This is a genomic window from Streptomyces physcomitrii (assembly GCF_012273655.1).
Taxonomy (GTDB): Bacteria; Actinomycetota; Actinomycetes; order Streptomycetales; family Streptomycetaceae; genus Streptomyces; species Streptomyces physcomitrii.
Genome location: NZ_JAAWWP010000020.1, coordinates 1 through 113,191 on the forward strand (window position 1 = coordinate 1; position 113,191 = coordinate 113,191).

A 113,191-nucleotide genomic window follows, 5' to 3' on the forward strand; every position below is an offset into this window, starting at 1 on the left:
CACCCAGGCCCTCCTCCGCCTCGCCCGCCAACGCATCAGCGTCCTGTTCGCCATGCTCCGCGACGGCACCTTCTACAAGCCGAGAACCCCACGCCTCACTTGACGAAGGACATAGAGGCACCCCCCCGCTAACCGGACTTCTCCGGCTTGTCAGCCGTCCCGTTGTCCGTATCCTCTTCCGGCCCGGTGGTCTTCCTCGGCTCCGCGGGCCGCTCGTACTGCTGCTGCTGACGCTGCTGCTTGTCCTGCTCGGCCTTCTGCTTGTCCATGGTGTGCTGGAGGAAGGACCAGCCGACGCACCCCGCACACAGCACCGCCGCGATCGCGATCCCCGCGAACACCTTCCCGAGCCGCTCGTCCGCCGTACGCCGCACCCGCTGCGTCCCGAACAGCAGCGCGTCCCGCAACCGCCGCCGTCGTACCGCCACGGATTCCAGCAACTGACTGTCGTAGTCGCGCGCCATGGGCGTCACCTCCTCTCCTTCGGCGAACCATTGTGGGGTGCGGGCAGCAGCACATCAGGTCTCGAACTCACCGACCCAGCTGCGCTGGAGGAGATGCCTCGGCAGATAGTCCGAGGCGACGTTCAGAGGAATCCCGCCGTCGTAGGCGAGGCAGGCCATGGCGAGCGGGGCCAGCGCCAGGCTGCCGTCGGGATCCTTGGCGCGGTCCTCGTCGGCGGTCCAGTAGGCCTTGTGCAGATGGACGTCAACGCACCACAACGTCCGCTCCGCGCAGGTTTAGCCACTTCTCCAACTCTTTGCCATTGATATCTCTGGCGCGCCGAGGATCGGTGGATTGAACAAATCTAACGCACCCATCAATGTGACCGTGGAGCCCCGTAACATTCGTCTTTTCATTCACCGTAATTTCTAGTACTGCACGGTCCGCTGACACGTGGCTGAGGTTCGCACCCTCGAGGTGGCATTTTAGAAAAGTGGCGCCACTGAGATCCGCCGCGTGAAAGTTCGCATCGCTGGCGTCGGTCGCGTACATCTCGACGGCTCTCATGTCTGTATGGCTCAAGTTGGTCCGCCGTAATACCGCATAGTCGAGCTCAGATTTCGTCAGTATGCTCCACGAGAGGTCTGCGTCCGTGAAGTCGGTTGCCTCCAGATGAGAACGGTACAGGTCGACTCGGTAAAGCGATGCTCTATGGAATTTCCCCTGAGATAGGATAGAATTTGCCAGGTCGTTGCATGAGAGGTCGGCATCGCTGAGATTCAACCCGGCAACATCGAGTAGGACCGCGGAGTTGGCAGCCCACTGGGTGAGGGCTGTGGCGGCTTCGATTTCTCTGGGGAATCGCCGAATGTCGCGTGAGGTATGAGCTCTGGGGATTTTTCACTCCAACCTTGCTTTACGTGCCTCAGCAGCGCCAGCGCTTGTCCGAGAATCGAAATCTTGGCAAGGCGCGGATGGATAGATCAGAAGCAGTCGAGCATCCGTTTTTTTATATGCATGGAAAAGCAGTAAACAGGGTAAGTGATTTCCCGTCCCACCTGCTCTCAGTGACTCTCTCGCGGTCCGCGTGATGATGATTCAGGGTAGACGGATCGCTATCCTTGAGTTGCTATTTCTGCGGAGCGCATCGACCGCAGGACACCTTGGCTCGTAGTCATAGTTTTTCTAGGACCATCCTCGTGATGGCCACGGACCTTTCCTCATCCTCGGCAGGTACGACATAGTCGTTATTTCTGATGCGATCCAGGAGTTCTGGCGGCAGTTTTACATGATGGTTCCAGACGTAGAACCAGAGATCGCCTCGCCAGATCCACTCGCCATCCGTGTAAATGGAGTCTCCTCCGAGTATGGATTTCCCAGACCCCATTACATCCGTAGAGGATCCCATGACGCTACTGATCACGTGGCCTGATTGAAGATACTCAGTGATGCTTTGCGCGTCCTCGCTCATGCGTGAGGTGACATGGTCGCGAATACTTCCATCAGGAGTTCCGAAAGATGAATTCCATAGTTCCTCATAGAATCCCGCGATCTTCATGGCCGCCCTCTCGTCAGTATCTTCCTGACAGTTCCTCTAGTCCGTCCAAGTTATCGAAACGTTGGGGAGTGTCCTCGCCGAAAGAACCGGCTTCCGGGTCTGGGGCTAGTCGGGAGAGCCAGGTCAGGAGGTCCTGGGCCGATACTCCCTGCGAGTGAGCATCACGGAGACGAAGTAGCCACCTTCCACCGATGGCAAGAGCCTCTTCATCAGCTGCTGTCCGGGGTTCGAACCCCGCAGCGCTGCCGATGTCGGCAGCCCAGACGTAACCAAAGGTTCTTCCGTCTCTCTGGACGGAAAAATAATGAACTGGAGAGTCCGTGACCTCTTCGTAGTCATTCTCCGATTTCGGGATTCGGGAGCGCAAGATCCTGGCCCTTTCGGGAACTTCGAAAGTGCCCCATGAGTCTGCGTAGGCCGCACTCTCAGGGGCCAGGTTTTCAAAGCCTTCAGAAGTCGGAGTTGCATGCACATTCGGATCGCCTGGCGTGGTGGGAACGCCTAGAAGGAGGGAGATTTCTCCAAGTGCCGCAGTCAAGCGGGGATGGTTTTCTGCATGTACCTGTTTCTGTTCTCGCTCTCGCGTATCCATCGTGAGCCAGGCGTCAGAATACGTCTCCACTGTGTAAACGACCAGAGACTTCTTCCAGATGTCTGCTTGGATACAGAAAAGTTGTTTAGCGCGGTACCAATGTCCCTTCTCTGTCCAATATCCGGGGCACGGGAAGCGTAGGGTGATGAGGAAGTCCCCGCTGAGTGCATCCACCTCTGAGGTGGCCCTGTTCAGTGCAATGTTGCCGCTCAGGGTGGTGTCCTCTAGGGGCAGATTCCGAAAGTCGCGAATTACTTCCCGCTTGCCAGCGAACCTTCGAACCGTGATTTCCCCCCTTCTTGTGCTGTCTGCCAATGCGTGTCGCGCCAGAATCTTCCATACGGAGAGAATCTTCTCTGCCGCGCCTCCTGAAGTTGCTTCCTCGCCCTCGCCGAACTCTTGTGCCCATGTCCAGTCGCCGACAGGAGTGGAGGTGATCACAGCAGGTCCTCGGGTCGAGATGCTCCTCCAGCAAGCGCTTCAGAGCCTGTGGGTGACATCTGGCCCCAAGCCGTCAGGAGTTACGTCAGGCATTCCGATCCCGAACTCCGAAGCGCATCCAAAGAAGGTGGGATCGCCGACTTCCGGCGTCACTTGGAAGATCTCACTGATCTCACGCAGGGCAGCCTCAAGCCGCACTGAGTTTCTCTCGAAAATCTTGGGATGTGGTTGTCCGGAGAAATCGAAGAACCCCCAAATGTCATGATGTACGGCGAGTTCAGCTGAAAGTCCTACGGGTGCTGGGGAGACGGACAGATTGATGAGGAGTGGCTCCTTGCGCCGACTTCCGGAGTCGTCGATCCAATACCCGGGGCCCACGATATGCACATCATCTGGCTGGGCATCGGGAAAAGCTACCGGACGGCTGCCAAGGATGCGGTCGGGGAGGGACTGATCGTTCAGTGAGCCGGGCAGTGACATGGTTGAGGTGATATTGAGTCCTCCTGAATCCAGTACATACCAGAGGTATTCGAGCTTCAAGGGGATGAGCAAATCCTGACGCGTGAGGACCTGACACATCCGATCGGCCACAGATAGCGCAGAACTCAGTCCTGGTTCTGCGACATCCTCAAGATCCCAGAACCAAGAGCCGCAGGGTTCGGGAGCGCGCATGAGAGTAGACATCGGCCTCCTTACGGGAGATTGGGTCGGTCGGCCGGCACTGTGATGGAGCCGTCTTCGAAACGGAGTTGGAACGTGGCACCAGCGCGACGAGCTTGAAACTCCACCTCGTTGAACATCTTAGCGCTGAGTTCTGCGCGGGGGCGGTGCACATCAAGGATGGCAAATTTGGTGGTGTCTGAAGGGGATATCAGCTGCTTTGCTGCTTTCTTCGCCGCGCTTCTGATCCCCTCGATGCTATCGACATCCTTGAGTTGGTACCCGTATTGGGGGGTGCCGTCTGGTCTGAGGGCGGCAACATCTAGATCGAGGTCGAGTGCTTCGTCTTTGATTTCGAAGGCTAGATGGGAGAATCCCTTGTTCTGCAGAATCGTCGCCTCTCGCAGTGCCATGTGTGCAGCAGGGATCATGCCCTTTTGTGACTTGCTGGATCCCTGCTTGCACATGTTGAGAATCTCGTCGTAGTTCGGAATCCCCTCCAGATGTCCGCGAGAAATGAGGTCGGCCACTTTGGCGCCAAATCTTTCCTTTCTCAGTGTGCGGAGAACCTTGGCCTGGTCATCCGCTGGCATCCGGCTGCGAGAAAGCGCTTCGGACAGGCCGGCTTCCTGCTCGGGCCGCATGGGCTCGGAGGGCGGAGGAGAGGCTTCGTGGCCTGTGGAATAGCGTTCGGGAGATATCTCGGAGATAGGGGAGGTTGAAGGAACATCTGGTGTGAGGTGCGGGTTCCCCCCGGCGTCGGGGACCTGTTGCGCAATCGAGGGTTCTCCAGAGCGCCCGAAGTCGTTTCCGTGGGATCCTCCCCCGGAACCTCCGTGCGCTTGTGTTGCCTGGCCCTCCGGTTGGGTGGTGTGTTGCGTTACCCGGTGTGAATCACTCTGAACGCCGGGTGCATCATGGCCAGCCGAGGGTCGCTGCGGGAGGTCGCTACCCCCTGACCTGTCGGCCCTCGGGGAGGCACTGATGGGCGCCTCCCCACCGACTCGGGTCGGGCCCTCCGGACTGCCGTGCGCGCCCTCACCCAACTGCATCGGTCTTTCCGTACCGAGATGACGCGAACCCGCTCCTACGAGCGGTGCCTCGTGCAGCGGATTGTCAACCCGCAGTGGTTCCTCAGCACCGCTGGTACGAGGAGCGGGCGAGGCCTCGATCGGTGCATGGTCGGATCCGTGGACGACCTCCCCCTCCGCATTGCGGATGTTGAGCTCAGGGTCGAGATAGAGGGCGTCCTTGGCAGGGCCGTCGGTGAGGCGGACGCTGCCCTCCGGCAGCACCAACGCATTCTCCGGAACCGCGATTCTGCCGTCCGGAAGCCGGTGCGCCCCCTCGGGAAGGTAGACCCCGTCCGGGAGTTGCACGGTGCCGTCGGGTAGGCGCAGGGAGCCTTCGGGCAGGGTGACGGCGTTGTCCGGGAGGCGGGGGAGGTCGATGCCGTTGATGCCGCGGAGCGAGGAGCTGATGTCGCTGATCTTGGCCAGGCCGGCGCCGCCCGCTTTGGCCACGTAGGTCATGGGGTCGATGACGCGGCCGGCCTTGCTGACAAGGGCGGCTGCCTGGGCGGCCTTTCCTGCTTTGCCCGCTCCCGAGACGGCGCCGCCGGTGCCACCGGTGAAGACGGTGGTGACGACGTTGAAGGTCACCGCGCCGGCTGCCCGGCCGGGGTTCTTGCCCCACTCGTCCCAGGCGACAAGAGCCTTGCCGGTCTGCTTCATCGTGGTCCGGGACTCCCTCAGCCAGCTGGGGAGTTTGTCGTCGGGCAGGGCCCAGAAGGCGATCTGCGCGCCGGGCATGAGCGACAACTGGACACCGGTGGCGAGCTGGGCGAGGCCCTTCCAGGCGTTGAAGGCGTTGTCCCAGCCGTTGACTCCGATGAGGGTGCCCAGACCCTTGAGGGTGCCGACGATGCCGTCGATGACCACGCCGTCCCAGACGAACGACTTGACCCAGTGGCCGATTTCCCAGGGGTGGTGCTTCTCGTTGACGGGGGTGCCCCAGGGCATCTTGGCACCCTTGAGATCCTCGGCGCGAAAGCCGTACTCGTGGGCGCCGGGCTTGCCCTCGGTGACCCGCATATGGGGGCCGCCCCACAGGTCGACGATCTTGTTGTAGCAGGCACGCTCGGCATCGGTGAACGCCACCAGGGCGGCCTTCGCCTCGTTGTCGATCCTGTTGTGCTCGGCGACCTTGTCTTCGTCGTACTGCCAGTCGTCGTCGTCCTCGTGTTCGGCGACGAAAGTGACGGCACGTGCGCGCAGGTCGTCGAGCTTCTTCACCAGGGGGCGGATCTCGGTGGCGTAGGCGGACAGCGCCGAGGCCACCGTCTCCACGTCGTCGCCCAGCTGGTCGGCGCGGTTCTTGACGGGTGCGGTGGAGGCGAAGAGCTGCTCGGCCTCGGGTGCCTGGTAGAAGGCGGACAGGCCCTGGAAGCGGGAGTGCACACCGGCGCCGGCGGAACGGATCGCCGCCCCGTCCTTCTTCAGCGCCGCGTGATCCTTCTCCAACTCTTCGACGCTGCCGGTGTAATGGGGAATCCTGCCGGGGTCGATCACTTCTTCTTCTCCTCGGCCGCCGGCCGGCGTTCCTCGGCGCGGAGCACATCGGCCTTGGTCTGCACCCCGTCCTTCTTCGGGTCGAGGTCGACCGGGCCGAGCGCCTTGTGCTGGGCGTTCGCGGCCATCTCCAGATGGCCCTCCAGATAGGCGGTGGTGGCTTCCATCGCCCCGTTCAAGGACATCCCCGACCGCATGACCAGGTACTTCAGATCGAGGGTGGCGCGGGTGGCGAACTGGGCCAGCGCCATGGCCACCAACCCACCGGGCCCTTGCCCGCTCTCCAGGTCGCCGCCGTGACCGTCCGAACCGCCCTGGCCGTGCGCCGCGCCCTGCGCGGACGGGGCCGACTCGAAGCTGAGCGTGCCCGCGTGTGTCGCCGCCGACTGCAGATGCTTGCCGAACGTGCCCGCCCGCCGCTGGATCTTCTCCGCGGACTCACCCGTCGTCTTCAGCACGCCCCGGATGCCCTGAGGCTGCAGATCCCACCCCGTCATGTCCCCGCCCCCTGCTCACTCGTCCCCGTTGCCCTGCCCGACCCGCGCTCCACGACCGGCACGAGCCGTGGTCAGCCGATGTTGTCGACGGCAGCCTTGGCGCGCTGGATGGTGGACTGCGCCGTGCCGTCGTTCTTCTCCAGCGTGGTCTTCAGCAGGTGGATGATGTTCTTGACCTCCTGCGAGGACCGGTTCCAGCGCATCTCCTTGCCGTGGTACTCGTCCGCGACACCGTCCGCCTGGAAGTCCGCCATCGCGGCCTTCACCTGCGCGTCCCGCGCCGCGATCACCTGCTCCAGACGGCCGATGACCGCCTGGATGTTGGTCTGCGCGTCCGCCGAGGCCCCCGTGTCGTACGAACGCCGATCGCCGTTGCCTGCCATGGAAATCCCCTTCCGACGATCAGCGGCCCGAGAAGCGGGCGGCGTCGAAGTTCGCGGCGGACATCTGCGTCCGCGCGTTGTCGTCCTGCTCCTGGTCACCGCTGCTGAACGCCGTCTCCATACCGCCCTGGCCGCCCAGGATCGAATGCAGCGCCCCGTTCAGCGAAGCGGCGATCTCGTCCGAGTGCCGCTTGAAGTTGTCGAACTGCACCTTGCCCGCACCGTTGAACTTGCCCTCCAACGGCGCGGCGGCCGCGACCAGTTGACGGATCAGCGTGCCCAGGTCGTCACTCGACGTCTGCGACTTCGAGGACAGGTCCGTGAGCACCTGCGAACCCATGTCGAACTTCATCCAGCTCTCCCTTCAGCCCGTGTGGCGACACCCCCGGTGCCGTCCGGTGTCACCCGGTATCGCCCTGCCGCGGCCCCCGTTCACGGGCGCTGCGTACAAGGGCGATTACCAGATGCTACGACTGCATACGCACGACAGTGCCCCGGAGGTTCCACAGGAGCAAATGGTTTGGATCACAGGCGAGTTGCATGAGTCAGTACGAGCCACGGCGCGTGTCCACCGTGCTGCGAGGGCAGTTGGCCCGACCGAGGCCCACAAGCCCACTCGAACTGCCCCGCCTCACGCTCACTTCGCGTCCGCGTAGCACTCCACCACCGCCGTCGTGAAGGTGAAGCGCACGGGTGTCTCGCCGAAGGCCAGGCGGCCCGCGAGGTCGGCTGCCTCGGTGATCGCCCGCTGGACGGTCTCGGCCTCCTCGGCGGGGCAGTGGACGATGACCTCGTCGTGCTGGAAGAAGACGAGTTCGGCGCGGAGCCCGGCGCAGGTGCGGCGCAGGGCGGCGAGGAGGAGCAGGGCCCATTCGGCGGCGCTGCCCTGGACGACGAAGTTGCGGGCGAAACGGCCGCGGGCGCGCGAGTTGGTGGAGGCGTACCCGGGCACGAACTCGCCCTCGGCGGAGTCGGGTTCGGCGCCCTCGCCTGCCTCCGCCGTGCCGGGGTCCTGCGGGATGCCCGCCTCCTCCTGTTCGCCGGCGCCGGCCACGGGCGGGCAGGTGCGGCCGAGCCAGGTGCGGACCAGGCGGCCCTCCTCGCCCGCCTTCGCCGCCTCGTCGACGTAGGCGACGGCCCGGGGGAAGCGGCGGCGCAGCTGGGCCAGGTTCTTCAGGCCGTCGCCGGAGGTCTGGCCGTAGACCGCGCCGAGCACGGCGAGTTTCGCCTTCTCGCGGTCGCCGGAGAACGCCCGGTCGGAGACCGCCTGGTAGAGGTCGCCGGGGCGCCCCGCCACCTCCATCAGGCCCGGGTCGCGGGAGATCGCGGCGAGCACCCGGGGCTCCATCTGGTCGGCGTCGGCGACCACCAGGCGCCAGCCCGGGTCGGCGACCACCGCCCGCCGGATGACCTTCGGGATCTGCAGCGCCCCGCCGCCGTGGGTCACCCAGCGCCCGGTCACGGTGCCGCCGGGCACGTACTCCGGGCGGAAGCGGCCCTCGCGTACCCAGTCCTGGAGCCAGGACCAGCCGTGCGCGACCCAGATCCGGTACAGCTTCTTGTAGGCGAGCAGCGGCTCAACCGCCGGGTGGTCGACGGAGGCGATCTCCCAGCGGCGGGTCGAGGCCACCTTGATCCCCGCCTGGGCGAAGGCCTTCAGGACGTCCGCGGGCAGGTCGGGGCGCACCCGGCGGCCGAAGGCGCGGGAGATCTCCTCGGCCAGTTCGGCTAGTCTGCGCGGTTCCACGGCGCCGCCGCCGCGGGCGCCCCAGCCCGCGTACCGCTCGCCGAGCAGTTCCCGCAGCACGGTGCGGTGCACCTCGGCGCTCCACGGCAGCCCGGACCGGTTCATCTCGGCGGCGACCAGCATGCCCGCCGACTCGGCCGCGGTCAGCAGGCGCATCCGGTCGGGGTGCTCGGCCGCCTCGTGCCGGCGCTGCTGCTCGGCGTAGACCTCCAGGAGCGCGCCGAGCGGTACGTGCACCGGGCCCGGCTCGAACAGCGAGGACTGCGAACCCGGTTCGGCCGACCGCTGCGGCGGATCCGGCGGTACGGGTGCCCGGCGCAGCCGGGCCAGGGCGGCGGCCGCGGACCGGGGCTCGCCGAGCCGGCCCTCGTGGCCGAGGAGCAGGGTCTCGGCGGCCTCTATGTCGTAGCACCGCTCGACCCGGACCCCGGCGTCGAGCAGCCGCGGATAGACCTCGGCCGTCGACCGCCAGATCCAGCGGGTGACCTCCGGCCGGGAGCGCACCGCCGCGGCCAGCTCCGGCTCCTCGCGCACCGGCCCGGCGGGCAGCCCATCCGGGCCGAGGGGCGCCAGCTCGACGGCGCCGCCCTCGGCCGGTGCGAGCGCCCAGCGTTCGGTCATGGGTTCGATGGTGACAGGAGGGTCTGACAACGGACGTACGACACGGACCGGTTCATGCGGACCGGTTTATACGGCAGGGGCTCTCTTGCCCGGCGGGTCTGACGGCGGGCGCGGGCGATCCGGCATCTGCGCCTGCGGCCGGGGCGGGCGCAGGCCGGAGCCGAGCGGCGGCGCCGTCCCCGGCGTGCCACTGTGGTGCCATGGCCATCGAGGTTCGCCCGGCTGCGGAATTCGAGGACGTACGTGCCGTCCTCGGCCCGAAGTCGCCCGGCGCCAACGTCTGCTGGTGCCTCAGCTACCGGATCCCCTCCAAGCTCAACAACGAGCTCCGCGGACCGGCCCGCGGCGAGTACGTCGCCGAGTTGTGCCGTGCGCAACCGCCGCCGGGGGTGCTCGCCTACGACGGGGACGAGCCGGTCGGCTGGGCCGCGGTGGCGCCGCGCGCGGAGACCTCCTTCGCGCGCAGCCGGAAGATCCCGCACGTGGACGAGCTGCCGGTCTGGTCGCTGTGGTGCGTGCGCGTGCGCCCCGGCCACCGCAAGCAGGGGATCACCCACGCCCTGATCGCCGGTGCGGTCGACTTCGCCCGCGCCCAGGGCGCCCCGGCGGTGGAGGCGTACCCGCTCGACAACGGTGACGCCCGGGTCGACCTCACCATGGCCTACGCCGGACTCCGCAAGAACTTCGCCCGCGCCGGGTTCAGCCACGCCGCCGACACCGACTCGGTGCTCGCGGGGCACCCCCGGGTGCTGATGCGGCTCGATCTGCGGTGACGGGGAGGCTCCCTCGGCCATGCCGGTGACCTCGGCGACACCGGCGACACCGGCGACCCCGATGACCGCGGTATCCGGGGTGCCGTCCGGGACCCGGCCCCGGGCCGGTGACAACTCCGTTGCGGGTCCGCTCCTCGCCGCCTCACCATCGGTCCATGCCTGAACAGCGGAGTGAACAGCACGGTGTGGAGGAGAAGGAGCCCCGGGAGACATCCGGACGGCCCGACGCCGAGCCCGGTCCTGGGACCGGGGCCGCACCCCCCGCGGCTCCCGATCCTTTCCGCGATTCCGATCCCGATTCCGATCTTCTCCCCGATCCCGGGCACCGGCGCAGGTGGCTGGGCTGGCTCACCAGCGACCCTGCCGAGAGCCTGCGCGAGACCGAGAAGGACGGCTCGATCGTCGTCTTCCGGGGCTATACACCGCTCGCCGTGCTCCGTGCCCCCACCGCCGAGGAACGCGCCTTCTACGAGCAGGTCAAGCGCCGTGAACTGCACTTCACCGCCTTGAGCAAGCGACTCATCGAACAGCTCGCGGACCGGCTCTCGGCGGAGAGTCTGAAGATCTGCCGCGAGTTCCACTTCGTCGGTGAGTGGAGGTTGGCCGTCGACGAACTCGTGGCCATACTCCGGAAGCGGCCGGTGACCGTCACCACCGAGGAGATCGCCATGGTGAGTGAACTCCTGCCCTGGCACTGGCCCGACAAGGACGACTCCTGGTACGCGCGGATCCTCTCCGACATCGATCGGGCTCCAGAGGCCTCGGAACCCGTATCCACGGCCCCCGCCCCTTCCACGGGCCCCACAACCTCCGCTCCTTCCGTGGGCCCTGGCGCCGCCGCCCCTCCCGTGACCTCCACGGATCCAAGGCCCTGAGCCCGAGCACGGTGCTCCCTTGCCGAGCACGATGCTCCCTCCCCGAGGACGGCGAACTCCTGTCCGGGACGGCGATCCATAGCTGCCATAGCCGGGGACAGCGACCCCCTGCCCCGCCCCATTGTCGCCCGCGCATAATCCGCAGCCCGAGCCTTGGACTCCGGTCGCTGGGCAGCGCGCCCCCGGGATTGATCTGCTGTGGGCTCCACCAGGGCCGCCTACCTCATGATCGGCCGCCGCCACCCGCCGTGAGGTCTGTGCGAGGAGTGCCGGTCGAGGCGGCGCGCCCGCACGACGATCCGGGGGCCAGCCATGTCCGTACCCATTTCCGAAGCCGCGTCCGCAACCTCGTCTCCCGCCCCGGCCTCGTCCCCGTCTCCAGCCTCGTCCCTCTCCCCGTCCGCACTCCCGGTACGGAGGCGGCTGGCCGCGCTGTCCGCCTCGGTGGCGGTGAGTGCCACGGTGCTCGCGGCCGTGGTGCCCGGTGCGGCGGCCGCTGTCCCCCAGGAGCAGCCTGGGATGGCGGCAGCGAGGCAGAGGACAGCCGCGGCCCCGGAGCCCTGCCCCGGCACCGAGCCCGGTGTGCACGTCTTCGCGAAGGGCGGGGTGCCGGTCCTGGACTGGCGGGAGAACCTGGAGTTCGACGGCAGGGGCGCGCTGTGGGTCTCCCACGCGCTCAAGGGAGTTGAGGGCTACCGCCCGGACGGCACCAGGTTCGCCACGATGCCGGTGCCCTCGCCCGCCGGGATCCGGCGCGGACCGGACGGCGCGATGTATGTGAACTACGGGCAGATCCCGGTGCCCCACGGCTCCGGCATCATGAAGTTCGACCCGGCGCATCCGGACCGGGCGCCCCGCAAGGTGGTCGACGGTCTGCTCGGCATCAACGGCCTGGCCATCGACGGCCGGGGCAACTTCTACCTCGGCCGCGAATTCGCCCCCACCCTTCTCAAGCTCCGGCCGGACGGCACCGAGGACAAGGACTGGACGGCCGCCGCCGACGTCTTCGGCACCAACGGACTCGCCCTCGCCGACGGCCGGTTGTACGCCGGCATCTCCGTCCACCCGCGCTCGCCCGTCGAACAGGTCCCCCTCGACGACCCGGCCGCCCACACCCGGCTCGCCGACCTCAGCCCCTCCGCCCTCGGCTTCAAGGGACTCGACGATCTGACCGTGGTGGGCGGGCAGGTCTACGCCGTCGCCTTCGGTGCCGGGGAGATCATCCGCATCGACCGCGCGAGCGGCGAGAGCTGCGTCCTGGTCGACGGACTGCCCAGCCCGACCAGCGCCCGCGCCCCGCTCGGCTTCGGCGACCACGACCCCGAGAACGGGCTCTTCGTCACGGAGGCCTCGGGCCGCATCCTCCGCATCGGCCCACTGCACTGAGCCCGACCGGCTGCTTCGGCCCGCACCCGGACCGGTCAGGCCGGCGCGCCTGAGACGATCGGTGGTGTGAACCCGCACGCCACCGTCACCCGTGCCTTCGAGGCCGCGCTCGGCAACGACTCCGAGGACGCCCTCGACACCGGTGCCTCCCTGCTCGCCGCCGACCCCGCCGCGGACGCCGAACTCGACCGGCGGGGACGGGAGTTCCTCACCCGGTCCTGGCGCGGCGGCTGGCAGCCCGCCGACCTCGCCCGGCTGGTGCGCCGGGACCTGGACGGGGTGCACCTGGTGCTCCTCGACCGGCTCGCGCGCGAGGAGACTTCGGGGTACGAGGGGCTGCCGCACCGCTGGCCGGAGCAGCTGGCCGAGCTGCGGGCCGAGGCCGCCTCGGCGGGGTCCTCGCCCGGCCCGGACCGCTTCTCGGCCGCCACCGCGGCACTGGAGCTGTACCGCTTCCTCGGAACCCTGCCCCGTGTCGAACCCGTCGGACCCGCCCCCGGCGAGAAGCTTCCGCCGCCGGTGGCCGGGGAGCCGAAGATGCTCGCCCGGATACGCGCCCTGCTCGCCAAGGCCGAGGCCACCCCGTACCCCGAGGAGGCCGAGGCGCTCAGCGCCAAGGCGCAGGAGCTGATGGCCCGGCAGGGCGTGGACGAGGCGGTGCTCGCCGCTCGCCGCCCCGCGAAGGACGTCCCGTCCGCCTGCCGGATCGGCGTGGACGCCCCGTACGAGACGGCGAAGGCGGTGCTGCTCGACGCGGTGGCGCGGGCCAACCGCTGCCGCGCCGTGTGGAACAGCGGCTACGGCTTCTCCACGGTCGTCGGCTTCGAGTCCGACCTGGAGGCCGTCGAACTGCTCCACACCTCGCTGCTCGTCCAGGCCACCACCGCGATGACCCGCGCCGAGGCCGCCCAGCGCAAGGGCGGCCGCAAGCGCACCAAGTCCTTCCGCCAGTCCTTCCTCGCCTCCTACGCCCACCGCATCGGCGACCGGCTCACCGCCGTCAGCGAACAAGTCGCCTCCGAGAGCGGCGAGTTCCTGCCGGTCCTCGCCGCCCGTGAGGTCGCCGTCCAGGGCCGTACGGACGAACTGTTCCCGCAGACGGTCAGTACGCGGGTGCGCGGCGTGAACGACCTCGCGGGCTGGGAGGAGGGCGCGGAGGCCGCGGACCGGGCGGCACTGGGGCCGGGGCGGGAGCGGATCGAGCGGGGGCGGCCGGGCCGCTGAGCCGGGCCGCCGCGGAGGCGGGTGGCCGCCGAGGGGTGCCTGCTTCGCTTGCCGCGCGGACTGGGCACGCCCGGCGGATTCAGTGGTGTACATCCATCTCCTGAGTGCCGATGACGGAGAGCAGGCGGAGTGCCTCCTCGGAAGGGGAGCCGGGGTCGGCGGTGTAGATGACCAGTTGCTGGTCGTGGTCGGTGATGTCCAGTGCGTCGCAGTTGACCGTGACCGGGCCGACCTGCGGATGCTGGAAGGTCTTGCGCAGGGTGGGCTCGGCGGAGACCTCCTTCTCGTCCCAGAGGCGGGCGAACTCCTCGCTGCCGGAGCGGAGTTCGGTGATGAGGGCCGCCATCCGGGGGTCGTCCGGGTAGCGGGCGGCGGTGGCGCGCAGGCGCCGGGCCGCGTGGCGGGCGAACTCCGCCCGGTCGGACACCCCGTACAGCGTCCTGCCCTCGGGGTGCGGGCCGAGGAAGGCCCGGCGGGCGAGGTTGCGCTCGCGGGGCGGGACCGCGGAGAAGTCCTCCATGAGCGCCGCCGCGAGGTCGTTCCAGGCCAGCACCTCCAGGGCCGCCGAGGTGACGAAGGCAGCGGATCCCGGCAGGCGTCGCAGCAGGTCGAGGAGGCTCTGCCGGACCTCGCGCGGGGGTCCGGGCGGCGGGCCCGGCGGGGCGCCCGCCAAATGGTGCAGATGGTCGCGCTCGGCGGGGTTCAACCGCAGGGCGCGGCTGAGCCCGGTGAGCACCTCGCGTGACGGTCGCGGGGCGCGGGCCTGCTCCAGGCGCGTGTAGTACTCCGTGGAGATGAAGGCCAGCTGCGCGGCCTCCTCGCGGCGCAGCCCGGGTGTACGGCGGCGCGTCCCGGCGGGCAGGCCCACCTCGGTGGGGCTGATCCGCTCACGACGGCTGCGCAGGAAGGCCGCCAGTTCTTGTCTGTCCACGCCTTCAGTGTGTGCCGCCGTCCCAGGTCTATCCAGGGACTGACAGTCCCTGGATAGACCTCGGCGAGCGGCGCAAGCTGTACGCCATGAACACCGTGAAGCACGCCAATAAGCCTATTGAGCCCTCAAGTACGAAGAATGTGTCCAACAACGTCGATATCTCCGAGGCCGCGCCCGTGCCGGTCACCGCCGAGGGCGGCCCCGGCCTGCTCTCCGGAAAGGTCGCCTTCGTCAGCGGGGCCGGGCGCGGCATCGGGGCGGCGGCGGCCCGCCTCTTCGCCCGGGAGGGTGCCCGGGTCCTGCTCGCGGCCCGGACCCGGGAAGAACTCGCGGCCGTGACCGGGGAGATACGGGCGGCGGGCGGCACCGCGGAGTTCACGGTGTGTGATCTGGCCGAGCCGGAGCAGGTGCGCGCCGCTGTGGACCACGCGGTGGACCGGTACGGACGGCTCGACCTCGCCTTCAACAACGCCGCGACCCTCCAGCGGCCCGGCCCCATGGACCAGCTGCCGGAGGCCGAGTTCGACCAGGTCTACGCCGTCAACCTCAAGGCCGTCTGGCTGGCGATGGCCGCCGAGGTCGCCGCGATACGGTCCACCGCCGGGACCGGCGCGATCGTCAACAACTCCTCGGTCGGCAGCCTGCACGCCAACCCCGAACTCCCCGCGTACGGCGCGATGAAGAGGGCCGTCAACAGCCTCACCGAGTCGGCCGCCGTCAGCTACGGCCCGGAGGGCATACGCGTCAACGCCGTCGCACCGGGCCATACGGCCACCGAGATGATCCGGTCCTGGGAGGCACGGTCTCCCGGCCTCACCGAGCACCTGATCGCGCGCACCCCACTGCGCAGGGCCGCCGACCCCACCGAGATCGCCGAGGCCGCCGCCTGGCTGCTCAGCGACCGCGCCTCCTTCGTGACCGGCGCCGTCCTCAGCGTCGACGGCGGGGCGAGGTGAGGGGGCGCAGGCGAGGGTGCGGAGGTGACGGGTCGGAGGCAGGGGGCAGAGGCGAAGAGCCGGGGGAGAGGAGAGGAACGGGAAGGGAGGCGAAGGAGAGCGGAGAAGTGGCGGCGGAGGCGCCGGCAAACCCGGACGCCGGAACCGGAGCCGCCGGCAACCCGGACCAGTCCGCAACGCCCCACGTCGCCAGACCAGTCCGGGCTGCCGTACCCGCGGCAGGCACGCTCGCGGAGCCCGTCCCCCGCGAAACCCACGCGTGCCGCCGCAGTCAGAGGAACTCCCCTCTCGGAGGAGGAGTCGAGAGAGACCACAGAAGGGAGCCGATGACCTCACACAGCGCGAGCCGATGACAGCTTTCGACTCACTCGCTCAGCGCGAGCCGGTGACAGCCTTCGGCTCACTCGCTCAGCACGAGCCGGCGTACGGCAGCAGGGCCATCTCCCGGGCGTTCTTGATGGCGCGGGTCATCTGCCGCTGCTGCCGGGCGGAGATGCGGGTGACCCGCCGGACGGGGGTCCCCCCCGGCCGAAGGCTGGGGGAGGATCTTGCCGCGGTCGCCGAGGAACCTCCGCAGCAGATCGGTGTCCTTGTAGTCGATGTACGTGATGCCTGCCTGGTCCAGCGGGTTGGGGCGGGGCTTGACGGCGCGGCGGTCGGCGGGCCTGCGGGGCACGGGTCAGATCTCCAGGAGGGTGTCGAAGTCGGAGCCGAGGCGTTGCCAGGACTCGGGCCCGGCGGCGTACTCGGCGTCGGTCAGCAGGCAGGAGTCGAGCACCCGCAGCAGGCCGTCGCGGTCGAGTCCGGGCGAGGTGAAGACCAGGTGCTGGCAGCGGTCGCCGTGCTCGGGGTGCCAGTCGAGGGCGGCGGCGGCCCGGCGGACGGGCGGGACCATCTCCCAGGCGGCGTCCGGCAGCGAGGCCAGCCAGGGTCCCGCGCCCTCCACGCACAGGGCACCGCCCGCGGCGTCCCAGTGCAGCAGGGTGTCGGGCCGGTCGGCGAGCCAGAACCGGCCGCGGCTGCGGGCCGCCGCGCAGGTCAGGTCCTCCAGGGCCGCGTACAGCCGCTGCGGGTGGAAGGGGCGGTACTGGCGCCAGACGACGGTGCTCACGCCGCTCTCCTCGGCCTCGGCGGGGAGCAGGGCGCAGGCCGGGTGCTGGGCCGCGGCGGCCGCGTCCACATCGAAGCCGTGGAAGGCGGCGGCCGCCAGGTCACCGTCTTCGATGGCGACTTGGTGGGCGGTCGGGTGGAGCTGGGCGAGCAGGGCGCGGTCCTCGTCGTCGGCCTCGGGAGAGTCCAGGAGGGCGAGGACGGGGGCGTACTCCAGCTGGCGGGCGAAGGTGTCGGCGACGGTGCGCTGGTCGGTGGCCGCGGCGGCGAGCCCGGTCTCGGCGAGGTCGTCGCCGTTGCCGAGGCTGGGCAGGACGAGGGCCGGGTCGACGGCGGTGATCACCGAGGTGATGCGCAGTTCGTGGGCGGCGATGACCTCGGCCATCGCCTTGGGCTCGACGGAGTCCCAGAGTTCGACGACGGCGAGGCGGGTTCCGGCGCCCAGGGTGCGCAGTTCGGGGACGAGGTCCTCGCGCAGGGCGCAGCAGGCGCAGTCGTTGAGCAGCGGGGTCTCGCCCTGGGAGAGGGGACCGTTCGCGTCGCGGACGGTGCGTGCCACGGTGCCGCGTTCCGCCGCCCCGGCCAGGTCGTGGTGGAGCACGACGCTGCCCGGGACGGTGGCGAGCAGCCGCTCCACGGCCGCCTTGCGGGCCGCCTCGTGCAGTCCGCCGACCACGACGACCGGTGGATGGCCCGTGCTGTTCATCAGCCGCGCTCGACTCGGCCGTAGCGGCGCTCGAAGCGCTCGACGCGTCCGGCGGTGTCGAGGACGCGTGCCGTGCCCGTGTAGAAGGGGTGGCTCACGTTCGAGATCTCGACATCGACGACGGGGTAGGTGTTGCCGTCCTCCCACTCGACGGTCTTCGCGCTGGTGGCGGTGGACCGGGTGAGGAAGGCGTGGTTCGCGGCGCGGTCGCGGAAGACGACCGGTCCGTAGGTGGGGTGGATTCCGGGCTTCATCTCGTAGCCCTCCGTTTCTCGCTTCTCACTGCGTGCTGCTCACTGCGTACTGCTCGTGCTTGCTGTTCACGGTTTCGGGCTCGGTGCGCACCCCGTTGTGCGCACGGCCCTCGTCGCTGCTGCCGGGTGCCCCGGCGGCGATTCGGCGATCTTGCTGCCTGCTGCGCCGAGCGCCCGCTGTCGCTCCGACCACCTGGTGCGGCCCCACCGGGCCACCGGGCCCCGGGTCGCCGGACCTGGTGGTTGCGGCGCCCCGGTGGTTCCCGTGGTTCCGATGGTCCGAGGTCGCCGTCAGCGCTCCTCGCGGAAGTCCACGTGGCGGCCGGCCACGGGGTCGAACTTCCGCAGGACCAGGCGGTCGGGGTTGTTGCGGCGGTTCTTGCGGGTCACGTAGGTGAAGCCGGTGCCCGCCGTGGACCGGAGCTTGATGACCGGGCGGAGGTCGTTGCGTGCCATGGGGCTAGTATACGAAAATGAATCCCGTTTTCAATACCTCTGAACTGGGCCTTCGCGTCCGGGCGTCCCGTGCCCGGCCCGCGGGTCCGTTCCGGGGCCGTACGAGAGGAGTCCCCGCTGTGTCCGCGCACTGCATGCTGACCGGAGCCGAGCCCGGCTTCGGCAACCGCATCTCGCACTCGCACCGGCGCACCAGCCGCCGCTTCGACCCGAACATCCAGCGCAAGCGGTACTGGCTGCCCAGTGAGGGCCGCCATGTCCGGCTGCGGCTGAGCGCCAAGGCGATCAGGACCGTGGACGCGATCGGCGTCGAGGCGGCGGTCGCGCGGATCCGCGCCCGGGGGGTGCGGGTCTGATGGCGAAGAAGAGCAAGATCGCGAAGAACGAGCGGCGGCGCGAGATCGTCGCCCGCCATGCCGCGCGCCGCGCGGAGTTGAAGGAGATCATCCGCGGGCCCGCCACCCCCGAGGCCGAACGGCTCGCCGCGCAGCGGGAGTTGCGGGCGCAGCCGCGTGATGCCAGTGCCACCCGGGTCCGCAACCGCGACAGCGTCGACGGGCGTCCTCGCGGGTACGTGCGCGACTTCGGCCTGTCGAGGGTGAAGCTGCGTGAGCAAGCGCACGCCGGATACCTGCCCGGAGTGCGCAAGTCCTCCTGGTAGCTTGCCGGTCTGTCCTGTCGAACGCCGTTCAACAAGAAGCGGACGGCGTCGCACTCGAACGAGGTCGGACGAGTTCCCGTCCGATCGAGCATTCTGGGGGAGTCCCGTGATCTCTGTCCTCAAGCGCATACGGATCGCCGCGGCCGTGGTGCCGGTGGCCGCCGCGCTCGTACTGACCGGCTGCAGCAGCGACAGTTCGGACGGGGACGACTCCAAGGGCAAGGAGAAGCAGAGCCCTTCGGCGAGCGCGCCCGCGGACGAGCAGTCCGAGGCGCCCGGCGAGGAGGGCGACGAGGCGGGCGCCGGCGACGGCAAGGGCCTGACCGGCAGTTGGCTCTCCAGCAAGGGCGGCGACGCCGTGGCGCTGGTGATCACCGGCAAGCAGGCCGGGCTCTTCGCCACCGGCGGTTCCGTGTGCAGCGGCACCGCGGGGGAGGAGTCCGGGATGCAGATGATCCGGCTCAAGTGCCAGAAGCCCGGCGACGACGACCGTTCCGAGGGTCATGTGAAGTCCGTGGACGAGAAGAAGCTCGTCGTCTCCTGGGAGGGCTCCGGCACCGAGACCTTCCAGCGGACCGAGGGCGGCGCGCTGCCCACCGGGCTGCCGAGCCCGTCCGTGCCCGCCTCCTGATCCGGGGCGTACGTCCGGTGGTTCCGGCGGCTCCGGTCCGGTGGTTCCGGTAGCTCCGGTCCGGTAAGTGCGGTGGCTCCGGTCCGTCGGTTCCGGCCCGGCGGGCTCGCAGCTCCGCGAGTTCGGCGGCCCGGCCGGCTCGGCAGCCTCTGCGAGCCGGCCAACTCTCCTGCGGCGGCGAGCCGTTGGGCCTCAGGGCCCGGCGGCCCGCCGCCGTTCCGCGCCCGGGTGGGCGACCGCCGCCACCACCCTCCTGCCGACTCCCCCGCCGCCCCGCGCGCTCTCCGCCGCTGTTCCGCCCCCGCTTCCTGCCGCCCACTGCCCCAATGCTCGTGCGCGGACAGCCCGGAGAATCCGCACAGCCCCGACAGCCCCGACAGCCCGGAGAACCCGCACAGTCCAGACAGCCCAGACAGCCCAGACAGCCCAGACAGCCCAGACAGCCCAGACAGCCCAGACAGCCCAGACAGCCCAGACAGCCCGGATAACCCGGACAGCCCGTACCGGCCCGCATCGAATGATCCTTTCCGTGGCGTGAACCCATGCCCGCCATGTCTGCAAAGTGGACAATCGCGCGGGCACTGGAACATGAGGGGCGCCGTGTGCGTCTCTTCTCTGTGCGCATGTCTTCTCTGCTCTGCGCATACGGGCCCCGAAGCGGACGATCCGGAGCGGGTACGCGTGTGTGCTGCCGTGCGGAAGGCGCGGTTCCCTTCGGCGGGGCAGGAGGTTTTCGCAGGTACCGGAGCTGTAATCGCGGGAACACCCCGCGTGCACGTGCATATGCCCATGCATTTGCACGGGAGGGCAGCTATGATCCGGACAGTTGACCGCTGCATCCAAACAGGCGACATCGGCCACTGCACCACCGGGAGCGACCAGTGCACGACGTGTTCAACGGCATGGCGGCCACGGAGCTCGACGGGGTGGTCTGGCAGAAGAGCCGGCACAGCAACTCGCAGGGCTCCTGCGTGGAGTTCGCGAGACTGGAGGGCGGAGCGGTGGCGGTGCGCAACTCACGGTTTCCGGACGGGCCCGCGCTCGTTTATACCCGCGCGGAAATAGAGGCCATGATCCTGGGCGTGAAGGACGGCGAATTCGACCACCTCACCACCCGTAACTGAAACGCTTCTCCCGGTAGTCACATCATTGGCCCGTCGCGGGATTTGTGAAGTAACTGCCGCGAGGAATGCGCAAACAGCGCACGAAGGGCGCACAAGGGGGCGCAATCGCGGAACCCCGGGGCGGATCCGGTGGATTCACAGGGCGAAGAGGGCCCAGACGACTTTCCCCCGCTCGGGTTCCGGGGCCGGATGCCAGCCCCAGCTCTCGCTGAACGAGTCGACCAGGAACAGCCCCCGGCCGGACTCGGCGGCGAAGTCGTCCACCGCGCGGGCGACGGGGCCGTTGGCGCTCAAGTCCCCCACGGCGCACACCAGTCGGGCGCGGTGCCGCTCCAGGTGCAGCCGTACCCCGCAGTCGCTCTCGGGTGTGCCGTCCGGCACCGCGTGCCGCAGGGCGTTGGTGACGAGTTCCGAGGTGACGAGGGTGATGTCCTCCTCGTGCCGGTCGAGGCCCCAGCGGGACAGCGTGGACTTGGTGAACTGCCTCGCCTCGCGGACCGCTTCGTAGCGGGCGGGCAAGGTGCAGGAAGCCGAGGCCGACGCGAGCGCCGCGTCGGTCGGCGGTGGTCCCTGCCGTAAGGGTTCGAGCATGGTCAGTGCTTTCGTCCCCATGCGTGGCACTCCCCGTTCCGTAGCGCTGCGGTGCCGTGCTGCGGTGTGCGCGGACCATGCTTCCCAAAGGACAGGGCAGATGCAAGGGCAGATGCACGTGCACGCGCCGGATATGGCGTACGTGGCCCTGTTCTCGCCGATTTATTCTGCGAACCTTCTGTGTGGCACTTAAGCAAACTCTCTGTTTCTGTAACCGCCCGAGTACGGGGGGGAGCGTTTTAATGGCAGACTGCGGGACTGCTGAACACATTGGTGAGGGGTTGACGACGTGACCGCAGGGGAGTCATGGGGCTATCCCCAGGCCGTGGGCTCCGGAGGAGGCTCTGTCGTGCGGCGCATTCTGCTGGGCTCACAACTCAGGCGTCTGCGGGAGGCGCACGGCATCACCCGGGAGGCCGCCGGATACTCGATCCGCGCCTCCGAATCCAAGATCAGCCGCATGGAGTTGGGGCGCGTGAGCTTCAAGGCCAGGGACGTCGAGGATCTGCTGACGCTGTACGGGGTGACCGACGACGCGGAGCGCGGTTCCCTGCTCTCCCTCGCGCGGGAGGCCAATGTGGCGGGCTGGTGGCACAGTTACTCCGATGTGCTGCCCGGCTGGTTCCAGACCTACGTCGGGCTCGAGGCCGCCGCCTCGCTGATCGGCGTCTACGAGGTGCAGTTCGTGCACGGACTGCTGCAGACCGAGGCCTACGCGCACGCGGTCGTCGCGCACGGCATGAAGGGCGCGAGCCCCGCCGAGATCGACCGCCGGGTCGCCCTGCGCATGGAGCGCCAGAAGCTCCTGGTCTCCGAGCGGGCCCCGCGGCTGCACGTGGTCCTCGACGAGGCGGCGCTGCGCAGACCGTACGGCAGCAGTGAGGTGATGCGGGGGCAGCTCGACCATCTGGTCGAGGTCTCCGAGCGGCCGGATGTGCGCCTTCAGGTGGTGCCCTTCAGCCAGGGCGGGCACGCGGGCGAGAGCGGCTCCTTCACCATGCTCAGCTTCCCGGAGTCGGACCTCTCCGACATCGTCTACCTGGAGCAGCTCACCAGCGCGCTCTATGTGGACAAGCCGGAGGAGGTCGGTCAGTACCGGCGGGTCATGCGGCAGCTCCAGGAGGAGGCGCCGGACCCCGTGGGGACCCGGGACCTGCTGCACGGTCTCCGTCAACTCCTGTGAAACAGCCGTACGATGACGTGGCATCAGGCACAGTGCTCACGCTCCTTGGGTAGGGGATCGCATGTCCTTCTTCGCCGAACTCGCGCACCAGTACATAGACGGTGAATGGAAGCCGGGCAGCGGTTCCTGGGACATCATCGACTTCAATCCCTACAGCGGGGAGAAGCTCGCCTCGATCACGGTGGCCACCGCCGAGGAGGTCGACCAGGCCTACCGGGCGGCGGAGCGCGCGCAGCGCGAGTGGGCCGCGACCAGCCCGTACGCCAGGCGGCGGGTCCTCGAACGCGCCCTGCGGATCATCGAGGAGCGCGAGCGGGAGATCACCGAGGCGATCGTCGCCGAACTCGGCGGCACCCGGCGCAAGGCCGACTTCGAGCTGCACCTGGCCGGGGAGTTCCTGCGCGAGGCGATCCAGCTGGCGCTGCGCCCGGAGGGGCGGATCCTGCCCTCGCCGGTGGACGGCAAGGAGAACCGGGTCTACCGGGAGCCGGTCGGTGTCGTCGGTGTCATCAGCCCCTTCAACTTCCCCTTCTTCCTCACCCTGAAGTCGGTTGCCCCGGCGCTCGCCCTCGGCAACGCGGTGGTCCTCAAGCCGCACCAGAACACCCCGGTCTGCGGCGGGACCCTCATCGCCCGGCTCTTCCAGGAGGCGGGCCTGCCGGACGGTCTGCTCAACGTCGTCGTCACCGACATCGCGGAGATCGGCGACGCCCTCATCGAGCACCCGGTGCCCAAGGTCATCTCCTTCAGCGGCTCCGAGCGGGTCGGCCGGCATGTGGCCACCGTCTGCTCCTCCCGCTTCAAGCGCGCCATCCTCGAACTCGGCGGCAACAGCGCCCTGATCGTCCTCGACGACGCGGACCTCGACTACGCGGTCGACGCGGCCGTCTTCAGCCGCTTCGTGCACCAGGGCCAGGTCTGTATGGCCGTCAACCGGATATTCGTGGACCGGACCCTGGAGGCGGAGTTCACCGAGAAGTTCGTCGCCAAGGTGCGCGGGCTCGCGGTCGGGGACCCCGCGGAGCCCGGCACCCACATCGGCCCGCTCATCAACTCCTCGCAGGCCGAGGCGGTCTCGGCGCTCATCGAGGCGGCCCTCGCCTCCGGCGCCAAGGCCCTGCTGCACGGCGCCGCCGAGGGCAATCTGGTCCACCCCACCGTGCTCACCGGGCTGCCCGCCGACTCGCCGGTGCGCGGCCAGGAGATCTTCGGCCCCGTGGCGCTGATCCTCCCCTTCGACGGCGAGGACGAGGCGGTCGCGCTGGCCAACGCCGCCCCGTACGGGCTCAGCGGGGCGGTGCACACCGGGGACGTGGAGCGCGGGGTGCGGCTGGCGCGGCGGGTGCACACCGGGATGATCCACATCAACGACGGCACGGTGCACGACGAGCCGATCGTCCCCTTCGGCGGGGAGAAGAGCTCCGGTCTCGGGCGGCTCGACGGCGACTCGATGCTGGAGGCCTTCACCACCCACAAGTGGATCTCGGTGCAGCACAAGCGGTCGCACTTCCCCCTCTGACGGGCCCCTCCGCCGAGAAGCCGCGCGGCGCGCTCCGGCTCGCGGACAGAAGCCGACCGCAAGGGTGCCTAGCGTCGGGGGTGTCAGGAAGCGGGGGCGCGGGCCCCCGTCGGCACCCGGAAGGCGGACACCATGGTCACCCACGTATTCGCGGAGAGCCCCGGCGACGAGCGCGGGGCGCTGCTCAGCTTTCTCCAGTCGCAGCGCGCGGGCGTCCGGCGCACGGTCCTCGGCCTGGCCGAGGAGCAGGCCGCGAGCCGGCCGAGTGTGAGCGGGCTGTCCCTCGCGGGCCTGGTCAAGCACGGCGCGGAGGTCGAGCTGGACTGGCTGCGGCGGGCGCAGCAGCGCGCGAACGAGCAGCAGCGCGATGCCTCGACCTGGCCGGACACCTTCCGTCTGGTGGACGGCGAGACCCTGCCGCAGATGCTGGACCGCTGGGAGCAGGTGGCGAAGGAGACCGAGGAGTTCATCCGCGCGGTGCCGAGCCTCGACGACACCTTCCCGCTGCCCCGGGCGCCCTGGTTCCCCGAGGAGGGCCGGGTCTCGATGCGCTGGCTGCTGCTGCACCTGATCGAGGAGAGCGCCCGGCACGCGGGCCACGCGGACATCCTGCGCGAGTCGCTGGACGGGAGGACGGCGTACGAACTGGTCGCCCTGGAGAGCGGAGGCGGCGGCGAGGGCGGCCGGGACGCGACCGGCGGCTGAGCGGCCCGCGGGCGCCCGGCGGGCACCGCCTAATCTGGGGCTCATGTCAGCGATCCGCCTGCTCGTGCTCGGCGCGGTCCGCCAGCACGGGCGCGCCCACGGCTACCAGGTCCGGGGCGACCTGGAGTTCTGGGGCGCCCACGAGTGGTCCAACGCCAAGCCCGGCTCGATCTACCACGCGCTCAAGCAGATGGCGAAGCAGGGCCTGCTGCACGCGTACGAGACCGCGCCCTCCACGGCGGGCGGTCCGCCCCGTACCGAGTACGAGGTGACGGCGGAGGGCGAGGCGGAGTTCTTCGCGCTGCTGCGGTCCGCGCTCACCGCCCACGACCAGCGCATGGACGTGCTCTCGGCCGGGATCGGCTTCCTGGTGGATCTGGAGCGGGGGGAGGCGGTGGCCCTGCTGAAGGAGCGCATCGCCGGGATCGAGGAGTGGCGCGGCGCGGTCACCGAGCACTACGTACCGGAGGACGGGCCCGAGCAGATCGGCCACATCGGCGAGATCATGAACTACTGGATCCACTCCGCGGACGCGGGCGCCGAGTGGACCCGGGGCCTGATCGACCGGATCGAGAACGGTGCGTACACCTTCGCCGGTGAGGGCGAGCCCTTCCGCGGGATCCTCGGCGAGGGCGAGGAGAACCCGTACGCGACGGGGACGCCGCACCCGGGGGACAGCCGCTGAGGGGGCGGGCCGAGCGCCCCGGCACAGGTATTCATCAAGTTTGACCAATGGGGAAGCGGGGAGTACCTTCGGGCACTCTTCAAGTTTGACTAGTAGTCGCGGGCGGTCGGCGGCGGCGAGGAGAAGACGGTGAGCGGGAGCGGCAGGGACACCGGCGGCGAGGCGATCCTCGTCGAGGGGGTGCACAAGCGGTACGGGGAGAAGAAGGCGCTGGACGGGCTCGATCTGCGGGTCGCCCGGGGCACCGTGCACGGCGTGCTCGGGCCCAACGGCGCGGGCAAGACCACGCTGGTGCGGGTGCTGTCGACGCTGCTGCGGCCGGACGCGGGCCGCGTCGAGGTGGCGGGCGTGGACGTGCGGCACAGCCCGGACGAGGTGCGCCGCCGGATCGGACTGCTCGGCCAGCACGCGGCGCTGGACGAGGAGCTGTCGGGGCGGCAGAACCTGGAGATGTTCGGGCGGCTGTACCACCTGGGCGCGCGGCGGGCGCGCAGCCGGGCGGAGGAACTGCTCGTACGGTTCGGCCTCGCGGACACCGGGCGCAAGGCGGTGTCGCGCTACAGCGGCGGGATGCGGCGGCGCCTCGACCTCGCCGCCTCGCTGCTGACCGAGCCCCGGGTGCTCTTCCTGGACGAGCCGACCACCGGGCTCGATCCGCGCGGGCGCACCGAGGTCTGGTCGGCGGTGCGCTCCCTGGTCGGGCAGGGCACCACGGTGCTGCTGACCACGCAGTACCTGGAGGAGGCCGATCAGCTCGCCGACCGCATCGCGGTGGTCGACCGGGGCCGGGTCGTCGCCGACGGCACCGCGGACGAGCTGAAGTCCCGGCTCGGCGGCGACCGCCTCGATGTCGTCCTGCGCGCGGCGGACCGGCTCGACGAGGTGCGGGCGCTGCTGCCCGGCGCGGTGGTGGACGAGGACCGGCGGCTGGTCAGCGCGCCGGTCGCGGACCGGATGGCGGCGCTCACCGAGACGGTGCGGGCGCTCAGGGCGGCCGGCATCGAGGCCGAGGACCTGGCGGTGCGCAGGCCCACCCTCGACGAGGTCTTCCTGCATCTGACCGGGGACGGCGACCCGGCACCGAGCGCCGAGCGGACCGGGAAGGGCACGACCGAGGAGGTGGCGGCATGACCGTCTGGGCACTGAGCGATTCCTGGACCATGACCCGGCGCGAACTGGCCCACTGGGCGCGGCAGCCCGGGCAGCTCGCGGTGAACCTGGTCTTCCCGGTGATGCTGCTGCTGATGTTCGGCCACCTCATCGGCGGCGGGCGCGGCGTCGAGGGCACCTACGTCGACTTCCTGGTGCCGGGGATGCTCGCGCTGACCATGGCCTTCGGCCTGGAGGCGACGATGCTCTCGATCACCCAGGACCTGGGCAAGGGCGTCATCGACCGCTTCCGCTCGATGCCGATGGCGGACGGCGCGGTCCTGGTGGGCCGGGCCGCCGCGGACATGCTGCAGTCCGCCGTCTCGCTGGTGGTGATGATCCTCGCCGGGCTCGCGATCGGCTGGCGCTGGGAGGGCTCCGCCGCCGGTGCCCTCGGCGCCTTCGGGCTGCTGCTCCTGCTGCGCTTCGCGATGCTGTGGATCGGCATCCATCTGGCGCTGGTCGCGGGCCGGCCGGAGATGGTGCAGGCGGTGCAGATCCTGGTCTGGCCCGTCGGCTTCCTCTCCAACGCCTTCGCGACCCCCGAGGCCATGCCCGGCTGGCTGGGCGCGGCCGTGGAGTGGAACCCGATGTCGGCGACGGCCACCGCGGTGCGCGAACTCTTCGGCAACCAGTCGGCGACCGGCACCTCCTGGGCCGCCCAGCACGCCGAACTCCTCGCCGTGGCCTGGCCGCTGGTGCTGGTCGCGGTCTTCTTCCCGCTCGCGGTGCGGAAGTTCGCGGCGCTCGGCAGGTAGGACCGAGGGCGGCGACGGTCTCCGCGCCGAAGGAGCCCGGCTCCTCAGTGGTGGAACCCCGTCGCCGCCTCCCGGTCCGTGGTCGACGGCCCCTGCTGGCGGCGCAGTTCGGGCAGCAGGCGCTCCAGGTCGTCGAGGAAGAGGGCGGCGAGGTCCTCGGAGAAGCCGTTGCGGCAGACCACCCGCAGTACGGACAGGTCCTCGCGGTGGGCGGGGAAGGTGTACGCGGGGACCAGCCAGCCGCCCTCCCGCAGCCGCCGTGAGACGTCGAAGACATCGAAGGCGGTGACCTCCTCGGCGGTGGTGAAGGCGAAGACCGGCAGCTCGTCGCCGCGGGTCAGCAGCCGGAAGTCGGGCAGCTCGCCGATCCGCGCGGCCAGCCCCTTGGCGATGTCCCGGCTCGCCTGCTGCACGCACCGGTAGCCCTCCCGGCCGAGCCTGAGGAAGGTGTAGTACTGAGCGACCACCTGCGCGCCCGGCCGGGAGAAGTTCAGCGCGAAGGTCGGCATCTCGCCGCCGAGGTAGTTCACCCGGAAGACCAGCTCCTCGGGGAGTTCGGCGGCCGAGCGCCACAGCGCCCAGCCCACCCCCGGGTAGACGAGTCCGTATTTGTGACCGGAGGTGTTGATGGAGGAGACCCGCGGCAGCCGGAAGTCCCAGGCCAGGTCCGGGTCGAGGAAGGGCGCCACCATCGCGCCGGAGGCCCCGTCGACGTGGACCGGGATGTCGAGTCCGGTGCGCTCCTTCAGGGCGTCGAGTTCCGCGCACAGCTCGGCGACCGGTTCGTAGGAGCCGTCGAAGGTGGAGCCGAGGACGGCGACCACGCCGATGGTGTTCTCGTCGCACAGCGCCGCGGCGGCGGCCGGGTCCAGGTGGTAGCGCTCGCCCTCCATCGGGACCTGGCGGACCTCCACCTCCCAGAAGGTGCAGAACTTGTCCCAGCAGACCTGGACGTTGATCCCCATCACCAGATTCGGCCGGGCGTCCTTCGCGGGGTAGCGGTCCGCGTTGCGCGCCGCCCAGCGCCGCTTGAGCGCCATCCCGGCGAGCATGCAGGCCTCGCTGGAGCCGGTGGTGGAGCAGCCCACCGCGGCCTCCGGGTCGGGGGCGTGCCAGAGCTCGGCGAGCATGGCCACGCAGCGGCGCTCCAGTTCGGCGGTGCGCGGGTACTCGTCCTTGTCGATCATGTTCTTGTCGAGGCACTCGGTCATCAGCACCCCGGCCTGCGGCTCCATCCAGGTGGTGACGAAGGTGGCGAGGTTGAGCCGGGCGTTGCCGTCGAGCATCAGCTCGTCGTGGACCAGCTGGTAGGCGGTGCCCGGCGGCAGCGGCCCGTCCGGGAGGCGGTGCGTGGGCGGGGCGCCGGTCATGCCGCCCACCGGGTTGGCCTCGCCGAGGAAGGGGTTCACGGTCCGGTGGCGGCTGCCGGAACCGCGGGCGCCTCGATGCAGCGGCACGGTGGGTCTCCTCGCGGGCACAGAAGGTGACGGTGTGCCGTCACGGTAAACCGGGCTTGCACCTCACGCGACGTGAGGCCCCAGCCTGGGGCGCGTACCGAACACCGCAGAGAGGGAAGCGGGGAGAGTACGGACGGACGCAAGGGCGGCAGGAGGGACACGGGCATGGACTACTCGGTGGGGCAGGTCGCCGGATTCGCCTCGGTCACGGTGCGCACGCTGCACCACTACGACGAGATCGGGCTGCTCGTGCCCAGCCGCCGCGGCGCGAGCGGCCACCGGCGCTATGCCGACTCCGACCTCGACCGGCTCCAGCAGATCCTGTTCTACCGGGAACTCGGCTTCCCCCTCGACCAGATCGCGGCACTGCTCGACGATCCCGGCACCGACCCGCGGGCGCATCTGCGCCGCCAGCACCGGCTGCTGACCGAACGGATCGACAGGCTGCAGAAGATGGCCGCCGCGGTCGAGAACGCCATGGAGGCACGCAGCATGGGCATCAACCTCACCCCCGAGGAGAAGTTCGAGGTCTTCGGGGACTTCGACCCCGACGAGTACGCCGCCGAGGTGGAGGAGCGCTGGGGCGGCACCGAGGCCTACGAGGAGTCCCGGCGCCGCAGCGCCTCGTACACCAAGGAGGACTGGCAGCGGATCCGGCGCGAGGCGGACGAGCTGACCCGGCGGTTCCTGGCGCTGATGGACGCGGGCGAGGAGCCCGGCTCCGAGGCGGCGATGGACGCCGCCGAGGACCACCGGCAGTGGATCAGCCGCAACCACTACACCTGCTCCTACGAGATGCACACCTGCCTGGGCGAGATGTACGTGAACGACGAGCGCTTCACCCGCACCATCGACCAGGCGCGCGAGGGCCTCGCCGCCTACCAGCGCGAGGCGATCCTCGCCAACGCCGTGCGGCACGTGTAGGCCGCGGGGCCGCGGCCGACCGGTACCGGCCCCCCCGGTACCGGTCGGCTCACGATGGGTGCCCGGGGGCGGCGGGGAACCCGGGGCGGTCACCCGGCGTTGATAACTTTGGTGCGGCGGCCCGGAAGCCGACCGGCCCACTCACCCCCAGGAGCACTCACCCGTGACGACGCTCGCGCTCGGTCCCAGCTGGCTGGACCCGGACTTCCTGCTGGACAAGTTCGGTCTGATCGGCCTGCTCGTCATCGTCTTCGCGGAGTCGGGCCTGCTCATCGGCTTCTTCCTGCCCGGCGACTCGCTGCTCTTCACCACCGGCCTGCTGATCACCACCGACAAGCTGGACGTCAACCTCTGGCTGGCCTGCCTGCTGATCAGCCTCGCCGCGGTCCTCGGCGACCAGGCGGGCTACCTCTTCGGTAAGAAGGTCGGCCCCGCGCTCTTCAAGCGGCCGGACTCCCGGCTGTTCAAACAGGAGAACGTCGCCAAGGCCCACGAGTTCTTCGAGAAGCACGGCGCCAAGTCCCTGGTGCTGGCCCGCTTCGTGCCCATCGTGCGCACCTTCACGCCGATCATCGCGGGCGTCAGCGGCATGCGGTACCGCGCCTTCCTCACGTACAACATCCTCGGCGGAGTGCTCTGGGGCTCCGGGGTCACCCTGCTCGGGGCCTGGCTCGGCAAGCACGAGTTCGTCGAGAAGAACATCGAGCCCATCCTCATCCTGATCGTGCTGCTCTCGGTGATCCCGATCGTCATCGAGTACCTGCGCGGCCGCTCCAAGGCGAAGAAGGAGGGCGCCGCCGCGGGGGAGGGGACGGCCGCCGCCTCCGCCGAGACGCCGGGTGCGCCGGGTACGCCGCCGTCGGCGGGCCGCGGCCGGCACGCCAAGCGCTGAGCCGCCGCCCGCGCGGACCGCTCGCCTGACGCCCGCCCGGGCGGGCGTCAGAAGCCGCGGGTCCGCTTGGCCGCGCGGCGGCTCGCGGCGCCCGGGGTGCGGATGAACAGCCGGGAGATCTCCGAACCGAGGTTCACCCCGATCGCGATCGCCATGGAGAGCGCGGCCGCCTTGCTCAGCGAGAGCAGCCCCTCGTTCACATCGTTCTGGGCGACACCGAGCAGACCGAAGTACGTCGCCGAACCGGGCAGCAGCGGCCCGATCGCCGCGGTGACGAACGGCAGCGCGGAGGCGAAGCGGTAGCGCGAGAAGAGCTGGCCGAACAGGCCGACCAGGCCCGCCGCCACGGCGGTGGCGGCGACCATCGAGATCTTGCCCGCGACGTGCATCGCCCCGAAGACCACCCAGGCGATGCCGCCGTTCAGGGTCACCACCAGGACGGTGGAGCGCTCCTGCTGGAGCAGCACCGCGAAGGCCAGCGCGAGCGACATCGAGGCGAGGATCTGCCAGACCGGCCGGTCCACGGCCCGCAGTTGCGCGTCCGGATTCAGATCGGCGCCCACCCAGACCCCGAAGTAGAGCGCGGTCAGCACGCCGATCACGATCGCCACGAAGAAGTACAGGACCTCCAGGAGCCGCGCGGAGGCGGTGATGTAGTAGCCGGTCAGGCCGTCCTGCACGCCCGCGACCAGCGCCCGTCCCGGCAGCAGCGCGAAGAGCCCACCGGTGATCACCGCGGAGGCGCGTACGTCCGCGTCGAGCAGGGTCAGCGCGATGCCGACCGCGGCGGGCGGCATCGCGGCCACCGTGAACTGGTAGAACTCCGGCAGCCCGCGCCCCGCGCACAGCCAGGCCAGCCGGTCGCCGAGCATGGCGCCGAGGAAGGCCGCGACGAAGACCAGCACGTCACCGCCGACCAGGACCGAGGCGGAGCCCGCCAGCAGCCCGCTCGCCGCGGTCAGCACCCAGCCCGGGTAGGGGTGCCGGTTGCGGCGGATCTCCGCGAGCCGCCGGTAGGCCTCCTCCAGGGAGACCTCGATGTCCCCGTCGCTGAGATCGCGCACCAGATGGAAGACGGCGGCCAGCCGGGTGTAGTCGGTGGCCCGGCGCCGCACCGTGCGCGAGGAGGTCACCGGGTCGTCCACCAGCGAGGGCTGGTAGGAGATGGAGAGCAGCGTGAAGGTGACGTTCGGCTCGACCCGGTCGAGGCCGTAGGAGCGGCAGACCGCGAACATCGCGGCCTCCACGTCCTCGGCCCCCTCACCGCCCGCGAGCAGCAACTCCCCGATACGCAGCGTCAGGTCGAGCACGCGCGGGACGGCCGGACCGGTCCCCTCGTCGTGCTTCTGCAGCACCTCCACCACGGGCCGCTCGGCGACCGGCATCCGCAGTATGGTGCGCATCCGGTCCTGCCAGGGCTCCTCCTTCGTCACCCTGATGACCGGCATTCCACCCGGCGGAGTGAAGGCCGGCGGCGCGTCCCGGACGCTGTACGAGGGCGGCGGCCGGAAGGCGGAGCCCTCCTGCTCGGCCGCCGTCCGGGCGGCGAAGCCCCGCGGCAGCGCGAACTCCGAGGTGGTCTGGGAGTCCTCCTCGGGTGCCGCGTGACTGGACACCACACCGGTCGGCTGGGTGAAGGCGCTGTGCGCCTCGTCCGACTGCGGCTTGCGGTCTTCCGGCTCCGGCTCGCTCACCGACTTCCTGCTCCTGTTCTCGCTCGCGGTTGCTCGGTCCCGTACGCCGCGTGCCGCAACCGCCGCGCCGCGTACGACCAGTATGCGTACCCCGCTTCACCCCGCGCGCAGTCGTGACGGCGCTCACGGGTCCCGAAGCGGAATCCGGGGTGTGGGCTTTCGGCCCTGGGGGAAAGCGAAGGGCCGCGCTCTTCCGGAAGGAAGGCGCGGCCCGTTCGGCAAGCTGCTGGGGGTCAGTGACCCCCGCTTTCCTGGAAGCGCTTGTACGAACGGTCGATCTCCGTCTCCGCCTCGGTCCGGCCCACCCAGTCGGCGCCCTCGACGGACTTGCCGGGCTCCAGGTCCTTGTAGACCTCGAAGAAGTGCTGGATCTCCAGGCGGTCGAACTCGGAGACGTGGTGGATGTCGCGCAGATGCTCCACCCGCGGGTCCGAGGCGGGCACACACAGCAGCTTGTCGTCGCCGCCGGCCTCGTCCGTCATCCGGAACATGCCGATGGCCCGGCACTTGATGAGACAGCCCGGGAAGGTCGGCTCCTCTAGGATGACGAGCGCGTCCAGCGGGTCGCCGTCCTCGCCGAGGGTGTTCTCGACGAAGCCGTAGTCGGCCGGGTAGCTGGTCGAGGTGAAGAGGCGACGGTCCAGGCGGATCCGACCGGTCTCGTGGTCCACCTCGTACTTGTTGCGCGAACCCTTCGGGATCTCGATGACGACGTCGAACTCCACCGGTGGCTCCTCCATGATCAACACATACGTCTGGTGGTTAAGTGTCCCTCACGCAGGTGTGTGATCGCGAAAGGGGCTGGTCTTCGTGCCAGAGCTGAAGCCTCGGCTGCGGCCGTGGCCGTCGCTGAAGCAGCGGGCCGCGTCGCTGTCCGGCCGGGGACACCTTCCGTTCACGGCGGCTGCGGCCGTGGCCGGTCTCGTGCTCTCGGCCGTCCTGGTGGCGGCGGGCGGACCCTGGGACTCCACGGGTCAGCGTAAGGCCGAGAGCGCGCGTGCGGCCGCCGAGGAGGGCGCAGGTGGTGCAGATCACGGCCACCGGCCCGCCCCCGGAGGCCCGCACTCCGCGCCCAGCGCCCCGCCCGTCCTCGACTCCCTCGGCGCCTCGGCACACGCCGCCGACGCGCCCGCGGGCCGCCGGCTCGCCGAGGTCCTGAAGCCCCTGCTCTCCGATCGCGCCCTCGGCGAGCGGCGCGCGGTCTCGGTGACCGACGCGGGCAGCGGCCGCGAGCTGTACGGCAAGGACGCGGGCGCCGCCTTCACCCCCGCCTCCACCACCAAGATCGCCACCGGCACCGCGGTGCTCTCCGCGGCCGGGCCCGACCACCGCCTGCGCACCCGCACCGTCCTCGGCCCCGGCTCCCGGGTCACCCTCGTCGGCGGCGGCGACCCCACCCTGACCGCCCGGTCCGACGCCGAGGGCAACGCCTCGCTGCGCACCCTGGCCGCCGCCACCGCGAAGGAACTCCGGCGCCGCGGCGTCGGGAAGGCCGAACTCGCCTACGACGCCTCGCTGTTCCGCGGCGAACGGCTGCACCCCATCGGGCGCAACGAGAACCTCGCCCCCGTCACCGCCCTCATGGCCGACCAGGGGCGCCTGGACGACTCCACCGGCGGCACCGCCGAGCGCGCCGAGGACCCCGCCGCCGACGCCGCCCGCGCCTTCGCCGGGTTCCTGCGCGCCGAGGGCGTCAGGACCGAGGGCAGGCCCGCCGGGAAGCGCGCCCCGAAGAAGAGCGAAGCGCTCGCCTCGGTCTCCTCGCCGCCGCTGTCCGCCCTGGTCGAGCGGATGCTGACGCACAGCGACAACGACATCGCCGAGGCCCTCGCCCGCCAGGTCGCCGTCGCCGCCGGGCGCCCCGCCGACTTCGCGGGCGCGGGCAAGGCCGTCCGCGCGGAGCTGGCCGCCCTGCAACTCCCGCTCGAAGGCGCCCGCTTCGCCGACGGCAGCGGACTCGACCGCGCCGACCGGCTCTCCGCGAAGCTGCTCACCGCCCTGCTCACCCGGGCGGCCGACCCGGACCGGCCGGGACTGCGCCCCGTCCTGACCGGACTGCCGGTCGCCGCCTTCACCGGCACCCTCGCCCACCGCTACGACAAGGAGGGCCAGCGGCAGGGCACCGGCCTGGTCCGCGCCAAGACCGGCACCCTCACCGGGGTGAACACCCTCGCCGGCAGCGTCGTCGACCGCGAGGGGCGGCTGCTCGTCTTCGCCTTCATGACCTCCGGCTCCACCGCCCCCGGCGAGACCCAGGCCGCCATGGACCGGATGGCCTCGGCGCTCGCCGACTGCGGCTGCCGGTAGGCCGGGGCCGGGGGTGCCGCCCGCCCCCGGCCGGGAAGGACCGGGGGCGCCAACCACCTCCGGCCGGGCCCCCGACCACGTACGGTTGACGCATGACGAGCATCGGTGGTGCGTCCGGGATGGTCGACTGGAATCTCGCGGTGGCGACCGCGACCCGGCTGGTGCGGCCGGGGCCGGAGGTGAGCCGCGACGAGGCCAGGGCTGTCGTCGCCGAGCTGCGCCGCCACGCCAAGGCCTCCGAGGAACACGTGCGGGAGTACACCCGGATGGGCGGCGAGGACATCCGGGACACCCCGGTCCTGGTGGTCGACAGAGCGGGCTGGGTACGGGCGAACGTCGCCGGGTTCCGGCAGATCCTCTCCCCGCTCCTGGACAAGATGCAGGAACGCCGCGGTGCCGGCCCCGGCCAGGCCGTCCTCGGCACCGTCGGCGGCAAGGTCACCGGCGTCGAACTCGGCATGCTGCTGAGCTTCCTCGCCTCCCGCGTCCTCGGCCAGTACGAGACCTTCGCGCCCGCCTCCCGGCACCTGCCCGCCGGGGAGAACGGCGGACGGCTGCTGCTCGTGGCCCCGAACATCGTGCACGTGGAGCGCGAACTCGACGTCGCCCCGCACGACTTCCGGCTCTGGGTCTGCCTGCACGAGGAGACCCACCGCACCCAGTTCTCCGCCGTGCCCTGGCTCCGGGACCACCTGGAGGGCGAGATCCAGTCGTTTCTCAGCGAGACCGAGGTCGATCCGATGACCGTCCTCGAACGAGTCCGGGAGGCCGCCCAGTCGCTGTCCGGCGGCCGCCCCGAGGGCGAGGAGGGCGAGGGCCGCTCCCTGGTGGAGCTCGTGCAGACCCCCGCCCAGCGGGAGATCCTCGCCCGGGTCACCGCGGTGATGTCCCTGCTGGAGGGCCACGCCGACTATGTGATGGACGGTGTCGGGCCCGCCGTGGTGCCCTCCGTCGCCGAGATCCGCGAGAAGTTCCAGCAGCGCCGCGCCAAGGGCGCCTCCCGCCTCGACGCCGCGCTGCGCAAACTCCTCGGCCTCGACGCCAAGCTGCGCCAGTACCGCGACGGCGAGCGCTTCGTGCGCGCGGTCGTCAAGGAGGTCGGCATGGACGGCTTCAACCGGGTGTGGACCTCCCCCAACACGCTGCCCACCAAGGCGGAGATCGCCAAACCGGCGGACTGGGTCGCGAGGGTGCACCGTAAGGCAGAGTCCTGAGCGGGGCCCGCCGACGGCAGTAATGCGCCCGGGCAATCACCCGTCCGAGGGAGCGTGGGGGCCGCTCTGGCGTGCAATGCTCGGACAACCCCGGGGCTCTGTCACCATCTAGGCACTCTGCGTGACAAGAGCTTGCCGGCGGCGGCCGGGCGAACCGGCGCCCCGACGGCCCGGCGGCAGCCCGAGGCAAGCCCCGAACTTGACGAAGGGAACCGGACATGGGTCCCCACCCCGCGGTCGCAGCGATACGCCTGGCGGTCCGCCGCGTCCTGCACGACATCCTCACCGAACACGCCCCGCGCCAGACCGAGCAGAGCCCCCGCCGGTCCGCCGCGGCAAGCCCCCAGGCGCCCGGCGCGAGCACCCCGGCCGGACTGCCGGGACCGCCCGCCCCGCTGGTCCTGGTCGCCTGCTCCGGGGGCGCCGACTCCATGGCGCTCGCCTCCGCCCTCGCCTTCGAGGCCCCCAAGCTCGGCATCCGGGCCGGCGGCGTCACCATCGACCACGGCCTCCAGGACGGCTCCGCCCTGCGCGCCGCCGAGGTCGCCCTGCGGCTGCGCACCCTCGGCCTCGACCCCGTGGAAACCGTCGCCGTCGACGTCGGCGCCGCCACCCGCGCCGCCCACGGCACCGAACCCCGCGGCGGCACCCGCGCCACCGGCGGCCCCGAGGCCGCCGCCCGCGACGCCCGCTACGCCGCCCTCGACGCCGTCGGCGAACGGCACGGCGCCGCCGCCATCCTGCTCGGCCACACCCGCGACGACCAGGCCGAGACCGTCCTGCTCGGGCTCGCCCGCGGCTCCGGCATCCGCTCGCTTTCCGGCATGGCCGCGGTCTCCGGCGGCCCCGGCGCCCCCGGCCGCTACCGCCGCCCCTTCCTCGGGCTCGACCGGCAGACCGCCCGCAAGGCCTGCCTCGTCCAGTCGCTGCCGGTCTGGGACGACCCGCACAACGCCGACCCCGCCTACACCCGCTCCCGGCTGCGCCACGAGGGCCTGCCCGCCCTGGAGAAGGCGCTCGGCAAGGGAGTCGTCGAAGCCCTCGCCCGCACCGCCCGGCTCTCCCGCGACGACGCCGACGCCCTCGACGAATGGGCGGGCCGCGCCGAGGAGAGCGTCCGCGACGACGCCGGACTGCTGGAGTGCGCCAAACTCTCCGCGCTGCCCTGCGCGGTGCGCCGCCGGGTGCTGCGCCGCGCGGCCATCGAGGCGGGCGCGCCTGCCGGCTCCCTCTTCGCCCGGCACATCGAGGAGATCGACCGCCTCATCACCGGCTGGCGGGGCCAGGGCACCATCAACCTGCCGGGCAGAGTCAGCGCGCAGCGGCAGGGTGGCAGACTGGTCATCCGGCAGGGCTGACAACAGGCCATCGAGGACCGGGTGGCCTTCAGCCGCTGGACGAGGCGAAAGTGATGCGGGTGGACGCGAAAGACATGGGCACCGACCTCAAATCGGTACTCGTCACCAAGGAAGAGATCGACACCAAACTGGCCGAACTGGCGGCCGCCGTCGACGAGGAGTACGCGGGCAAGGACCTCCTCCTGGTCGGGGTCCTCAAGGGCGCCGTCATGGTGATGGCGGACCTGGCACGCGCCCTGTCGACCCCGGTGACCATGGACTGGATGGCGGTCTCCTCGTACGGCGCGGGCACCCAGTCCTCCGGGGTGGTGCGGATCCTCAAGGACCTCGACACCGACATCAAGGGCAGGCACGTCCTGATCGTCGAGGACATCATCGACTCCGGGCTCACGCTCTCCTGGCTGATCTCCAACCTGGGTTCGCGGGAGCCCGCCTCGCTCAAGGTGTGCACCCTGCTGCGCAAGCCGGACGCCGCCAAGGTCTCCATCGACGTCGAGTGGGTCGGCTTCGACATCCCGAACGAGTTCGTCGTCGGCTACGGCCTCGACTACGCGGAGAAGTACCGCAACCTCCCCTTCGTCGGCACCCTCGCCCCGCACGTCTACGGGGGCTGACCCCCGTCCGTACCACTGGGGGCCGCCGTGCCTCCGGGGCCGGTACGGGGGCGGGAACCCTCGCGGGGCGCCCGCCGTTGGAGCTTGCGAAGACGGCTCAGGTGTCCGTCCCCGCAGCAACGGGTGACAAAGCTGGGGTACCGTCCGAAGAACACTCTTTACCAAACTCACTATGGCAGGAGGGACGGGGCGGCACCGCTCCGTATGGATGGACGTGAAGCGATACTTCCGTGGGCCGGTCATGTGGATCGTGCTGGCCGTCCTCGCCGTGGTCGTGTTGATGACGGTCGTCGGTTCGTCCGGCGGCCACAAGACGGTGGACACCGGCCAGGTCGTCCAGGCAATCGACGACAACCAGGTGAAGTCGGCCAAGCTGACCACCGGTGACGAACACAACATCAAGGTAGAGCTCAAAAAGGGCCAGAAGGTCGAGGGCAGCTCCAAGATCCAGGCGAGCTACATCGGCGACCAGGGCGTCGAACTCGCCAAGGACCTGCAGGCCAAGTACGAGGACAAGCAGATCCCGGACGGGTACACCGTCTCGCCCTCGAAGCAGAACCCCTTCGTCGGGATCCTGCTCTCGCTGCTCCCCTTCGTCCTCATCGTCGTCGTCTTCCTGTTCCTGATGAACCAGATGCAGGGCGGCGGCTCCCGGGTGATGAACTTCGGGAAGTCCAAGGCGAAGCTCATCACCAAGGACACCCCGAAGACGACCTTCTCCGACGTGGCGGGCTCCGACGAGGCCGTCGAGGAGCTCCAGGAGATCAAGGAGTTCCTCCAGGAGCCGGCGAAGTTCCAGGCCGTCGGCGCCAAGATCCCCAAGGGCGTGCTCCTGTACGGCCCGCCCGGAACCGGCAAGACGCTCCTCGCGCGCGCCGTCGCGGGCGAGGCGGGCGTGCCGTTCTACTCGATCTCCGGCTCCGACTTCGTCGAGATGTTCGTCGGTGTCGGCGCCTCCCGGGTGCGCGACCTCTTCGAGCAGGCCAAGGCGAACGCCCCGGCCATCGTCTTCGTCGACGAGATCGACGCCGTCGGACGGCACCGCGGCGCGGGCCTCGGCGGCGGTCACGACGAGCGCGAGCAGACGCTCAACCAGCTCCTCGTGGAGATGGACGGCTTCGACGTGAAGGGCGGCGTCATCCTGATCGCCGCCACCAACCGGCCGGACATCCTCGACCCGGCGCTGCTGCGCCCGGGCCGCTTCGACCGGCAGATCGCGGTCGACCGCCCCGACATGCAGGGCCGCCTGGAGATCCTCAAGGTGCACCAGAAGGGCAAGCCCGTCGCCCAGGACGTCGACCTCTCGGCCGTCGCCCGCCGCACCCCCGGCTTCACCGGTGCCGACCTGAGCAACGTCCTCAACGAGGCCGCCCTGCTCACCGCGCGCAGCAACCAGAAGCTCATCGACAACCACATGCTCGACGAGGCGATCGACCGCGTGGTGGCCGGACCGCAGAAGCGGACCCGGATCATGTCGGACAAGGAGAAGAAGATCACCGCGTACCACGAGGGCGGTCACGCCCTGGTCGCGGCGGCCTCACCCAACTCCGACCCGGTGCACAAGATCACGATCCTCTCCCGGGGCCGTGCGCTCGGCTACACCATGGTCCTGCCCGACGAGGACAAGTACTCCACCACGCGCAACGAGATGCTCGACCAGCTCGCGTACATGCTGGGCGGCCGCGCCGCGGAGGAGCTCGTCTTCCACGACCCGACCACCGGCGCCGCCAACGACATCGAGAAGGCCACCGCCACGGCCCGCGCGATGGTCACGCAGTACGGCATGACCGAGCGGCTCGGCGCGATCAAGTTCGGCGGCGACAACACCGAGCCCTTCCTGGGCCGGGAGATGGCGCACCAGCGCGACTACTCGGAAGAGGTCGCCGCGCTCGTCGACGAAGAGGTCAAGAAGCTCATCGAGAACGCGCACAACGAGGCCTGGGAGATCCTGGTCGAGAACCGCGACGTCCTCGACAACCTGGTCCTCGCCCTCCTGGAGAAGGAGACGCTGGGCAAGGAGGAGATCGCCGAGGTCTTCGCCCCCATCGTCAAGCGGCCCGCCCGCCCGGCGTGGACCGGTTCCTCCCGCCGTACGCCCTCGACCCGTCCGCCGGTGCTCTCCCCCAAGGAGCTGTCCCTGACGAACGGCGCCAACGGCACCCCGGCGGTGACCGGTCCGGCGGGTGCCGCTCCCGCGGACACCCCGCCGGAGCTCACCAAGCCCGACGCCACCCCCGCCCCGGAGGACCGTCCGGAGGCCTGACCTCCCGGATCGTCCCGGTGCCGGATGGGCCCGGAATGGATGCCGCGGCCCCCAGGTTCTAGCCTGGGGGCCGCGGCATTTCGTTTATGTCCGCCTGTCACACCCGAGGAACGAGGCACAGATGACCGATCCGGTGACCCTGGACGGCGAGGGAAGCATCGGCACCTTCGACGAGAAGCGTGCTCAGAACGCCGTACGGGAACTGCTCATTGCGGTCGGCGAGGACCCGGACCGCGAGGGCCTGCGGGAGACCCCGGCACGGGTGGCCCGGGCCTACCGCGAGATCTTCGCCGGGCTGTGGCAGGAGCCCGAGGACGTCCTGACGACGACCTTCGACCTGGGGCACGACGAGATGGTCCTGGTGAAGGACATCGAGGTGATGTCCTCCTGCGAGCATCATCTGGTCCCCTTCGTCGGGGTCGCCCACGTCGGCTACATCCCGTCCTCGGACGGCAAGATCACCGGACTGTCCAAGCTGGCCCGCCTGGTGGACGTGTACGCCCGCCGCCCGCAGGTCCAGGAGCGCCTGACCACGCAGATCGCCGACTCGCTGATGCACATACTGGAGCCGCGCGGGGTGATCGTGGTGGTGGAGTGCGAGCACATGTGCATGACCATGCGCGGGGTGCGCAAGCCGGGCGCGAAGACCCTCACCTCGGCGGTCCGGGGCCAGTTGCGCCACCCGGCGACCCGGGCCGAGGCGATGAGCCTGATCATGGCGCGCTGAACCGGTTCTGCCGGGGTGCTCGCCGGACTGCCGCCGTGCTGCGCGCCGGATTGCCGCCGGGTGCTCGCCGGGCTGACCGCCGGGTCCTGCCTGCCGGGGTGCCCCCGGGTCCTGCCGGGGGGCGCCCGGGCCGACCTCCGGTCCCTGCCGGCTGCTGTACCGGGGGTGTTCGGCTCAGCCCTCCGACTCGCCCCAGGCCGTCGACCCCTCCGCCGCGCCGTTGCCCGCGTACTTGGCCGTGAAACCGCGCGACAGGGGCCTGCCGCCCGGGAGCCGGGTGCGCGGGGTGCAGGCGGCCTCGCCGTTGACGGTGGTGCGGGCGGCGCACAGGGGGGTGCCCTCGGGGGTGGTGAAGGTGATCCGCGCGTCGGCGATCCCGGTGCCCTCGGCCTCGACCGTCAGGTGGGCGCGCAGCGGCCCCGCGGTGAGCGAGCGCACCGGCTCCGTCTCCAGATCGGTGGCGTAGCGGGCCCGGGCCGGGAGCGCGCAGGCGGCGAGCAGCCCGCTCCAGTGCCGACCGGCCGGGCAGGGCTTGCGGTACGGGGTCTTCCCGGAGCAGCGGTAGAACCAGCCCGGGGCCGCGCCGTCCGGCCGGATGTCCGCCCCGGTCGCGGGACCGCCGAGGCAGGGGCCCGGGAGCTTGCCGCTGTCCCCGGCGGCGGGCGCGCCGGGGGCGGCCGCGGCGGAGAGGGGGGCGGCCACGGCGCGGGCGGCCGAGAAGGAGGCGGCAGCGACCGCGGGGGAGGCGGGAGCGACCGCGGGGGAGTGGCGGGCGAGGGCGTCCGCCGGGGAGGCGAGGGTGGCGGTGCTCGCGCAGAGGAGCGCGGCGCCGAGTGCCGTGGCGGTGGTGCGCAGGGTCATGGGCCCTAAGTTACGCACCGGCTACGCAAGGTGAGAGATGGGCGGACGGGGCGCCCGGTGGCTCAGGTCGCGCGGGTGGCGCCCGTGCCGTTCTCGTCGTTCTCGTCCTCGGGGAGCCGGCAGACGCGCTCCAGGAAGAAGGCGGCCGCTATCACCGCGATGCCGGTGAGGACCGAGGCCCCGGCGTAGAAGGCCTGGTCGCGGCGGTCGGGGAGGTCGAGGAATTCGAGGAGGTAGGCGCCGGTGCCGCCGTACATGCCGGCGACCAGGGCGGCCACCAGGGCGCTGGCGTGCCCGAAGACGACCGCGCGGGCGGCCATCATCGGGTCGACGCCCTTGGCGCCGGGGCGGCGTTCGCGCTGGGCCCTGAGGCGGGTGCGCAGGGACAGGGCGGTGGCGAGCAGGACGACCGCGATCACCGCGAGCACGATGGGGGCGGCGAGCGGCACCTTCGGCAGGGTGCCCTTGGAGTCCCAGAGCCGGGCGCCCGCCCAGCACACGAGCCCGGCCGCGAGGAAGACCCCGGCCAGTGTCCTGATGCGCAGCTGTTCCACTTCGTCCCTTCGCCGGTCGGGCCGCCGCCTCGCGGCCCGTCCCCACGACCCTAACGACTATTCCGGCAGCCTGAGTTCCAGGTCCGGCCGCGGCACCACGCCGGTGCGGCCGACGGACTCGGCGAGCGCGGCCACCTCGCCGCGGCCGGGCAGCTGGGCCGCGGGCTCGACGTCCAGCCAGGGCACCAGGACGAAGGCGCGTTCGTGGGCGCGCGGGTGGGGCAGGGTCAGCGCCGGGTCCTCGGAGCGGACCTCGCCGTAGGTGACGATGTCGACGTCGATGGTGCGGGCCGCCCAGCGCTCGTGCCGCACCCGGTCGAAGGCCTCCTCGACGGCCTGGGCGCGCTCCAGGAGGGAGTCGGGCGGCAGCGTGGTGCGCAGCACGACGACGGCGTTGAAGTAGGCGGGCTGGCTGTCCGGGTCGACGCCCCAGGGCTCGGTCTCGTAGACCCCGGAGACCGCCTTGACGCGTACGCCCGGGGTGTCCTCCAGGGCGTCGACGGCGCCCTGGAGGGTCTCCAGGCGGTTGCCGAGGTTGCTGCCGAGGGAGAGCACGGCGAGGTGGGGGTTGCTGAGGGTGGTGTCGGCGGCGTCGACCTGTTCCACCACGGCGGCGGGCACCGGCTGGACGGTCGGATCGGTGGGATCCTCGCTCGGGAAGGCAGTCATACTCGGCTCCGGGTGATGGTGACGGTCACGTCGTCGAAGGGGACGGTGATCGGGGCCTGCGGTTTGTGCACGCACACCTCGACCTCCTCGACGCCCTCATGGCGCAGGCAGGCCTCCGCGATCCGCGCGGCCAGGGTCTCGATCAGGTCCACCGGCTCGCCCTGCACGACGGCCACGACCTCCTCCGCCACGATCCCGTAGTGCACGGTCCTGGTGAGGTCGTCGGTGGCGGCGGCGGGCCGGGTGTCCAGGCCGAGGACGAGGTCGACGACGAAGGTCTGGCCCTCCTCGCGTTCCTGGGGGAAGACTCCGTGGTGTCCGCGGGCCCTCAGGCCCCGCAGCGCGACACGGTCCACGCGGATCACTCCTGCAGTGCTCGGGCTCGTGACGAGCGGCTTGCTCCGGGCTCGTACGAGCGGTGTGCCTCGGGCGCCCGCGGGCGGCCTCGGCGGTTTCGGCGGGCGCGGTCCGCGGGACGGCCGGGCCCCGGCGGTGCGCCCTCTGGTTCGGTGTGCGGTGGGTCTGTTGTCACGGCGGCGCGGGCCGCGGCCGGTGGTGCGGGTGCCCGGGTGGCCCCCGGGTACCGCTCCCGCGCGGTCGCGGTGGTGTGCGGCCCCCGCCCGGTGGCTCGTACCCCGCCGGGCGGCTCCTGCCCCTTCGGCGGCGGCTTCGGCCTGATCGAATCTACCCGCGAGGGGTGACGGTCCCCGCGGACGGGGGCCCGCCGGGGGCCGCGGGGCCGGGCGTGGCCCCGGTCGGGGCGCTGGGGAGCCGGGCCGCCGTACCGGGGGTCCACCCGCTCACAGGGGCGACTCGTCCCCTTCGGGCTCATCGGATTCGGCCAGTACCGGGGAGGCGTGGTGCGACCACAGTTTCCATCCCTCGGCGGTGCGGCGGAAGACGTTGGTGGCGACGACCAGCTGGCCGAGCAGCGGGCCGGGGTCCTCGCCCTCGGCGGGGGCGGGCCCGCCGCTGAGGATGTTCTCGGTGCAGGTGACCAGGGCGGTGTCGGCGAGCACCGAGACCTGCACATCGGTGAGGAAGAACTGGATGTACTCGGTGTTCGCCATGATCAGCGCGTACGAGCGGAGCACCTCCCCGCGGCCGGTGAGCAGCGGCCAGCCGGGGTGCACGCAGGAGACCTCGGCGGGGCTCGCGCCGTCCGGCTTCGCGCCCTCGGCGCCGGGGGTCGCGGCGATGTCGGCGGGGTCCAGCCACAGGCCCGTGAGGGTCTCGAAGTCGCCGCGCTCCATGGCCTCGTAGAAGGCGGTGTTCGCGAGCTGGACGTCCTCGGTGTCGGTCGTCGAGGTCACAGGGTCTCTCCGGGGGTGCCGGTGGGGCCGGATGCCGGGCGGGCGGCGGTGCGGGCCGTCCTGTCGCCGGTTGTGCCGGTTGCGCCGGGAGCGGCGGTACGGGCCTGCTGCACGGCGTGGGCCACCCGGACCGCGTCGGCGGTGGCCCGCACCTCGTGGACCCGGACCGCCCAGGCGCCCCGGTCGGCGGCGAGGGCGGAGACGGCGGCGGTGGCGGCGTCGCGTTCGCGGGCCGGCGGCGGGGAGCCGCCGGGGGAGGCGAGGACGCGGCCGAGGAAGCGCTTGCGGGAGGCGGCGACGAGCAGCGGGTGGCCGAGCGCGCGCAGCCGGTCGAGGTGGGCGAGGAGGACGAGGTCGTGCTCGGCCTCCTTGGAGAAGCCGAGTCCGGGGTCGATGACGAGGCGGTCGGGGGCGATGCCGCCCGCGACGACGGCGTCCACCCGGGCCCGCAGTTCGCCGAGGACCTCGCCGACCACGTCCGTGTAGGAGCCGCGGACGGTGACGCCCTCCAGGAAGCCGCGCCAGTGCATGACGACGAAGGGGGCACCGGCGGCGGCGACCACCGGGACCATCGCCTCGTCGGCGAGGCCGCCGCTGACATCGTTGACGAGGACGGCCCCGGCGGCGAGGGCCTTCTCGGCGACCGAGGCGCGCATGGTGTCCACCGAGACGGTGACGCCCTCGGCGGCCAGGCCCCGCACCACGGGCAGGACGCGGCGCAGCTCCTCGTCCTCGTCGACGCGGGCGGCGCCGGGGCGGGTGGACTCGCCGCCCACGTCGACCAGGTCGGCGCCCTGGGCCACCAGGTCCAGGCCGCCCTTGACCGCGGTGGACGGGTCGAAGTAGCGGCCGCCGTCGGAGAAGGAGTCGGGCGTCACGTTGACCACGCCCATCACGGCACAGCGGTCCCACCGGGGCAGCCCTGCCACCCGGCCGCGGTCCTGGGGCTCACGCAACGCACTCATGCCCTCAGCGTAGGCCCCGGCGCGCGGTGGCCGCCCGGGCGCCGGGGTGTGCGCGCACGCGCCGGGGCGGCCGGAGCGCGGGCGGCTGTGTGCCGGGTACGGGCGCCGGTCCGGATCGGGGGCCGCCTCAGAGGCTGCCCACCACCGCGTCCACGGATTCGAGCTGCACCTCGGCGCGGGCGATGGCCTGGGCGTCGGCGGCCGTGGAGCGCCGCAGGGCCTCGTGCAGCTTCGCCGGGGTGAGGACGCCGAGGAAGCGGTGCTCGTCCTTGTCCAGGACGGCGATCCAGCCCGCGTCGTGCTGGAGCATGGTGGCGAAGGCCTGCTTCAGGGAGGCGCCGAGCGGCAGCCAGGCCTCCATCCGGCGGGCGTGCTCGCGTACCGAACCGGTGCGCTCGGCGGCGTGGGCGCCGGAGATCCAGCCGTGCAGCTCGTCCGCGGAGTCCAGGACGACCGCCCAGGGGGCGTCGAGGGCGCGCGGCAGGGTGTCGTCGAGGTGGACGACCGGCGGCTGTTCGAGGTCGCTCTCCTCGATGGGGGTGACCGACAGGCGCTTGAGGCCGCGGTCGGCGCCCACGAAGTCGGCGACGTAGTCGGTCGCGGGCGCCCCGAGGACGGCGGAGGGGGTGTCGAACTGCTCGATGCGGCCCTGCCCGTACACCGCGATGCGGTCGCCGAGGCGGACCGCCTCCTCGATGTCGTGGGTGACGAAGAGCACCGTCTTGCGCACCTCCTGCTGCAGGCGCAGGAACTCCGACTGCAGGCGTTCGCGGACCACCGGGTCGACCGCGCCGAAGGGCTCGTCCATGAGCAGCACCGGTGGGTCGGCGGCGAGCGCGCGGGCGACGCCGACGCGCTGGCGCTGGCCGCCGGAGAGCTGCTCCGGGTAGCGCTCGCCGTAGACCTTCGGGTCGAGGCCGACCAGGTCGAGGAGTTCGGCGGCGCGGGCGCGGGCCTTGGCGCGGCCGGTGCCGAGCAGATGCGGCACGGTCGCGGTGTTGTCCAGGACGGTCTTGTGCGGGAAGAGGCCGACCTGCTGGATCACATAGCCGATACGGCGCCGCAGTTGGACGGGATCCACGGTCGATATGTCCTCGTTGTCGAGGAATATCCGGCCACTTGACGGCTCGATGAGCCGGTTGACCATCTTCATGGTGGTCGTCTTGCCGCAGCCGGAGGGCCCGACGAGCGTCACAAGCTCGCCGTCCGCGACCTCGAAGGACAGCTCGTCGACGGCCGTGGTGCCGTCCGCGTACCGCTTGGTGACGTTCTCGAACCGAATCATGGGTCCCCATTGTGGTGGGCGGATTGTGAAGGACATGTTGCGCGGGTACGACGGCCCTCGGTGATTGTCGGTGCCCGGGGTTAGGGTCGCCAGCGATCGACTGTCTCAGGTCGACGCACATATGTTCAGGGGATTCGGGGGAGGTGGGGCGAGTGAGCAAGCAGAACTGCCTGGTGGCGAACGACTGGATCTGCGGGGAGTACCTGCGCTCGCGGTCACAGGACCTCACGGACGCGACCGTGCAGCACATCGGCATCACGGCGGCCTCGGTCGCGATAGGCGTCCTGGTGGCCTTCCCGCTGGCGCTGCTCGCCCGCCGGAAGGCCTTCGCCGGACCGGTGCTCGGGCTGACCACCGTGCTCTACACGGTGCCCTCGCTCGCGATGTTCTCGCTGCTGCTGCCCCTCTTCGGGCTCTCGGCCTCGCTCGTGGTCACCGGCCTGGTGATGTACTCGCTCACCATCCTGGTGCGCAACATCCTCGCCGGGCTGCAGGCCGTCCCCGAGGAGGCCAAGGAGGCCGCCCGCGGACTCGGCTACGGACCGGCGAGGCTCCTGTGGGAGGTCGAACTCCCGCTCGCCCTCCCGGCCCTGCTCGCCGGGGTGCGCATCGCCACCGTCTCCACGGTCGCCCTCACCACGGTCGGCGCCATCGTCGACTACGGCGGCCTCGGCAGCCTGATACTCGACGGGCTCGACACCACCTTCAAGGCACAGGTGCTCACCGCCTCCGTGCTCTGCGTGCTGCTCGCGCTCGCCGCCGACCTGCTGCTGCTCGGAGTGCAGTGGCTGCTCACCCCCTGGACCAGGGCGACCAGGGCGACCAGGGCGAGCAGCGGCCCGCGTATACGGAGGCGGCCGGGAGCGGGCGGCGGCGGCCCGCTCGCGAAGGCGGAGGACACGGCAGCGGCAAGCGCCGGCGGCGCGAGCGTGGCGAAGGCGGCTGATCCCGTATGAACGCGATATCCGGGGCCTGGGACTGGCTCACCACCGGCGCCAACTGGCAGGGCGAGAAAGGCGTCTGGCACCGCCTCACCGAGCACCTGTACTTCAGCGGCGTCTGCCTCGCCGTGGCCTGCCTGATCGCGCTGCCGCTCGCGCTCTGGCTCGGCCACCTCGGCAAGGGCGGCGCGCTCGCGGTCAACATCTCTAACATCGGCCGCGCGGTGCCGACCCTCGCGGTCCTGGTGCTGCTGACGCTCACCCCGCTCGGCGAGCACGGGGACCTGCCGACGCTGATCGCGCTGGTGCTCTTCGCGGTGCCGCCGATGCTGACCAACGCCTACCTCGGCATGCGCGAGGTGGACCGCTCGGTGGTCGAGGCGGCGCGCGGCATGGGCATGAGCGGCGGCCAGGTCTTCCGGCGGGTCGAACTCCCGCTCGCCTACGGCCTGGTGATGACCGGCATCCGCTCCGCCGCCGTCCAGGTCGTCGCCACCGCCACCCTCGCCGCGATGGCGGGGGAGGGCGGCCTCGGCCGGATCATCACGGCCGGGTTCAACCTCCAGAACACCCCGCAGGTCGTCGCGGGCGCCTTCCTGGTCGCCCTGCTCGCCCTGCTCGTGGAGGCGGCGCTCGTCCTCGCGGGCAAGGCCTTCGACCCGATGCGCGGCCGCTCGGGAACGGCCCGGTGAGCCTTCTCCCGTACGGCCCGCGCGCCCCGTACCACCGGCGCCCTTCACCGATCTCACCGATCTCCGCGACCGGCGCGCGAGGACCCGCGGTACCGCGGGAGCAGTAGCAGTGACTTCCCGAGCAGTAGCGACTTCCTGGAAATTCCGAATGGGGACGGCGATGAACAGCAGGGCGATGAACAGCAGAAGGAAACGGGCCGCGGTGGCCGCCCTCGCGGCGGCGGCGCTCGCGGGCTCGCTGGCGGCCTGCGGCGGCGACAGCCTGGAGGACGACGGCAAGGGCGACTCCGGCGGCGGCACGAAGGGCTCGCTCGTGGTGGGCGCGGCTCGCTTCACCGAGGCCAAGGTCCTCGCCGAGCTCTATGTGCAGGTGCTCAAGGAGGCCGGTTACGACGCCTCCACCAAGACCGTGCAGAACCGCGAGGTGTACGAACCGGAGCTGGAGAAGGGCACCATCGACGTCGTACCGGAATACGCGGCCACCCTCACCGAATTCTTCAACCTGAAGAAGAACGGCCCCAAGGCGAAAGCCGCCGCCTCCAGCGATCTCGACGCGACGCTGACCGCGCTCAAGGGCTTTGCCGAGCCGCAGGGCCTCAAGGTGCTGCCCGCCGGAGAGGCCGTCGACCAGAACGCCTTCGCGGTCAGCGCCGATTTCGCCGCGAAGCACAAGCTCAAGACCCTTTCGGATCTCGGCAGGTCGGGCGAGGAAGTCAAGATCGCCGCCGGTGACGAATGCGAGTCCCGGCCCTTCTGCGCACCGGGTCTGAAGAAGACGTACGGAATCAAGGTCACCGGAATCGACCCCAAGGGCGTGGGCACCACCCAGTCCAAGCAGGCGGTCAAGAACGGCACCGACCAGCTGGCGCTCACCACGACCACCGACGCCACCCTGAAGACCTTCGGCCTCGTCCTCCTGGAGGACGACAAGAAGCTCCAGAACGCGGACAACATCCTGCCGGTCGTCAACGCGAAGGACGCGGGCGGCAAGGAGGTCGCCGCGGCACTCGGCAAGCTCACCGAGACCCTCACCACCGAGGACCTCATCGAGCTGAACCGCAAGGTCGACGCCGAGCGGCAGAAGGAGGCCGACGTGGCCAAGGAGTACCTGGAGTCCAAGGGGCTGCTCAAGAAGTGAGCAAAAGGTGAGCGGGAAGTGAGGGAATGAGCGGGGGCGGGGAGGCCGCGGGCCGCCGGGCCGCTATTCACGGCGGGCGGAAAGCAGAATCACGGCCGCCGGGTACCGGTTTTTTGCCGGCCCGGCCACCACGATTCCCGTACGCGCGGTAAGTTTCTGGCCATGCCACGTGGACGCCACCGCCATTCCCCACCCCTGCACAGGCTCCTCCCCCCGTCGGCCATCGCCGGGGTCTCCGTCGCCTGCGCCGCCGGGGCCTGGCTCTTCACGGAGCCGACGCTGCTCCGTGGCCTGGTCGCGGCCGCCGCGGTGCCCACTCTCGTCGGCGCGGTCGTCATGCGCCGCTGGGACCGGGTCGCCGGCCGCCGTGTCGCCGAACTGGAACGCGCCCGCAAGGGCGACGAATGGCGCTACGAGGAACGCACCGCCGAGCTGGAGTCGGACCTCGAGGAGTCCCGCGAGGTCCGCACCCGCATCGAGCAGAAGCTGCGCGCCAAGCGCACCGAACTCGCCGCCCTGCGCAACGAGCACGCCGCCCTGCTGCGCCGCTACGCCACCGCCGAGACCGAGCGCGCCAGCGCCCTGGAGGGCCGCCGCAGGCTCGCGATCGAGGCGAGCGTGCCCGCGAGGGCGCTGACCGCGGCCCCGGTCGTCACCCCGCCCACCGGTTCCACCCTCTTCCGGGAGGCCAACGCCGCCCTGGACCGGCTGGCCCGCGGCGGCCGCCCGGGAGCGGCCCGCGGCGAGCGCACCGGCGGCGCGCTGCACGGCACCGTGAACCGGCCCGGCGCCAAAGGCGACGGCTTCTCCGCCTTCGGCAACGCACCGCTGACACCCGCGCCCGCGCCGCGGATCCCCGGCCAGGGCGCCGGGCCGAAGGAGGGCGAGGCACGGGGGAATGCCGGGGCGGCCGGCGAGCACACCCGTACGGCCGCCGCTCCGCGTCACTTCACGGTGCCGGCCGCGGCGGCGGTGCCCGCCTCCGCCCGCCGCGCCGTCCCCCAGGGCGGGTTCGACTTCTTCGGCACCAAGCACGCGGCGCCCTCCTCCGCGGCCCTGGAGGCCGCCCAGAACAGCGACCTCGCGGACGTCGTCGGCGAGGAGGCCCTCGCGGTCCACAAGGCCGAGTCGGAGTCCCGCTACCGCCCGGCCGGTCTGCGCGAGCAGGCGGTGGGCCAGGTCATCGACCTGACGGCGCACGACGACACCGAGCCGATCGACATGACGGAACTGCGCAGCGCGGTGTCCTAGGCCCGCGGCCGAGCGCGGTGTCGTAGCCCCGCGGCCGGGCGCGGTCCCGCAGGTCCGGGCTCAGCGGGCTTCCGCGGCGGTGACGGGTTCCCCGGTTCCGCGGCCGGTCATCCAGCGGTCCGGTCCCGCGTCGCGGCGGCCGGTCCGTGAACGGTCGGCCTGGTCCCGGAGCAGGGCGGCGGCCTGCGCGTCCTCCCGGAGCCGGGCGGTGACCGTCTTGTTCGCGCCGGTGTCGACGGAGAGGTCCGCGAGGCCCAGGGCCCGCTTCCAGGGGCCCTGGTTCAGCCGGACGCTCTGCACCTTGGCGTGCGGGACCAGGTGGACGGTGCGTTCGAAGAGCCCCTGCCGGGTGGCGAACACCGCCTCGGTGACGGCCAGTCCGTGGCCCCGCCACCACAGCGGGGTGTTCCAGCGCGCGCGGCGCGGCGGGCGGGCGAAGCCGGCGGGCACGGTGACCCCCGGCAGCACCCGCGCCACCACGGCCTCGGCGAGCGGCCGGGGGGCCACCGGCACCAGTACCGAGTTGCTGGACCCGGCGACGTTCAGCTCGACCCGCACCCAGCCGCGCCGCCGCCACAGCAGCGGTTCGATCAGGCGCACCGTCTGCACCCGGCCCGGCGGGACGGTCTCGTGCGCGCGGTCCAGGAGGCCGTGGTCGATGCGCAGGCCGTCGGGGGAGGAGGCCAGCGTCCAGTCGTACTCGGCGGCGAAGCGCCCGGCGCTGCGCGCGCCCGCGGCACCCAGCAGCGGCACCCCGGTGGCGAGCACCGTCCAGGGGCTGTGGGTGGCGAACCACAGCGCGGCCGGCAGGAGCAGCGCGCCGAACAGCGCGAGCCAGGTCCCGCCGCTCAGGACGAGCGAGAGGGCAAGCGAGCGCGGCGGTACCCGCAGCAGGTGCTCGGCCGGTGCCTCGCCGACCTCGTGCGCCGTCTCGGGCGCCAACCCCGCGGCCCGGGCGAGGAGTTCGGCCCGCAGGGCACGGGCGTCCGGTTCGGAGAGATAGGCCAGCTCGTCCTTCTTCTCCGCGCCGACCACGTCGAGCCGGAGCTTGGCCACCCCGAAGACCCGGGCCAGCAGCGGCTGGGTCACGTCCACCGCCTGCAAGCGGTCCAGGCGGATATGGGCGGTGCGCCGGAACAGCAGTCCGGTACGGATCCGCAGCTCGGTGCCGGTCACCGCGAAGTGGGTGTACCACCAGCTCAGAAAGCCGTAGAGGGCGGCGGCCGCGATCAGCGCGCCGAGCCCGAGCAGCAGGGCGAGCAGCGACAGATCCGTCAGCCGCTCGAAGGCGTGGTCCGGATCGTGCACGGCCCAGCCCACGACCACCGCGAACGGCGCCCAGGCCCGCCGCAGGGGGGTGAAGGGGTGGAGGCGGCGTTCGTGGGTGGAGGGGGACGGGCCGTCGTGGGGTCCGGGGTCCTGGGATCGGCCGTCCCGGGATCGGCTGTCCTGGGATCCGTGGTCCTGGGATCGGCCGTCCCGGGATTGGCCGTCCTGGGATTCGTGGTCCTGAGATCGGCGGTCCTGGGACCGGCCGTCCTCGGATCCGGGGTCCGGGTACCCGCGATCCACCGCCCCCGCGCCGCCCTTCGCCGCGCCGCCCTTCTCCGCGCCGTTCACAGCCCCGCCGATCGGGCCTCGCCCAGTTCGGTCAGGCGGTCGCGCAGGCGCTCCGCCTCGGCCGGGTCGAGGCCGGGGACCCGCGCGTCGGTGGCCGCGGCGGCGGTGTGCAGCTGGACCCCCGCGAGGCCGAAGCGGCGCTCCAGCGGGCCCGAGGTGACCTCGACCAACTGCATCCGCCCGTACGGCACCACGGTCTCCTGGTGGAAGAGGACGCCCCGGCTGATGAGCAGGTCGTCGGAGCGTTCCGCGTAGCGCCAGGAGCGCCAGTTGCGGTGCAGCATGCGCCACCCCCACAGCAGCCCGGCCAGCGGCAGCAGGGCGGCGAGCGCCCAGAGCGGGCCCGCGAAGACGCCCGGCAGCACCCCCGCGGCGAGCGTCACGGGCACCAGCCAGAGCAGGAGCAGCAGCCTGCGCATCCGCAGCAGCCCCTCCGGAAGCCCGACCCACACCGGCAGCCCGGCCGCCGGCCCGGCATCCGCCGTACCCGCGGGAACCGCCGTACCGGCCGGCTCCGTGACCGCCGCGCCACCGGCCGTACCCGCCGGCTCCGCCCCGGCACCCGGCGTACCCGCCGACCCCGCGACCGCCCCGGCCTCCGCCGCCCCGCCCCGCGTACCCGGCAGCCCGGACTCCGCCCCCGGCGTGCCGTGCTCCGCGTCCCGCGCGCTCCCCGTCTCCATGCCGCAAGGGTACGTAGGGGAGACTGTGCGCATGAGTCCCACGACGGAGACCACGATCGGCGTCGGCGGTGCGGCCGAGAGCACGGACATGGTGCTCAACATCGGGCCCCAGCATCCGTCCACGCACGGAGTGCTGCGCCTGAAGCTCGTGCTCGACGGCGAGCGGATCGAGAAGGCGGAGCCGGTCATCGGCTATATGCACCGCGGCGCGGAGAAGCTCTTCGAGGCCCGGGACTACCGCCAGATCATCATGCTGGCCAACCGCCACGACTGGCTCTCGGCCTTCTCCAACGAACTCGGCGTGGTCCTCGCCGTCGAGCGCATGCTCGGCATGGAGGTCCCCACCCGCGCGGTCTGGCTGCGCACCCTGCTCGCCGAGCTGAACCGGGTCCTCAACCACCTGATGTTCCTCGGCTCGTACCCGCTGGAACTCGGCGGCATCACCCCCGTCTTCCACGCCTTCCACGAGCGCGAGGAACTCCAGGCTGTGATGGAGGAGGTCTCCGGCGGCCGGATGCACTACATGTTCAACCGCGTCGGCGGACTCAAGGAGGACCTCCCCGCGGGCTGGCTCGGCCGCGCCCGGCAGGCCGTCGCCGACGTCACCTCCCGGATGGACGTCTACGACGACCTGGTGCTCGGCAACGAGATCTTCCGCGGCCGCACCCGCGACGTCGGCGTCCTGTCCCCCGAGGCGGTCCACGCCTACGGGGTCAGCGGACCCATCGGCCGCGCCTCCGGCGTCGACTTCGACCTGCGCCGCGACGAGCCCTACCTCGCCTACGGGGAACTCCAGGACACCCTGCGCGTCATCACCCGCGAGGACGGCGACTGCCTGGCCCGCTTCGAATGCCTCCTGGACCAGACCCACAATTCCCTGGAACTCGCCGGCGCCTGCCTCGACCGGCTCGCCGAACTGCCGCCGGGCCCGGTCAACCAGCGCCTGCCCAAGGTGCTCAAGGCCCCCGAGGGCCACACCTACGCCTGGACCGAGAACCCGCTCGGCATCAACGGCTACTACCTGGTGTCCAAGGGCGAGAAGACCCCGTACCGGCTCAAGCTGCGCTCGGCCTCCTTCAACAACATCCAGGCGCTGACCGAACTGCTGCCCGGCACCCTGGTCGCCGACATGGTCGCCATCCTCGGCTCGCTCTTCTTCGTCGTGGGCGACATCGACAAGTGAGCCGGGGCGGTTCCGGGCGGCGTCTCCTCAGTTCAGTCCGGTGCGCCTGAGGCCTCGCGCGGCTCCATGTCCCCGAGGTCCCCGAGATCCCCGAGCACCCCGCGGCCGTCGATGCCGACCGGCTGCGCCAGCCAGCTGAAACCGCCGAGCCCGCCCGGGGCGGTCAGTTCCGCGGCGGCCCCGGCGTGGCTCAGGGCGCGCAGATACGCCGCGGGGTCGGAGGAGGCCAGGCTCAGCGGGGGGCGGGTGCCGCTGAGGCCGAGGGCGTGCAGGGCGGTGCGCTGGGTCAGCAGCAGGGCGCCGGGCAGGGCGCAGGCGTCCACGGCCACATGCGCCGTCAGATCGCAGGAGCCGTCCGGCACCGGGGAGCAGTCCCGCCCGGCGCGGAAACCGGTCAGGGTGCCGAAGGGCGGACGTGCCGCACGTGTGTGCGCGTAGTCGACGGCCACCGCCAGGCCCCGCTCGACGCCGGCCACCGCCTTTGCCCAGGCCGCGTCGCGGGTCAGCCCGATCTCGGCACGGGCCCCCGGGGTACGCAGCGGCCACCAGCGCCGCAGCCACTCGGCCTCCGGCCCGCCCACCGGGGCGCCGAGCGACTCGGTGCCGTCCGCGTCCACCAGGACCAGGCGCGGGCGGCCCTCGAAGTCGGCCTCCGCGATGTCGAGCGGGACGTTGTCCAGCCACTCGTTGGCGAACAGCAGCCCCCGTACGCCCCGGGGCGGCTCCGCGACCCAGCGCACCGCCGGGTCCGGACCGGCGGGCGGGTCCGCGAGCTCCACGGCGTAGGCGAGGGTGCGGGCGGCCACCTCGGCGGGCAGCGCGGACAGCACCCCGGCGACCAGCTCCCCGCGGCCCGCCGCCATGTCCACGAAGGCCAGCTCCCCGGGGTGCCCGAGCGCCTCGTCGACCCGGCACAGCAGCCGCGCCACCGCGGCGGCGAACAGCGGCGAGGCGTGCACCGAGGTACGGAAGTGCCCCGCCGGCCCCTCCGGGCGGCGGTAGAAACCCTCCGGCCCGTACAGCGCCTGAGTCATGGCAGCCCGCCAGCCCCGGCCCGCTCCGGCGCCGTCCGCCACGGGGTACCCGCCGTGCGCCACCGGGTTCCCGCCGTGCGTCACCGGGTTCCCGCTCGTCGTCTCCCCGCCCGGGGTCGTCTCCGTCACGTCGGCCAGGCTAGGAGACCGCGCCCGCCGCCGGGCCCGGGGCGGCGGCGAAAGGCCCGTACGGGGTGTGTTCCGGACAGAAAGGTCTTGATCGCGGGGGCATGCGGGATGGAGTGCCCTCGTACGGACCCCGGACGGAGGGCGCTCGTACGGACCGGGCGGATTGCCCTCGTACGGAGACGTCTTCCGGACCGGGGCGGGCGCCCGGTCGCCTGCCCGCGCCCTTTTCACGCCCCGCGCGCCCCCGCACACGCCCCGCGCCAGGGAAAACCGGCCCGCGGCTCCGCCACCGTCCCCACCGCCATCTCCCCCATCACCTGCACGAGATGCCTACCGGGCCTCCACCTTGCGGAGTACGGAAGGGGCAGGCGGATCGGTCCTCCGGTTGACCCGGGCGGCCCATCGCGGTGCCTACGCTGGGTTACGTGCAGCGCCTCTACGACTTCCTCCGCAGACACCCGACGTGGGTCGACAGCTTCTGGGCCGTCGTCCTGCTCGGCATCTGCCTGGTCAGTCTGGTCGCGCAGACCGCGGTGCCCAACGGCGAACCGGACCCGGTCGTCGCCTCGTACCCCCTCGCCCTGGTGCTCTGCCTGGTCATCGCGCTGCGGCGCAGGATGCCCGAACGCATGCTGCTCCTCGCCGCCGCGATGGGAGTGGCCCAGCTGCTCCTGGACGCCGAGGTGATGCCGGCCGACTTCGCCATGCTGGTGATCATCTACACCGTCGCCGCCGACGGCGCCCAGTGGGCCTCCCGCTTCGCCCTCGTCGGAGGCCTCGCCGCCGCACCGCTCGCCCAGATGCGCTGGCCCGAGGACGAGGTCAGCAGCCTCGGGCGGATCCTCTTCACCTGCTTCCTCATCGTGCCCTTCGCCCTGGCCTGGGTGCTCGGCGACTCACTGCGCACCCGCCGCGCCTACCTGGCCCAGCTGGAGGAGCGCGCCGCCCGCCTCGAACGCGAACGCGAGGCCCAGGCCAAGGTCGCCGTCGCCGCCGAACGCGCCCGCATCGCCCGGGAGCTGCACGACGTCGTCGCGCACAACGTCTCGGTGATGGTCGTCCAGGCGGACGGCGCCAACTACGTCCTCGACGCCGCCCCCGAGCAGGCACGCAAAGCCCTGGAGACCATCTCCGGCACCGGCCGCCAGGCCCTCGCCGAGATGCGCCGCCTGCTCGGCGTGCTGCGCACCGGCGAACAGGACGAGAGCGGCGAGTACGTACCCCAGCCCGATGTCGAACAGCTCGACGAACTCATCGAGCAGGTACGCAGCGCGGGCCTCCCGGTCGACTTCAAGGTCGAGGGCGCGCCCCGCCCGCTGCCCAGCGGCGTGGAGCTCACCGCCTACCGCATCGTCCAGGAAGCCCTCACCAACACCCGCAAGCACGGCGGCCCCAACACCGGCGCCAGCGTCCGGCTCGTCTACTTCGACGACGGCCTCGGCCTGCTCATCGAGGACGACGGCCGCGGCGCCGACCGCGGCCGGCACACCGGCGGCGGCGAGGACGGAAAGGGCCAGGGACTCATCGGCATGCGCGAGCGCGTCGGTATGGTCGGCGGCACCCTGGACGCGGGCCCCCGCCCCGGCGGCGGCTTCCGGATCAGCGCCCTGCTGCCCCTCAAGCCCGCCCACTGAACCACCCGCACCGGGCCGGGCCGCCATGGCCCCGACCGCGCGCCGCCCGCAGGACCTCGCAGGACCGACTGACCGACCCCGCAGGACCGACCGACCGAAAGGCCGCAGGAGATGCCGATGCCGATCCGCGTGATGCTCGTCGACGACCAGGTGCTGCTGCGCACCGGCTTCCGGATGGTGCTCGCCGCCCAGCCGGACATGGAGGTCGTCGCCGAGGCGGGCGACGGCGCCGAGGCCCTGGAGGTGCTGCGGGCCACCGCGGTCGACGTCGTCCTCATGGACGTCCGGATGCCGAGACTCGACGGCGTCGAGGCCACCCGCCGTATCTGCGCGGCCGAGAACCCGCCCAAGGTCCTCATCCTCACCACCTTCGACCTCGACGAGTACGCCTTCTCCGGCCTCAAGGCGGGCGCCTCCGGCTTCATGCTCAAGGACGTGCCGCCCGGCGAACTCCTCGCCGCCATCCGCGCCGTGCACAGCGGCGACGCCGTCGTCGCCCCCTCCACCACCCGCCGCCTCCTCGACCGCTTCGCGCCGATGCTGCCCACCGGCACCGAGGAGGCGCACAGCGAACTCAGCCGCCTCACCGACCGCGAACGCGAGGTCATGGTCCTCATCGCCCAGGGCCTCTCGAACGGCGAGATCGCCGCCCGCCTCGTCCTCTCCGAAGCCACCGTCAAGACCCACGTCGGCCGCATCCTCACCAAGCTCGGCCTCCGCGACCGCGTCCAGGTCGTGGTCCTCGCCTACGAGACCGGCCTGGTACGGGCGGGCGGGGGAGGCTGAGGGGGAGAGGGCGGGGAGCGGGTGGGGCGACTGCTCGGGGTGCAGGAGGGGCTGCGGTACTCGGTTGAGTCCGCGGTTTCGTGGGCCTGGGGATTTGTGGGCCTGCGGTTCCGGTTCTGCGGCTTCGCCTGCCTCGCCGTAGGGGCGAATTTCGCCGGACGGACCTCGCTGTACGGACCGGCCTCGCCGTACGGATGCGCCCAGCCGTGTCAGGTGGGCTTCGCCGTACTGACGGGCCGTTCACCGCACGGCGCCTAGGCTCGGCGCATGCTCGTGTGGATCAACGGCCCCTTCGGCGGGGGCAAGACGCAGACCGCCCACGAACTGCGGCGCAGGCTGCCGGGCAGCGTCGTCTGCGACCCCGAACACCTCGGCTTCGGGCTGCACCGCATGCTGCCGCCCGCGCTGCGCGGGGACTTCCAGGACCTGCCCGTGTGGCGGCGGGGCGTGGCCGAGATGCTCGACCTCGCGGCACGGGAGCACCCCGGCACGGTGCTCGTCCCCATGACGGTCACCGACGACCGGTACTTCGAGGAGACGGTCGGCGCGCTGCGGGCCCGCGGCCACGACGTACGGCACTTCGCCCTGCTCGCCACCCGCGAGACCGTCCTGCGCCGCCTGCGCGAACGCGGCCTCGGCCACGCGCTGCGGGTGGTGGGCGGCAAGGAGGCACCGCTGCGCCGCGAAAGCTTCGCCGCGCGACGGCTCGACGACTGCCTGCGGCGGCTCACCGCCCCCGAGTTCGCCAGCCACCTGTGGACCGACCATCTCGGCATCCCGCAGGTCGCGGACCGTATCGCCGCCGAGTGCGCCCTGCCCCTCATCCCGGACACCGACGGCCCGCTGCGCGGACGACTGCGGCGGGCGGCGGTGGGGGTGCGGCACATCCGGTTCGATTGAGGCGCGGGGACGGGGCCGCGGGGTCGGGTGGGCGGCGGAGCCGTCGGCGTCCGGTCGCCGATCATCGCGCTGGGCCTCCCCCCTGCTTCCCCCGCTCCCGGGCTCGCGTCACGAACTCCGCCGCTGCCGACTCGACTTGGGCCGCCGTCCACTCCAGGCCGGGTGCCCCGAGCGTCACCTCGGTGGCGGCGATACCGGGCGGGTCGGTCACCGTCGTGTGCCAGCCGGAGAAGAGCGCGGTGCCCGTCTCCTCCGCCATGGCGAGCGAGACCTCGTCGAGGAGCTCCGGTGGCCAGGGCAGCCACACCTTGAACTGGTGGGTGTGCGGCACCCCCGGGTGGACCCGCCACCAGCCGGGGTCCGACCGCCCGAACCCCGCCCGTACGGCTTCGGCGACCACCCGCGCCTGGGCCACGTAGGAGGGCAGGCGGGGCAGTTCGCGGTCGAGGCCCACCAGGGCCGAGAGGGCGGTGGGGAACTGCTGGAAGATCTGGCCGCCGTACCGGTGGCGCCAGGCCGTCGCCTCTTCGATCAGGGACTGGGGACCGGCGAGGGCGGCGCCGCCGAATCCCTCCAGGGACTTGTAGAAGGAGACGTAGACGCTGTCGGCGAGCGCGGCGATCTCGCTGAGCGGGCGGCCGAAGTGGGTGGCCGACTCCCACAGCCGCGCCCCATCGAAGTGGACGACCGCCTCGCGCTCCCGGGCCGCCTCGACGGTCGCCGTCAGCTCCTCCCAGGTCGGGAGGACGAACCCGGCCTCCCGGAGGGGGAGTTCGAGCATCAGCGTGCCGAAGGGTTCCTCCAGGGCGTGGATCTCCTCCGGGTCGGGGAGCCGGGGTCTGCGCGTCGCGTGGATGGTGCGCAGGCCGCTGACGGTGCCGAAGGCACCGCGTTCGTGCAGCTCGGGGTGGGCGAGGGGGTGCAGGGCCACCGTGGGGTTGCCGGTGCGCGCGGCCCAGCAGCGCAGGGCGACCTGCTGGGCCATGGTGCCGGTGGGGAAGAAGGCCGCCGCCTCGGTGCCGAGCAGACCGGCGACCCGCTCCTCCAGGCGCCGTACGACACCGTCGCCGTACAGGTCCACCCGTTCGTCCAGGCCGTAGGGATCCTGACCGTCCCGGGCGTTTTGATCGTCCTGGCCGCCGATGTCCCCTGTCCGGGAGACCTGGGCGGCCTCGGAGACCTGGGAGACCTGGGTGAGCAGTTGGTCCAGGCGCCCGCGCACCGTGTTGTGCGCGCCGGGCCGGGACAGGACGCGCGGGCTGGCCCGCAGCGTCCGGGACAGCCGGGCCTTGGTGCTCTCCGCCGGACCTGGTTCCAAGCCGTTCTGCTCCGAGATCTCCATCGTCCCCGCCGTCCCCGCCGCCTCTGCCTCTGCCTCTGTCATCCTCCGACCTCCCTCCCCGCCCAGCCCGGATGTCCGGTCCGATCCGTACGTCCCGTCCAGTCCGTATGTCCTGTCCGGACCGTACGTTCCGTCCGTCCACGGGCCGTGTTCCTGATCCATGGCCCGATCATGGCCTACCGCAGTGACGCTTCACACAGCCTGTGGATAACTCTGGGCTGTGGACAGCCGGAGCCCGTCCCGGAGGATCGCGTTAACATGACGAGAAATCGTCCGGTACCCCGAGCGGACTGGAACGGGAAGGCCTCTGCGAGTGAACGCACCTCATCGCGCGGGTCCTGGCGACCCGCAGGAAAAGCCCGCCAGGCTGACGGTCGGCGTCGTCGGCGCGGGGCGTGTGGGTCCGGCGCTCGCGGCTTCGCTCCAGCTCGCCGGGCACCGCCCCGTGGCCGTCTCCGCGGTCTCCGACGCCTCCCGCCGCCGGGCCGCCGAGCTGCTGCCGGACGTCGCGGTGTGCACGCCCGCCGAGGTCCTCGCCCGCGCCGAGCTGGTCCTGCTCACCGTGCCCGACGACGCCCTGCCGCAGCTGGTGGCCGGGCTCGCGGAGACCGGCGCGGTGCGCCCCGGGCAGCTGCTCGCGCACACCTCGGGCCGGTACGGGACCCGGGTCCTCGACCCCGCGACGCGGGCCGGGGCGCTGCCGCTCGCGCTGCACCCGGCGATGACCTTCACCGGGACCTCGGTCGACGTGCAGCGGCTCGCGGGCTGCTCCTTCGGCGTGACCGCCCCGGAGGAGCTGCGGCTCGCCGCCGAGGCGCTGGTGATCGAGATGGGCGGGGAGCCCGAGTGGATCGCCGAGGAGTCCCGTCCGCTCTACCACGCGGCGCTCGCGCTCGGTGCGAACCACCTGGTCACCCTGGTCGCCCAGTCGATGGACCTGCTGCGCACCGCGGGCGTCGGCGCCCCCGACCGGATGCTCGGCCCGCTGCTCGGCGCCGCCCTGGACAACACCCTGCGCTCCGGGGACGGGGCGCTGACCGGCCCGGTCGCGCGCGGGGACGCGGGCACCGTCGCCGCGCACGTCGCGGAGCTGCGCGCGCACGCCCCGGAGACCGTGCCCGGCTATCTCGCGATGGCCCGCGCGACCGCCGACCGCGCCCTCGCCCACGGTCTGCTCAAGGCGGAACTCGCCGAGGACCTCCTCGACGTACTGGCCGCCCCGCCCGGCAGCCCGACCGCAGCCGAGGGCGGCTCCCCGGACCCCGGCCGCAAGGGCCCCGACGGCGCGGAAACCGACCGTAAAGACCGCGACCGTAGAGACCGCGACCGCGAGGACTCCGGCGGCAAGGACACCGACCCCGAGGAAACCGACCCCAAGGACCCCGACGGCAAGGACGCGGACGGCCCCGGCACCGAGGAGGCCGACGATGACTGACCCGGCACAGACCGATGCGGCGAGGGCACAGACCGACGCGGCGGAGGCACAGGCCGATCCGGCGAAGGCGCGGACGCATCCCGCCCCGGGGCGGACGCCCCCCGCCCCCAAGATCGTCACCACCGCCGCCGAGCTGGGCGCCCCCGCCGCCCGCCGTGTGGTCGTGATGACGATGGGCGCCCTGCACGAGGGCCACGCCACCCTGATCCGTACCGCGCGGGAACGCGCCGGGGCGGGTGGCGAGGTGGTCGTCACCGTCTTCGTCAACCCGCTGCAGTTCGGGGCGGGTGAGGACCTGGACCGCTATCCGCGGACCCTGGACGCCGATGTCGCGATCGCCGCGCGGGAGGGCGCGGACGTCGTGTTCGCGCCCTCGGTGGGCGAGGTGTACCCGGGCGGCGAGCCCGAGGTGCGGATCGCGGCGGGGCCGATGGGCGAGCGGCTCGAAGGCGGCTCCCGGCCGGGGCACTTCGACGGGATGCTCACCGTCGTCGCCAAGCTGCTGCACCTGACCCGCCCGCATCTGGCGCTGTACGGGCAGAAGGACGCCCAGCAGCTCGCGCTGATCCGGCGGATGGTGCGGGACCTGAACTTCGGGGTGGAGATCGGGGCGGTGCCGACGGTGCGGGAGCCGGACGGGCTCGCCCTGTCCAGCCGCAACCGCTACCTCTCGCCCGCCGAGCGGAGCACCGCGCTGGCCCTGTCCCGGGCGCTGTTCGCGGGGCGGGACCGGCACGCCGCGCAGGAGGCGCTGCGCGCCCGCGCCGTCTCCGCCCCCCGCTCGCAGCAGCGCGCGCAGGCGCTGACGGCGCTCGGCGAGGCGCGCGCCGCCGCCGACGCGCACGCCCTCGCCGAGGCCGCCCCCGGCGGGCCCGCGGCGGTGCGCGCCGCCGCGGACGCCGCCCTGGAGGAGGCGGCCCGGTTCACCCCGCCGCTCGCCCTCGACTACCTCGCCCTGGTGGACCCCGCCGACTTCACCGAGATCGGCGAGGAGTTCCGCGGTGAGGCGGTCCTCGCCGTCGCCGCCCGCGTCGGCTCCACCCGGCTGATCGACAACCTGCCGCTGACCTTCGGAGGCCCCTGATGAGCGACATCCCCGGCGCGGGCATACGCCTGCACGCCCCGATCCCCGGCTGGTCCCGGAGCGCCGATGTCGTCGTGGTCGGCTCCGGCGTGGCCGGGCTCACCGTCGCGCTGCGCTGTGTCGCCGCGGGCCTGGACACCGTCGTGGTCACCAAGGCCCGCCTCGACGACGGTTCGACCCGCTGGGCGCAGGGCGGAGTCGCCGCCGCGCTCGGTGAGGGCGACACCCCCGAGCAGCACCTCGACGACACCCTGGTGGCGGGCGCCGGACTCTGCGACGAGGACGCGGTGCGGCTGCTCGTCACCGAGGGCCCCGGCGCCGTACGCCGCCTGATCACCGCGGGCGCCCGCTTCGACGCCGACCCCGGCACCGACGCCCTCGCGCTGACCCGGGAGGGCGGCCACCACCGCCGCCGCATCGCGCACGCGGGCGGCGACGCGACCGGCGCGGAGATATCGCGCGCCCTGGTCGAGGCGGTCCGCGAGGCGGGCGTGCCCACCGTGGAGAACGCCCTCGTCCTCGACCTGCTCACCGACGAGGAGGGCCGCACCGCGGGCGTGACCCTGCACGTCATGGGCGAGGGCCAGCACGACGGGGTGGGCGCCGTGCACGCCCCCGCGGTGGTCCTCGCGACCGGCGGCATGGGCCAGATCTTCTCCGCGACGACCAATCCGGCGGTCTCCACCGGCGACGGCGTCGCGCTCGCCCTGCGCGCCGGGGCGGAGGTCTCCGACCTGGAGTTCGTGCAGTTCCACCCGACCGTGCTCTTCCTCGGCGCCGGAGCCGAGGGCCAGCAGCCGCTGGTCTCGGAGGCGGTACGCGGCGAGGGCGCCCACCTGGTCGACGCCGACGGGGTCCGCTTCATGCAGGGGCAGCACGAGCTGGCGGAGCTGGCGCCCCGGGACATCGTCGCCAAGGCGATCACCCGGCGGATGCTGGAGCAGGACGCCACCCACATGTACCTGGACGCCCGGCACTTCGGGGCGCGCATGTGGCAGGAACGCTTCCCCACCGTCCTCGCCGCCTGCCGCGCCCATGGCATCGACCCGGTCACCGAGCCGATCCCGATCGCGCCCGCCGCGCACCACGCCTCCGGCGGCGTCCGCACCGACCTGCACGGGCGGACCACGGTGCCCGGCCTGTACGCCTGCGGCGAGGTCGCCTGCACCGGGGTGCACGGCGCCAACCGGCTCGCCTCCAACTCCCTGCTCGAAGGCCTCGTCTACGCCGAGCGCATCGCCGCCGACCTCACCGCCCGGCCGCCGGGGCCCCGTACGCCCGTGCTCAGCAAGCTGCCCGGGCGTCCGCTGCTCGCCCCCGAGGCGCGGTTCACCCTGCAGCGGATCATGACGCGGGGCGCCGGGGTGCTGCGCAGCGCCGCCTCGCTCACCGAGGCCGCCGCCGCCCTCGAAGCCCTCGACGCCGAGGCCCGCGGCGCGCTCGCCGAGCACGGCAAGACCGCCGTGCCGGGCGTGGACACCTGGGAGACCACCAACCTCCTCGCCGTCGCCCGGGTCCTGGTCGCCGCCGCCCTGCGCCGCGAGGAGACCCGCGGCTGCCACTGGCGCGAGGACCACCCCGAGCGCGCGGACGAGACCTGGCGCCGCCATCTCGTCCTGCGCCAGGAGCGGCCCGAGGCGGCCGCCGAGGAGCCGCCGCCCGCGGCCCGCGGCGGGGAGAAGCCCCCGAACGAGGCACTGCGCGTCCCTGTCCCGGCGCTCAGCGTGCACCTCACACCGGGCGCCGGTTTCCCGCCGACCGCCGGGCGGACGCAGCCGCCCGGGAGCGGCGGGGACCCCGCCCACCCGACCGTCAGGACCCAGCCGTACGCGTAGCCGCCCGGCCGCGCACACCTCAGGAGCAGTGAACCCGTGAGCACCGACGACCACCTTTCCTCCCTCCCGCTCAACGCGGAGACCGGCGGCTGCGGCGAGGGCTGCGCCTGCGGGGAGGGCGACGAGTACGCCGAGCACGCCGAGTCCGGGCTCGATCCGGCGCTCGCCGCGCTGCTCACCGCCGCGGGCCTGGACCCGGTCGAGGTCGAGGACATCGCGCACCTGGCGATGGACGAGGATCTGGCGGGCGGCGTCGACGTCACCACCGTCGCCACCATTCCCGAGGAGGCCACCGCCACCGGCGACTTCACCGCCCGGGAGGCGGGCGTGGTCGCCGGTCTGCGGATCGCCGAGGCGGTCCTGTCCATCGTGTGCACCGACGAGTTCGAGGTGGAGCGGCACGTCGACGACGGCGACCGCGTCGAGGCCGGCCAGAAGCTCCTCAGCGTCACCTCCCGCACCCGCGACCTGCTCACCGCCGAGCGCAGCGCCCTCAACCTGCTGTGCCGCCTTTCCGGCATCGCCACCGCCACCCGGGCCTGGACGGACGCGCTCGCGGGCACGAAGACGAAGGTCCGCGACACCCGCAAGACCACCGTGGGCCTGCGCTCCCTGGAGAAGTTCGCGGTGCGCTGCGGCGGCGGCGTCAACCACCGGATGTCGCTCTCGGACGCGGCGCTGGTCAAGGACAACCACGTGATCGCCGCGGGCGGTGTCGCCCAGGCCTTCGCCGCGGTGCGGGAGTCCTTCCCCGAGGTGCCGATCGAGGTCGAGGTCGACACCCTGTACCAGCTGCGCGAGGTCCTGGACGCGGGCGCCGACCTGATCCTGCTGGACAACCTCACCCCCGCCGAGACCGCGGAGGCCGTCGCCCTGACCGGCGGCCGGGCGCTCCTGGAGTCCTCCGGCCGGCTCACCCTCGACGACGCCCGCGCCTACGCCGACACCGGTGTCGACTTCCTCGCGGTCGGCGCGCTGACCCACTCCTCGCCGATCCTCGACATCGGCCTCGACCTGCGCGAGTCGGACCGGTGACCGCCGTCTGCCAGGGCCCCGGGGAGGCGGTGTCCGCATGCTGCTGACCATCGACGTGGGCAACACCCATACGGTGCTCGGCCTCTTCGACGGCCCGGACATCCTGGAGCACTGGCGCATCTCCACCGAGCCGCGCCGCACCGCCGACGAACTCGCCGTACTCCTCCAGGGCCTGATGCGGATGCACCCGCTGCTCGGCGACCGGCTCGGCGACGGCATCGACGGCATCTGCATCTGCGCCACCGTCCCCTCGGTCCTGCACGAACTGCGCGAGGTGACCCGCCGCTACTACGGCGACGTGCCCGCCGTCCTGGTCGAGCCCGGCGTGAAGACCGGGGTGCCGATCCTGGTCGACAACCCCAAGGAGGTCGGCGCGGACCGCATCGTCAACGCGGTGGCCGCCGTCGAGCTGTACGGGGGCCCGGCGATCGTCGTCGACTTCGGCACCGCGACCACCTTCGACGCGGTCTCCGCGCGGGGCGAGTACACCGGCGGGGTCATCGCGCCCGGCATCGAGATCTCGGTGGAGGCCCTCGGCGTGCGGGGCGCCCAGCTGCGCAAGATCGAGCTGGCCCGCCCGCGCAGTGTCATCGGCAAGAACACGGTGGAGGCCATGCAGGCCGGGATCGTCTTCGGCTTCGCCGGGCAGGTCGACGGCATCGCGCGCCGGATGGCCCGCGAACTCGCCGCCGACCCGGCCGAGGTCAAGGTGATCGCGACCGGCGGCCTGGCGCCGATGGTCCTTGGCGAGTCCGAGGCCATCGACGAGCACCAGCCCTGGCTGACCCTGATCGGACTGCGCCTGGTCTACGAGCGCAACTCCGCCCGGACCTGAGCGGCCCCCCCGCCCACGGCCACGCCGCACCGACCGTTACGCCCTGTTTGTCTGATTAGCGCGTATCGTCGGCCCATGCCCACGCCATACGGATCCCGCGGCGGCATGGCCTTCGGCGCGAACGAGCTGCGTGTGCTGCGCCGCGCCCTCGCCCTTGCCCTCGAACCCCGTCCCGCCAGTGCCCAGGACGTCCAGGACTGTCTGCGCCTCGCCGGGAGCCTCGACGAGGCCACCCGCGAGGGCGCCAGACTGCGGGACTTCCTGCTCGCCGATCTCGCGCGGTACCGGGCCGCGCTCCCGGGCGCCCTCACCGGCTACCTCGCCCTCCTGGAGGAGCTGCTGCCCGGCGGCTACCGGCCCGTCCCCGAGGACCTCGCCGCCCTGCGCGCCCTGCGCGGCAACCCGCGGGCGGCCCGCCTCCTCGCCCGCTGCCCCGCCCCCGCCGCGCGGATCCCGGCTCCCGCCGGCCGGGTCCGGCTGCGCGCGCTGCCGGGCGGGCGCGGCGCCGAGGCGACCCCCGCCGAGCCGGAGCGCGAGCCCGCGCCCCGCGCCCCGGCGCCGGGGCGCCCCGTACCGACACCGGCGGAGGTCTTCCCGCCCCGCCGCAGGCCCGCCGCCCCGCCTGAGCGGGAGGATCCGCCGCCCCCGGCGAAGGAGCCGCAGGAGCGTGTCGCGGGATAGCGGCCCGGCGGGCGCATGCTCTCGGACAGGGCCCCGACGTCCCCCGGGGCCCTGTCCGATTCGCCCGCGGGGGCTGGCTACCCTGGAGCCATGGACTACGTCTCCGCACTCCTGCCGCCCGTCGTGATGGCCGTCTTCTTCGTCAGCCTCATCGTCACGATCGTGAAGTCCCAGGGCGGTCCGAACAAGGCCAAGGAGGACGCGGCCGTGGACGCCGCCCTCGCCCGCGCCGACAGCACCCGCCAGTCCTCCGGTACCACCGAGGCCTGAGCAGGCCCGGCGGACCAGGGCCCCGCACCGGGCCCTGAGTCCCCTCCGCGCGCCCGGCACCCGTCCGTCAGGACCGGCGGCCGGGCGCTTTCGTGTGCCGGCGCCGTCCGCGACGTACGCGGAAGGGGGCGGACCTCACGGAGAGGGCGGCCCTCGCGAGCCGCCTCGGCCGCGCGCCTTTTCCTGCCGGATTCAGAGATTTTGTCGGATCATCCGTGTGCGGAAGTGTCGGGTGCCCCGGTCCGCACTATGGTGCTCGTGTGCCTCGCCCCTTGGGAGAACTCGAAGACTCGGTCATGACGCGGGTGTGGAAGTGGAACCGCCCGGTGACCGTGAGAGAAGTCCTGGAAGACCTTCAGCAGGAACGGTCCATCGCCTATACGACGGTGATGACCGTTCTGGACAATCTCCATCAGAAGGGCTGGGTGCGGCGCGAGGCGGAGGGGCGCGCCTATCGATATGAGGCCGTCTCCACCCGGGCCGCCTACTCGGCCGCACTGATGAACGAAGCCTGGTCCCAGAGCGACAACCCGGCCGCCGCGCTCGTGGCCTTCTTCGGGATGATGTCGCAGCAGCAGCGAGAAGCGCTGCGCGATGCCGTACGCATCGCCCAAGTTCCCGAGATCCCCGCGTCCGCGGCAAACGTTCCGGCTGAGAACCCGGCGCGGAACGAAGCCCCGGAGAACACCACGGGCAACTCGGCGGCGCCGGTCAACTCACCGGACAAGTCACCGGAGAACGAACTCGCGCAGAAGGCGACCGACTCGGAGCAGAACGCGACGGAACCCGTACAGAAGGCGACCGCCCGGAAGAAGGCGGCACGCAAGGCGCCCGGGCGGAAGACCGCGGCGCCCGAGAGCGCCGCACAGAACGCGGAGGCCGAGAACGGCGGCGACCGCGAGGACGTTCCGCACAACGCGGGCGAGAACCCCGGCTCCGGGCCCGGCGGCCGCGGGCGATAGCGTCACCGCATGCCCCCCGAGCCCGAAGTCCCGGTGAAACCGGAAAGCGCTGTCACCGTCCGCCGGGCCAGGACCGGCGACGTGCCTGAGGTGCGAAGACTCCTCGACTCGTACGTCGACAAGCGCATCCTCCTCGACAAAGCGACCGTCACGCTTTACGAGGACATCCAGGAGTTCTGGGTGGCCGAACGCGACGACAACGCGGAGCTGGTGGGCTGCGGGGCCCTGCATGTCATGTGGGAGGATCTCGCGGAAGTGCGCACACTCGCCGTCAAGCCCGTGGTCAAGGGCGCGGGAGTGGGCCACCTACTTCTGGAGAAGTTGTTGCAGACCGCACGGTGGCTGGGTGTTCGCCGGGTTTTCTGCCTGACGTTCGAAGTCGACTTCTTCGCCATGCACGGGTTCGTCGAGATCGGTGAGACCCCGGTGGACACGGATGTCTACAGCGAGCTGCTGCGTTCCTATGACGAGGGCGTCGCCGAGTTCCTCGGTCTCGAACGAGTGAAACCCAACACCTTGGGCAACAGCCGGATGCTTCTGCAACTGTGATCGGGGATCGACGGACCTATTCCGGATCCACCCTGCCCAGTTCCCTATGTCCGAAACGCGCATGTTTCCGGTCTTCTCGGGGTCGGCGGACTCTGCCAGGGGTTTGTGTTTTTCCCGCAAAAGCGGTTTGCTTTCCGGCGTAGTGCTGCACTGGATATATCAGGGGTCGGTGAAACGGCTGACGCCGCAGGCCCCGGGCCCCGAAGTTTTCGATGAAAGGAAATACCGTGGCACAGAAGGTTCAGGTCCTTCTTGTCGATGACATCGACGGCGGCGAGGCGGACGAGACCGTGACGTTCGCTCTGGACGGCAAGACGTACGAGATCGACCTCACCACGTCGAATGCCGACAAGCTGCGCGACCTGCTGGACCCCTACGTGAAGGGCGGACGGCGCACCGGCGGCCGCGCCGCGGGCGGTCGCGGAAAGGCCCGCGCGGCCTCCTCCGGCGGCAGCGCCCAGGACACGGCGCAGATCCGCGCCTGGGCCAAGGAGAACGGCTACGAGGTCAACGACCGCGGCCGCGTCCCCGCGTCCATCCGCGAGGCCTACGAGAAGGCCAACGGCTGAACGCCCGCGCGCCGCAGCCGGACGCGGAGGCAGCAGGAGGCCGCCGCGTCCACGAGCCGCACGAGCGAAGGGGCACCACCGCCCCGCACGGCCACCGGTCCCGGTAGCCCCGATTCGCTCCCCGCACCCTGCTCGGGGGGCCGCAGCCAGCTCGCGGCCCCCTGCGGGCCGTCCCGCCCGGGATCCTGCGCCCCGGCGCCACCGGGACGGCCGCCGCTCCACGGCACCGGCGCCTCGATGCGCCCGCCCGCCCCCACCGCCGTCAGCTCCGGCACCAGCGCTCCCCAGTCGAGCCAGTCGAGCAGCCCCGGCAGCTCCTCCGCGCCGCCCGCGGCCACCAGGAACCGCATCGCCCCGCCGCCCAGCGCCACCGGGCCGCCCGGCCGCAGCTCCCGCAGCAGCATCAGGCCCGCCTCCACCGGGAGCCGGAGCACGTCGAAGCGCACCCCGGTCCGCAGCGCCGCCGGGGCGCCGCCGCGCGCGTCGAGGAACACCTCGCCCCACCCCAGCTCCGCCACGTACCAGCGGCGCAGCTCCTCCTGGTGCGCCCGCCCGCCCGGCCGCGGGGGCGCGAGCGGTCCTTCGAGGGGGCGCCGGGGGCGCGGAAGCGGAAAAGTCATGCCGGGAACAACCGGCGGGAACTCCCGGGAGTTACGCAGAGTTGGACCCTGTGCGCGATACGTGTGCGAAAGGTGCGGGGCGGGAGTGCGCGCGTGACGGGCGGGGCGCGCAAGGTTGTTCGCCCGTAGCGGAGGGAACCGGGCTGGGTCGCATGGAGTGTCAGTCCGTACGGGTAAGACATCCCTAGTGGGAGGGGCGACACGCAGCCCCGGGGCGGTCTCCCGTTCGCCATCGGCGTAGTGATGGCGGGGGTATCTCCCTGGCCTGCGGGAACATCGTCTCGCACCATCGAGTTGGAGCAGTTGTCGGCTACCGGGGACAGGAGGGACCTTCTGTTGTCGGCCCGGCGTCGGCAGTTGGAATGAGCGGTCCCCGCTTGCGGGACTAAGCTGCGGAAGGACAGCGAGGGGAGCGTCCCCCGTTGCCTGACCGCTCTGAGGAGCGATTAACGATGTTCGAGAGGTTCACCGACCGTGCGCGGCGGGTTGTCGTCCTGGCTCAGGAAGAAGCCCGGATGCTCAACCACAACTACATCGGCACCGAGCACATCCTCCTGGGCCTGATCCACGAGGGTGAGGGTGTCGCCGCTAAGGCCCTGGAGAGCCTCGGGATTTCGCTCGAGGCGGTCCGCCAGCAGGTGGAGGAGATCATCGGCCAGGGCCAGCAGGCCCCTTCCGGCCACATCCCCTTCACGCCCCGCGCCAAGAAGGTGCTGGAGCTGTCGCTGCGCGAGGCTCTCCAGCTCGGCCACAACTACATCGGCACCGAGCACATCCTGCTCGGCCTGATCCGCGAGGGCGAGGGCGTCGCCGCCCAGGTCCTGGTGAAGCTGGGCGCCGATCTCAACCGGGTGCGGCAGCAGGTCATCCAGCTGCTCTCCGGCTACCAGGGCAAGGAGACCGCCACCGCCGGCGGTCCTGCCGAGGGCACGCCCTCCACGTCCCTGGTCCTCGACCAGTTCGGCCGCAACCTCACCCAGGCGGCCCGCGAATCCAAGCTCGACCCGGTCATCGGGCGCGAGAAGGAGATCGAGCGGGTCATGCAGGTGCTGTCCCGCCGCACCAAGAACAACCCGGTGCTCATCGGTGAGCCCGGCGTCGGCAAGACCGCCGTCGTCGAGGGCCTGGCCCAGGCCATCGTCAAGGGCGAGGTGCCCGAGACCCTCAAGGACAAGCACCTCTACACCCTCGACCTCGGCGCCCTGGTCGCCGGCTCCCGCTACCGCGGTGACTTCGAGGAGCGCCTGAAGAAGGTCCTCAAGGAGATCCGCACCCGCGGCGACATCATCCTGTTCATCGACGAGCTGCACACGCTGGTCGGAGCGGGCGCCGCCGAGGGCGCGATCGACGCCGCCAGCATCCTCAAGCCGATGCTGGCCCGCGGTGAGCTGCAGACCATCGGTGCGACCACCCTCGACGAGTACCGCAAGCACCTGGAGAAGGACGCCGCGCTGGAGCGCCGCTTCCAGCCCATCCAGGTCGCGGAGCCCTCGCTGCCGCACACCATCGAGATCCTCAAGGGCCTGCGCGACCGGTACGAGGCGCACCACCGCGTCTCGATCACCGACGAGGCCCTGGTGCAGGCGGCGACGCTCGCCGACCGGTACATCTCGGACCGCTTCCTGCCGGACAAGGCGATCGACCTGATCGACGAGGCCGGATCCCGGATGCGTATCCGCCGGATGACCGCGCCGCCGGACCTGCGCGAGTTCGACGAGAAGATCGCGGGTGTGCGCCGCGACAAGGAGTCCGCGATCGACTCGCAGGACTTCGAGAAGGCCGCCTCCCTGCGCGACAAGGAGAAGCAGCTCCTCGCCGCGAAGGCCAAGCGGGAGAAGGAGTGGAAGGCCGGCGACATGGACGTCGTCGCCGAGGTCGACGGCGAGCTGATCGCCGAGGTCCTCGCGACCGCCACCGGCATCCCGGTCTTCAAGCTGACCGAGGAGGAGTCCTCGCGCCTGCTGCGCATGGAGGACGAGCTGCACAAGCGCGTCATCGGTCAGAAGGACGCGATCAAGGCCCTCTCGCAGGCGATCCGGCGTACCCGTGCGGGTCTGAAGGACCCCAAGCGCCCCGGCGGCTCGTTCATCTTCGCGGGCCCCTCCGGCGTCGGTAAGACGGAGCTGTCCAAGACGCTCGCCGAGTTCCTCTTCGGCGACGAGGACGCGCTGATCTCCCTCGACATGTCGGAGTTCAGCGAGAAGCACACCGTCTCGCGGCTCTTCGGCTCGCCTCCCGGCTACGTCGGGTACGAGGAGGGCGGCCAGCTCACCGAGAAGGTGCGCCGCAAGCCGTTCTCCGTGGTCCTCTTCGACGAGGTCGAGAAGGCCCACCCGGACATCTTCAACTCGCTGCTCCAGATCCTGGAGGACGGTCGCCTGACCGACTCCCAGGGCCGGGTCGTGGACTTCAAGAACACGGTCATCATCATGACGACCAACCTCGGCACCCGGGACATCTCCAAGGGCTTCAACCTGGGCTTCGCCGCCCAGGGCGACACCAAGTCCAGCTACGAGCGGATGAAGAACAAGGTCAACGACGAGCTGAAGCAGCACTTCCGCCCGGAGTTCCTGAACCGTGTCGACGACACGGTGGTCTTCCACCAGCTCACCGAGGAAGACATCATCCAGATCGTCGACCTCATGATCGCCAAGGTGGACGAGCGGCTGAAGGACCGTGACATGGGCATCGAGCTCAGCAGCACGGCCAAGTCGCTCCTCGCGAAGAAGGGCTACGACCCCGTGCTGGGCGCCCGGCCGCTGCGCCGGACCATCCAGCGCGAGATCGAGGACATCCTCTCCGAGAAGATCCTCTTCGGCGAGCTGCGCCCCGGCCACATCGTGGTCGTCGACACCGAGGGCGAGGGTGACACCAAGACGTTCACCTTCCGCGGCGAGGAGAAGTCCGCGCTGCCCGACGTGCCGCCGATCGAGCAGGCCGCGGGCGGCTCCGGCGCAGGACCCAACCTGAGCAAGGACGCCTGACAGCTCCGCCCACCGCGGGCCGCTCCGGCGGCCGGCGAACGGCACGAGCCGAGCCAGAGGGGCTGCCCCCGGGACCGAGAGGTTCCGGGGGCAGCCCCTTTTGCGCGGCCTCATGTGCGGCGGTTCGTGCGGCCTCCTGTGTGCCGGGCGGTGCGGCCCGGGCACGTGCTCAGCTCGCGGTACGCGCTGTGCGCGCCTGCTCCGGCGCCTTCTGAGCCGCCCGCACCTCCCGCGCCTGCTGCGGTTCTCGCGCCTCCCGCGGTTCCTGCCGGGCCGGGGCCGGAGCGGTGGCCCCTGCCGTCCGTACGGCACGGCGCGGGGCCAGGGAGCCGAGGCCCGCGAGGAGCAGAGGGAGGGCGGCGAGGGCGAAGCAGGCGGCCACCGGGAGGCTGCCGAGAACCAGTCCCGCCGCCGCGGTGCCGGCGGCCGCGCCCGCGTTGAAGGCGGTGTTGACCCAGGCCCCGGCGCGGGTGCGGCGCTCGGGCGGAGCCGTCGCGTCGGCGAGGAGATAGGCCGTGGTCAGGGCGGGGGCGACGGAGACCCCGGCCAGCGCCGCCACCAGCGCCAGGGCGAAGGGCCCCGGCGCGAGGCCCGCCGGGGCGAGCACCAGACCCAGGCCTACGGCGGCGAGCGCCAGCCGGGTGCGCAGCGGCAGGCGCCAGCGGACCGCCCCGTAGACCAGTCCGCCGACCGCGCTGCCCGCCGAGAGGGCCGCCAGCACCCAGGCCACCGCCCCCGGCGCCCCCGCCTCCTCGGCGAAGGCCACCACGAGCAGGTCCAGCGCCCCGAGCCCGACGCCGAGCGCACCGGTGAGCAGCACGACCGGCGCGGACCGCCACCGCCGCGGCCCCCCGAGCAACCGGGCCGCAGCGGACCGCCTGCCCGGCGCCGCCCCGCTGGGCGCTGCCGCCACCGGCGTCGCCTTCGCGGAGGCAGCGCCTGCGGAGCCGCCCTCCGCAGCACTGCCGCCGGCAGCGCTGCCACCAGCAGCACCGTCGTCCGCAGCACTGCCGCCCGCGGGGCTGCCGCCCGACGTGCTGCGGACGGCATGGGACGACGTCAGGGCGAGCGTGCCCACCAGGACGAGGACGGCGCTGAGGGCGAGGCCCGCCGCCGGGGAGGCGAAGGCGACCAGGAGGCCGACGAGCAGCGGGCCGAGGACGTACAGCAGCTCCTCGGCCACCGAGTCGAGGCTGTACGCGCGCTGGAGCAGCTCCGGGTCGGGGGCGAGCCTGCTCCACAGGGCCCGCATCACCGGCCCGAGCGGCGGCGTACCGGCCCCCGCGGCGGCGGCGAGCGCGACCAGGGCGGCGTCCGGGACCCCGCCGCCGACCGCCGCGGCGGTGAGGAGTCCGAGCAGGAGGGCGTAGCAGAGGGCGAGGGCGGTCAGCGGGCGGGCGGGGCCGCGCCGGTCGATCACCGCGGCGCGGGCCGGTGAGAGCGCCACGCCGGCCAGGCCGAACAGGGCCATGGCGGTCCCGGCCACCGCGTACGAGCCGGAGGCCTCCCGGACCGCGAGGAGCAGGGAGAGCGGGACGGTGCCGTAGGAGAGGCGGCCGAGCAGGGCGCCGGCCATCGCGCGCGCCGCGTGCGGGACGCGCAGCACCTGCCGGTAGGTGGGCCGCGGGGCGCGGCCGGGCAGGGCGGGGCCGGAAGAGGGCGAAGACATGGAGGTTCCTCGGCTCGGCGGCACCCGAAGGGGCGCCGCGGGGTGTGCGGGGACGCCGGATCGCCGCGCCGGTCACCGGCGCGGGCAGAAGGCGTCCTATGCACACAGGAGGAACATGCCGGTGACCCTAGCAGCGCGGGCACCCGCGGACAGCCCCATTTCCAGGGCCACTTGACGCTCCGGCCGCCGTACGGGCACAAGGCACCCGGCGTCCGCGCCTCCCCGCCGGCTTCGGGCACCGCGGCCCCGCCTGCGTTCACGCGCCGACGGCACCTCCCGTCCCGCGACCGGGACCGCGCCCGTGACCGTGACCGTGACCAGAACCAGAACCAGAACCAGGACCAGGACCAGGACCAGGACCGGGGCCGCGACCGTGACCGCGACCGCGACCGCGACCGGGACCGCGACCGGGACCGCGCCTGTGACCGCGACCGGGACCGCGACCGCGACCCGCCTCCCGGCCCCGCGCACGCTCAAGGCACCGCCCCGCCGACTCCGCACCCGGGCCCACCCTCCGCACCCACCGCCTGGAAGTGCACCCCCGAAACGCCCCCCGAAACGCCCCCCGAACCAGCCCCGACCGCCCCTCGGAAATCCCTCGGAACGCCCCCTCCCCGAGTAGCCGCGCTCACACCGGAATGCCTTTCTCCGGACTGTCGATCAAGGTCCTCCGTGACATGCGGCACAGCCCTTTTCGAGTCCACTATGCGCATTAGTAAGAAGCGCCTTTCGGGGCCCCGGGACCTTCGGCCCTGAGGGTTCCGGGACCTTGGTGCTGGAGGTCCCGAAAGGGTCCCGAAGCCTTGGTGTGCCCGGGCTGCACCGCCCTGAACTGGGCTTTAGCGGAGCCTTGGCGACCCCAGGGCGCTTTGTCGCGCGTACGACGAGCCGCTCTGTCAAGGGACGGAAAGCACCCGTATCCACTACGGCAGCGGATAGTAGAGAGGGGGATTGAAGGCGGTCCGGGGTGTGGGTTACCAAGGTTGTGCCCTGCCCGGCACGAGGCATTTGTGCCGGGTCCGCTCATGCAGGAGGTAAGACCGAATGACGAAGCGCGCCATGTTCCCCGGTATCGCTACTCCCCAGCTCCGTACCCGTGCGGCCGTACTCGCCGCCGGTATGGGTGCCGCCGCCGCCCTCGGCGCCGGTGTGGCCACCGCTGCGGACGGCAATGCCAAGGACGTGACCGCTGCCCCGGGCGCCACCGCCGCTTCCGTGAAGGAGCAGGCCGACGCCCAGGCCAAGGCCGCGAAGTCCGAGAAGTCCGAGAAGAAGGACTCCGCCGCCAAGAAGGACGCGCCCAAGAAGAAGGCCGCGAAGAAGAAGCCGGCCTCCTGGGTCGCCCCGGTCAAGAAGTACGAGCTGTCCGCGGGCTTCGGCCTCGGCGGCAACATGTGGTCCAGCAAGCACTCCGGCCAGGACTTCGCGGTCTCGGTCGGCACCGATGTGAACTCCGTGCACGGCGGCACCGTGGTCAAGGCCGGCCCCAACGGCGGCGGCGACGGTCCGGCGTACGGCAACGCGATCGTGGTCAGCCACGGCAACGGCACGTACACCCAGTACGCGCACCTGTCGCGGATCGACGTCAAGGTCGGGGAGAGCGTGAAGACCGGCGAGCACATCGCCAAGTCCGGCAACACCGGCAACTCCAGCGGTCCCCACCTGCACTTCGAGGTCCGCACCAGCCCGAACTACGGCTCGGCCGTCAACCCCGTCCAGTTCATGCGCGGCGAGGGCCTGACGTTCTGAGCGGACGTACCCGCGACGGATCCTCGCGCGGCCCGCTGAGGCGGCCGCCGGGCGAGGCGTGGCACACCTTCACAGCAGCAGACAGGGCAGGGTGCGCTCAGAAAGTGTTGGGTAACTGGGTGGTTACTCGTTCTTGAGGTCGTCGGCGAGGCGGCGTGCTGCTTCGGTCTCAATGGGGCCGTGGGGTGTGACCGCCTCGCCGGCAAGGCGGGCTGCCATCAGCCGGATCATCGCTACTTTGATCATCGCTTCAGCGTGAGCGGTCTTGCGTTCGTAGTCCCGGGCCAACCGTCGACACCGCCCCAGCCAGGAGAAAGTCCGTTCCACCACCCACCTGCGGGGCAGCACCTGGAAGCCTTTCACATCCGCGTTGCGCGGGACGGCGACGATCTCGACGTTCTCGGCGTGCCGGGCCCAGCCCACCAGGCCGGCGTCGACACGGTTGACGTAACCGCCATCCACCCACACCAGCCCTACCCGCGGAAACAGCGTGTGCAGCCCGGTCAGAACGCGTTTGGCTCCGGCCCGGTCCTGCACGGAAGCCGAGTGGACCACTGCCCGCAGCACCAGTCCGCAGGTGTCGACGAGGATGTGCCGTTTGCGGCCCCGCACCCGCTTGCCCGCGTCGTAGCCGATGGCCTCACCACCCTGGTGACTGCGTGCCGACTGCGAGTCGAGCACGGCAGCAGAAGGCTGCGGGTCACGGCCGTCCGCGATACGCACCCTGTCCCGCAGCGCATCGTGCAACCGGTCCCACGTGCCGTCCGCGCTCCACAGGCGAAACCATCGGTAAGCGGCATCCCACGGCGCAAGATCCCGCGGGACCATACGCCAAGCACACCCGCTGCCCAGCACATAAAGGACCGTATCGATGATCAACCGACGTCCGTACTTCAACGGGCGTCCACCCCGCGACGGATCCCGCACCGGCAACAACGGCTCGATCACCGCCCACTGGGCATCCGTCAACGACGTGTCATAGACCCGCTTGCACACACAGACACACACAGCCGGTGATCCTCGCGAACACCAACACGAAGGTCACCACCCGAAGCTGATCAATTACCCAACACCTTCTCAGGCGTGCTGATGTGCCTGAGTCACCAGATCGACGGCGACTTCGAGGGCGGCGAGACGCTTCTCCTCGAAGTCGCCGTCGAGGTCTTTCAGCAGGAACATCGAGGCATGCAGGGTGAAGAGCGCGCTGACGCAGCGCACCTGGTCGGGCAGCGGGGCGGTGTCGTCCTTGAGGACGCCGAGCAGGGCGTGCACCCGGTCCTTGAACAGCTCGCCGATCTTCAGGTCCCGCAGGGCCGCCTGGTTCTCCTGCATGAAGCGGAAGAGCGGGGCGGCCTGGTTGAGGGCCTCGCTGTAGCGGCGCAGCAGTTCTTTCTTGAACTCCAGGGTCCGCTCCTGGGCCTCGCCCCAGGCGACCAGCTCGTCGAGCGGTCCCGTCAGGTCCTGGAAGACGCTGATCAGGATGTCTTCCTTGGTCTTGAAGTGGTAGTACAGCGCGGCCTTGGTGACCTCCAGGCGCTCGGCGATCTCGCGCAGCGAGGTCTTCTCGTAGCCCTGTTCCGCGAAGAGTTCGAGGGCGACGTCCTGGATGCGCTGCCGCGTGTCGGTGCGGCGCTGCGTGTGGGTGCCCATCCTCGGTGCTCCTCGTTCTCCGATGTCCAAACCTGCTTACTTGACGACCGGCAAGTGCCGTGGCTACCTTCGCAGTGTAGTCACTAGCCGGGCGGCAAGTAAGCGTAAGTCAAAGGCGCAGTCGCCTCGCTCTCTATCGTCCCAGGGGGAGTGGAGAAGATGAGCCCGAACCAGCAGGCCGCCGCCGCGGCCGAGCCGGAGACGAAACCCCGCAGCGTACGGGTCGTCCTCCTCGCACTGATGATCGCGATGCTGCTCGCGATGCTCGACAACATGATCATCGGCACCGCGATGCCGACCATCGTCGGCGAACTGGGCGGCCTGGAGCACCTGTCCTGGGTGGTCACCGCCTACACCCTGGCCACCGCCGCCTCCACCCCGATCTGGGGCAAGCTCGGCGACATGTACGGCCGCAAGGGGATGTTCCTCACCTCGATCGTGGTCTTCCTGATCGGCTCCGCGCTCAGCGGCATGGCCCAGGACATGGGCCAGCTCATCGGCTTCCGCGCCGTGCAGGGGCTGGGCGCGGGCGGACTGATGGTCGGCGTGATGGCGATCATCGGCGACCTCATCCCGCCGCGGGAGCGCGGCAAGTACCAGGGCCTGATGGCCGGTGTGATGGCGCTCGCGATGATCGGCGGCCCGCTGGTCGGCGGCACCATCACCGACCACCTCGGCTGGCGCTGGTCCTTCTACATCAACCTGCCGCTCGGCGCCGTCGCCCTGTTCGCCGTCTCGGCCGTGCTGCACCTGCCGAAGAAGCGCGCCGAGGGGCGCATCGACTACCTCGGCGCCGCGCTGCTGACCGTCGGCATCACCGCGATCGTCCTCGTCACCACCTGGGGCGGTACGGAGTACGCCTGGTCCTCCGCCGTGATCATGGAGCTGATCGCGCTCGGCGTGGCCGCCCTGGTCGGCTTCGTCCTCGTCCAGCGGCGGGCCGCCCAGCCGATCATGCCGCTGCACATCTTCCGCAGCCGCAACTTCACCCTGATGGGGATCATCGGCTTCGTCACCGGCTTCGCCATGTTCGGCGCGGTGCTCTTCCTGCCGCTGTACCAGCAGTCCGTCCAGGGGGCCTCGGCCACCAACTCGGGCCTGCTCCTGCTGCCGATGCTCTGCGCGATGCTGGTGATCTCGCTGGCCGCGGGCCGGGTCACCACCCGCACCGGCAAGTACAAGATCTTCCCCATCCTCGGCGGCGTCCTGATGATCGTCGGCATGTACCTGCTCTCCACGATGGACACCGGCACCAGCCGCCTCACCTCCGGCGTCTACATGGCGGTGATCGGTGCGGGCATGGGCTTCCTGATGCAGATCACCATGCTGGTCGCCCAGAACAGCGTGGAGATGAAGGACATGGGCGTGGCCTCCTCCACGGCCACCCTGACCCGTACCCTCGGCTCCTCCTTCGGCGTCGCCATCATGGGCGCGCTCTTCAACCACCAGGTCCAGGACGTCATGACCGAACGGGCGGGCGCCCTCGGCGGCAAGGTCACCGAGCAGTCCGCCCAGCTGGACGCCGCGAGCCTGGCCAAGCTGCCCGAGGCGGCCCGCGAGGCCTACCAGCACGCGGTCGCCTCCGGCACCCACGCGGCCTTCCTGCTCGGCACCGTGGTCTCGGTCGTGGTCCTGGTGGCGGCCCTCTTCGTCAAGGAGACCCCGCTGCGCGGCGGCGAGGAGCCGAAGAAGGCACCGGCCCAGGACGGCGAGGGCGACGGGACCGCGCGGCGGACCGCCCCGGCCCCCGAGGACCGGAAGCTCTCCGAGAACGTGTGAGCCCCGGTCCCGGAATGTCACGAGGGGGTCCTCAGGGCCCCCTCGTCTCCGGTCCGGGTTCCGGTCGAGCCTTCGTGGCGGGCGTCGAGGCGGGGCGGCCGGACGCCGTCCGACGGCCTGGTGGCGCGACGGCCCCGTCGCTCCCCGGTGCGGGGACGCGGCGGGGCCGAGCGCTGTCAGTGCCCTGAAGTAGCCTCCCGGGCATCGCACTTCACCTGGGGGGATCGAGAGCATTGGCCGTCTTCACTGCTTTTCCGCTGCCGTTTCATGTGTCGCGCACCGTGGAGGTCGCGAAGCCCCGGACCCTGCGGGAGCTGGAGATGATGCGGTGCAGCGCCGCGATCCGGGAGAAGCCCGAGTGGTTCGTCAAGCGGGACGACGCCGCCCTCGTCGCCAGGTGGACGCGCGAGGCCGGCGAACAGGGCCTGACCGAGGCGCAGATACGGTACGTACTCGACGAACTCGCGTACTACGCCGGGCTGCGGGACGGGCGTACCGGTGTCGAGGTCTCCGGTGTCGACGGGGTGTGGCAGTCGGACGCGCTGATCGACGAGGGGCTGAGGTCCCGGCTGCGGGCGGCGGTCCGGGTCCTCGAGGAGGTCCCGGAGGCGGAACGCGACTGGCATCCGGGCTCGGACGGCCAGGTGCTCGACCTGGTGCATCCCTCGCTGTTCTGCCTGGTGCGCGACGTGAGCGGCGCACCCGGGGAGGCGTGGCGGAACCCGGCGGACGGCTTCGCGCGCTACGAGTTCTCGGAGAAGTTCCAGTGGCTGCCCACGGACGTGACGGTCGGGGACGACGGCGAGGCGGTCTTCCGTTCGTACGTCAACAACGTCCACCCCGAGGAGCACCGCGAACTGGCCGCCGTCCTCCCGGAGCTGTTCGGGCGCATACGCCCGCTGTTCGAGAACGTCCTCACCGATCTGCTGCATCCGCGGCCGCTGCGGATCGTGGCCGACCCCCACGGCTGGTACGAGGACGAGCCGGAGCACCCCGACCGGTCCTCCTACCCGGATGAGGACGCCTACAACGAAGCCCTCGACGCCTGGGAGAGGGCCGACGAGGACTGGTGGGAGAACCGCAGCCCGGTCATCCCGGACGCCCCGGCCTTCACCCCGCCGCCGAAGCCCGAGGACCACGCCCGGATCGACCTGCGCGGCCGCCGGCTCCAGGTCATCGTCAAGCTCGCGACCATCCACCTCACCCCGGAGAAGCCCGAGTACGCGGGCGGTTCCTGGCATGTCGAGGGAATGCTGAACGAGCGGATCGTCTCCACCGGCCTCTACTACTGGGACAGCGAGAACATCACCGACAGCCGCCTGAGTTTCCGCGCGGCACTGGACGACCCGCGGTACGAGCAGAACGACGACAACGGCCTGCGGGAGGTCTACGGCCTGGAGGACGAGGACGCGCTGAACCAGGTCCTCGGCTCCGCCCCGACCCCGGCGGGGCGCTGCCTGGCCTTTCCCAACATCCTCCAGCATCGCGTCGGTTCGTTCCGCCTCGCGGACCCGACCCGGCCGGGGCACCGCAAGATCCTCGCGTTCTTCCTGGTCGACCCCTCGAAGAAGATCGTCTCGACCTCCGATGTGCCGCCGCAGCAGCCCTGGTCCGAGACCTCGACCATGACGCGGGAGGAGGCCGAGGGCTACCGCGAACAGCTCATGCACGAGCGCAAGTTCTTCGTCGACGCGCACAACGAGGAGGTCTACGAACGGGAGTTCTCGCTGTGCGAGCACTGAGGCCGGGACCCGGCCGCCCCCGAGTGCCTCAGTCCGTCGCCTTCGCCGGCAGCATCGGGTAGCTGCCGGTGGCGGTGGGCGCGTGCTCGGGGAGGTGGAGGACGGCCTCGGCGCCCTCGGCGGGGGCGTCGTCGGAGGGGTCCGCGGGCCGGATGTTGCGGAAGGTGAGCCGGGCGCCGAGGACCCGGGCCTGACCGGCGGCGATGGTGAGGCCGAGGCCGTGGCCGCGGCCCGCCCGGTCGCGGCTGCCGGTGCGGAAGCGGCTGGGGCCCTCGGCGAGGAGCTCCTCCGGGAAACCGGGGCCGTGGTCGCGCACCCGCAGGTTCCGGCCGTCGACGGTGACCTCGATGGGGGTGCCGCCGTGCCGGGCGGCGTTGGCGAGCAGATTGCCGAGGATGCGCTCCAGGCGGCGCGGGTCGGTGGTGACCTCGGACTCCCGGGCGACCTGCACGCTCACCCCGGGGCCGAAGGTGCCCGCCCGCCGGGTCACGAACTCGCCGAGCAGGATGTCCTGGAGTTCGGCCCGCTCGGCGGCGCTGTCCAGCCGGGCCACTTCGAGGACGTCCTCGACCAGGGTGCGCAGCGCCTGCGCGCGGTCCTTCACCAGCTCGCTCGGGCGGCCCGGCGGCAGCAGCTCGGCCGCGGTGAGCAGTCCGGTCACCGGGGTGCGCAGCTCGTGCGCGATGTCCGCGGTCACCCGGCGCTCGGCCTCCAGGCGCTGCCGCAGCGCGTCCGCCATGCCGTCCACGGCGCGGGCCAGGTCGTCGGTCTCGTCGCGGACGACACCGCCGATGGCCTCCCGTACCCGTACGTCCGACTCGCCCTGGGCGACCTCGCGGGCCGCGGTGGCCGCCTTGCGCAGCCGCTTCGAGAGCTGGCCGCCGATCAGCACGCCGAGGGCGCAGCCGCCGAGGACCACCGAGAGGGAGCCGATCCACAGCACCCGGTCGAGGTCGGCGAGGACGGTGGCGTTGCGGTCGTTGAAGCGGCTGTGCAGGGAGAGGACATGCCCGTCGGCGAGCGGGACCGCGGCCCAGATGTCGGGGGCGCCGGAGCGGGTCGAGGCGACGTAGGTGATCCGCCGTCCGGCCTGGGCGCGCTCGCGCACCATCTTCGGCATCTCGGGGTCGTCGACGTTGGAGCCGAACTGCTCGCGCCCGCTGGCCTCGTAGATCCGCTGCGCGAACTGGACCCGCTCGTCCTGCACATCGCGGGCGTTGTCCAGCATGGAGACCTGGGCGGCGTTGTGCACGACCAGGCTGAGGGCGAGGGCGACCAGCGCGCCGACCAGGGCGATGGCCGCGCTCATCTTCCAGCGCAGCCCGCCGCGCAGCGAGCTGCGGACCCGGGCGGGCAGCAGCCGCCCGCGGAAGTCGCTCATCCCCGCCACCACCCCGTGCCTCGCCCCGCTCACGCCCCGGCCTTCCACCCGTGCTCAGCCCCGCAGCTTGTAGCCGAAGCCGCGGACCGTCTCGATGCGGTCCTGGCCGATCTTGGTGCGCAGCCGCTGGACGTGCACGTCCACCACCCGGGTGTCGCCGCCCCAGCCGTACTCCCAGACCCGCTCCAGGAGCTTGTCACGGGAGAGCACGGTGCCCGGCACCCGGGAGAACTCCAGGAGCAGCCGCATCTCGGTCGGGGTCAGCGAGAGCAGCTCGCCCGCGCGGCGGACCTCCATGCCCTCCGTGTCGATCTCCAGCTCCCCGAAGTGCAGGGTGCTCTCCTCGGCCGGCGGCGCCTCGGCCCGCTCCGGCTCCTTGGCCGCCGCCCCGCTCGCGTGCCCGAAGCGCCGCAGCACCGCGCGGATGCGGGCCACCAGGACGGCACCCTCGAAGGGCTTGGTGACGTAGTCGTCGGCGCCCGCCTCCAGGCCGAGCACCACGTCGATGGAGTCGGCGCGGGCGGAGAGCATGATCACCGGCACCGTGGACTCGTCGCGGATGCGGCGGCACAGGCTGACCCCGTCCAGGCCCGGCACCATCACGTCGAGCAGCGCGATGTCCGGCCGTACGGAACGGAAGGACTCCAGGCCGCTGAGCCCGTCGGCCACCGCGGTGACGGTGAAGCCGTCGCGCTCCAGGGCGAGCTGGGTCGCCTCCCGGATGACGTCGTCGTCCTCGACGAACAGGACATGGGTCTGCTGGTTCATCGCTCGCTGCCGCTCCCGCTTCCTCGGCTCTGGCTCTCTGCTCTTCGGCTCTTCAGCTCTTCAGCTCTGCGAGGGCGGGCTCTGCCCGTCGCCGACGGCGTTGCTGTAGTCGTTGTGGGTGCGGTTCTGCTCGGTGAAGCGGCCGCCCACCCACCGGTAGGTGATGACATCCTCGCCGGAGGGGGAGGCGATGGGGTCGTCCTGTCCGTAGAACTGCCGGGTGACCACCAGGTCCCCGCGGTCGATCTCGGAGTACACCGGCGGTTCCTCGGAGCCGAAGACATGCACCCAGGAGCCGCCCGTGTACCGGTAGACGAAGGTGCCGATGCCGACCGCGTCCGCGCAGGTCATCACGTTGACCAGGACATCGCTCGTGGTGCCGCCGGTGAGGTCGCCGTAGCTGACGTCGACCGGGTAGCGCCGGCCGCCGCAGGGGGTGAGGTTCTCCCGGATGTCCGGGCCGACCTTCGGGTCCTGGCGCAGCAGGGCGACCGCGTCGACCTTGCTGCCCGGGCTGGGCGCCGGGCTCGGCCGGGACACCGGCTCCGAGGTGCGCCCCGGACCCTCGTCGCGCACCCCCGTGCCGTTGGTCCCGCAGGCAGTCGCCAGGACGCCGAGAGCGGCGAGCACGACTCCCGCCGCACCCGCCGCCGCCGAACTCCGTACTAGGCCGCGCACCGACTTGGCTCTCCGTTCATCTGGTCCCCGCCGTCCCGCTCGCCGAGCCCACCGCGCTCGCCCCCGGACTCCCGGCCGCGGCCGTCCCGAGGGCCCGGCACCGCGTTCTCCCGGCGCTCCAGCTCCTCGCGGAGCCGCGCCAGGGCCCGGTGCAGCGTGCTCTTGACGGTGCCGGTGGACATGCCGAGCGCGGCGGCGGTCTCCTCGGTGGACATCTGCTCCCAGTGTCGCAGCACCACGACACTGCGCTGCTTCGGTGCCAGGACCGCCATGATGTCCCGCAGCAGCTCCCGGTCGGCCTGCTGCTCGGTGGTGTCCTCGACGCTGGACTCCGGCAGCTGCTCGGTCGGTATCTCCTCCAGCTTGCGGGCGCGCCACCACTCGGTCCGGGTGTTGATCATGACCCGGCGCAGATAGGCGTCGGCCAGCCGCTTGTCGGCGATGCCCTCCCAGCGCCCGTAGGTCCGCACCAGCGCGGTCTGCAGGAGGTCCTGCGCCTCCACGGGATCGGGGACAAGCCGTCGGGCACTGCGCAGCAGGGCGTCCTGCCGCGTGCGGACGTACTCCTCGAAGTCGAGCACCTCTGCCTGTGCCACTGCTACCGCCTCCGGTCCCCGTGTGCCAGTTCCCTCGTACCTCTGCGGTACGGGAAGGACGCTACGGAGGCGTTGTCACGGCGCGGTGCGGACCAGCGCGCGAGGGGCGCACGAGCAGCCGTCGGTTGTGTAACAGCGGCTCGTGCGCCCCTCGGTAGGCGCTGCGATCAGGGCTTTTGTCCGGAAGGGGGGCCTGTGGGCAGTCGGTAGAGGCCGCCCGGCAGCGGCTCGACCAGGCCGTCCGAGACCAGCCCGTCCAGGGCGCGCGCCCGCTGGATCCGGTCGTCCCAGACGCGTTCGAGGGCGGCCCGCGGCACCGGCCCCGGAGACTCCCGCAGCACGGCGAGCAGCTTGCCCCGCACCTGCCGGTCGGTGCCCGCGTACGACTGGGTCCGGCGCGGCGGCCCCACGTGCTCGGGCTTGCCGGCGAGGCGCCAGGCGCACTGCCCGGAGATCGGGCAGGCGCCGCAGTTCTCGTTGCGCGCCGTGCACAGCACCGCGCCGAGTTCCATGGAGGCGGCGGCCCAGCGGGCGGCGGTCCGCTCCTCCTCGGGCAGCAGGGCGCGGGCGAGCTTGCGTTCGGCGGCGGTGGTCGCGTTCGGCGGGTACTGGCTGCCGGTCACCGCCCGGGCGAAGACCCGGCGCACATTGGTGTCCAGCACGGCATGCCGCTGCCCGTAGGCGAAGGAGGCGACCGCCGCGGCGGTGTACTCCCCGATCCCGGGCAGGGCGAGCAGCTGGGCGTGCTGGGCGGGTACGTCCCCGCCGTGGCGTTCCGTTATGGCGAGCGCGGCACCGTGCAGCCGCAGGGCGCGGCGCGGGTAGCCGAGCCGGCCCCAGGCGCGCACGGCCTCGCCGGGCGCCTCCTCGGCCAGGTCGGCGGGGCGCGGCCAGCGGGCCATCCACTGCTCGTAGACGGGCAGCACCCGGGCGACGGGGGTCTGCTGCAGCATGAACTCGCTGACCATCACGCCCCAGGCGCCCGCCTCGGGGCGCCGCCACGGCAGGTCGCGGGCGTGGTCCTCGAACCAGGTGATCACCGGCTCGTGGAGGGCGCTGTGCGCGCTGGGTGTATCGGCGGCTGTGCTCTGCATGGGCTTCGTTGGCGCAGTCATGGCACGTCCGATCCTGCCACGCCCCCGCCCGCACACCGCAGACGCGTGGCCGCACGGGCGCGGCACGACACCCGGGAAGAGCAGTGGGGGCAGAGGGAGGGGGAGCTGGGGGAGGGCCCGGAATGCGGGGGTGGGAGCTCTCCGCCAGGGGTGGGGGACGGTCTCGTACGAGGTGAGGGGCCGTCTCCTGTACGAGGCGGGCGGGTGGCCGGGTGGGTGCTGTCGCCCGCGGGTGGGAGGGGGCGCGGGCGGCAGTCGGGGTGCTCAAGTGGCTTGGCGCGCAGGTGAGTTCAGGGGGCCTGGTGTGCGGGAGAGGCGAGTACGGAGAGTGAGGGGAGGTCTGCTGATCGTGAGACGTGTGCCTCAACTCCCGTTCTGCTGACCGGTGATCCGGAAAATCGGGGTCCCAGGCGGCGGGTGGGGCAGGACAACTCCCCGTTCTCTCGTAGAGTTTGGGCGTGGGATCAATGCGCAATCCTGTCGGGCCGCTCCCCTCCTCCATCTACTGGCGGCGGAGGGCCGTTCTGCTGGCCCTGGTCGCGGTGCTGGCCCTCGTGGTGATCTGGGCGGTCACCGCGGGCGGCGGAGGCGGCGAGGACAAGGGCGCGGACAGCCCCGGCAAGGGCAGCGGCCCGGCGAGTTCGATCACGCCGGGGCCCTCCGGCTCCGGACCCGCGATCAGTGAACACCCGGGCGGGCGCGACGAGTCGGACACCGGCGGCAGCGGCGGCGAGGACAGCGGCGGCTCCGGCGGCGGTGACGAGAACGGCGCGGGCGGCTCCGGCGGCGACGACGGCAAGGGCGGCTCGGGTGGCGCGGGCGGCGGCGCGGGCGACAAGCTTCCGGCGGGCAGCAGCCTCCCCGCCTGCACCGAGGGCTCGGTGACCCTGAAGCTGCGCAGCGTCCGCAACCGCTACGCGCCCGGTCAGACCCCCGAGCTGGTCCTCACCGCCAAGAACGCGGGCGGCAAGGAGTGCAAGGCCGACCTCGGCGACAAGAAGACCGTCCTGACCATCACGAAGGCGGACGGCGACGTCGAGATCTGGTCCTCCGAGGACTGCCCGAAGAGCGAGGCCAGCTGGCCGGTACGGGTACCGGCCGAGGGGAGCGCGACCCGTACCGTGCGCTGGGACCGCAAGCCGAGCGCCCCTGAGTGCGCCACCCCCGAAGAGGACTCCGCGGCCCCCGGTACCTACCTGGCGGAGGCGAAGGGCCCCGGCGGCAAGAAGGCCCAGGCCTCCTTCGTCCTCGCCGCCGACTGAGGCGCGGGCCGCCTTCGTACCGGCGGCGGGGTGCTGCTGGGCGGACTGCTGAGCGGCGGACGTTGGGCGGCTGATTGCTGAGTGAGGCGCGGGGCTCCCCCGTCCCGCCGCCGACCGAGCGGAGAGGCGCGGGGCTGCGGTGTGCGTCCGCCGCCGCTGCAACCGCTTCCCCGCATCGCGCGTCACCCCAGGTGAGCAGGGCTCTGAGGCGAGGGCCCGGATCGGTGAAGGGGAGCGTTCATGGCCGTACGCGGCAGTCGTTATCTGTACCTCGCGCGGCACGGGGAGGCGCAGTCCGAGGACGGCCTGACCGGGAACGGCCGCCGCCAGGCGGAACTGCTCGGCGAGCGGCTGCGGGACGTGCCGCTCACGGCCGTCCACCACGGGCCGCTGCCCCGCGCCGCGCAGACCGCCGCGCTCGCCGCCGCCCGGCTTGACGGCGTACCGCTGCGGGAGTCCGAGGCCGCCGGGGACTATGTGCCGTACGTGCCTCAGGCCGCCGAACTGCCCGAGGACAGCGCCGAGCGGCTCCTCGGCTTCCTGTCGGCCACCACCGAGGAGGAGCGCGTCGAGGGGGCCGCGCTCGCCCGCCGGGCCCTGGACCGGTTCACCGGACCCGCCCCGGGCGAGGCGACCGTGCACGAACTCGTCGTCACCCACAACTTCCTGCTCGGCTGGCTGGTCCGCGAGGCGCTCTCGGCCCCGGCCTGGCGCTGGCTGGGCCTCGACCACGCCAACGCGGCGCTCACGGTGATCCGCTACACCCCCGGCCGCCCCACCGCCCTGCTCGTCCAGAACGACATGAGCCACCTGCCGGCCGAACTGCGCTGGACGGGGCTGCCGGCTGAGCCACGTCACCTCTGAGCCGCCTCTGCGTCACCTCTGAGGGGGTGGTGCGCGGGCTCGGGTGCGTGGGCGGGGCGAGCGCGTACGAGGGTCGGGTGATCGGGGAGGCGGGCGCTCGGGTACGCGGATGCTCGGGCGCTCGGGCAGGGTGCGGGTGGGTGCGGGCCCGGACGTCGCGTGGGTTTGCCCGGTGCCGGGTGGCGTGGAACCCTCCGCCGGTATGGACGAAGAGACCCTGCTCGCGCGTTCGGGCGGCCCCGTCACCCGCGGTCGGCTGCGCGGTGACCTGGCCCGGCTGGGGATCGCCGCGGGCGACCTCGTGATGTTCCATACGCGGCTCTCCGCCCTCGGCTGGGTCGCCGGGGGTGCCCGTACCGTCGTCGAGGCGCTGCGGGACGCGGTGGGCGAGAGGGGCACCCTGATGGTCACCTGCGGCTGGAACGACGCGCCGCCCTACGGATTCACCGACTGGCCGCCGGAGTGGCAGGCGGCTCTGCGAGCCGAACACCCCGTGTACGACCCGGAGTTGAGCGAGTCCGACCACGAGAACGGCCGCCTGCCCGAGGTGCTGCGGCGCTGGCCCGGCGCGGTACGCAGCCGCCATCCCGACGTGAGCTTCGCGGCGCTCGGCCCGCTCGCCGGTCCGCTGACGGAGGACCACCCCTGGGACGATCCGCACGGTCCCGGCAGCCCGTTGGCCCGGCTCGTGGCGCACGGCGGCCGGGTGCTGCTCCTCGGCGCCCCGCTGGACACGCTCACCCTGCTGCACCACGCGGAGGCGCTGGCCGAGGCGCCCGGGAAACGGTTCGTGGAGTACGAGCAGCCCGTCCGCGACGAGCACGGGCAACGCGTCTGGCGCCGCTTCCGCGACATCGACTCCGAGCACGGTGCCTTCGACTACTCCGCCCTGGTGGCCGAGGGGGAGGAGGCCTTCGAGGTGCTGGCCCGGGACGCGCTGGCGGCGGGGCTCGGGAGGCGGGGGGTGGTGGGCGCTGCCGAGAGCTATCTCTTCGAGGCGGCTGAGGTGGTGCGGTTCGGGGTGGAGTGGATTGAGCGGGGGGTGGGGTGACGGGGTGACAGATACCAACTGACGGATGACGGATGACAGATAGTGATATCTGTCATCCGCCATCTGTCACCCCAACTGTGTCAGCCGCCGCAGAATCCCCCTGCCTGCCTGCCTGCCTGCCTGCCTGCCTGCCTGCCTGCCTGCCTGCCTGCCTGCCTGCCTGCCTGCCTGCCTGCCTGATGCCTGCCCGCCTGCTGCCTGCCTCCGTGGCCGTGCCTTCCGCGACCGCGCCTCCGCGACCGCGCCTCCGCGACCGCGCCTCCGCGACCGCGCCTCCGCGACCCTGCCTCCCGCGACCGTGCCCCCGCCCCGCCCGCCCCTCCCCAGCACCTTTGTCCTCCCAGGAGAAAAAGTCTGAGCGATTTCTGCACGACTTCTTCCCAGCCGGGTGTGCCGTTGCTACGTTCCCCGTGAAATCCCGGCGCGCGCCCGCTACTCGGCGGGTCGGGCACCGGCCGCGTACCGGCGGTCAGGTGTCCGGCGTCCCTGCGTCACCGTGACCGGGTTTCCCCGTGCCGTGGGCCTTGGGGAGGGAGGGGCAGCGTGAGGCGCATGACGGCTCGGCCTGCGAACGCGCATCAGGCGCGGCTCCTGCGGCTGCTGCGGGACGGCGGTCCGACATCCCGGGCCCGTCTGGGCGACGAGGTGGAACTCTCCCGTTCCAAGCTCGCCGTCGAGGTGGACCGGCTCCTGGAGACCGGTCTGGTGGTGGCCGACGGGCTCGCCGCCTCCCGGGGCGGGCGCCGTTCGCACAACGTCCGGCTCTCACCCGGTCTGCGCTTCCTCGGCATCGACATCGGCGCGACCTCGGTCGACGTCGCCGTCACCGGCCCGGAGCTGGAGATCCTCGGCCACCTCAACCAGCCGATGGACGTACGCGAGGGCCCGGTCGCGGTCTTCGAGCAGGTCCTCGCCATGGTGGCCAAGCTCAAGCACGACGGCCTCGCCGAGGGCTTCGACGGCGCGGGCATCGGCGTGCCGGGGCCGGTCCGCTTCCCCGAGGGGGTCCCGGTGGCGCCGCCGATCATGCCGGGCTGGGACGGCTTCCCGGTACGGGAGGCGCTCAGCCAGGAGCTCGGCTGCCCGGTCCTGGTCGACAACGACGTGAACCTGATGGCGCTCGGCGAGCAGCAGGCCGGAGTCGCGCGCAGCGTACGGGACTTCTTCTGCGTGAAGATCGGTACCGGTATCGGCTGCGGCATCGTCGTCGGCGGCGAGGTCCACCGCGGCACGACCGGCAGCGCGGGCGACATCGGACACATCCAGGCGGAGCCCGAGGGACGCCCGTGCGCCTGCGGCAACCGCGGCTGCCTGGAGGCCTACTTCGGCGGCGCGGCACTCGCCCGGGACGCCGAAGCGGCCGCCCGGGACGGGAGTTCGCCGGAACTTGCCGCGCGGCTCGCCGTCGCGGGCAGGCTGAGCGGCCCGGACGTGGCCGCCGCCGCGGCGGCCGGGGACGCCGCCGCGCTCGGCCTGATCCGCGACGGCGGCACCCGTACGGGGCAGGTCATCGCCGGACTCGTCAGCTTCTTCAACCCCGGGCTCGTGGTGATCGGGGGCGGTGTGACGGGCCTCGGCCACACCCTGCTCGCCAGTATCCGCACCCAGGTCTACCGCCAGTCGCTGCCGCTCGCGACCGGCAATCTCCCGCTGGTCCTGGGCGAGTTGGGCCAGCTCGCCGGGGTCACCGGAGCCACCCGCCTGATCAGCGACCACCTCTTCTCCCCGGCCTGAGCCACCCCGGCCGACCCGCACCACCCGCACCGAGCGCAGCCGCACCACGCGCACGACCAGCACGGCCGCACGTCCAGCAGAGCCGCACCACTCGCCCGGCAGCCCCACCCGCACACCCGCACCACGCCGCCCCGCGTCACGCCCCACCGCACACCACCGCACCGCACCCCACCGCATCTCACCGCACACCAACGGACCTCCCGGCCGCCCCGGGACGGCCCCGTACGCCCCGACGCACCCGGCATCCCCGTACGACCCGCACCCCGCACCCGCACCCCGCACCCGCCCCGGCTCCCGACGGAGGACGGCCATGGCAGCAGCACCCCTGCTCACGATGTCCGGCATCACCAAGTCCTTCCCCGGCGTGCGCGCGCTCGACGGGGTGGACCTCGATGTCGAGGCCGGGGAGGTGCACTGCCTGCTCGGGCAGAACGGTGCGGGCAAGTCGACGCTGATCAAGGTGCTCGCCGGGGCGCACCAGCCGGACGAGGGGCGGATCAGCTGGGAGGGCAGGGAGGTACGGCTCGGCAGTCCGGTGGCCGCGATGCGGCTCGGCATCGCCACCATCTACCAGGAACTCGACCTGGTGGAGCACCTGTCCGTCACCGAGAACGTCTTCCTCGGGCACGAGGTGGCCACCCGCGGCTTCCTCCGGGTGCGTACCGCCCGTGAACGCGCCGCCGCCCTGCTGCGCCGCCTCGGCCACCCGGAGATCGACCCGCGCACCCTGGTCGGCGCGCTGTCCGCGGCCGGGCAGCAGATCGTCTCGATGGCCCGGGCGCTCTCCCACGAGGTGCGGCTGATCGTGATGGACGAGCCCTCGGCGGCGCTCGACCCGGACGAGGTCGGCAACCTCTTCCGCATCGTCACCGATCTGACCGCCCAGGGCGTGGCGGTTGTCTACATCTCGCACCGCCTGGAGGAGATCCGGCGGATCGGCGACCGCGTCTCGGTCCTCAAGGACGGCCGGGTCGCCGCCCGCGGCCTCCCGGCCCGCACCACCGCCACCCGCGAGGTGGTCTCCCTGATGACCGGCCGCGAGATCGCCTACGTCTTCCCGCCCCGCCCCACCCGGCCGTACGGCACCCCGGCCCGTACCGGCGACGAGGCGACGACGGACCGGCGCTCCGGGGACTCCGGCTCCGGGACCACCGGCCCCGAGGCCACCGGACCGGGGGAGTCCGGCTCCGGTGACGCCCACTCCTGGGACCCGTGGTCCAAGGACCCCCGCCCCCAGGACCCGTACGCCAAGACCACCGCATCCCAGGACTCCGTACCCCATGACTCCGGATCCCAGGACCACGTATCCCAGGACCCGAACCCCCGGTACCGCGCATCCCAGGACCGCCGCTCCGAGGATCACCGATCCCAGGACCACCGATCCCAGGACCACGGACCCGAGGACCACCCCTCCACCGCCCTCACCCCCCAAGACCACGACCCCCGCTCAGGCCCCACCGTCCCCACCCCCCTCACCCCACCCCTCCTCAGCCTGCAATCCCTCACCCGCAAGGGCGAGTTCGCCCCCCTTGACCTCGATGTGCACCCGGGGGAGATCGTCGGCCTCGCGGGTCTTGTCGGGTCCGGGCGGTCGGAGATCCTGGAGACCGTGGCGGGCGCGCGGCGGCCGAGCGCGGGACGGGTCCTGGTCGACGGGAAGCCGCTGCGCCCCGGTTCGGTGCCCGCGGCGGTGCGGGCCGGGATCGGTCTCGCGCCCGAGGAGCGCAAGGCGCAGGCGCTGCTGATGCTGGAGCCGGTCAGCAGCAATGTCTCGCTCTCCTCGCTCGGCCGCTTCTCCACCGGCGGCTGGCTCGACGGGCGCCGGGAACGCGCCGCCGCCCTCGCCGGCACCCGGGACCTCTCGCTCTCCCCGGCCGACCCGGACCGCCCGGTGCGCACCCTGTCCGGCGGCAACCAGCAGAAGGTCGTCCTCGCCCGCTGGCTGCTGCGCGAGTGCCGGGTGCTGCTGCTCGACGAACCCACCCGGGGCGTGGACGTCGGCGCCCGCTCCGAGCTGTACGCCCTGATCCGCCGCCTCGCGGACGAGGGGCTCGCCGTCCTCCTGGTCTCCAGCGAGGTGCCCGAGGTGCTGGGCCTCGCCGACCGCGTCCTGGTGCTCCGGGAGGGCGTGGTGGTGCACCGGGCACCGGCCACCGAACTCGACGAGCACCGCGTACTCGACCTCGTCATGGAAGGAGCACCCTCGTGCTGACTGCCGCGACCGACCCGGGCGCGGGCTCCCTGCCGCCCACCAAGTCCCCTGCCCGCAGGGCGGTTTCACGGATCGACCTGCGGCACCTCTCGCTGCTCGCGGTGCTCGGCGCGCTGGTGGTCGTCGGCGCCCTCACCAAGCCGAGCGAGTTCCTGAGCACCGACAATCTGCAGCTGATCCTCACCCAGGCCTCGGTGATCGGCGTGGTCACCGTGGGCGTCACCTTCGTCATCATCGGCGGCGGCATCGACCTCTCGGTGGGCGCGATCGTCGCCCTCGCCTCGGTGTGGGCGACCACCGTCGCCACCCAGGAGTACGGGCTGCCCGGCATCCTGTTCTGCGCCCTCCTGGTCGGCCTCGGCTGCGGGCTGGTCAACGGGCTCCTGGTGGCGTACGGGCCGATGGTGCCGTTCATCGCCACCCTCGCGATGCTGGCCTCGGCGCGCGGGCTCGCGCTCCAGATCAGCGACGGGCGCACCCAGGTGGTCACCGTCGAGTCCGTGCTCGACCTGGGCCTGCCCGACGCCTACGTGCTCGGGATCCCGCCGCTGGTGCTGATCTTCGCGGCGGTCTCGGTGCTGGGCTGGCTGGTCCTCGGGCGCACCACCTTCGGGCGCCGCACGGTCGCCATCGGCGGCAACCCGGAGGCCTCCCGGCTCGCGGGCATCGCGGTCAAGCGGCAGCGGCTGCTGCTCTACCTGCTCTCCGGACTGTGCTGCGGGATCGCCGCCTTCATGCTCGTCGTGCTCACCGGCTCCGGCCAGAACACCAACGGCAACCTCTACGAACTCGACGCCATCGCCGCCGCGATCATCGGCGGCACCCTGCTCAGCGGCGGACGCGGCACCATCACCGGCTCCGTCCTCGGCGTCCTGGTCTTCACCACCATCACCAACCTCTTCGCGCTCAACAACCTGCAGAGCGACGTCCAGCAGATCGCCAAGGGAGCGATCATCGTCGCTGCCGTCCTGGTCCAGAAGGGTCGTACCAGCTCATGAGAGAACTCCGGCGCACCGGCGACAGCCCCGAACAGCCGCCCGCCACAGGGCAGTTCGCCAGCCGCCGCAATCTGCTCCTCGGCACCGCGGCGGCCGGTGCCGCCCTGCTCGCCACCGGCTGCACCAGCAACGAGACCAAGGACGAGTCCGACTCCGGCAAGCAGCCCGCGGGCGCGCCCGGCGACAAGCCCGGCAAGAAGGTCACCATCGGCTTCGCCGGTCCGCAGGCCGACCACGGCTGGCTCAACGCCATCAACGAGGAGGGCAGGCGCCGCGCGAAGGCCTACGAGGACGTCACCCTGGTCAGCACCGAGGGCTCCAACGACACCGCGCAGCAGATCGGCCAGATCGAGACCCTGATCAACAAGAAGGTCGACGTCCTGGTGATCCTGCCCGCCGACGGCAAGGCGCTGACCGGCGTCGGCCTCAAGGCGATGCGGGCCGGCATCCCGGTGGTCAACCTGGACCGGGTCTTCAACTCCCCGCAGGCGTACCGCTGCTGGATCGGCGGCGACAACTACGGGATGGGCCTGAACGCGGGCCGTTACATCGGCGAGCGGCTCAAGGGCAAGAAGAACGCGAAGGTCGTCGAACTCGCCGGGATGGACAGCCTGGAGCTGACCCAGGAGCGCACCCGGGGCTTCGACGACGCCCTGAAGAACTACCCGAACATCCGCAAGGTGGCCCGCCAGGCCGCCGAGTTCACCGTCGAGTCCGGGCAGAAGAAGATGGCCGAACTCCTGCAGGCGCAGCCGAAGTTCGACGCCCTGTGGAACCACGACGACGATCAGGGCGTGGGCGCCGAGCGGGCCATCAAGCAGGCCGGGCGGGACGAGTTCGTGATGGTCGGCGGCGCGGGTTCGCGGCATTCGATGGATGTCATCAAGGCCGACAACACCGTCCTCAAGGCGACCGTGCTCTACCCGCCGACCATGGCGGCCTCCGCGATCGACCTGGCCCGCGCCCTCGGCCAGGGCAAGGGCGTCGGCGGCCTCGCCGAGCAGGAGATCCCCGCCTCGCTCACCCTCTACTCGGCCGTGGTGACCAAGGAGAACGTCGACCAGTACCTCCCGACCGGCTTCAACTGACCTGCCGGGCGCGGCCGTTGACGACCACCGGCCCGCGCCCCGCCACCGCACCCCGCTTCGACTGGGAGGAGCTCCATGCCCAACGACACCTCCGCGCCCGCCACCCCCGCCACCCCGGTACTGGGGATCGGGATGATCGGCTACGCCTTCATGGGCGCCGCCCACTCGCAGGGCTGGCGCACCGTGGGGCGGGTCTTCGACCTGCCGCTGGCCCCCGCCATGGCCGCCGTCTGCGGGCGGGACCCGGCCGCCGTGCGGGCGGCGGCCGGCCGGCTCGGCTGGGCCGCCGCCGAGACCGACTGGCGGGCCCTGATCGCCCGGGACGACGTGGACCTCGTCGACATCTGCACCCCCGGGTCCAGCCACGCCGAGATCGCGATCGCGGCCCTGGAGGCGGGCAAGCACGTGCTGTGCGAGAAGCCGCTCGCCAACACCGTGGCCGAGGCCGAGGCGATGGCCGAGGCCGCCCGCCGGGCCCGCGCCCGCGGCCGGTTCGCCATGGTCGGCTTCAACTACCGCCGCACGCCCGCCCTGGCGCTGGCCCGCCGGATGACGGCCGAGGGACGCCTCGGCGTGCTGCGGCACGTGCGGATCAGCTACCTCCAGGACTGGCTGGTCAGCCCCGACTTCCCGCTGGCCTGGCGGCTGCGCAGGGAGCAGGCGGGCTCCGGCGCCCTCGGCGACCTCGGCGCGCACGCCGTCGACCTCGCCCAGCACCTCGCGGGCGAGCCGCTCACCGCGGTCAGCGCGCAGACCGAGACCTTCGTACGGGAGCGCCCGGTGCCCGGCGGCTCCCCGGGCGAGATCGGCCCGGTCACCGTGGACGACGCCGCGCTGATCTCCGGGCGCCTCGCCTCCGGGGCGCTGGCCTCCTTCGAGGTGAGCCGGGTCGCCGCGGGCCGCAAGAACGCGCTGCGGGTGGAGGTCAACGGCACCCTCGGCTCGCTCTCCTTCGACCTGGAGCGCCTGAACGAACTGCACTTCCACGACCACACCGCCGACCCGGCCGAGGCGGGCTTCCGCCGCATCCACGTCACCGAGGACAGCCACCCGTACCTCTCCGCCTGGTGGCCGGCCGGTCACGGACTCGGCTACGAGCACACCTTCACCCACCAGGCCCACGACCTGCTCCAGGCGATCGCCGCGGGCACCGACCCGGACCCCGGCTTCGAGGAGGGGCTCCAGGTGCAGCGCGTCCTCGCCGCGGTCGAGCAGAGCGCGGCCGAGAACTCCGTCCTGGTCCCCGTCCCGGCCCCGCAGCCCGCCGCCGTCCCCGCCGGGTGACCTCCCGTATCCCGCAAGCGAACTGAGTACGCGTCAGGAGAAGACGATGCCGCGATCCTTCACCCTCTTCACCGGGCAGTGGGCCGATCTGCCGCTGGAGGAGGTGTGCCGACTGGCCCGCGACTTCGGCTACGACGGGCTCGAACTCGCCTGCTGGGGCGACCACTTCGACGTACAGAAGGCCCTGCACGAGCCGGGCTATCTGGCCGGGCGGCATGAACTCCTCGACAAGCACGGCCTGAAGTGCTGGGCGATCTCCAACCACCTGGTCGGGCAGGCGGTCTGCGACGACCCGATCGACGAGCGGCACCAGGCCATCCTGCCGCCGCGGATCTGGGGCGACGGCGAGCCGGAGGGGGTGCGGCAGCGGGCGGCGGCCGAGATGGCGGACACCGCGCGGGCCGCCGCCGCCTTCGGGGTGGAGACCGTCGTCGGCTTCACCGGCTCCTCGATCTGGCACCTGGTGGCGATGTTCCCGCCGGTCCCCGAGCACATGGTGGAGCGCGGCTACACCGACTTCGCGGAGCGCTGGCACCCGATCCTCGACGTCTTCGACACCGAGGGCGTGCGCTTCGCCCACGAGGTGCACCCCAGCGAGATCGCCTACGACTACTGGACCACCCACCGCGCCCTGGAGGCCATCGGCCACCGGCCCGCCTTCGGCCTCAACTTCGACCCCAGCCACTTCGTCTGGCAGGACCTCGACCCGGTCGGCTTCCTCTACGACTTCCGGGACCGGATCTACCACGTCGACTGCAAGGAGGCCCGCCGCCGCCTCGACGGCCGCAACGGCCGCCTCGGCTCGCACCTGCCCTGGGGCGACCCGCGCCGCGGCTGGGACTTCGTCTCCGCCGGGCACGGCGATGTGGCCTGGGAGGACGTCTTCCGGATGCTGCGCTCGATCGGCTACGCCGGACCCGTCTCGGTGGAGTGGGAGGACGCGGGGATGGACCGCCTCCAGGGCGCCCCGGAGGCCCTGCGGCGCCTGAAGGCCTACGACTTCGAGCCCCCGACGGCCTCCTTCGACGCGGCTTTCGGGGGCAACTGAGGAACTCTCACCGGCAACTGAGCAACCGTCATGAATTGACGCCTCGTCACTTCGTCTTCCCGACAGCCCAGCAGCAGAGTCCGGGGAAGGCCGGTGGGCGTGCCTTTGGGCGTGCCTTGCCCTGGAGTGCGCTCCAGCTCGTAGCGTGCGCAGGGTACGGGCCCGCGGCCGCCCGGTGCGCCCGTACGGGACAGGGCCGGTACCGGGCGCCTGCCGCGGCGGGCGAGAGCGATACGACGACGGTTGCGACGACGGTGAGGAACAGCGTGCGCTACACACTCTTCGGCAGGACCGGGCTCCGGGTGAGCGAACTCGGGCTCGGCGCCATGACCTTCGGCACCGAGGACGCGGGCGGCATCGGCAAGGAGGCGAGCGGCCGCCTGCTCGACCTGTACACCGAGGCGGGCGGCAACTTCCTGGACACCGCCGACATCTACACCGGCTCCAGCTCGGAGAGCGTCCTCGGCGAACTGCTCACCGGGCGCCGCGAGGAGTACGTCCTGGCCAGCAAGTACACCTGCGCCACCCGCCCCGGCGACCCCAACTCCGGCGGCAACCACCGCAAGAACCTGGTGCAGTCGGTGGAGGCGAGCCTGCGCAGGCTGCGCACCGACCGGCTCGACGTGCTGTGGGTGCACGCCCGCGACGAGTTCACCCCCGTCGAGGAGACCATGCGCGCCCTCGACGACCTGGTGCGCGCCGGGAAGGTGCTCTACCTCGGCGTCTCCGACTGGCCGGCCTGGGAGATCGCGCAGGCCAACACCCTTGCCGAACTGCGGGGTTGGACCTCCTTCGCGGGCTCCCAGCTGCGCTACCACCTCCTCGACCGCTCACCGGAACGTGAACTCCTGCCGCAGGCACGGGCGTTCGGCCAGGCCGTCTTCGCCTGGAGCCCCCTCGCGGGCGGCCGGCTCACCGGCAAGTACCTGCGCGGCGAACAGGGGCGCCTCGGTACGGACACCACCGACCCGCGCGAGGACGCGCTCGTCACCGCGGTGGTCGAGACCGCCGAGCAGGGCGGCTGGACCCCCGGCCAGGTCGCCCTCGCCTGGCTGCGCAGCCGCCCCGGCAACCTCGTCCCGCTCCTCGGCGCCACCCGCGAGTCCCAGCTCACCGACACCCTCGGCTGCCTCGACGTCACCCTCGACGAGTCCGCCCTGACCCGCCTCGACCGGCTCAGCGCGGTCCCGCTCGGCTTCCCGCACGAGTTCCTCGACGAGCCCGTCGTACGGCGCAATGTGTACGGGGACACCGACGACCGGATCCGGCCGCTGGGACGCTAGAGGTGCCGGAGCGTCGGTCCCGGCCATTCAGGTCCAGCAGTCGCACCCCACCGTCTCGGCCGCACTCGTGCCGCTGCGCCGGCACGACGCGTACCTCCCCGCGCACGACTGCGGGCCCACCTCCCTCGTGATGTCGCTGCTGTCCCGCGGAGTCACACCGTCGGGCCGATCCGGGCTCCGGGCGCTGGCCTCCCGGCCCGCGCGCCGTGGGTGACCCGGGAAGGCACGCGGCTCAGCGCCGGCCGCTGTTGCGCGGGTGGTTCCGGGCGGCCCGCTCGTTGCCGAACTTGTAGGCGCCGGTCCAGCGCGCCATCACCAACTGGGCGTCCCCTGCCGCGACTTCGGCCAGGAATTTTGCCGCCCGGGCACCGCGGAGGCGGGTCGCCGTGCGGCCCCGGTGGGTGATCTCGACGCTGCCGTCGGCCCGGGTCTCGTAGCTGAATCCGTGGGGTGCGGGCACGGGCGGGCCTACGGGGTTCTCAGGGTTGCGGGCATGGGCGGGTCTCCGGGGCTCTCAGAGGTGCGGGCATGGGCGGGTCTCCGGGGTTCTCGGCGCGGTCCGGCTCACTCGGGGTCCAGTACGGCGGCGACCGCCTCGATCTCCACCAGCTGGTCCCGGTAGCCGAGCACGGTCACCCCCATCAGGGTGCTCGGCACGTCGTGCGCGCCGAAGGCGTCCCGGACCACCTCCCAGGCGGCCACCAGGTCAGCGGGGTCCGCGGTGGCGACCAGGACCCGGGTGCTGATCACGTCCTCGATCCCGGCCCCGGCCGCGGCGAGCGCGGTACGCAGATTGGCCACCGCCCGGGCGGCCTGCCCCCGGTGGTCGCCGGGGCAGACGGTGCCGCCCTCCTCGTCGAGCGGGCAGGCACCGGCCAGGAAGATCAGCCGGGCTTCGGCGGGCGCGGTGGCGGCGTAGGCGTACTCCGCGACATCGGAGAGGGCGTCGGAGCGGATCAGGGTGACGGCACGGGGCACGGGCGTTCCGTTCGGTGGTGCGGGCCTGCGGACAACCGCTCACCCTGGCAGAACGCCCCCGGGCGCGCCCCTGCTTTTCCGCCCGGGCCCGCGCCTGTGCCGCCGCCCGCCCGCACCTCGGCGAGATGATCCACCGGAGACTGCCTATTCCGGCCCCGGTGCGGGCAGGCGGGATCTGTGACCCACGGAATCGAGGACTACGCACTCATCGGCGACCACCAGTCGGCGGCGCTCGTCAGCACCAGCGGCTCGGTGGACTGGCTCTGCCTGCCGCGCTTCGACTCCCCGGCCTGCTTTGCGGCGCTGCTCGGCCAGGAGGACAACGGCCACTGGCGGCTGGCCCCCGAGGGCGCGGGCAGCTGCACCCGCCGCGCCTACGCCCCCGGCTCGCTCGTCCTGGAGAGCGTCTGGGAGACACCCGAAGGCGCCGTCAAGGTCACCGACTTCATGCCGCAGCGGGACAGGGTGCCGGACCTGATCCGGATCGTCACCGGACTCTCCGGCGAGGTCGCCATGACCGGCGAACTGCGGCTGCGCTTCGACTACGGGCGGGTGCGGCCCTGGATGCGCGAAGTGGACGGGAGCCTGGTGGCCGTCGCGGGACCGGACTCGGCCTGGCTGCGCCACGACCCCCAAGTGGACACCGTCGTCCACGACTTCGGCATCCGCTCCGACTTCACGGTGCGCGCGGGCGAGGAGCGCGCCTTCGTCCTCACCTGGGCCCCCTCGCACGAGAGCGCCCCCAGTGCGGTCGACCCGCGGGAGTCGCTCGCCACCAGCCTCGCCGACTGGCAGGCCTGGTCGGACCGCTGCCGCTACCGGGGCCCGCACCGGGAGGCCGTGGTCCGCTCGCTGCTCACCCTCAAGGCCCTCACCTACGAGCCGACCGGCGGCATCGTCGCCGCCCCCACCACCTCGCTGCCGGAGGAACTCGGCGGCGTCCGCAACTGGGACTACCGCTTCTCCTGGCTGCGCGACTCCGCGCTCACCCTCGGCGCGCTGCTCTCCGCGGGCTACCAGGAGGAGGCCCAGGCCTGGCGGGACTGGCTGCTGAGAGCGGTCGCGGGCGACCCCGCCGACCTGCAGATCATGTACGGGCTCAGCGGTGAACGCCGTCTGCCCGAGACCGAGTTGACCTGGCTGAGCGGCTACGAGAAGTCCCGGCCGGTACGCGCGGGCAACGCCGCCGTCGACCAGCTCCAGCTGGACGTCTACGGCGAGGTGATGGACACCCTGCACACCGCCGACGCCGCGGGCCTGCAATTCGAGCCGGAGGCCTGGAAGTTGCAGCGCGCGCTGATGGAGCACCTGGAGTCCGCCTGGTCCGATCCGGACGACGGACTGTGGGAAGTCCGGGGCCCCAGGCGGCACTTCACCCACTCCAAGGTGATGGCCTGGGTCGCCGCCGACCGCGCGGTGCGCACCATGGAGGCCCACCCGGGACTGCCGGGCGAGGTCGGGCGCTGGCAGGAACTGCGCGAGACCATCCACCGCGAGGTCTGCGCCCGCGCCTTCGACGAGGAGCGCGGCACCTTCACCCAGTCGTACGGCAGCCGCGAACTCGACGCGGCCACCCTGCTCATACCCCGGGTCGGCTTCCTGCCCGCGAGCGACCCCCGGGTGCGGGGCACCGTGGACACCGTTCGCCGTGAACTCGACGAGGACGGCCTCATCCGCCGCTACAGCACCGACGGCGGCACCGTCGACGGGCTCCCCGGTACCGAGGGCACCTTCCTCGCCTGCTCCTTCTGGCTCGCCGACGCCCTCCACCTCACCGGCCGCCGCACCGAGGCCCGCGACCTCTTCGACCGCCTGCTCGACCTGCGCAACGACGTGGGCCTGCTCGCCGAGGAGTACGACCCGAAGGCCGCCCGCCAACTGGGCAACTTCCCCCAGGCGTTCAGCCACCTGGGCCTGATCGGCACGGCGTACACACTCTTCGGACGACCGGGCCCGGAGGAGGCCGCCGGGGGTGGGCGGGGGTGAGGGCCGGGCGCGGGGGCTGAGGGCGGGGCGCGGGGGCGGCTGGTCGGCGGGGGCGGCCGGTCTGCGGAGGCGTTCGCGGCGAGCCGTTCACTCGTCGTCGCTCCAGAAGACCACCAGGTCCGCGTGGTCCCGCCGCCCGGACCGCAGGGCCCGCTGCCACTCCTGGTGCGCGGACTCCAGCGCGTCCACCAGCGGCCGGACCGCGTAGTACGTCGTGCCCAGGCTGTACGCGACCCGCCGGCCGGCCTCCGCGAGCGCCCCGGCCCGGTCCACCGGCAGGCTGCCCAGCCCCGGGTGCCCGTCCGGCGGCTCGGGCAGCGGCAGCTCCTCGGGCGCCCCGGCGAACAGGTACCGGTGGGGCAACAGCGCCTCCGGGACGCCCAGTTCGCGCATCTCCTCGTCCATCCGCGCGTAGAGGGCCTTCGGCGGCGCCGCGTACGACCCGAGGACGACGGGCTCCGAGCCGATCCCGGCGAGGAGGGCGATCAGAGCACGGCGGTAGGCGGCACCGGCACCGGGGCCGTCCTGGGCCGCCCGACCCGCGAGCAGTTCCGCCAGGGCATCGGGCACGGTGAGGCCCAACTCGCCCTGCCTGCCGTCCCGTTCACCGTCCGCCGCGTCGAGCCGGACCTGTACGGCACGGGCCCGCTCCCGCGCCAGCTCGTGCACCCGCTGCTGTTCCGGCCCCGGCACACCACCGAGCAGAGCCGCCCACTCGCTCCGCCGGACGGTCTTCATCGATACGAGGACGTCTCCGCTCATGGGCTCATGATGGCAACGGGGCCCGAAACAACGGCACTTGCACCGGCGTCCACCTGAGGCACCGGCACTCACCCGAGACACCGGCACCGGAACCGGCACCCCAGGGCAGCAAGGCCCTCACCGGCCCTGGTCTGCGCTGCCCGCCGCCTCAGGCCTCAGAGGTCCGCGCAGATCCCGCGGGCCTTCGCCAGGTCCTTCTTCGCCTCGGCGTCGAAGGTGAACTCACGGGCGTGGCGCTGCTGTGCCCGCTTGAGCGCCTCCGCGAGCGGCCGGTACTCCTGGTCGCCCGCGGCCGCCGCGGCGGACAGCGTCACCGCCCCGCTCCAGCGGTTGAGGGCCACCAGCCCCTCGTCGCCCTTCGCCCCGTACCGAGACTCGTCGAAACCGTCGAGAGCCGCGCAGGCACCGCGCGCATCACCCGCCGCTCCGGCCCCGGAGCCGGACCCGCCGTCCTCCCCGCCGAGCGCCCAGGCCGCGCCCACGCCCCCGGCGCCGAGCAACAGGCCGACGACCAGGGCCCCGAGGAGCAGCCCGGTACGGCGCGGGGCCGTTATCGGCCCCTGGGGAGCGGCGGACGGCGGCGGGGTGGACGGCTGCGGCGGCTGCATGGCCCTGACCCTACTGGGCCCGTTTCCGCGCCGGAACGGGGCGGCCCTCCCCTCCGGCCGGGCGGACAGAGGCAGTTGACCCCTGGAGCCCGACTCCATGACTGACGCCTGCACAACGTCGTTATCGGCAGAGGACGTTTGGCGGCTTGCCCTGGGCGGTACCCGGGCAGTGAGAGCCCGACCAGAGGAAGACGACGGGATGGCGAGCGGTACCAGAAGAAGGCGCATGATCGGCGCTGCGGCGCTCTCTCTCGGCACCCTGATTTTGTGCGCTGGGATGCAGCGGAGTCATGGACGACGGTCTCGACTACACGCCGAAGACTCTGGCCGTGGAGAAGGCTCGGGACAGGGCGAGTGAGAAGTCCAGTCAGATTCTCGACCTCATCGGTATCGACGAGGGCAAGGTCACGGAACCGGGGCCCAGTGTCACGCCGTGCAAGGAGGATCCTGAGCATCTCTACCGGACCGGTCATCCGTGGTCTGTCTACGGAGTTTCGTCCGAGGAGGTGCTGCGGAAGGGCTTTCAGCGCCTGCGGGAGAAGCTTCCGCGGCACGGCTGGAAAATCGTCGAGTACGGGCCGAACAGCAGTAAGGCCAGGACTCTGGAACTCACCGCCGACTCCACGAAGGACCGCTACTCGCTCAACGTTGAATTGAGGGTGTCGAGTCCGACGGCCGGGAAAGAGCGCAATCCCCTCATCCTGGTGCACGTCGTGTCCGGCTGTTATCGCGCCCCGAAGGGGACGAAGCTGGACCAGGAGTTCTGAGCCGGTAGGGCGGACGCAGGAGGGGCGCCCGTGGGGCGCCCCTCGGATCAGGACCTGGGCGTACCGCTCCAGGAGGCCCTAGACGTACCGCTCCAGGATCGACGACTCCGCGAGCCGGGACAGGCCCTCGCGGACGCTGCGGGCGCGGGCCTCGCCGACGCCGTCGACGGTCTGGAGGTCGTCCACGCTCGCCGCGAGGAGTTTCTGCAGGCCGCCGAAGTGCTCGACCAGGCGGTCGATGATCGCGCCGGGCAGCCGGGGGACCTTGGCGAGCAGGCGGAAGCCGCGGGGGGAGACGGCGGAGTCGAGGGCCTCGGGGGAGCCGGTGTAGCCCAAGGCGCGGGCCACGGTGGGCAGTTCGAGGAGTTCGGCGTGGGTGAGGGCGTCCAGCTCGGACAGGGCCTCGTCCACGGTGCGGGAGCGGCGGGCGGTGGGCTCGGGGACGTAGTCGCGGACGACGAGTTCGCGGTCCGGTTCGACGCCCGCGATCAGCTCCTCCAGCTGGAGGGCGAGCAGGCGGCCGTCGGTGCCCAGTTCGACCACGTACTCGGCGATCTCGGTGGCGATCCGGCGGACCATCTCCAGGCGCTGGGCGACCGCGGTGACGTCCCGGACGGTCACCAGGTCCTCGATCTCCAGGGCGGAGAGGGTGCCGGCGACCTCGTCGAGGCGGAGCTTGTAGCGCTCCAGGGTGGCCAGGGCCTGGTTGGCGCGGGAGAGGATCGCGGCCGAGTCCTCCAGGACGCGGCGCTGGCCGTCCACGTAGAGCGCGATCAGGCGCATCGACTGGGAGACCGAGACCACCGGGAAGCCGACCTGTTTGGAGACGCGGTCGGCGGTGCGGTGCCGGGTGCCGGTCTCCTCGGTCGGGATCGTCGGGTCGGGCACCAGCTGCACCCCGGCGCGCAGGATCTTGGTGACGTCCTTGTCGATGACGATGCCGCCGTCGAGCTTGCACAGCTCGCGCAGCCGGGTCGCCGTGAACTCGACGTCGAGCACGAAGCCGCCCGTACACATCGACTCGACGGTCTTGTCGGAGCCGAGGACGATGAGGCCTCCGGTGTTGCCGCGGAGGATCCGCTCCAGGCCGTCCCGCAGGGCGGTACCGGGTGCGACCGCGCTCAGCGAGGCACGCATCAGCCCCTCGGCACCGGAACTCCCGCCGGACTTTCCGGGAGCTGCCGCCCGGTCGTTGGCTGCCACTGCACTCCTCGGGTCGCAGGTTCGTGGGCCGCCGCCGGCAACCCGACGGGCGAGACCGGGGCAAAGTCTACCGGCGCTCCGCCCCCTCCTGCGGGGCCTCCCGCCGACGTGAACGGGGAAGCACCCGCAGGGCGTCCCCCATGTCCGCGACTTCCGTCACCTTCATGCCCGCCGGGATCTTCCCGGGATCGGCCGGTACGAGGGCGTGCGTGAAGCCGAGCCGGTGCGCCTCGGCCAGTCTGCGCTGCACCCCGGTGACCCGCCGCACCTCGCCCGCGAGGCCCACCTCGCCGATGGCGACCAGGTTCTTCGGCAGCGGGGTGTCGCTGGCCGCGCTCGCCAGGGCCAGGGCGATGGCCAGGTCGGCGGCCGGTTCGGAGAGCTTCACGCCGCCGACGGTCGCGGAGTAGATGTCCCGCTTGCCGAGCGCGCTGATCCGGCCGCGCTGCTCCAGGACGGCCAGCATCATCGAGACCCGGGAGGTCTCCAGGCCCGAGGTGGTCCGGCGCGGTGAGGGGATCTGCGAGTCCACGGTGAGCGCCTGCACCTCGGCGACCAGCGGGCGGCGCCCCTCCAGGGTGACCGTCAGGCAGGTGCCCGGCACCGGCTCGGCACGCCGGGTGAGGAAGAGGCCGGAGGGGTCGGCGAGGCCGGTGATGCCCTCGTCGTGCAGCTCGAAGCAGCCGACCTCGTCCGTGGTGCCGTACCGGTTCTTGACGCCGCGGACCAGGCGCAGCCGGGCGTGCCGGTCGCCCTCGAAGTGCAGCACCACGTCCACCAGGTGCTCCAGGAGGCGGGGCCCGGCGATGGCGCCGTCCTTGGTGACATGGCCGACCAGCAGGGTGGCCATGCCGCGCTCCTTGGAGGCGCGGATCAGCGCGCCCGCGACCTCGCGGACCTGGGCCATGCCGCCCGGGGCGCCGTCGATCTCCGGGGAGGCCACGGTCTGCACCGAGTCGAGGACGAGCAGCGAGGGCTTGACCGCGTCGAGGTGGCCGAGGACGGCGGAGAGGTCGGTCTCGGCGGCGAGGTAGAGGTCGTCGTCCAGCGCCTTGATCCGGTCCGCGCGCAGCCGCACCTGGCTCGCGGACTCCTCGCCGGTGACATAGAGCGTGCGGTGCTCGCCGCTGGCCGCCTTCGCGGCGACGTCGAGCAGCAGCGTGGACTTGCCGACCCCGGGCTCGCCCGCGAGGAGCACCACCGCCCCCGGTACGAGACCGCCGCCGAGCACCCGGTCCAGCTCGGGCACCCCGGTGCTGCGCGCGGTGGCCCGCCGCCCGTCGACCTGCCCGATCGGCAGCGCGGAGGAGGTGACCCGGCCGGGCGCGGTGGTGCGCACGGCGGGGGCGCCGTACTCCTCGACGGTGCCCCAGGCCTGGCACTCGGGGCAGCGGCCGAGCCACTTCGCGGTCTGCCAGCCGCACTCGGTACAGCGGTAGGACGGGCGGTCCTTGGCGGTCTTGGTACGGGTGGCCATGGGGGGAACCGTAGCGGGCGGCACCGACAACCGGGCGGGCGCCCGGGACGAGTGGTGGCGCCGGGCCCGAACTCCGGCCCGCCGTACGCCTTTTCGGCCCGCCGTACGCCTCTTCGGTTCCGTATCGGGTCAGGCCGGGGCCCTCCTCGTGTCCCCCTTCGAGGGAACTCTTCACCCGCAAGGGTTAAATGCGCCCGAGGCGGCGCTGTGGCTCCTGCCGCGCGCCTACGGTCGCTGGGGTGATGAGCAGTAGGCAGCCCTCCCCCTCGCAGTCGACCGCCATGCCCGCGACCGGCGCGCACCGGGCGCACCGCGATGCCCGGCACCGCGCCGGGGCGCACGAGGCGGGTGAGCGCCCGCCCGCGCACGACGGCCGCCGCCCCGCGCCGGGGGACGGGGATCACCACGCGGACGGGGACCGGCGGCCCGAGGCCGCCGACCGCCACGAGGCCCATCTCGACGGGCTGTTCACCTACTGCCTGTCCGTGCTCTGCGACCACGAGCTCGCCCTCGCGGCGCTCGCCGACGTCCTCGCCCTCGCGCGCCGCCGCCAGGCCCGCGGTCCCGCGCTCGACTCCGAACAGCGGGCCTGGCTCTACTCGCTGGCCCGCTGGTCCTGTCTGCGCGAGCTGGCCGAGGCACGGCGCAGGCGCCAGGGCGCGCACGCCTCGGGCCGCCGCGCGGAGCAGCCCGCCGCGCGCCCCGGACCCCGGCCGGGCCGGTCGCCGGTGCCCGAGGTCTCCGAGGAGGCCGAGCGGCAGCACCGGCGCGAACTCGCCCTGCTCGCCTGGCCGGAGGCGGCCGGTACCTCGCCCGAGCAGCGGGAGGCGCTCGAACTCTCGGTACGGCACCGGCTCTCGACGCACGAGGTCGCCGCCGTGCTCGGCCTGGACCGGATCGCCACCCGCGAACTCCTCGCCTCCGCCGCCTGCGAGGTGGAGCGCACCCGGGCCGCGCTCGCGGTCGTGGAGAAGGGCACCTGCCCGAGCGTGGCCCGCCTCACCGGCGACCATCAGCTGCTCCTCGGCACCGCGCTCCGGCGCGAACTGGTCCGGCACGTCGACGACTGCCCGCGCTGCCGCCGTACCGCCGAGCGCGCCGCCCCCGGCACCTGGCCCGGCACCAGCGCCGCCCCCGCGCTGCCCGTCGTCGCGGCGCCCCGGGCGGCCCTGCACGCGCTGCCCGCCACCGCGCGCGGCCGCCACGGGGTGCCCCGCTTCGACCGGCGCGGCTTCCCGATGGACCCCAAGGACCGGGCCGCGCGCCGCGACCGGATCCGCTCCCGGGCGCTGACCACGACCGTGGTCGCGACCGTGGTGGCCGCGCCGGTGCTCGCCCTGTGGGCCGCCTACCGGGGCGCCCCGCTGACCGGCGAGGGCCAGGGCGGCCACTCGGCCTCGGCGGACGAGCGCAGCGGGCCGGGGGATCCGGCGCGGGCGTACGAGAACGCGGGGAACGCCCGGGCCACCGAGGGCCGGCGCTTCGCCGAGGACGCGCACTCGCCCGAGGTCTCGGTCGAGGTGGTCAGCGCGGGGGCCCGGCCCTCGCACAGCCAGAGCGGCCCCGGGCGCCTCACCGTCGAGGCCCGCCCGGGCGGCGGCCTGACCCTGCTCACCCTGCGCGCCTCGGGCGGCGCCCCGGTCCGCTGGTCGGCCGCCCCGAGCGCCCGCTGGCTGCTGCTCAGCCGCAGCTCGGGCACGCTGCGGCCGGGGGAGTCGGTGACGGTACGGGTGTACGTGGACCGCACCCGCGAGCCCGGCGGCCACTGGCGGGCCACGGTCGCCCTGGAACCCTCCGGGGCGCTGGTCTCCATCGAGGGGTACGGCCGGTGGCGCCCGCCGCCGACCCGCCCCACCCGGCCCGGCACGCCCCCGCCGCACGGCACCCGGCCGCCGTCCGTCCCGCCGACCCGGCCGACCGCGCGCCCGTCCACGCTGCCCGCGACCGCCCCGCCGTCCTCGAAGCCGCCCCAGAGCCCGACACCCAGCGCCTCGAACACCGGGCCCGCCCAGCCGGACGACTCCTCCCCGCCCGCGGACTCGGGGAGCCCGGGGAGTCCGACGGGTTGAGGCGGAGCCGGGGAGCCCGACGGGGTGTCGGGGCGGACTCACGGGGTGTCGGGGCGGATTCGGGGAGCCCGAGGGGCCGGGGAAGCCCGGCGATTCCGAGGGGCCGCGGGAAGTCCGAGGCGCCGGGAGAGTCTGCGGAACCCGCGGAACCCGCGGAACCCGCGGAACCCCGGGAACCCCGGCAACTCCGAGGAGCCGCGGACCCCGGCAACTCCGAGAAGCCGCGAGAAATCCGAGGATCCGCGGCAGATCCGAAGGACCGCGGGCGCCCCCGACGGGCCGAGGCGGGCGTGCTGCCCGCCTCGCGCGCCGGGGCCGGGGCCCCTTCCGCTCAGGCGCCGCGGTTCAGGCGTGGGCGGGTCGTGCGTCCGCCGGGTGCGGGGCCACCAGGGGGAGTTGGGAGGCGAGGCGCTGCTCGCAGAGTTCGGCCAGGCGGTCGTAGCCCTCCTTGCCCATCAGCTCGATCAGCTCGGGGCGGTAGGAGACGTACACCGGGTCGCCCGCGCCGTGCGCGGAGGTCGCCGAGGTGCACCACCAGTGCAGGTCGTGGCCGCCGGGACCCCAGCCCCTGCGGTCGTACTCGCCGATGGAGATCTGCAGCACCTTGGTGTCGTCGGGGCGCTCGATCCAGTCGTAGGTGCGGCGGACCGGCAGCTGCCAGCAGACGTCCGGCTTGGTCTCCAGGGGTTCGCGGCCCTCGCGCAGCGCCAGGATGTGCAGCGAGCAGCCCGCGCCGCCCGGGAAGCCGGGGCGGTTCTGGAAGACGCAGGAGCCCTGGTGGCGGCGGGTCTGCAGCTCGCCGTCGTTCTCGTCCTCCTGGACCCAGGCGTCGGGCGAGGCGGTGCCGACCGCGTGGTGCTGCCAGATGTCGGGGGTGAGCCGGGCCACATGGCCCGCGACCCGCTCCTGGTCCTCCTCGTCCGAGAAATGCGCGCCGAGGGTGCAGCAGCCGTCGTCCGCGCGGCCCGCCTGGATGCCCTGGCAGCCGCTGCCGAAGATGCAGTTCCAGCGAGAGGTGAGCCATGTCAGATCGCAGCGGAAGACCTGCTCCTCGTCCGCGGGATCCGGGAACTCGACCCAGGCGCGGGCGAAGTCGAGGGGCTGCTCGTCCGGAGCGGCCGCCTTCTTCCGGGACTTCGGCGCCTTCGCCGCCCGCTTCTCGGCCTGCTCCCGACGCTCCCGCTTCTCCTGCTTCGCGCGCTTCTTCTGCTGCTTTTCCTGCTCCTTGGGCACAGCCCTTCCCGCCTTCTCCCGCTCTGCGGCCGCTCCCGGCGCCGCCTCCCGTGACGTCTCCGCCGCGGCCGGTTCCCTGGTTCCGCCGCCGGGTGACTTGCCCGGCTTTGCCTTTTTCGTCATTGGCACCGTTCCAGGGTATGCGTGCGCGGCCCCGCCCCGGGACAGCCGACCGCCGCGGGGGCAGTAGCGTTCCGTACATGAGGCTCGGAGTTCTCGACGTCGGTTCGAACACGGTTCACCTGCTCGTGGTGGACGCCCACCCGGGTGCCCGCCCGCTGCCCGCGCACTCCCACAAGGCCGAGCTGCGCCTGGCCGAGCTGCTCGACGAGGCGGGCGCGATCGGGCCCGAGGGCGTGGACCGCCTGATCGGGACCGTGCGCGGGGCGCTGGAGGCGGCCGAGGACAAGGGCGTCGAGGACCTGCTGACCTTCGCCACCTCCGCGGTGCGCGAGGCGGTGAACGCCGAGGAGGTGCTCGCCCGCGTCAAGGAGGAGACCGGGGTCGCGCTGACCGTGCTGACCGGCGCCGAGGAGGCACGGCTCACCTTCCTCGCCGCCCGCCGCTGGTTCGGCTGGTCCTCCGGCAGGCTGCTCGTCCTGGACATCGGCGGCGGCTCCCTGGAGATCGCCTACGGCATGGACGAGGAGCCCGACGCCGCCGTCTCGCTGCCGCTCGGCGCGGGCCGCCTCACCTCCGGCTGGCTGCCGGGCGACCCGCCCGAGGCGGAGGCGGTGCGCGCGCTGCGCCGGCACGCACGGGCCGAAATAGCCCGGGTGGTGGGCGAGTTCAGCAGGCTGGGGCGGCCCGACCATGTGGTCGCCACCTCCAAGACCTTCAAGCAGCTGGCCCGCCTCGCCGGGGCCGCCCGCTCCGCCGAAGGCCTGTACGTACAGCGGGAGTTGGGCCGCGAGGCGCTGGAGTCCTGGGTGCCGCAGCTCGCCGCGATGACCGCCGAGGAGCGGGCGAAGCTGCCGGGGGTCTCGGAGGGGCGCTCCGGGCAGCTGCTCGCGGGCGCGCTGGTCGCCGAGGGCGCGATGGACCTCTTCGACGTGGACACCCTGGAGATCTGCCCCTGGGCGCTGCGCGAGGGCGTCATCCTGCGCCACCTGGACCAGATGCCGCCGGGGCCGGCCGCGCCCGGTCCCGGTGCGGCCGCCGCGGGCCGTTATGGAGAGCGTCACAGCTGAAGCCGTACCGGGGCCCGTACTCTGTCCTGCGTGGCAGAACCAGTGGTGCGCATCCCGGATGCGAAGGTCGCCCTGTCGACGGCCTCGGTCTATCCGGAGTCGACGGCGGTGGCCTTCGAGATCGCCGCGCGCCTCGGCTACGACGGCGTCGAGGTCATGGTCTGGACCGACCCGGTCAGCCAGGACATCGAGGCGCTGCGCAGACTGAGCGACTACCACGAGGTGCCGATCCTCGCGGTGCACGCGCCCTGCCTGCTCATCACGCAGCGGGTCTGGTCGACGGACCCCTGGGTCAAGCTCCAGCGGGCCCGCGCCGCCGCCGAGAAGCTCGGCGCGAGCACCGTGGTGGTGCATCCGCCCTTCCGCTGGCAGCGGCAGTACGCCCGCGACTTCGTCTCCGGGATCTGGCGGATGGCGCACGAGACGGACGTCCGCTTCGCCGTCGAGAACATGTACCCCTGGCGCTACCGGGACCGCGAGATGCTCGCCTACGCCCCCGACTGGGACGTCACCCGGCACGACTACCGGCACTTCACCATCGACCTCTCGCACACCGCGACCGCCCGCTGCGACGCGGTGGAGATGGCCGCGCGGATGGGCGATCGCCTCGGCCACGTCCACCTCGCCGACGGCTCCGGGTCCGGCAAGGACGAGCACCTGGTCCCGGGCCGCGGCACCCAGCCCTGCGCCGAGCTCCTGGAGTCCCTCGCGGCCCGCGGCTTCGACGGACACGTGGTGGTCGAGGTCAACACCCGCCGCGCCATGTCGGGCGCGGAACGCGAGGCCGACCTCGCCGAGGCCCTCGCCTTCACCCGCCTCCACCTGGCGGCCGCGGCCCGGGTCCCCGGCTCATGACCGCTGCCGCCCCCCGCCGCCGCGGCAGGCCGCCGCGCGCGGGCGCCGCCGAGGGGCCCGGCACCCGGGAGCGCATCCTCGCCGCGGCCCGCGAGGAGTTCTCCGAGCGCGGCTACGAGAAGGCCTCGGTACGCGGCATCGCCAAGGCCGCCGGGGTCGACCCGGCGCTGGTGCACCACTACTTCGGCACCAAGGAGCAGGTCTTCGAGGCCTCGGTCGCCGCCGCCTTCGCGCCCGCGCTCGAAGCCCCGGCCGCGGTCGCCGACGGCCCCGTCGAGGGCATCGGCGAGCGGCTGGCCCGCTTCCTCTTCGGGGTCTGGGAGAACCCGGCGACCCGCACCCCGCTGCTCGCCATCGTCCGCTCCGCGGTCAGCAACGAGGCGGCCGCGGCCGTCTTCCGCCGCCTCATCGCCGCCCAGCTGCTGCGCCGCATCGCCGTCCAGCTCGACCACCCCGACGCCGAACTGCGCGCCGAACTCGCCGCCGCCCAGCTCGTCGGCATCGCCATGCTGCGGTACGTGATCAAGGTGGAGCCGCTGGCCTCGGCGGACCAGGAGCAGATCATCCGCCGGGTGGCGCCGGTGGTGCAGCACCACCTGGTGGGGGAGTAGGCGGGGGCCGACCCGTCCCGGCCCATCCGTCCGCCGGTGCCTCGGCCCGTCCGTCCGTCCGCCGGAGCCTCGGCCCGTCCGGCCGCGCGGGTGCCGGTGCCCCGGTCCGTCAGCGCGTGCCGGTGCCCCGGCCCGCGCGTCACCCCGCACCTGGCGCGACCCCGCCCCCGTACCCCTCAGCCCGCGCCCGGCTCGCCGACCGCTGGGGCTCCCGCCGCCAGGCCGGTGGGCTCCGCGGCCTCGCCCGGCTCCGTGAGGTCCGGCAGGAGCGGCGCGTCCGGCAGGAGCGGCAGCTCGGCCCAGATGATCTTGCCCTCGCGGGTGTAGCGGGTGCCCCAGCGGTCGGCGAGCTGGGCGACCAGGAGCAGCCCGCGGCCGCCCTCGTCGAAGACCCGGGCCCGGCGCATGTGCGGGGAGGTGCTGCTCGCGTCGGAGACCTCGCAGATCAGCGCGCGGTCCCGGATCAGCCGCAGCCGGATCGGGACTTCGCCGTACCGGATGGCGTTGGTGACCAGTTCGCTGACGACCAGCTCCGCGGTGAAGGAGGCCTCCTCGAGACCCCACTCCGCGAGGGTCGCCAGGGTGTGGCGGCGGGCCTCGGAGACCACCGCGGGATCGGCCGCCAGCTCCCGTACGGAGACCTGGTCGGAGGCGAGGACGCGGGTCCTGGCGAGCAGCAGCGCGACGTCGTCGGTGGGGCGGGCCGGGACGAGGCGGCCGATCAGCGCCTCGCAGACGTCCTCCAGGGGCACCGGCGCACCGCCGGATCGCGCGCCCGCCGCCCCGGTCTCCGCGAGGACCTCGGTGAGCGCGGCGAGGCCGGAGTCCACGTCCCGGCCCTGGCTCTCGACCAGCCCGTCCGTGTAGAGGGCGAGCAGGCTGCCCTCGGGCAGGTGCAGCTCGGACTTCTCGAAGGGCAGGGCGCCGAGGCCGAGCGGCGGTCCGATCGGCAGCTGCGGGAAGTCGACGCGGCCGTCCGGGCCGACCACGGCGGGCAGCAGCTGGCCCGCGCTGGCCAGGGT

General features: G+C 72.3%; 105 protein-coding genes and 4 pseudogenes (1 of these 109 cut by a window edge). 61 read left to right on the forward strand and 48 right to left on the reverse strand.

What is annotated here, in order from left to right; translation table 11 throughout:
• Positions 1–128: 128 nt before the first annotated feature.
• From HFV08_RS25555 to HFV08_RS25605, 11 genes and pseudogenes are all read right to left on the reverse strand, one after another.
• Positions 129–464 (reverse strand): hypothetical protein, encoded by a 336-nt coding sequence (locus HFV08_RS25555; RefSeq protein WP_168542922.1) that lies wholly within the window; start codon positions 462–464, stop codon positions 129–131.
• A 54-nt stretch (positions 465–518) separates the two neighbouring features.
• A pseudogene (locus HFV08_RS25560) lies at positions 519–707 on the reverse strand (Imm49 family immunity protein); the annotation flags it as partial.
• A gap of 1 nt (position 708) precedes the next feature.
• A complete protein-coding gene (locus HFV08_RS32595) occupies positions 709–1,227 on the reverse strand; it encodes a pentapeptide repeat-containing protein (RefSeq protein WP_168542836.1) in 519 nt (172 codons plus the stop codon).
• 391 nt (positions 1,228–1,618) lie between these two features.
• Complete coding sequence (locus HFV08_RS25570) at positions 1,619–2,002, reverse strand: hypothetical protein (protein ID WP_078844931.1); 384 nt, start codon at positions 2,000–2,002, stop codon at positions 1,619–1,621.
• Between the two features lie 13 nt (positions 2,003–2,015).
• Entirely contained in the window at positions 2,016–3,035 is a 1,020-nt protein-coding gene (locus tag HFV08_RS25575) for a hypothetical protein (RefSeq protein WP_168542837.1), read from the reverse strand.
• A gap of 39 nt (positions 3,036–3,074) precedes the next feature.
• Positions 3,075–3,719 carry a hypothetical protein gene (locus HFV08_RS25580; RefSeq protein WP_168542838.1) on the reverse strand — a complete coding sequence of 215 codons (645 nt, stop codon included), beginning with the start codon at positions 3,717–3,719 and terminating at the stop codon, positions 3,075–3,077.
• Positions 3,720–3,727: 8 nt separating this feature from the next.
• Positions 3,728–6,265 (reverse strand): hypothetical protein, encoded by a 2,538-nt coding sequence (locus tag HFV08_RS25585; protein WP_168542839.1) that lies wholly within the window; start codon positions 6,263–6,265, stop codon positions 3,728–3,730.
• Complete coding sequence (locus HFV08_RS25590) at positions 6,262–6,762, reverse strand: DUF6507 family protein (protein WP_168542840.1); 501 nt, start codon at positions 6,760–6,762, stop codon at positions 6,262–6,264. The genes HFV08_RS25585 and HFV08_RS25590 overlap by 4 nt, the downstream gene beginning before the upstream one ends.
• 71 nt (positions 6,763–6,833) lie before the next feature.
• Positions 6,834–7,145, reverse strand: a complete 312-nt coding sequence (locus tag HFV08_RS25595) for a pore-forming ESAT-6 family protein (RefSeq protein ID WP_040250077.1) — start codon at positions 7,143–7,145, stop codon at positions 6,834–6,836.
• A 19-nt stretch (positions 7,146–7,164) separates the two neighbouring features.
• Entirely contained in the window at positions 7,165–7,497 is a 333-nt protein-coding gene (locus HFV08_RS25600; RefSeq protein WP_040250076.1) for a hypothetical protein, read from the reverse strand.
• A 285-nt stretch (positions 7,498–7,782) separates the two neighbouring features.
• Entirely contained in the window at positions 7,783–9,513 is a 1,731-nt protein-coding gene (locus tag HFV08_RS25605) for a bifunctional 3'-5' exonuclease/DNA polymerase (protein WP_168542841.1), read from the reverse strand.
• A 200-nt stretch (positions 9,514–9,713) separates the two neighbouring features.
• On the opposite strand from HFV08_RS25605, the gene HFV08_RS25610 reads away from it, so the two are divergent.
• The 4 genes from HFV08_RS25610 to HFV08_RS25625 all read left to right on the forward strand — a co-directional run bounded on the left by HFV08_RS25610 (position 9,714) and on the right by HFV08_RS25625 (position 13,771).
• Positions 9,714–10,286 (forward strand): GNAT family N-acetyltransferase, encoded by a 573-nt coding sequence (locus HFV08_RS25610; RefSeq protein WP_168542842.1) that lies wholly within the window; start codon positions 9,714–9,716, stop codon positions 10,284–10,286.
• A 155-nt stretch (positions 10,287–10,441) separates the two neighbouring features.
• Positions 10,442–11,161, forward strand: a complete 720-nt coding sequence (locus tag HFV08_RS25615) for a DUF3597 domain-containing protein (RefSeq protein ID WP_168542843.1) — start codon at positions 10,442–10,444, stop codon at positions 11,159–11,161.
• Positions 11,162–11,680: 519 nt separating this feature from the next.
• Entirely contained in the window at positions 11,681–12,547 is an 867-nt protein-coding gene (locus HFV08_RS25620; protein ID WP_168542844.1) for an SMP-30/gluconolactonase/LRE family protein, read from the forward strand.
• 66 nt (positions 12,548–12,613) lie between these two features.
• Positions 12,614–13,771 carry a DUF2786 domain-containing protein gene (locus HFV08_RS25625; RefSeq protein ID WP_168542845.1) on the forward strand — a complete coding sequence of 386 codons (1,158 nt, stop codon included), beginning with the start codon at positions 12,614–12,616 and terminating at the stop codon, positions 13,769–13,771.
• Between the two features lie 79 nt (positions 13,772–13,850).
• Here HFV08_RS25625 and HFV08_RS25630 read toward each other — a convergent pair whose 3' ends face one another.
• Positions 13,851–14,702 carry a helix-turn-helix transcriptional regulator gene (locus HFV08_RS25630; RefSeq protein ID WP_168542846.1) on the reverse strand — a complete coding sequence of 284 codons (852 nt, stop codon included), beginning with the start codon at positions 14,700–14,702 and terminating at the stop codon, positions 13,851–13,853.
• An 86-nt stretch (positions 14,703–14,788) separates the two neighbouring features.
• Here HFV08_RS25630 and HFV08_RS25635 point away from each other — a divergent pair, with 86 nt between their 5' ends.
• Positions 14,789–15,658, forward strand: coding sequence for an SDR family NAD(P)-dependent oxidoreductase (locus HFV08_RS25635; protein WP_168542847.1), 870 nt, complete (start codon positions 14,789–14,791; stop codon positions 15,656–15,658).
• Between the two features lie 408 nt (positions 15,659–16,066).
• On the opposite strand, the pseudogene rpsR reads toward HFV08_RS25635, so the two are convergent.
• From rpsR to rpmG, 4 genes and pseudogenes are all read right to left on the reverse strand, one after another.
• A pseudogene (gene rpsR / locus HFV08_RS32430) lies at positions 16,067–16,334 on the reverse strand (30S ribosomal protein S18).
• Between the two features lie 3 nt (positions 16,335–16,337).
• Positions 16,338–17,474 carry a CobW family GTP-binding protein gene (locus HFV08_RS25645; RefSeq protein ID WP_168542848.1) on the reverse strand — a complete coding sequence of 379 codons (1,137 nt, stop codon included), beginning with the start codon at positions 17,472–17,474 and terminating at the stop codon, positions 16,338–16,340.
• A complete protein-coding gene (locus HFV08_RS25650) occupies positions 17,474–17,728 on the reverse strand; it encodes a type B 50S ribosomal protein L31 (protein WP_168542849.1) in 255 nt (84 codons plus the stop codon). The genes HFV08_RS25645 and HFV08_RS25650 overlap by 1 nt, the downstream gene beginning before the upstream one ends.
• A 291-nt stretch (positions 17,729–18,019) precedes the next feature.
• Positions 18,020–18,184: a 50S ribosomal protein L33 gene (gene rpmG, locus HFV08_RS25655; RefSeq protein WP_040250045.1), complete on the reverse strand. Its 165-nt coding sequence runs from the start codon at positions 18,182–18,184 to the stop codon at positions 18,020–18,022.
• Between the two features lie 119 nt (positions 18,185–18,303).
• Between rpmG and rpmB the strand changes: the two genes are divergently transcribed.
• The 4 genes from rpmB (at position 18,304) to HFV08_RS25680 (ending at position 20,600) form a co-directional block, all read left to right on the forward strand.
• On the forward strand, positions 18,304–18,540 hold the full coding sequence (gene rpmB / locus HFV08_RS25660; protein WP_168542850.1) for a 50S ribosomal protein L28: 237 nt from the start codon (positions 18,304–18,306) through the stop codon (positions 18,538–18,540).
• A complete protein-coding gene (rpsN, locus tag HFV08_RS25665) occupies positions 18,540–18,845 on the forward strand; it encodes a 30S ribosomal protein S14 (protein ID WP_168542851.1) in 306 nt (101 codons plus the stop codon). Before rpmB ends, rpsN begins: the two co-directional genes overlap by 1 nt.
• A gap of 106 nt (positions 18,846–18,951) precedes the next feature.
• Positions 18,952–19,476: a hypothetical protein gene (locus HFV08_RS25670; RefSeq protein ID WP_312885824.1), complete on the forward strand. Its 525-nt coding sequence runs from the start codon at positions 18,952–18,954 to the stop codon at positions 19,474–19,476.
• Between the two features lie 902 nt (positions 19,477–20,378).
• Positions 20,379–20,600, forward strand: coding sequence for a DUF397 domain-containing protein (locus tag HFV08_RS25680; protein WP_052483127.1), 222 nt, complete (start codon positions 20,379–20,381; stop codon positions 20,598–20,600).
• A 135-nt stretch (positions 20,601–20,735) separates the two neighbouring features.
• Here the strand turns inward: HFV08_RS25680 and HFV08_RS25685 are convergent, their stop codons facing one another.
• Positions 20,736–21,212 carry an ATP-binding protein gene (locus HFV08_RS25685; protein ID WP_168542852.1) on the reverse strand — a complete coding sequence of 159 codons (477 nt, stop codon included), beginning with the start codon at positions 21,210–21,212 and terminating at the stop codon, positions 20,736–20,738.
• Between the two features lie 268 nt (positions 21,213–21,480).
• Between HFV08_RS25685 and HFV08_RS25690 the strand changes: the two genes are divergently transcribed.
• The 6 genes from HFV08_RS25690 to HFV08_RS25715 all read left to right on the forward strand — a co-directional run bounded on the left by HFV08_RS25690 (position 21,481) and on the right by HFV08_RS25715 (position 27,190).
• Positions 21,481–22,374, forward strand: coding sequence for a Sco1979 family transcriptional regulator (locus HFV08_RS25690; protein ID WP_168542853.1), 894 nt, complete (start codon positions 21,481–21,483; stop codon positions 22,372–22,374).
• A gap of 61 nt (positions 22,375–22,435) precedes the next feature.
• Complete coding sequence (locus HFV08_RS25695; RefSeq protein WP_168542854.1) at positions 22,436–23,893, forward strand: aldehyde dehydrogenase family protein; 1,458 nt, start codon at positions 22,436–22,438, stop codon at positions 23,891–23,893.
• A gap of 132 nt (positions 23,894–24,025) precedes the next feature.
• Positions 24,026–24,598 carry a DinB family protein gene (locus tag HFV08_RS25700; protein WP_168542855.1) on the forward strand — a complete coding sequence of 191 codons (573 nt, stop codon included), beginning with the start codon at positions 24,026–24,028 and terminating at the stop codon, positions 24,596–24,598.
• A 43-nt stretch (positions 24,599–24,641) separates the two neighbouring features.
• Positions 24,642–25,283: a PadR family transcriptional regulator gene (locus tag HFV08_RS25705; protein ID WP_168542856.1), complete on the forward strand. Its 642-nt coding sequence runs from the start codon at positions 24,642–24,644 to the stop codon at positions 25,281–25,283.
• Positions 25,284–25,412: 129 nt separating this feature from the next.
• The gene (locus tag HFV08_RS25710) at positions 25,413–26,414 is read left to right on the forward strand and encodes an ATP-binding cassette domain-containing protein (protein ID WP_168542857.1); all 1,002 of its coding nucleotides are present in this window, start codon (positions 25,413–25,415) and stop codon (positions 26,412–26,414) included.
• Entirely contained in the window at positions 26,411–27,190 is a 780-nt protein-coding gene (locus tag HFV08_RS25715; RefSeq protein WP_168542858.1) for an ABC transporter permease, read from the forward strand. The genes HFV08_RS25710 and HFV08_RS25715 overlap by 4 nt, the downstream gene beginning before the upstream one ends.
• Before the next feature lie 44 nt (positions 27,191–27,234).
• Here the strand turns inward: HFV08_RS25715 and gad are convergent, their stop codons facing one another.
• Complete coding sequence (gad, locus tag HFV08_RS25720) at positions 27,235–28,647, reverse strand: glutamate decarboxylase (protein WP_312885825.1); 1,413 nt, start codon at positions 28,645–28,647, stop codon at positions 27,235–27,237.
• A 165-nt stretch (positions 28,648–28,812) separates the two neighbouring features.
• Here gad and HFV08_RS25725 point away from each other — a divergent pair, with 165 nt between their 5' ends.
• Both HFV08_RS25725 and HFV08_RS25730 read left to right on the forward strand, forming a co-directional pair.
• A complete protein-coding gene (locus tag HFV08_RS25725) occupies positions 28,813–29,571 on the forward strand; it encodes a MerR family transcriptional regulator (RefSeq protein WP_168542859.1) in 759 nt (252 codons plus the stop codon).
• A gap of 163 nt (positions 29,572–29,734) precedes the next feature.
• Complete coding sequence (locus tag HFV08_RS25730) at positions 29,735–30,463, forward strand: DedA family protein (protein WP_040250016.1); 729 nt, start codon at positions 29,735–29,737, stop codon at positions 30,461–30,463.
• A gap of 47 nt (positions 30,464–30,510) precedes the next feature.
• Here the strand turns inward: HFV08_RS25730 and HFV08_RS25735 are convergent, their stop codons facing one another.
• Together HFV08_RS25735 and HFV08_RS25740 are read right to left on the reverse strand one after the other, a co-directional pair.
• Positions 30,511–32,157 (reverse strand): threonine/serine exporter family protein, encoded by a 1,647-nt coding sequence (locus tag HFV08_RS25735; RefSeq protein WP_168542860.1) that lies wholly within the window; start codon positions 32,155–32,157, stop codon positions 30,511–30,513.
• 233 nt (positions 32,158–32,390) lie between these two features.
• Entirely contained in the window at positions 32,391–32,882 is a 492-nt protein-coding gene (locus HFV08_RS25740) for an inorganic diphosphatase (protein WP_040250010.1), read from the reverse strand.
• A 124-nt stretch (positions 32,883–33,006) separates the two neighbouring features.
• Here HFV08_RS25740 and dacB point away from each other — a divergent pair, with 124 nt between their 5' ends.
• The 6 genes from dacB to folE all read left to right on the forward strand — a co-directional run bounded on the left by dacB (position 33,007) and on the right by folE (position 40,640).
• Positions 33,007–34,464, forward strand: coding sequence for a D-alanyl-D-alanine carboxypeptidase/D-alanyl-D-alanine endopeptidase (gene dacB / locus HFV08_RS25745; protein WP_376770722.1), 1,458 nt, complete (start codon positions 33,007–33,009; stop codon positions 34,462–34,464).
• A 92-nt stretch (positions 34,465–34,556) separates the two neighbouring features.
• Positions 34,557–35,678, forward strand: coding sequence for an Rv3626c family coenzyme F420 biosynthesis-associated protein (locus HFV08_RS25750; protein WP_078844925.1), 1,122 nt, complete (start codon positions 34,557–34,559; stop codon positions 35,676–35,678).
• 218 nt (positions 35,679–35,896) lie between these two features.
• Positions 35,897–37,036: a tRNA lysidine(34) synthetase TilS gene (gene tilS / locus HFV08_RS25755; RefSeq protein ID WP_168542861.1), complete on the forward strand. Its 1,140-nt coding sequence runs from the start codon at positions 35,897–35,899 to the stop codon at positions 37,034–37,036.
• A gap of 53 nt (positions 37,037–37,089) precedes the next feature.
• A complete protein-coding gene (gene hpt / locus HFV08_RS25760) occupies positions 37,090–37,650 on the forward strand; it encodes a hypoxanthine phosphoribosyltransferase (protein WP_168542862.1) in 561 nt (186 codons plus the stop codon).
• Positions 37,651–37,858: 208 nt separating this feature from the next.
• Positions 37,859–39,913 (forward strand): ATP-dependent zinc metalloprotease FtsH, encoded by a 2,055-nt coding sequence (gene ftsH, locus HFV08_RS25765; RefSeq protein ID WP_168542926.1) that lies wholly within the window; start codon positions 37,859–37,861, stop codon positions 39,911–39,913.
• A gap of 121 nt (positions 39,914–40,034) precedes the next feature.
• Positions 40,035–40,640, forward strand: a complete 606-nt coding sequence (gene folE, locus HFV08_RS25770) for a GTP cyclohydrolase I FolE (protein ID WP_168542863.1) — start codon at positions 40,035–40,037, stop codon at positions 40,638–40,640.
• A 174-nt stretch (positions 40,641–40,814) separates the two neighbouring features.
• On the opposite strand, the gene HFV08_RS25775 is transcribed toward folE, so the two are convergent.
• The 7 genes from HFV08_RS25775 to HFV08_RS25805 all read right to left on the reverse strand — a co-directional run bounded on the left by HFV08_RS25775 (position 40,815) and on the right by HFV08_RS25805 (position 46,287).
• Positions 40,815–41,501 carry a hypothetical protein gene (locus tag HFV08_RS25775; RefSeq protein WP_168542864.1) on the reverse strand — a complete coding sequence of 229 codons (687 nt, stop codon included), beginning with the start codon at positions 41,499–41,501 and terminating at the stop codon, positions 40,815–40,817.
• 62 nt (positions 41,502–41,563) lie between these two features.
• A complete protein-coding gene (locus tag HFV08_RS25780; protein ID WP_168542865.1) occupies positions 41,564–42,055 on the reverse strand; it encodes a DUF3180 domain-containing protein in 492 nt (163 codons plus the stop codon).
• A 57-nt stretch (positions 42,056–42,112) separates the two neighbouring features.
• On the reverse strand, positions 42,113–42,724 hold the full coding sequence (folK, locus tag HFV08_RS25785; protein WP_168542866.1) for a 2-amino-4-hydroxy-6-hydroxymethyldihydropteridine diphosphokinase: 612 nt from the start codon (positions 42,722–42,724) through the stop codon (positions 42,113–42,115).
• The gene (gene folB, locus HFV08_RS25790; protein WP_359707626.1) at positions 42,721–43,080 is read right to left on the reverse strand and encodes a dihydroneopterin aldolase; all 360 of its coding nucleotides are present in this window, start codon (positions 43,078–43,080) and stop codon (positions 42,721–42,723) included. The genes folK and folB overlap by 4 nt, the downstream gene beginning before the upstream one ends.
• A 444-nt stretch (positions 43,081–43,524) precedes the next feature.
• Positions 43,525–43,977, reverse strand: coding sequence for a nuclear transport factor 2 family protein (locus tag HFV08_RS25795; RefSeq protein WP_078845424.1), 453 nt, complete (start codon positions 43,975–43,977; stop codon positions 43,525–43,527).
• A gap of 56 nt (positions 43,978–44,033) precedes the next feature.
• Positions 44,034–45,002 carry a dihydropteroate synthase gene (gene folP, locus HFV08_RS25800; protein WP_376770719.1) on the reverse strand — a complete coding sequence of 323 codons (969 nt, stop codon included), beginning with the start codon at positions 45,000–45,002 and terminating at the stop codon, positions 44,034–44,036.
• A 127-nt stretch (positions 45,003–45,129) separates the two neighbouring features.
• Complete coding sequence (locus tag HFV08_RS25805) at positions 45,130–46,287, reverse strand: ABC transporter ATP-binding protein (protein ID WP_168542868.1); 1,158 nt, start codon at positions 46,285–46,287, stop codon at positions 45,130–45,132.
• 152 nt (positions 46,288–46,439) lie between these two features.
• Here HFV08_RS25805 and HFV08_RS25810 point away from each other — a divergent pair, with 152 nt between their 5' ends.
• From HFV08_RS25810 to HFV08_RS25825, 4 genes are all read left to right on the forward strand, one after another.
• The gene (locus HFV08_RS25810) at positions 46,440–47,243 is read left to right on the forward strand and encodes an ABC transporter permease (protein ID WP_168542869.1); all 804 of its coding nucleotides are present in this window, start codon (positions 46,440–46,442) and stop codon (positions 47,241–47,243) included.
• Positions 47,240–47,920 (forward strand): ABC transporter permease, encoded by a 681-nt coding sequence (locus HFV08_RS25815; RefSeq protein WP_040249974.1) that lies wholly within the window; start codon positions 47,240–47,242, stop codon positions 47,918–47,920. Before HFV08_RS25810 ends, HFV08_RS25815 begins: the two co-directional genes overlap by 4 nt.
• A 160-nt stretch (positions 47,921–48,080) precedes the next feature.
• A complete protein-coding gene (locus tag HFV08_RS25820) occupies positions 48,081–49,058 on the forward strand; it encodes an ABC transporter substrate-binding protein (RefSeq protein ID WP_168542870.1) in 978 nt (325 codons plus the stop codon).
• 162 nt (positions 49,059–49,220) lie between these two features.
• Positions 49,221–50,309, forward strand: coding sequence for a hypothetical protein (locus HFV08_RS25825; protein WP_168542871.1), 1,089 nt, complete (start codon positions 49,221–49,223; stop codon positions 50,307–50,309).
• Positions 50,310–50,369: 60 nt separating this feature from the next.
• Here the strand turns inward: HFV08_RS25825 and HFV08_RS25830 are convergent, their stop codons facing one another.
• Both HFV08_RS25830 and HFV08_RS25835 read right to left on the reverse strand, forming a co-directional pair.
• Entirely contained in the window at positions 50,370–51,929 is a 1,560-nt protein-coding gene (locus HFV08_RS25830) for a PH domain-containing protein (protein WP_312885827.1), read from the reverse strand.
• Positions 51,926–52,387, reverse strand: coding sequence for a PH domain-containing protein (locus HFV08_RS25835; protein WP_168542928.1), 462 nt, complete (start codon positions 52,385–52,387; stop codon positions 51,926–51,928). Before HFV08_RS25835 ends, HFV08_RS25830 begins: the two co-directional genes overlap by 4 nt.
• Positions 52,388–52,643: 256 nt before the next feature.
• On the opposite strand from HFV08_RS25835, the gene HFV08_RS25840 reads away from it, so the two are divergent.
• On the forward strand, positions 52,644–53,795 hold the full coding sequence (locus tag HFV08_RS25840) for an NADH-quinone oxidoreductase subunit D (RefSeq protein WP_168542872.1): 1,152 nt from the start codon (positions 52,644–52,646) through the stop codon (positions 53,793–53,795).
• Between the two features lie 32 nt (positions 53,796–53,827).
• Here HFV08_RS25840 and HFV08_RS25845 read toward each other — a convergent pair whose 3' ends face one another.
• Complete coding sequence (locus tag HFV08_RS25845) at positions 53,828–54,829, reverse strand: SAM-dependent methyltransferase (protein ID WP_168542929.1); 1,002 nt, start codon at positions 54,827–54,829, stop codon at positions 53,828–53,830.
• Positions 54,830–55,383: 554 nt separating this feature from the next.
• Here HFV08_RS25845 and HFV08_RS25850 point away from each other — a divergent pair.
• The 3 genes from HFV08_RS25850 (at position 55,384) to HFV08_RS25860 (ending at position 58,278) form a co-directional block, all read left to right on the forward strand.
• Positions 55,384–56,592, forward strand: coding sequence for a sensor histidine kinase (locus HFV08_RS25850; RefSeq protein ID WP_168542873.1), 1,209 nt, complete (start codon positions 55,384–55,386; stop codon positions 56,590–56,592).
• 117 nt (positions 56,593–56,709) lie between these two features.
• Positions 56,710–57,378, forward strand: a complete 669-nt coding sequence (locus HFV08_RS25855) for a response regulator (protein WP_168542874.1) — start codon at positions 56,710–56,712, stop codon at positions 57,376–57,378.
• Positions 57,379–57,645: 267 nt separating this feature from the next.
• The gene (locus tag HFV08_RS25860; RefSeq protein ID WP_168542875.1) at positions 57,646–58,278 is read left to right on the forward strand and encodes an AAA family ATPase; all 633 of its coding nucleotides are present in this window, start codon (positions 57,646–57,648) and stop codon (positions 58,276–58,278) included.
• A gap of 61 nt (positions 58,279–58,339) precedes the next feature.
• Here the strand turns inward: HFV08_RS25860 and HFV08_RS25865 are convergent, their stop codons facing one another.
• A complete protein-coding gene (locus HFV08_RS25865) occupies positions 58,340–59,662 on the reverse strand; it encodes a threonine aldolase family protein (protein ID WP_246342055.1) in 1,323 nt (440 codons plus the stop codon).
• Between the two features lie 271 nt (positions 59,663–59,933).
• On the opposite strand from HFV08_RS25865, the gene HFV08_RS25870 reads away from it, so the two are divergent.
• The 10 genes and pseudogenes from HFV08_RS25870 (at position 59,934) to HFV08_RS25915 (ending at position 68,875) form a co-directional block, all read left to right on the forward strand.
• Positions 59,934–61,055: a Rossmann-like and DUF2520 domain-containing protein gene (locus HFV08_RS25870; protein ID WP_168542876.1), complete on the forward strand. Its 1,122-nt coding sequence runs from the start codon at positions 59,934–59,936 to the stop codon at positions 61,053–61,055.
• 166 nt (positions 61,056–61,221) lie between these two features.
• Positions 61,222–62,139: a pantoate--beta-alanine ligase gene (panC, locus tag HFV08_RS25875; protein WP_376770723.1), complete on the forward strand. Its 918-nt coding sequence runs from the start codon at positions 61,222–61,224 to the stop codon at positions 62,137–62,139.
• Positions 62,139–63,762 (forward strand): annotated as a pseudogene (locus HFV08_RS25880) (L-aspartate oxidase); the annotation flags it as partial. The gene panC and the pseudogene HFV08_RS25880, both read left to right, overlap by 1 nt.
• 248 nt (positions 63,763–64,010) lie before the next feature.
• Complete coding sequence (nadC, locus tag HFV08_RS25885) at positions 64,011–65,009, forward strand: carboxylating nicotinate-nucleotide diphosphorylase (RefSeq protein WP_168542878.1); 999 nt, start codon at positions 64,011–64,013, stop codon at positions 65,007–65,009.
• A gap of 37 nt (positions 65,010–65,046) precedes the next feature.
• The gene (locus HFV08_RS25890) at positions 65,047–65,844 is read left to right on the forward strand and encodes a type III pantothenate kinase (protein ID WP_168542879.1); all 798 of its coding nucleotides are present in this window, start codon (positions 65,047–65,049) and stop codon (positions 65,842–65,844) included.
• A gap of 75 nt (positions 65,845–65,919) precedes the next feature.
• Positions 65,920–66,525, forward strand: coding sequence for a hypothetical protein (locus tag HFV08_RS25895; RefSeq protein ID WP_168542880.1), 606 nt, complete (start codon positions 65,920–65,922; stop codon positions 66,523–66,525).
• A gap of 90 nt (positions 66,526–66,615) precedes the next feature.
• Entirely contained in the window at positions 66,616–66,795 is a 180-nt protein-coding gene (locus HFV08_RS25900; RefSeq protein WP_040249947.1) for a hypothetical protein, read from the forward strand.
• Between the two features lie 296 nt (positions 66,796–67,091).
• Positions 67,092–67,428, forward strand: a pseudogene (locus HFV08_RS25905) (BlaI/MecI/CopY family transcriptional regulator); the annotation flags it as partial.
• Positions 67,429–67,766: 338 nt separating this feature from the next.
• Positions 67,767–68,306 (forward strand): amino-acid N-acetyltransferase, encoded by a 540-nt coding sequence (locus tag HFV08_RS25910; RefSeq protein WP_168542881.1) that lies wholly within the window; start codon positions 67,767–67,769, stop codon positions 68,304–68,306.
• 227 nt (positions 68,307–68,533) lie between these two features.
• Complete coding sequence (locus tag HFV08_RS25915; protein WP_040249942.1) at positions 68,534–68,875, forward strand: histone-like nucleoid-structuring protein Lsr2; 342 nt, start codon at positions 68,534–68,536, stop codon at positions 68,873–68,875.
• On the opposite strand, the gene HFV08_RS25920 is transcribed toward HFV08_RS25915, so the two are convergent.
• A complete protein-coding gene (locus HFV08_RS25920; protein WP_168542882.1) occupies positions 68,854–69,495 on the reverse strand; it encodes an SCO3374 family protein in 642 nt (213 codons plus the stop codon). The genes HFV08_RS25915 and HFV08_RS25920 overlap by 22 nt on opposite strands.
• A gap of 452 nt (positions 69,496–69,947) precedes the next feature.
• Here HFV08_RS25920 and HFV08_RS25925 point away from each other — a divergent pair, with 452 nt between their 5' ends.
• Positions 69,948–72,479 carry an ATP-dependent Clp protease ATP-binding subunit gene (locus HFV08_RS25925; protein WP_040249936.1) on the forward strand — a complete coding sequence of 844 codons (2,532 nt, stop codon included), beginning with the start codon at positions 69,948–69,950 and terminating at the stop codon, positions 72,477–72,479.
• 169 nt (positions 72,480–72,648) lie between these two features.
• On the opposite strand, the gene HFV08_RS25930 is transcribed toward HFV08_RS25925, so the two are convergent.
• On the reverse strand, positions 72,649–74,148 hold the full coding sequence (locus HFV08_RS25930) for an MFS transporter (protein WP_210430778.1): 1,500 nt from the start codon (positions 74,146–74,148) through the stop codon (positions 72,649–72,651).
• A gap of 1,044 nt (positions 74,149–75,192) precedes the next feature.
• Between HFV08_RS25930 and HFV08_RS25935 the strand changes: the two genes are divergently transcribed.
• Positions 75,193–75,897 (forward strand): M23 family metallopeptidase, encoded by a 705-nt coding sequence (locus HFV08_RS25935; protein ID WP_168542883.1) that lies wholly within the window; start codon positions 75,193–75,195, stop codon positions 75,895–75,897.
• Between the two features lie 123 nt (positions 75,898–76,020).
• Here HFV08_RS25935 and HFV08_RS25940 read toward each other — a convergent pair whose 3' ends face one another.
• The gene (locus tag HFV08_RS25940) at positions 76,021–76,905 is read right to left on the reverse strand and encodes an IS5 family transposase (RefSeq protein WP_168542884.1); all 885 of its coding nucleotides are present in this window, start codon (positions 76,903–76,905) and stop codon (positions 76,021–76,023) included.
• A gap of 69 nt (positions 76,906–76,974) precedes the next feature.
• Positions 76,975–77,547: a TetR/AcrR family transcriptional regulator gene (locus HFV08_RS25945; protein ID WP_168542885.1), complete on the reverse strand. Its 573-nt coding sequence runs from the start codon at positions 77,545–77,547 to the stop codon at positions 76,975–76,977.
• A gap of 159 nt (positions 77,548–77,706) precedes the next feature.
• Between HFV08_RS25945 and HFV08_RS25950 the strand changes: the two genes are divergently transcribed.
• Positions 77,707–79,326, forward strand: coding sequence for an MDR family MFS transporter (locus HFV08_RS25950; RefSeq protein WP_168542886.1), 1,620 nt, complete (start codon positions 77,707–77,709; stop codon positions 79,324–79,326).
• 233 nt (positions 79,327–79,559) lie between these two features.
• Entirely contained in the window at positions 79,560–81,068 is a 1,509-nt protein-coding gene (locus HFV08_RS25955) for a DUF4246 domain-containing protein (RefSeq protein ID WP_168542887.1), read from the forward strand.
• Positions 81,069–81,096: 28 nt separating this feature from the next.
• Here the strand turns inward: HFV08_RS25955 and cseC are convergent, their stop codons facing one another.
• The 5 genes from cseC to HFV08_RS25980 all read right to left on the reverse strand — a co-directional run bounded on the left by cseC (position 81,097) and on the right by HFV08_RS25980 (position 85,606).
• Entirely contained in the window at positions 81,097–82,449 is a 1,353-nt protein-coding gene (cseC, locus tag HFV08_RS25960; RefSeq protein WP_168542888.1) for a two-component system sensor histidine kinase CseC, read from the reverse strand.
• A gap of 54 nt (positions 82,450–82,503) precedes the next feature.
• Complete coding sequence (cseB, locus tag HFV08_RS25965) at positions 82,504–83,217, reverse strand: two-component system response regulator CseB (RefSeq protein ID WP_168542889.1); 714 nt, start codon at positions 83,215–83,217, stop codon at positions 82,504–82,506.
• A 60-nt stretch (positions 83,218–83,277) separates the two neighbouring features.
• The gene (locus tag HFV08_RS25970; RefSeq protein WP_168542890.1) at positions 83,278–83,895 is read right to left on the reverse strand and encodes a hypothetical protein; all 618 of its coding nucleotides are present in this window, start codon (positions 83,893–83,895) and stop codon (positions 83,278–83,280) included.
• Positions 83,883–84,491 carry a SigE family RNA polymerase sigma factor gene (locus HFV08_RS25975; RefSeq protein WP_312885828.1) on the reverse strand — a complete coding sequence of 203 codons (609 nt, stop codon included), beginning with the start codon at positions 84,489–84,491 and terminating at the stop codon, positions 83,883–83,885. The genes HFV08_RS25970 and HFV08_RS25975 overlap by 13 nt, the downstream gene beginning before the upstream one ends.
• A gap of 167 nt (positions 84,492–84,658) precedes the next feature.
• A complete protein-coding gene (locus HFV08_RS25980) occupies positions 84,659–85,606 on the reverse strand; it encodes an iron-sulfur binding domain-containing protein (protein WP_168542891.1) in 948 nt (315 codons plus the stop codon).
• Positions 85,607–86,064: 458 nt separating this feature from the next.
• Between HFV08_RS25980 and HFV08_RS25985 the strand changes: the two genes are divergently transcribed.
• The 10 genes from HFV08_RS25985 (at position 86,065) to HFV08_RS26035 (ending at position 98,430) form a co-directional block, all read left to right on the forward strand.
• Positions 86,065–86,868, forward strand: coding sequence for a hypothetical protein (locus HFV08_RS25985; RefSeq protein WP_168542892.1), 804 nt, complete (start codon positions 86,065–86,067; stop codon positions 86,866–86,868).
• A gap of 240 nt (positions 86,869–87,108) precedes the next feature.
• On the forward strand, positions 87,109–87,732 hold the full coding sequence (locus HFV08_RS25990; RefSeq protein WP_168542893.1) for a histidine phosphatase family protein: 624 nt from the start codon (positions 87,109–87,111) through the stop codon (positions 87,730–87,732).
• A 202-nt stretch (positions 87,733–87,934) separates the two neighbouring features.
• Positions 87,935–88,783, forward strand: coding sequence for an aminoglycoside 3-N-acetyltransferase (gene aac(3), locus HFV08_RS25995; protein WP_168542894.1), 849 nt, complete (start codon positions 87,935–87,937; stop codon positions 88,781–88,783).
• 552 nt (positions 88,784–89,335) lie between these two features.
• On the forward strand, positions 89,336–90,517 hold the full coding sequence (locus HFV08_RS26000) for an ROK family transcriptional regulator (RefSeq protein WP_168542895.1): 1,182 nt from the start codon (positions 89,336–89,338) through the stop codon (positions 90,515–90,517).
• 310 nt (positions 90,518–90,827) lie between these two features.
• Positions 90,828–92,729: a sugar ABC transporter ATP-binding protein gene (locus HFV08_RS31890; protein WP_246342060.1), complete on the forward strand. Its 1,902-nt coding sequence runs from the start codon at positions 90,828–90,830 to the stop codon at positions 92,727–92,729.
• A gap of 29 nt (positions 92,730–92,758) precedes the next feature.
• Positions 92,759–93,727, forward strand: a complete 969-nt coding sequence (locus HFV08_RS26015; RefSeq protein WP_237283062.1) for an ABC transporter permease — start codon at positions 92,759–92,761, stop codon at positions 93,725–93,727.
• A complete protein-coding gene (locus HFV08_RS26020) occupies positions 93,724–94,815 on the forward strand; it encodes a substrate-binding domain-containing protein (protein WP_168542896.1) in 1,092 nt (363 codons plus the stop codon). Before HFV08_RS26015 ends, HFV08_RS26020 begins: the two co-directional genes overlap by 4 nt.
• 75 nt (positions 94,816–94,890) lie before the next feature.
• Complete coding sequence (locus tag HFV08_RS26025; RefSeq protein WP_168542897.1) at positions 94,891–96,099, forward strand: Gfo/Idh/MocA family protein; 1,209 nt, start codon at positions 94,891–94,893, stop codon at positions 96,097–96,099.
• 46 nt (positions 96,100–96,145) lie between these two features.
• Entirely contained in the window at positions 96,146–97,147 is a 1,002-nt protein-coding gene (locus tag HFV08_RS26030) for a sugar phosphate isomerase/epimerase family protein (protein WP_168542898.1), read from the forward strand.
• 266 nt (positions 97,148–97,413) lie between these two features.
• The gene (locus tag HFV08_RS26035; protein ID WP_168542899.1) at positions 97,414–98,430 is read left to right on the forward strand and encodes an aldo/keto reductase; all 1,017 of its coding nucleotides are present in this window, start codon (positions 97,414–97,416) and stop codon (positions 98,428–98,430) included.
• A 232-nt stretch (positions 98,431–98,662) separates the two neighbouring features.
• On the opposite strand, the gene HFV08_RS26040 is transcribed toward HFV08_RS26035, so the two are convergent.
• Positions 98,663–98,890: a hypothetical protein gene (locus HFV08_RS26040; protein WP_168542900.1), complete on the reverse strand. Its 228-nt coding sequence runs from the start codon at positions 98,888–98,890 to the stop codon at positions 98,663–98,665.
• Positions 98,891–98,994: 104 nt separating this feature from the next.
• Entirely contained in the window at positions 98,995–99,408 is a 414-nt protein-coding gene (locus HFV08_RS26045; protein ID WP_168542901.1) for a RidA family protein, read from the reverse strand.
• Between the two features lie 177 nt (positions 99,409–99,585).
• Here HFV08_RS26045 and HFV08_RS26050 point away from each other — a divergent pair, with 177 nt between their 5' ends.
• Positions 99,586–101,394, forward strand: a complete 1,809-nt coding sequence (locus tag HFV08_RS26050) for a glycoside hydrolase family 15 protein (RefSeq protein ID WP_168542902.1) — start codon at positions 99,586–99,588, stop codon at positions 101,392–101,394.
• A gap of 87 nt (positions 101,395–101,481) precedes the next feature.
• Here HFV08_RS26050 and HFV08_RS26055 read toward each other — a convergent pair whose 3' ends face one another.
• Positions 101,482–102,156 carry a DUF7691 family protein gene (locus HFV08_RS26055; RefSeq protein ID WP_168542903.1) on the reverse strand — a complete coding sequence of 225 codons (675 nt, stop codon included), beginning with the start codon at positions 102,154–102,156 and terminating at the stop codon, positions 101,482–101,484.
• 155 nt (positions 102,157–102,311) lie between these two features.
• A complete protein-coding gene (locus HFV08_RS26060) occupies positions 102,312–102,764 on the reverse strand; it encodes a hypothetical protein (protein WP_246342061.1) in 453 nt (150 codons plus the stop codon).
• A 290-nt stretch (positions 102,765–103,054) separates the two neighbouring features.
• On the opposite strand from HFV08_RS26060, the gene HFV08_RS26065 reads away from it, so the two are divergent.
• Positions 103,055–103,531: a hypothetical protein gene (locus HFV08_RS26065; protein ID WP_168542904.1), complete on the forward strand. Its 477-nt coding sequence runs from the start codon at positions 103,055–103,057 to the stop codon at positions 103,529–103,531.
• 78 nt (positions 103,532–103,609) lie between these two features.
• On the opposite strand, the gene disA is transcribed toward HFV08_RS26065, so the two are convergent.
• Both disA and radA read right to left on the reverse strand, forming a co-directional pair.
• Complete coding sequence (gene disA, locus HFV08_RS26070; RefSeq protein ID WP_040249887.1) at positions 103,610–104,734, reverse strand: DNA integrity scanning diadenylate cyclase DisA; 1,125 nt, start codon at positions 104,732–104,734, stop codon at positions 103,610–103,612.
• Between the two features lie 67 nt (positions 104,735–104,801).
• Complete coding sequence (gene radA, locus HFV08_RS26075) at positions 104,802–106,211, reverse strand: DNA repair protein RadA (RefSeq protein WP_168542905.1); 1,410 nt, start codon at positions 106,209–106,211, stop codon at positions 104,802–104,804.
• Between the two features lie 242 nt (positions 106,212–106,453).
• Between radA and HFV08_RS26080 the strand changes: the two genes are divergently transcribed.
• Positions 106,454–108,280 (forward strand): BACON domain-containing protein, encoded by a 1,827-nt coding sequence (locus HFV08_RS26080; RefSeq protein WP_168542906.1) that lies wholly within the window; start codon positions 106,454–106,456, stop codon positions 108,278–108,280.
• A gap of 345 nt (positions 108,281–108,625) precedes the next feature.
• On the opposite strand, the gene HFV08_RS26085 is transcribed toward HFV08_RS26080, so the two are convergent.
• A complete protein-coding gene (locus tag HFV08_RS26085; RefSeq protein WP_168542907.1) occupies positions 108,626–109,513 on the reverse strand; it encodes a DUF3109 family protein in 888 nt (295 codons plus the stop codon).
• A gap of 200 nt (positions 109,514–109,713) precedes the next feature.
• Between HFV08_RS26085 and HFV08_RS26090 the strand changes: the two genes are divergently transcribed.
• The 3 genes from HFV08_RS26090 to HFV08_RS26100 are packed head-to-tail and all read left to right on the forward strand — an operon-like array spanning position 109,714 to position 112,169.
• Positions 109,714–110,703 (forward strand): Ppx/GppA family phosphatase, encoded by a 990-nt coding sequence (locus HFV08_RS26090; RefSeq protein ID WP_168542908.1) that lies wholly within the window; start codon positions 109,714–109,716, stop codon positions 110,701–110,703.
• 30 nt (positions 110,704–110,733) lie between these two features.
• On the forward strand, positions 110,734–111,558 hold the full coding sequence (locus tag HFV08_RS26095; protein ID WP_168542909.1) for a sugar phosphate isomerase/epimerase family protein: 825 nt from the start codon (positions 110,734–110,736) through the stop codon (positions 111,556–111,558).
• Positions 111,555–112,169 carry a TetR/AcrR family transcriptional regulator gene (locus tag HFV08_RS26100; RefSeq protein WP_168542910.1) on the forward strand — a complete coding sequence of 205 codons (615 nt, stop codon included), beginning with the start codon at positions 111,555–111,557 and terminating at the stop codon, positions 112,167–112,169. Before HFV08_RS26095 ends, HFV08_RS26100 begins: the two co-directional genes overlap by 4 nt.
• Positions 112,170–112,345: 176 nt before the next feature.
• On the opposite strand, the gene HFV08_RS26105 is transcribed toward HFV08_RS26100, so the two are convergent.
• Positions 112,346–113,191, reverse strand: partial view of an ATP-binding SpoIIE family protein phosphatase gene (locus HFV08_RS26105; protein ID WP_168542911.1) — the 3' end only. Its footprint extends 1,410 nt past the window's final position; 846 of the gene's 2,256 nt are visible here — the last part of the coding sequence; its start codon lies beyond the right edge, outside the window; its stop codon occupies positions 112,346–112,348.

Excerpts from the sequence above, each read along its gene's own strand:
- HFV08_RS25555 (WP_168542922.1), bottom strand. The coding sequence starts at position 464 with ATGGCGCGCGACTACGACAGTCAGTTGCTGGAATCCGTGGCGGTACGA.
- HFV08_RS25570 (WP_078844931.1), bottom strand. The coding sequence starts at position 2,002 with ATGAAGATCGCGGGATTCTATGAGGAACTATGGAATTCATCTTTCGGA.
- HFV08_RS25580 (WP_168542838.1), bottom strand. The coding sequence starts at position 3,719 with ATGTCTACTCTCATGCGCGCTCCCGAACCCTGCGGCTCTTGGTTCTGG.
- HFV08_RS25590 (WP_168542840.1), bottom strand. The coding sequence starts at position 6,762 with ATGACGGGGTGGGATCTGCAGCCTCAGGGCATCCGGGGCGTGCTGAAG.
- HFV08_RS25595 (WP_040250077.1), bottom strand. The coding sequence starts at position 7,145 with ATGGCAGGCAACGGCGATCGGCGTTCGTACGACACGGGGGCCTCGGCG.
- HFV08_RS25600 (WP_040250076.1), bottom strand. The coding sequence starts at position 7,497 with ATGAAGTTCGACATGGGTTCGCAGGTGCTCACGGACCTGTCCTCGAAG.
- HFV08_RS25605 (WP_168542841.1), bottom strand. The coding sequence starts at position 9,513 with ATGACCGAACGCTGGGCGCTCGCACCGGCCGAGGGCGGCGCCGTCGAG.
- HFV08_RS25610 (WP_168542842.1), top strand. The coding sequence starts at position 9,714 with ATGGCCATCGAGGTTCGCCCGGCTGCGGAATTCGAGGACGTACGTGCC.
- HFV08_RS25615 (WP_168542843.1), top strand. The coding sequence starts at position 10,442 with ATGCCTGAACAGCGGAGTGAACAGCACGGTGTGGAGGAGAAGGAGCCC.
- HFV08_RS25620 (WP_168542844.1), top strand. The coding sequence starts at position 11,681 with ATGGCGGCAGCGAGGCAGAGGACAGCCGCGGCCCCGGAGCCCTGCCCC.
- HFV08_RS25635 (WP_168542847.1), top strand. The coding sequence starts at position 14,789 with ATGAACACCGTGAAGCACGCCAATAAGCCTATTGAGCCCTCAAGTACG.
- HFV08_RS25645 (WP_168542848.1), bottom strand. The coding sequence starts at position 17,474 with ATGAACAGCACGGGCCATCCACCGGTCGTCGTGGTCGGCGGACTGCAC.
- HFV08_RS25650 (WP_168542849.1), bottom strand. The coding sequence starts at position 17,728 with ATGAAGCCCGGAATCCACCCCACCTACGGACCGGTCGTCTTCCGCGAC.
- rpmG (WP_040250045.1), bottom strand. The coding sequence starts at position 18,184 with ATGGCACGCAACGACCTCCGCCCGGTCATCAAGCTCCGGTCCACGGCG.
- rpsN (WP_168542851.1), top strand. The coding sequence starts at position 18,540 with ATGGCGAAGAAGAGCAAGATCGCGAAGAACGAGCGGCGGCGCGAGATC.
- HFV08_RS25680 (WP_052483127.1), top strand. The coding sequence starts at position 20,379 with ATGGCGGCCACGGAGCTCGACGGGGTGGTCTGGCAGAAGAGCCGGCAC.
- HFV08_RS25685 (WP_168542852.1), bottom strand. The coding sequence starts at position 21,212 with ATGGGGACGAAAGCACTGACCATGCTCGAACCCTTACGGCAGGGACCA.
- HFV08_RS25695 (WP_168542854.1), top strand. The coding sequence starts at position 22,436 with ATGTCCTTCTTCGCCGAACTCGCGCACCAGTACATAGACGGTGAATGG.
- HFV08_RS25700 (WP_168542855.1), top strand. The coding sequence starts at position 24,026 with ATGGTCACCCACGTATTCGCGGAGAGCCCCGGCGACGAGCGCGGGGCG.
- HFV08_RS25705 (WP_168542856.1), top strand. The coding sequence starts at position 24,642 with ATGTCAGCGATCCGCCTGCTCGTGCTCGGCGCGGTCCGCCAGCACGGG.
- HFV08_RS25715 (WP_168542858.1), top strand. The coding sequence starts at position 26,411 with ATGACCGTCTGGGCACTGAGCGATTCCTGGACCATGACCCGGCGCGAA.
- HFV08_RS25725 (WP_168542859.1), top strand. The coding sequence starts at position 28,813 with ATGGACTACTCGGTGGGGCAGGTCGCCGGATTCGCCTCGGTCACGGTG.
- HFV08_RS25750 (WP_078844925.1), top strand. The coding sequence starts at position 34,557 with ATGACGAGCATCGGTGGTGCGTCCGGGATGGTCGACTGGAATCTCGCG.
- tilS (WP_168542861.1), top strand. The coding sequence starts at position 35,897 with ATGGGTCCCCACCCCGCGGTCGCAGCGATACGCCTGGCGGTCCGCCGC.
- hpt (WP_168542862.1), top strand. The coding sequence starts at position 37,090 with ATGCGGGTGGACGCGAAAGACATGGGCACCGACCTCAAATCGGTACTC.
- ftsH (WP_168542926.1), top strand. The coding sequence starts at position 37,859 with ATGGACGTGAAGCGATACTTCCGTGGGCCGGTCATGTGGATCGTGCTG.
- folE (WP_168542863.1), top strand. The coding sequence starts at position 40,035 with ATGACCGATCCGGTGACCCTGGACGGCGAGGGAAGCATCGGCACCTTC.
- HFV08_RS25775 (WP_168542864.1), bottom strand. The coding sequence starts at position 41,501 with ATGACCCTGCGCACCACCGCCACGGCACTCGGCGCCGCGCTCCTCTGC.
- folK (WP_168542866.1), bottom strand. The coding sequence starts at position 42,724 with ATGACTGCCTTCCCGAGCGAGGATCCCACCGATCCGACCGTCCAGCCG.
- HFV08_RS25795 (WP_078845424.1), bottom strand. The coding sequence starts at position 43,977 with ATGGAGCGCGGCGACTTCGAGACCCTCACGGGCCTGTGGCTGGACCCC.
- folP (WP_376770719.1), bottom strand. The coding sequence starts at position 45,002 with ATGAGTGCGTTGCGTGAGCCCCAGGACCGCGGCCGGGTGGCAGGGCTG.
- HFV08_RS25805 (WP_168542868.1), bottom strand. The coding sequence starts at position 46,287 with ATGATTCGGTTCGAGAACGTCACCAAGCGGTACGCGGACGGCACCACG.
- HFV08_RS25815 (WP_040249974.1), top strand. The coding sequence starts at position 47,240 with ATGAACGCGATATCCGGGGCCTGGGACTGGCTCACCACCGGCGCCAAC.
- HFV08_RS25820 (WP_168542870.1), top strand. The coding sequence starts at position 48,081 with ATGAACAGCAGGGCGATGAACAGCAGAAGGAAACGGGCCGCGGTGGCC.
- HFV08_RS25825 (WP_168542871.1), top strand. The coding sequence starts at position 49,221 with ATGCCACGTGGACGCCACCGCCATTCCCCACCCCTGCACAGGCTCCTC.
- HFV08_RS25840 (WP_168542872.1), top strand. The coding sequence starts at position 52,644 with ATGAGTCCCACGACGGAGACCACGATCGGCGTCGGCGGTGCGGCCGAG.
- HFV08_RS25845 (WP_168542929.1), bottom strand. The coding sequence starts at position 54,829 with ATGACTCAGGCGCTGTACGGGCCGGAGGGTTTCTACCGCCGCCCGGAG.
- HFV08_RS25855 (WP_168542874.1), top strand. The coding sequence starts at position 56,710 with ATGCCGATCCGCGTGATGCTCGTCGACGACCAGGTGCTGCTGCGCACC.
- HFV08_RS25860 (WP_168542875.1), top strand. The coding sequence starts at position 57,646 with ATGCTCGTGTGGATCAACGGCCCCTTCGGCGGGGGCAAGACGCAGACC.
- HFV08_RS25865 (WP_246342055.1), bottom strand. The coding sequence starts at position 59,662 with ATGACAGAGGCAGAGGCAGAGGCGGCGGGGACGGCGGGGACGATGGAG.
- panC (WP_376770723.1), top strand. The coding sequence starts at position 61,222 with ATGACGATGGGCGCCCTGCACGAGGGCCACGCCACCCTGATCCGTACC.
- HFV08_RS25890 (WP_168542879.1), top strand. The coding sequence starts at position 65,047 with ATGCTGCTGACCATCGACGTGGGCAACACCCATACGGTGCTCGGCCTC.
- HFV08_RS25895 (WP_168542880.1), top strand. The coding sequence starts at position 65,920 with ATGCCCACGCCATACGGATCCCGCGGCGGCATGGCCTTCGGCGCGAAC.
- HFV08_RS25900 (WP_040249947.1), top strand. The coding sequence starts at position 66,616 with ATGGACTACGTCTCCGCACTCCTGCCGCCCGTCGTGATGGCCGTCTTC.
- HFV08_RS25910 (WP_168542881.1), top strand. The coding sequence starts at position 67,767 with ATGCCCCCCGAGCCCGAAGTCCCGGTGAAACCGGAAAGCGCTGTCACC.
- HFV08_RS25920 (WP_168542882.1), bottom strand. The coding sequence starts at position 69,495 with ATGACTTTTCCGCTTCCGCGCCCCCGGCGCCCCCTCGAAGGACCGCTC.
- HFV08_RS25925 (WP_040249936.1), top strand. The coding sequence starts at position 69,948 with ATGTTCGAGAGGTTCACCGACCGTGCGCGGCGGGTTGTCGTCCTGGCT.
- HFV08_RS25930 (WP_210430778.1), bottom strand. The coding sequence starts at position 74,148 with ATGTCTTCGCCCTCTTCCGGCCCCGCCCTGCCCGGCCGCGCCCCGCGG.
- HFV08_RS25935 (WP_168542883.1), top strand. The coding sequence starts at position 75,193 with ATGACGAAGCGCGCCATGTTCCCCGGTATCGCTACTCCCCAGCTCCGT.
- HFV08_RS25945 (WP_168542885.1), bottom strand. The coding sequence starts at position 77,547 with ATGGGCACCCACACGCAGCGCCGCACCGACACGCGGCAGCGCATCCAG.
- HFV08_RS25950 (WP_168542886.1), top strand. The coding sequence starts at position 77,707 with ATGAGCCCGAACCAGCAGGCCGCCGCCGCGGCCGAGCCGGAGACGAAA.
- cseC (WP_168542888.1), bottom strand. The coding sequence starts at position 82,449 with ATGAGCGACTTCCGCGGGCGGCTGCTGCCCGCCCGGGTCCGCAGCTCG.
- cseB (WP_168542889.1), bottom strand. The coding sequence starts at position 83,217 with ATGAACCAGCAGACCCATGTCCTGTTCGTCGAGGACGACGACGTCATC.
- HFV08_RS25980 (WP_168542891.1), bottom strand. The coding sequence starts at position 85,606 with ATGACTGCGCCAACGAAGCCCATGCAGAGCACAGCCGCCGATACACCC.
- HFV08_RS25990 (WP_168542893.1), top strand. The coding sequence starts at position 87,109 with ATGGCCGTACGCGGCAGTCGTTATCTGTACCTCGCGCGGCACGGGGAG.
- HFV08_RS26000 (WP_168542895.1), top strand. The coding sequence starts at position 89,336 with ATGACGGCTCGGCCTGCGAACGCGCATCAGGCGCGGCTCCTGCGGCTG.
- HFV08_RS31890 (WP_246342060.1), top strand. The coding sequence starts at position 90,828 with ATGGCAGCAGCACCCCTGCTCACGATGTCCGGCATCACCAAGTCCTTC.
- HFV08_RS26020 (WP_168542896.1), top strand. The coding sequence starts at position 93,724 with ATGAGAGAACTCCGGCGCACCGGCGACAGCCCCGAACAGCCGCCCGCC.
- HFV08_RS26025 (WP_168542897.1), top strand. The coding sequence starts at position 94,891 with ATGCCCAACGACACCTCCGCGCCCGCCACCCCCGCCACCCCGGTACTG.
- HFV08_RS26030 (WP_168542898.1), top strand. The coding sequence starts at position 96,146 with ATGCCGCGATCCTTCACCCTCTTCACCGGGCAGTGGGCCGATCTGCCG.
- HFV08_RS26055 (WP_168542903.1), bottom strand. The coding sequence starts at position 102,156 with ATGAGCGGAGACGTCCTCGTATCGATGAAGACCGTCCGGCGGAGCGAG.
- HFV08_RS26060 (WP_246342061.1), bottom strand. The coding sequence starts at position 102,764 with ATGCAGCCGCCGCAGCCGTCCACCCCGCCGCCGTCCGCCGCTCCCCAG.
- HFV08_RS26065 (WP_168542904.1), top strand. The coding sequence starts at position 103,055 with ATGGACGACGGTCTCGACTACACGCCGAAGACTCTGGCCGTGGAGAAG.
- radA (WP_168542905.1), bottom strand. The coding sequence starts at position 106,211 with ATGGCCACCCGTACCAAGACCGCCAAGGACCGCCCGTCCTACCGCTGT.
- HFV08_RS26080 (WP_168542906.1), top strand. The coding sequence starts at position 106,454 with ATGAGCAGTAGGCAGCCCTCCCCCTCGCAGTCGACCGCCATGCCCGCG.
- HFV08_RS26090 (WP_168542908.1), top strand. The coding sequence starts at position 109,714 with ATGAGGCTCGGAGTTCTCGACGTCGGTTCGAACACGGTTCACCTGCTC.
- HFV08_RS26100 (WP_168542910.1), top strand. The coding sequence starts at position 111,555 with ATGACCGCTGCCGCCCCCCGCCGCCGCGGCAGGCCGCCGCGCGCGGGC.